This is a genomic window from Pantoea sp. 18059 (assembly GCF_902706165.1).
In the GTDB taxonomy this organism is placed as follows: domain Bacteria; phylum Pseudomonadota; class Gammaproteobacteria; order Enterobacterales; family Enterobacteriaceae; genus Pantoea; species Pantoea agglomerans.
The window spans coordinates 1-114309 of the sequence record NZ_CACSJS010000009.1 but is presented as its reverse complement, the minus strand read 5'-3'; the positions used below and the strand labels follow the sequence as shown (position 1 = coordinate 114309).

The window sequence follows — 114309 nt, the reverse complement described above, 5'->3', positions numbered from 1 at the left end:
CGTGTCCACCACTAAACCCGCCCAGCGCAGGGTTTCTGCAGCGGGTACCTGACTCTGCTGGCTACGGCGCAGTACTGCCTGAACGCGCGCCACCACTTCGCCCGGATGATAGGGTTTGACCACGTAGTCATCCGCGCCATAGCGCAGTGCGCCGATGCGGTCCGGCGCATCACCCATCGCGGTTACCATGATCACCGGGGTATCGTCACGACGTCGCAGCGCTGCCAGCACTTCAGTGCCGTTCATGCCGGGCAGCATGATATCCAGCAGGATCAGATCGGGCTGCCAGCGTCTGGCGGCATCCAGCCCGCCTGGCCCATCACCGGCAATCATGACCTCATAATTTTCACGTTTCAGGTAGGCCTCAAGTACGCCCGCCGCATCAGCATCATCTTCAATAATCAGTACACGTCTTGACTGCATTTTCGGATCACCTTGACTGTTTCTTCATAAATCCCTGGTCGTTAATTGACACTCGCCTCGCATACTCCGGCCATTGACGCGGCTCTGAACCCCTCAGCTCCGCACCTGATGTGATAATGAGGAAACGTGATGATAACCGGAAAAATAACGCTGCACATGGTCTGTTTTTCGCTGGGATTCAGTGCCGCGACTGCCATGGCTGATGAGACTACGCCGCCGCCAAGCGTCACGCTGGGCATTGCAGGTATCAATGCACCACGCTATAGCGGCGCCGATAAGCAGCACTGGCAGCTGATGCCGGTGATCCAGGCACGCGACGGGGCCTTCTTTTTAGACTCACAGAAAGGCATTGGCTATGACCTGCAGGCAGATAATGGACTGTATCTGGAACATACGCTGGGCTACGGGCTGGGCCGTTCTGACCAGAATTCATCCTGGCGAGATGGGGATGACCGGCTCAGAGGCATGGGGAACATCGACGCAACGATGAACACCGCGCTGGCGCTGGGATGGTCGGTAACGCCGTGGCTGGTGCTGGAGGGCAAAGCGACGCTGCCATTAAGTGATAGTCAGGGTGTGCAGTACCGGACTTCCGTAACCCTGATCCCCTGGCAGACCAGTGACGATACCGTGGCACTGCAGGTGGCGGGACTGTTTGGCGACGGGCGTTATATGAATACCTGGTATGGCGTTAACCGCAAGCAAAGTGCGCGCAGCGGATTTGAACGGTACGACGCCGCGGGTGGATTTTATGGCACCGATACCAGCCTGACCTGGAGCCATCAGTTCACGCCTGCCTGGGCTGCCAGTGTGATCGGTGACTACAGCTGGCTGGATAAGCATGCTTCAGATAGCCCCATCGTTGCACGGCACAACGGCGCATCGGCCACCCTGGCATTGAGCTACACCTTCTGAATGGCACCATGAAGAAAAGTGAGATGCGCAGCCACCGCCTTTTGCTTGCGGCACTGATTCTGTTGTATGTCGTGGTCTATACCCTGACAGGCGTGGCGCTTAGCCTGTTGGATGCGCCGGGACGGGGATAGGGAGCGAGCGGTATAAACAGCGTGATCGGGCTGGTTATGCCGTGACTTAAATAGAAAATTAACTTTTCGTAAAGCGGTTCAGACATTAATGGTCAGCGTTAGAAGTTTCGGGTACATCCGGATGTTTTAATTATCGCTATATAAATTGATTAAGGTGGTTAATTTAGATTGCGTCATAATGCATCTTGCTAATAAATTTTTTAAAAGAGCATTGGTGTAGTTAATCTATATGGATTGGGCAAGATTTAAATATTATAAATTAAAATGTGATCTATTAAGATAGCCTCTTCGCTGTGGTAGCAGCGCATGGAATTTACAGGGGCTGAACTGATGAAAAATAAAAATAGTGCTACACCTCATGATGCTACTTTTAGACAGTTTCTTACGCATCCGGATGTTGCCAGAGATTTTATGCAGATCCACCTTCCGGAGAAATTGCTTAAAATCTGCGATCTCACCACACTGAAGCTTGAGTCCGGATCATTTGTTGAAGACGATTTGCGTCAATACTTCAGTGACGTTTTGTACAGTCTCAGAACCTCAACCGGTGACGGATATATTCATGTTCTGATTGAACACCAATCCACCCCTGACAGGCATATGGCATTCCGCCTGATACGTTATGCGGTAGCCGCTATGCAGCGCCACCTTGAAGCTGGCCATAAAAAGCTGCCTTTAGTCATACCTGTACTGTTCTATACCGGTAAGCGCACTCCCTATCCGTGGTCGACCCGCTGGTTCGACGAATTTGATGATCCGGTAGTGGCGGAAAGCCTTTATAGAGGCGCCTTCCCGCTGGTGGACATTACGGTCATCCCGGATGATGAGATCATGACTCATCGCAGTATGGCCGCCCTGACGCTTTTGCAGAAACATATTCATCAACGCGACATTGCAAGCCTGACTGACCATCTGGTCATGCTACTCATGGCCGATTATCTTTCTTCACCCCAGGTGATGACGCTGATACACTATTTACTGCAGGCTGGTGAGTCAGCTGACTACGAAGCTTTCGTTCGCGAACTGGCACAGCGGGTGCCACAACACGGAGACGCACTGATGACCATCGCACAGCAGCTTGAACAAAAAGGGATCGAAAAAGGTCGCGCAGAAGGTATCGAGCTTGGTGAACGGCGTGGTATTGAGAAAGGTCGTACTGAAGGACAGCGTGAAGCTACCCTGAAAATTGCGCGCACTATGCTACAAAACGGCCTTGATCGTAAAACTGTCATAGAAATGACCGGCCTGACGTCAGACGATCTGGCGCAAATACGACACTAATATAAACAAGAGTAAACCCGGTCATGACCGGGTTATCGTTTTAAATACCGCACCAGATAAATCATCATAATTATCAGAAAGGTGTAACCTGCATACGTCCTGAACTACAAGCCATTATTTGTCTGGCTGACGCTGCAGGAAATTCCAGGTTGCGCCCAACATGCCGGAGTCGTTGCCGTAGGTCGCGGTATCAATGCGGATATCAAGATCATATTTTGCCAGTTGCTCTGCCAGTTCCTCGAGGAACGGTTCCCGCTCGGTAATTCCACCACCGATAAATATCATCTGCGGATCGAACACGCTGAAGAGGTTATATAAGCAGGCTGCAAGATCCTGGTAGAATTTATTCACCACCTGCTGCGCGGCTTCTTCTTTGCGATCGTATGCGTCAAAGACATCTTTACCCGTGACGTCGTCGGAAGATTTTTCGATGAGCTGGCTGTAATTCTCCCGAAGCGCCGTCATGGTACAACTCTGGCTCATGGTATGGCGTTCAATATTGCTGCTGGTGGGGCGCGAAGTCAGCAGACAGCCAAACTCGCCCGCGCGGTTACGACCGCCCCGGATCAGCGCGCCGTTGCAGAAGGCCGCTCCGCCTAATCCTGTGCCGATAGTTAACATCAGAAAATCACTGAGTTTTTTTGCTTTGCCCAGCCACTGTTCAGCCAGTAAGGCGCAGTGGGCGTCATTTTCGACCGTGGCAGGCAGTGAGGTTTTTTCCGTCAGCCACTGGCTCAGATGAAACTGGTCGAAGTCCCGAATGGTGCCACCCATGGCGATATATCCAGCTTCTGCATCAATATAACCGGGCGTGCTGACGGCGATGCCAGCACAGCCGGGATTTTTCTCCAGCCAGGCCAGGATCGCATCAAGTATTTTGTCGCGTGAATTATGGGAAATATCAGCACTCTCACTGGTCAGAATATTTCCCTGCTCATCAATCACGCCCATTTTTAAAGAGGTACCACCAATATCGAAAGCTGCAATCTTCATTAACGTTCTCTGAGGTTGTTTTCATCCGATTAATTGTAGTGCTGAAAGAAAAAGGGCAGGAGGTCTGGCGGAGGCAATTTTGTCAGGAAAGGTACAGATTTATAAAGCGAGTGTTGTACAGAGGGTGTTTTGATAAACCCCGGCACACAGGGAACAGCTGTGCATGATTTTTAAGGACGTCCGATGTATTACCCGCGCTGAGAGGGTGTCTGGCAGCGCGGGCTTAATCGTCACTCTGAAGTCATTGCCACTTACGCAACAGGAGACTGGCGTTGACGCCGCCAAAACCAAAACCGTTCGACATGGCATAAGTCAGCGCCGTGGGACGTGCATTGAGCGCCACCAGGTCAAGATTGCCTGCGGCTTCATCGGGATGATGGAGGTTCAGCGTCGGCGGAATAAGCTGCTGCCGCAGCGCCATCAGGGTGAATATCGCCTCAACGCCGCCTGCCGCACCCAGCAGATGGCCGGTGGCGGATTTCGTTGAGGCGATCGCGACCTGCGAATCATCGCCAAACACTGCGCGAATAGCCGCCAGCTCACCGTGATCGCCAACCTGAGTTGAGGTTGCGTGTGCGTTGATATGCTGCACGTCTTCCGGGCTAATGCCCGCCTGACGCAGGGCGGTTCTCATCGCCCGTGCAGCCCCGCTGCCATCCTCCGGACCCGCGGTTAAATGGTATGCATCGGCGCTGGTGCCATAGCCGACAATCTCCGCCAGCGGTGTCGCGCCGCGTGCTTCGGCATGGGCCAGTGACTCAATCACCAGCAGGCCTGCACCTTCGGCCATCACAAAGCCGTTTCTGTCACGATCAAACGGACGTGAGGCATGGTGCGGCTGATCTTCATAGCCCACACATAGCGCACGTGCAGCCGCGAAACAGCCCAGCGTGACGCGATCAAGCGCCGCTTCTGTGCCGCCACAAATAGCAATGTCCGCTTCACCGCTTCTGATCAACCTGGCTGCATCACCAATCGCCTGAACTCCCGCCGCACAGGCGGTAACGGGCGCACCCAGCGGGCCGGTGAAGCCGTGTTTGATCGAGACATGACCCGCGGCCATGTTGGCCAGAAACGAAGGTGCTGTAAAGGGTGAGAGCCTGCGCGGGCCGCGTGCATCGGTGGTGCGCACCGCGTCGGCAATGGCACCAAAGCCGCCGACGCCTGAAGCAATAATCGTCGCGGTACGTTCACGCGCCGCCTCATCTTCAGGATGCCAGGCCGCCTGATTCAGCGCTTCTTCTGCTGCCAGCAGCGCGAATTCTATAAAGCGCGACATCTTTTTACGCTCTTTCGGCGCAATGAACGCTTCGGGGTCGTAACCTGCCAGCGGATCTTCATCGATGCCCGGCACGCTGCCACCTACTGAAATACCGGTGCCAGCAGTAAGCGTATCGGGAAGGGTACGTATACCTGATTCTCCAGCCGTTAATCGCCGCCAGACGGTTTCAACGCCACAACCCAGTGGCGAAACGATGCCCGCGCCGGTAATGACAATGCGTTGTGATGAGGCTAAGTGACTCATTGGATTACTCCCGTAGAGAGTCCGGACAGTGATTGAAATGCTGCCGCAGACAATGGATACACGCCTTGAGCGCGGAAGGTGAGACCCTGCGTAGAATGGTGCGATGGACGAACGCAGGGATGGAATAGAGCAGAGAGAGATAAGCTTAGCAGCATCAGAATCCTGAGCGATAACCAGACAGAGTGCTATCGTTGATCTTGTGACTAAATAAGTCAATAGTCACATCATGCGCATTGTTCAGGGCGCAAGGCTACGTAACACCAGCGCTGCCAGTTGTGCAGAGGCTTCTTCAGCGTCATCAAGGCTGTACTGCAGCAGTACCGGACTGGCGTAGGGTTTGATCACCCGATAGATTGCCTCCGTCGCTTCGTCAGCCGGGGTTTTACGCTCAAACTCACCTGCTTCACGCCCCCGGCGCAGGATCTGCTGAATCAGGCTGAGCAGTCGTTCTTCATGCGCCATCGCCGACGGCCAGCGGTCACGCGACGCGACGGCAGCAATATCATAGAGTTTACGTTCGTGAAAAAAGAGTTCAGTGCCGGTGACGGAAAGCGTGCGGAACAGTCGCCGCAGTTGTTCCGATGCTCCAGGCGCATCGGCGATAGCGACTTCGACGTGCTGCATAATCATCGCAAGCCGGGTGGAGCAAATCACTTCGCCAATCGCCTGTTTTGATTCAAAAAATTTGTAGATATACGCTTTGGAAAAGCCGATAGCACGGGCGAGATCGGAGACGGTGGTTTTTTCGTAACCATAATGCGCGAAGTGCTGCATGGCTGCATCGACAATCTGGTCACGCACATTGTGCCCGGCCGGGCCGCGTGTGCCATTTTCCGTTACGGATTGAGTCATTGTCAGAACCTGGCAGATCAAAGGTGGGTGAAAAAATTCAGTGACCACTGTTAAGGGTGGTCACATTTTAGGCCCTGTTGCGATCAAAAGCCATATTTTGAACGGGCTGAATGTATGCTGGTGTTGCTGAGTGCCACCAGCCGGTTATTGGCGCAGCGTATCTATAGAGATATTCCAGTGATTGAGCTTGTTATAGAGCGCCGTGCGGGAAATGCCCAGCAGCTTAGCGGACTGCCGCAGATTACCCCCCTGCGCGCGAAGGGTCTGCAGGATGCAGGCTCGTTCATTATCCTGCAACAGGCTGCTGGCCGCTGGTCTGTTTTCGGTTGCGCGCGTCACCATCGCTGGCGGCAAATCGGCAAGGTCGATGATGCTGCTCTGGCAAAGATTAACGATCCGCTCGACCAGATTTTCCAGCTCGCGCACGTTGCCGGGCCAGTGCCATGCCTGCAGGGCGTTCATTGCTTCAATGCTCACCTGCGGAGGCGTTTTATTCAGCCGCTGACACAGGGCGTGAATGAAGGTATTCACCAGATCAGGAATGTCGCTCTGGCGTTCACGCAGGGCAGGGATGGTCAGGGAGATAACATTGAGGCGATAGAACAGGTCACGGCGGAAAGCACCCTGTTCCACTGCACTGAGCAGATCGCAATGGGTTGCCGCCACGATGCGGACATCCACTTTCAGCGGATGCGCCGCTCCGATGCGCAGCACCTCACTCTCCTGCAGCACGCGTAGCAGGCTGGTCTGTGCCTCCAGTGGCATTTCGCCAATCTCATCCAGAAACAGCGTGCCACCGTCGGCCAGCTCAAATTTACCTGCCGAACCGCCGCGCCGTGAGCCGGTGAACGCGCCATCGACGTAGCCGAATAGCTCACTCTGCACCAGGTCACGCGGCAGTGCGCCGCAGTTAACCGCGACAAAGGACTCATGCGCCCGGCTGCTGGCATTGTGGATCGCCTGAGCAAACAGCTCTTTACCGGTTCCGCTTTCACCGGTCAGCAAAACGGTACTGTCACTGCGACTGCTGGCGCGGGCATCCTGAAGAGCCTTCTGCAGCGTGGATGCCTGACCACGAATCATCTCAAAGGTATAGCTGGCGCTGACGCCGAGCACACGACGGGTAATGGCACGGATGCGCTGATTTTCCCGCAGCGACAGGATGCGACCGCCGTCCGGTGCCGGCATCAGCGAGACCAGGCATGAAACACTGGGTCTGCCATCGGGGCGGAACACCATCTCGCGGTCATTACAGCAGGGCAGTGTGAGCAATGAACCGGACTGGGGCTGCAGCACCTGATCGATCAGGGCGTTGTCGGTATCAATACCGGCAAAGATCTGACGAGCGTAGCGGTTCAGGGTTTTGATGCGCCCGTCGCGGTCGCAGACCACAACGCCCTCATTCAGGGTCTCCAGTATCGACTGCTGCTCGGCCAGCAGACGGCGTAAGGTGAGTTGCTGGCCAATTGCCTCTGCGGCAGCCTGCACGGTGCCCAGCGTATGGGCACTGAAATTGTCAGGCGTGGCGGTCAGCGTCAGTACGCCGGTCATACGACCGCTGGCATCACGGATAGGAGCTGCGGCGCACTGCCGGTTACGTTCACGCAGCGCGATTTTCCAGTTTTCTCCGCTGAGTACATAGACCAGCCGCTGCTCTCGCAGGCAGCGCGCGGTGCAGTTGGTGCCGAGCACCTCCTCACGCAGGATGCTGCCGACCGGAGTCAGGTCGCTGCCGCAAAAACTCAGTACAATGCCTTGCGCATCTGTAAGATTGATATGACCGTCGGGATTGTAAGCCAGCAGGTTCTCCATCACGCTATGCGCCACAGTAATCAGCTCACTGTTATGACGCAGAACGGCGGCCAGCTCCGTTGGATCGGAGGCACTGTACTCAAAAGATACCGGATCGATGCCATGTTCGCGCGAGCGGTTCCATGACTGCAAAATACTGCGGCGGATCCAGCGCGGCTGTTCACCCTGGCTAAATGCCTGCCAGCCCCGGGCAAACCGAGCTTCCCACTGTGCCGCATCACCGCCTTCCGGCAGGCTGAATATGGCATCGCTCTCTTCTTTATTAGGCAGCAAATCATGCAGAGATTGCATTTCACTCTCCCGTGGTCGATGGAATGTCCATTTTAATGACATGTTAAGTTGACATGTAAATTTTATTTTCAATCAGGACGCGTCATCTGCGAGCGCGTTCACATAAAAGCCCGCTTTAAAACTGGCATCCACTTTGCAACGCTGACATTAACTCTCACCTGTCAAAAACAATGGGAAAGTTAAGGTGTTATGCGTAAACATAATCTGAAGTTGTTGCTGTTCATCTGTTCCATCGCCTCATTGAGCGGGGTGATCCTCGGTTATGACGCCTCAGTGATTTCCGGCGTTATTGAGCCATTAACGGAACACCTTGCGCTAACGCCGTGGCAAAGTGGATGGGCTGTTTCAAATGTCATCCTCGGCTGTATCGTCGGCGCTGGCTGTGTCGGCGCGATCTCAGATCGGATCGGGCGTAAACCTACACTGGTGATCACCGCGCTGTTATTTGCCGTGTCTGCGGTGGGTTCTGCGCTGGCAGATTCCCTAACCGGTTTTGTGATTTACCGACTGGTGGGTGGCCTGGCGGTCGGGATGGCGTCGGCAATTACGCCGCTCTATATCGCAGAGGTCTCACCTAAGGACTGGCGAGGGCGCATGCTTGGGCTGCAGCAGATGCTGATGGTTGGCGGTCAGGTCACGGTCTATGTGGTGAACTACCTGATTGCACGCGGTATGCCCCATGCCTGGATAGTCAGTGAAGGCTGGCGCTGGATGCTGGCGTCGGGTGTGGTGCCTTGCCTGCTGTTTCTGGCACTGGTGCCCTTTATGCCGGAATCACCACGCTGGCTGGCGTTAAACGGCAAGCGTGAACGCGCGCTGGCAGTGCTGACCCGGCTTTCGACGCCTGAACATGCGCGGCGTTTGCTGGCAGAAATCAGTGCGCCGGACGCGGATTCTGTTACCCGTCAGCAGGGAACCCGTCTGCTCCGCGACGCCAGAATGCGTTACATCCTGCTGATCGGCTGCGCGATTGCGATTCTGCAGCAGGTTTCGGGCATCAACATCCTGCTGTATTACGCACCGTCGCTGCTGCAGAACATCTCACCGGATACACAGACCTCCCTCTATCACAGCATTTTCCTCGGACTGGCGCTGCTGGTCGGAGTAGCGTTTTGTCTGAACGCAGTGGATCGCTGGGGACGGACGCGTCTGCTGCGCTGGGGAGCGCTGGGTTGCGCTGTCAGCCTGGTGATTACCGCCTGGGCTTTTATAGCGCAGATCGGTGGCCTGCTGCCGGTCGTGGGCCTGGTGGCGTTCGTACTGATTTTTGGTATGTCATGGAGTCTGGGTGCCTGGCTACTGATCTCTGAAATATTTCCCAACCGGATTCGTGCCGTCGCGATGGGCTACGCCTTTTCTTCGATGTATCTCGCCAATTTCATCGTTACTCAGACTTTCCCGATGATGAACCGTAGCCGTTTGCTGATGGATCACTTCCATGGTGCTTTTCCACTGATGCTCTGCGCCGCTGGCTGCCTGGTGGCCTTCTGGTTTGTAAAACGTTTTCTGCCTGAAACCCGAGGCATCTCACTGGAGCACATCGAGCCGCTGATGCTTTCAAAATCCCGTCGTTTTGCCGCCAAAGCGCAGGCGACATCCGGACACCCTATTCAGCCTGACTGGGCTGACAACAAAAAACAGGAGCAGTTATGAACCTTAAAACAGTACGAATGGGATTGATCGGTGCTGGCCGCATGGGCAGTTTTCATGCAGAGAATCTGGCGCTGCGGGTGCCTGGGGCACGGCTGACAGCGGTCGCCGACCTGCAACCCGGCGCAGCGCAGAAACTGGCAGACCGGCTGGGGGTGGAGAAAGCCTATACCGATATCCAGGCGTTACTCAATGACAGCGAAATCGATGCCGTTGCTATTGCTACGCCGGCTCGCACTCACGCCGAACTGGTGATCGCTGCAGCCCGGGCTGGCAAGCACGTGTTCTGCGAAAAACCGATGGCGGTAACGCTGGATGAGGCAGATCGGGCTATTGCCGCCGCACAGGATGCGGGCGTTGTGTTGCAGGTCGGCTTCAATCGTCGATTCAGTGCAGGCTTCGCCGCAGCTATTGAAGCTGTCAGAGCAGGCACCAATGGCACCACCCAGCTAAGCCGTTCAGTGACACGCGACCCTGGCCTGCGCGATCCGGCCCCGATCCCGCAGTGGACCATCTTCCTTGAAACCTTAATCCATGACTTCGACACCCTGCTGCACTTCAATCCGGGTTCCCGGCCGGTTGAGGTCTATGCGCTGGCTGATGCGCTGGTGCGTCCCGATTTTAAAGATAAGGGATTACTTGATACCGCGGTGGTGACCATCCGCTTTGATAACGGTGCCATTGCCACTGCGGAAGCCAACTTCCAGGCAGTTTACGGTTATGACGTTCGCGGTGAGGTCTTTGGCAGTAAAGGTATGCTGCAGGCGGGCAACATCAATCAGGACAACTGTGTGCGCTATCATGCCGAGGGTATTGCCATCGCAACGTCTCGAATGGATACCGATCTGCTGCGTGAGGCCTATGTTGCTGAAATGGCAGAATTCGCCCGCGCGATTCTGCACGGTGACACGCCGCACGCTACTGGCACTGATGCGCGTAACGCGCTGGAAATTGCGCTGGCCTGTATTGAATCGGTGCAGCAACGCAAACCCATTCTGTTGGGAGAACGCTAATGGCCGGTTATCAGCTTTCAGTCTGTGCGGAGATGGTGTTTCTCGAACTGCCTTTTATCGCGCGTGTTGAGCGGATTCATGCGCTGGGATTTGGCGTGGAGATCTGGAACTGGGCCAACAAAGATATCGACGCGTTGGTGGCGACAGGTGCGCGTTTTACCTCCATGACCGGCTACCTCAACGGTAACCTGACTGATGATGATGAGATTGCAGAGTTGCTGCATAGCGCAGAAACCTCACTGGCGATTGCAGATCGTCTGAACTGCCCGAGCCTGAATCTGCATGGCACCGGGCTGGATGCTCACGGCCAGGCGGTTCGTCCGGTTGAGGTGGTCACTGGTGAGATGTGGCTTAAAGCGGCCGACACCCTGCGGCGTGTCGCTGCGCTCGGCGAGCAGGCCGGGCGAGTATTTACTCTCGAAAACCTGAATCTGGCGGTTGATCATCCGGGTACGCCGTTCGCACGGGCTGCCGATACGCTGGCGCTGGTCGAAGCGGTCAACAGCCCGGCACTGAAGATGAATCTGGACCTCTATCACGCCCAGATTGGAGAGGGCAACCTGATAGAGCTGATACGACGCTGCGGCCCCGCTATCGGTGAAATCCAGGTGGCTGATGTGCCGGAGCGCATGCAGCCTGGCACCGGGGAAATTAACTATCGCGCCATTGCCCGTGCGCTGGAGCAGGTCGGCTATTGCGGCGTCGTTGCGCTGGAGGGCTGGGCCGAAGGCGACAGCGAAATAGCCCTGGCACAGTTCCGCGATCACTTTACGTTGTGAGCTCTGCCGCCGGGTATTTGCCTGTTGCCCGGCGGTTCTATCAATAATAAACCCTACAGGATTACGCGATGAAAACCAAAATGTTAGCACTGCTGCTCAGCCTGATGATCAGCGTTACCGCCTGGGCTAAAACACCTAAAATTGGTGTCGCACTGGCTAATTTCGATCTTAACTTCGTATCGATTCTGCGGACGCAGATGGTGGATGAGATAAAAGCGCTGAAAATGGATGGGCAGTTCGTCGATGCCAAAGGGGATGTAGCTCTTCAGGTACAGCAGGTTGAAGACTTTATCAATCAGGGCGTGGATGCCATTATTCTCAACCCGGTCGATACACAGGGCGTACTGCCGATGGTGAAAGCGGCAGAAGCGGCGGGCATTCCGCTGGTGTTTGTTAACCGTAAACCGGAAGTGAAATTACCGTCCAGTATGGCCTATGTCGGTTCTGACTCTGCCCTGGGGGGTGAGATGCAGATGGAAGCGCTGGCAAAACAGATGAACTATCGGGGCAATGTCGCCATTTTAATGGGCGCATTATCAAATGAAGAAGCGCGGGAACGGACGCGTGCCGTTGAAGCGGTGATCGCTAAATATAAGCAGATGGCGGTAATCGAAAAACAGACTGCACGCTGGCAGCGTAATGAAGCGGTAGACGTAGTTTCGGGCTGGCTGCTTAATCAGCGACCGATCGATGCAATCGCCGCCAATAATGATGAAATGGCTATCGGGGCTATTATGGCGCTGAATCAGGCGAAAAACAGCCACATTCTGGTTGCCGGGATCGATGGCACGCCTGATGGTCAGCAGTTCGTCAAAAATGGAAAGATGACGCTGACTATTTTCCAGGATGCGAAAGGGCAGGCGACAGGCGCTGTGAAAGTCGTGAAAGCGTTACTGGATAAACAGAAAGTCGAATCACTGAACTGGATCCCCTATAAAACCATTACTCAAAGTAATTATGCGGAGTTTGCTGCCGCTAATCAGCCATAAAAATTGCCGCTAACTTTATGATTCTTCGTCGTTTCTTAAATTATTAGCCAGCTGCCGGGCAGTGACGCACTCTGCCCGGCCTGTTTTGCTGGCTAATCTGTAAAAATTTCCTTAATCGCCTGATTAACGCGTCTGTAGTGCTTCTTCATATAAGCTGAATTATACTGTCGATAAATGAGCGGAAATTCAGTGATTTCTTAATGATTTACATAATCGATGATCAGGTTTCTTACAATTCTGATGACTGCACGCTTAGCCACATTCCTACTCAGGAGTCGCTGAGCCTCAGTATTTCTTCAGGTCGGCTTTTTGAGCAGTTACTGAATTCCGGGGGAGAAATACTGGCGCGTGATACGTTGCTGACCGAGGTCTGGGATAAATATGGCCTGCGTGGATCGAATAGTAATCTGAATCAATATCTGAGTATTGTCCGCAGGGCACTCGCGGCTTATGGCTGTGAAAATCTGATTATCACCATCCCGAAAATTGGTATACGCCTGAATACCGATATTAAAATTGAACGTCAATCAGCCCCGGTCATGGGGGTGACGGAAGTTTTAACTGATGACATATCGGAAGGAAGTATAACTGAAGGGTCTGCTGAAAACGTTGTCCTGCCTGCCACTCCGCCCGGTAATCAGCTGCCAGCTACGTCCGTTAACGTCACCCGGCGATACTGGTTTGCTTCTGTTGCTCTGATAGTGCTGGGCATGGTGCTCTGGTATTTCACGGTATCGCGTCCTGACGAGCAAATTATTCCAATGAGTTCAATAAAACTTGAAGGTGGCTGCGAAGCAGTATTATTGCAGGGTCTGGATGAGGTTGAACGACAGGCATTGGGTAAGCAAATAGTGCAAATTCTAAGGGAAAATAATCAAACCTGCGATGCGGGTCACCGGATTATTTTTGATAAAAACACCTCTTTTACTACTAAGAATTTCGGAAGAACGATTCTTTCATCGTGTAAAATTAATAGCGATGGTCATATCATCTCATGCGACAATTTTTATTATCTTGACTGGAGAATGGGATGAAGCGGAGCATTGGTATTAATATTATCTTCATGCTGGCTGCGCTATTAATGGTGACTTTTGCAGGGGTTTATTACTTAACACATCAGGCCAAAGATTTTCCTTTTCGCTGCTCAGCGTTTAGCCGTTACGATCTCAGTCGTAATGATGATAAACGAAATGAGTTCGCTGTTGCCCAGGATTTACGTTTTGAAAAAAAGGATTCAGGCTATCTGTTGCTGAATGGGCAGGCAACGAGCAATGACGGTGTTACTATTCTTAACAGAAGGGTTGCATTAATCAATGGCGCTAAAATTTCCGATGATACTTACCGGTATCAGATCAGCAAAGTTGTCACTTCGAATACTGATACTACCCCTGATGTCATCTTTAATAAGTTGTTAGCAGAGATCACGCTGGATCCAACGCATCTGCAGTTGGATGTCGATAAGATTGATAAAAATACCTATATTATCGGTGGGCCGATCTCCTATCTCTTTACCTGCCAGCGTTACTGAGCTCTGTAAACGGCTAATTTAGCGGTGTTCATAATGCATGAAACCGGGAAGGGTTTATCCTGCCCGGTTTTTCTTTTAACGTTATGTCGTCAGGCTTTGCTGAGGAAAAGTATCAGGGCCAGCTCTGGAAACTCTTCAGGATATTATTAAACAGCTGAATTTCTTCATCGGTCAGGGGGGCAGCCTTTGACAAAGAGAAAATTAATACATCCTCCAGGTTTAAGGTGAAAATCGCCTGTTTTTGATAAAGCCGGATATTATCCGGGCGCAGAAAATCATAAGTAATCATGATGCCTGTGCTCAGATTATCGCCCAACACCACGGGTTGATTTGCCTGCTGCTGCCAGTCTTTCATTTGTCTCTGCAGAATAGCAAGCTGACTGCTGATATATTCTTCTGGATTGTTGTGATTGGCCAGTTTATCACGAGAAATAGTGACGGGTGGCATCGCTGAACGGGGATCCGCCAGCGTGTTCAGGGTTCGCTCGCAGTAGCCTTCCGGTAAAGTAATCATACCTTCGCTAAACCGACAAATATTTTTATCCATGTGTAATCTCCATTTCTTTAGTTTTTTCTGTCTGGCCAAATAACTGCTCTGCGGTAACTTCACTGAGCGTACCGTTATTTAACAGGACGATTTTATCTGCACTTCTTATGGTTTCCGGGCGATGTGCAATCATGATTCGGGTGATTTTCATTTGCTTTATTGCATTGTTGATCTGTGCTTCGTTATAGATATCCAGATGACTGGTTGCTTCGTCCAGTACCAGTATTTTTGGTTCGCGGTAGAGGGCGCGAGCTAGCAGAATACGCTGCAGCTGCCCGCCAGAGAGAAACGATCCCATATCACCGACAAGGCTTTGATAGTTCATCGGCATTTTCATGATATCGCCGTGAATTTGCGCCAGGCGTGCTACACGGGTAATTTTTGCGTGGTCAGGATTATTATCAAAGAAGCTAATATTTTCACTGATCGAGCCTGAGAACAGGATGTCATCCTGCATAACACAGCCGATACGGTTACGATGGTGTTCAAGTCCTGTCTGGGTAATGTCCATTCCGCCCACGGTGATTGTTCCACCTTCCGGGTGCAGCAGACCCAGAATGATTTTGGCCATGGTGGTCTTTCCCTGACCTGAAGGGCCGACAATCGCAACGCTTTCGCCAGCCTTAATTTCCAGACTGGCACCATTTACTACCCAGGGTTCGGTAGGTGCATAGCGGAAGCGGATATCCGTTAGTTTGATATCCTGCGGCGTTTCTGTCTCATCATGCGTATCTTTACTCACCAGTACCGGACTGGCTTCTGAGCTGACTTCAGTTTCTGACAACACGATATCGGCCAGTCGTTCACCATGCATACGCAGCATTCTGAAGTCGATTACGGCGTTGATCAGACCTGCACCGCGGCTCATAAACTGATCGGAGAAGCTAATAAAGGCGGTAAGCATACCTGCAGAGAAGTTGCCATCCAGTACTTGCAGCGCAGCCAGCCAGACCAGTACGACCCTGCCTACAGAAGTGAGCAATCCCTGGGCGGAACCAAACAAAATGTTAAGCTTCTGAATCACAATGCCTTTGTTGGTCGTATCCACCAGGAAATTCATGTAGGCGGAGAGACGAGGCACCTGCTTGTTATTGGTTTTTACCGCCTGGATACCGCGAAGCGTTTCCAGTAATGAAGATTGCGTGCGGGCTGAACTGATGATTTGCTCTTCGTTGGCGCGGCGAACAGGATCATAAGCCATGAAGCGTAACAGTGCATAGGCGACAAAAAGGCCAATTACCAGCCAGGCAAGCTTAGCGTTATAGATAAACAGCATCACTACTGTCACGATCGACATTACCCCATCCAGCACAGTACTAATGAAGCGGCTGGTCAGCGTACTTTGGATGGTGTTCAGCGAGCCATAGCGGGACAGAATGTCACCAACGTGACGGGATTCGAACCATTCAAGTGGCAGCTTTAACATATGGTGACAGACATTGACCGTCCACTGCACGCTGAGCTGGCTTGAGAACCAGCTCATCACCCATGAGCGCAGCGCTGTAATCATGGTCTGAAACAACGCAATCATGATAAAGCCGATCCCGAGCAAGGAGAGTAGCGAGTAATCTGCGGAGACCAGCACCATATCCATCACCCACTGCATAAAGAAGGGGGAGAGTACGCCGAAAAGTTCCAGAGCGATGGACAGGATAAGCACCTGAGCAAAGGCAGATTTCACCCCTGTCACACTGCCCACCAGCTTCATCATCGAGATGCTTTCTTTTTCTTTTTTGACCTCAAAAGTGGAGGAGGGAACCAGCTCCAGTGCAACGCCGGTGAACGCCGGTGATGCTTCTTTAAATGTCAGTTCCCGAATGCCGCGTGCAGGATCGTGAAGCGTGATCTTATTGCCACGCACTTTTTTTAGCACAACGAAATGGTTCAATTCCCAGTGCAGAATGCAGGGCATGCGTAATTTAGACAGCTCTTCCATATCAACGCGTAACGCACGGGAACTCATATTGAGTTGTTGTGCCATGGCAATGACATCACTAAGTGTTGCACCCTTAAGCGACGTTGCGAACCTGCGACGCAGGGTGATCATGTCGATTTCATGACCGTGATAATTGGCAATCATCCCCAGACAAGCAAGACCACATTCCGTCGCCTGTGACTGACGAATAATCGGCAGGCGGTTAAACCATTTAAAATTGAGTTTCTCTAATAACAACACAGAACAGACCTTTTAATCAGAGAGAGATTTTGTGTCCAAGCGCAAAAATTGGCTCCAGCACCCATTCATAAAGACGACGTTTGTCGACGATAAAATCAGCATCCAGCGCCATACCCGGCTTGAGTTTTTCATTCTGCGCATAAGCAGTAATTGATTGTTTGTCCAGGGAGACCAGCACGCGGTACTGCTGTTCCTGAATATTGTTTTTGCCGGTTAACGTAGTGACTTCCTGAGGAGACAGAGCGGTGCGTGAAACCTCGATAACTTTTCCATACTGTTGACCAAACTTTTGATAAGGAAACGCTTTATAGCGCAGCACCACCCGCTGTCCCGGTTGGATAAAACCAATGGACTGCGTGTTTACCATGATGCGGGCGACCAGTTCAGTATTGCTTGGCAAAACTGCTATGGCTGACTGACCGGCGGTGAGCATCTGTCCATTTTTGACCATAATCATGCCGACATACCCGCTTTTAGGCGCACGTAATTCAAACGAGCGGCGCGCTTCATTTTCAGCCATCGACTGACGGTTATCAGCCAGTTGGCGCTCGATATCGTTACGCTTTTTCTCGTCATCCAGCGGTTTTTCATGCAGCTGTTGCTCGGTCTGAACAATTTTTTGCGAGATGTCCAACAGCTGACGTTGATATTCCTGGTAGCGCGCCTGGCTATCGAGCAGATTAGACTCCTGCTCTTCCATCTGACGGCTTGAGGCATACCCTTCGTTGTGCATGGCTTCCAGCTTGTCCAACTGCATTTTCGCCAGGGAAACCTGTTTCCGACGGTGTGTCAATTGCAGCTTCAGCTGCTCCTGTTGCAGTTTCAGGCTGGCGATAGTGTCGGTCAGGCCCTTCATTTCAACCTGATGAAGCTTTTCAAGCGTCACCAGATCCTGTTGAAGCCTTTCACGCTGGCCTTTCAGATTCTCGGCAATAACCTGACGAGTCTGACCTAACTGTGTTGAAACCTCTGATGACAACACCATCAGCACATCGTCTTTTTCAACATGCTGGCCCTCTTTTACCGGAATATCGACCACCGTAGCGCTTACGGGGGGCGGAATGATCAGCATGCCATTTTTAGGCAGCAGTTCTCCGGTAGAGGATTCATATTTTGTATAACTGCCAAATATAAAAAACAGCGCTGTCGCGGCAGTGATCAGCACTACAACGGAAATAACTAACCAGCGATAAGGTGGGCAATAGAGTGCCACAATGCCCAGGTTTCCACGGTTGGCTGCATCAAGTGCCTCCTGACGGAATAGTGACTGTTCCATTTATATAATCCTCATGAGTAAGGGATTAACGGCACTGAAAAAAATTCAGCATGTCGATTGATAGTGATCCGGTACTTTGTGCCAGATTAATGAGGGCGTTCAGGTAATTGAAGCGAGCTTCAGCCTGATCTTTAAGCGCACTAAAATATTTTTGCTGGGCATCAAGCTCATCATTTACCGTACGGAAACCCATTTCCCGGCCATATTGAACAGACACCACTTTTTCGCGTGAAGACTCGACGGCATTTTTCTGCGCGTTGATTAACGCTTTTCCATTCGTAAGACTAAGCCATGCTGAACGTGTATCTGTAGCCGCTTTGCGTTGTGCTTCCATGGTGGAATATTTCGCTGCCTGACGGCGATAGGCTGCTTCATAAGATTGTGAAATCTGGCTGCCACCCGCGAATAATGGAATAGAAACGTTAACGCCATACTGCAGATTATTACTTTTAGATTTAGTGCCAAAAATAGCATCATAAAGTAAATTATCGTCGTTATCGTTACGGCTCCAGTTTTTGCCATATCTGGCGTAAAGTGACACGACAGGCATATGTGCGCCATCTGCAGCCAATACATCAGCATCGGCCTGATCATTCTGAAACAGGGCAATTTTGATTTCAGTGTTACGTTGCTGGCTGGCATTAATCGCATCAGTTAAAGAAGCGTAGGGCGAAGCGTTAAGGCACTGAAAGTTTACCGGCTCGACAGTGTCCGGGCTGACACCCGATAAGCGACGAAATGCTTCTCCAGCCAGCAATAACTGACTACTCGCCTCTATTTCTTTGGCCTGAGCAAGAGCGTAATTGGCCTTAGCTTCATCCAGCTCTGTACGAGTGTTTTGTCCATTCAGAATACCGGCCTGCAGTTTTTGCTGCTGTTGTTTGAAGTTGTGACTGGCAGCTTTCGCAGCCTGTAAAACTTCCTGCTGATAGAGCACCGAAAAGTAGGCATTACTGATCGCATTTAATAACTTTTCTTCAGCTTTTTTTGACTGGGCTTCAGCGGTATTGGCAATAGCAACGCCTTTACGCCAGCCAGCATATTTACTCATATCAAACAGGGGTTGTCTGACACTGAGATCGTAACTGTGATTTGTTACACCACTTTGATATTTTTTATCCGGCTGTTCCTGACGATCCCAGTTTCCTTCGAGCGTCAATGTGGGCAACATTCCGGCCATACCCTGCCAGTATTTTTGCTGATCGGCTTCACTGGTCATCTGGCTGGATTGCAATGCAGAGTCATAGGTTAATGCGGCTCGGGCAGCCTGCTGTAAGCTGGTCGCATAAGATCCAAATGGCACGCAGGACAGTACAATAAATGCAATTTTAAAATTATAAAATTTCATGATGCTCGCTGTTTCTTAAAAATTAAGCCCGAAATTAAATGAGTTGCTGGGCAAAGACATATTTAATCAAATCGGTATTAGACTGCAGCTGAAGTTTACGCATGGCGTTATATTTCTGCGTTGCAACCGTACTGATACTACGTTTACGTGCTTTAGCTATCTCCATTAAACTGTACCCGATAGCAAAAAGTCTGATTACTTCAACTTCTGCGGGTGATAAAAGAGTCTGTGCGGGCTCCTCTGAAGCAGAATGCGCCAGATCTTTCATCTTTTCTGAATAAAATATTTCAGAATTCGATGAGCAAACCCAGTGCAAAGCTTCTACCAGATCCCGTATATCATCACGTTTGCTCACTATTGCATTTACCGGAATTTGCAATATTCTTTTCAAAATGGCCGGGCTATTCTGTGCCGTAAAGATAATGATTTTAAGGTTAGCATTATGGTTGTAAATTTCTTCTAGCTTTCTAACGCCGTTCAAATCATTACGTTCAAAGTTAAAGCAAAAATCAGTAATTAATATATCAGGAGGATCGCTATTCAGTTTTACAAAAAGGTTTTCTGCTTCTACCGGGTATGCTGCAATGTCCAGGTTGTGAAATCCGGTTGAGAGTATTTTTTGTATTGAATAAAAAATAAAAGGACTCTCATCAGAGACACCAACTTTAAACCTCCTTCCTTTTAATGGCCTATCCACTGATAAAATCCTTTCTCAGTTTATAAAGTCTGGTAAAGGGCTCCGAAGAGCCCATATGGTTACTGATAACTAATGGTATAGGTAGCAACTGCGTTAGCACTACCAGGGGTTATTGTGGCAGCAGTCTGGTAATAACGTGCATATAAGGGCACTGTTATCAATGCTGACGACAGTGGATAAGCTGCAACTCTGTATGGTGCTGCCAGTGCAACAGGTTGCTGACTTTCATTCAGAATCTGAACACCCACTCCGCTGGCAGTTGAGGTCGAGTTCAGAGAAACTACGCCGACATCCGATAGCCCATCAGCCGCATCCCCATCCAACTGCATCATAACGTCAAAGGTACCTGAAAGAAGTGCCTCACAGTTAAGCTGAAGATTAAAAGCGGTAGATGGGCTGGTTTGTCCAATACCGGAACCCAAACCACTGCTGGTATTCGCTGTGTAACTCCCTAATGACACCTTCGGGTTAACATCGCCTGCTGCTGAGCAGGTTTGATCCCTCACAGTGATGCCGCTTTTAATATATCTGACATAAAGTTTCAGGTCATTTCCTGGTACCAATGAGCCTACATCAAATACGTTGACATAGTCCGGAAGCAAATTGGGGCCAGCCATCGAGTTTGACGTCCGCACAATCTGAAAAGGCACATTCAATGTGACATCAGTATAAGCACCGACTGTACCGCCACTGGTTAACGCGTAAGTAGCGATCTTGTTGCCGGTAGGAATATTGGCAGCGTCGGTGGACATTTCACCACCGTAACCGGTATAAATGGTTAAGCCATAACCGAGTGCATCTTCAGCAATTGTTTTACGCTTTAAGTACACTTCTCCCGTTAAACCATCAAAAAACTGTTGCAGATTATCCAGGGCACATTTGAACGTGACTGTTAAATTGCCACTATAAACGACCGTGCCCACCGGAACAGCTGCCGAAATATTTATCCCCAGTGAGCGGAAATCTAATACCGCATCAGAAAGAGATTTTTTGCACGTCAGTGTGACATCATCTGCCGCGTTCGCATTAATTGGTGCTAGCATGACGAAACCAGATACCATAATCATGATGCTGACTATTCTGGTCAGTGTCCTTCTAAAGTTAATAAACATCATAATGTCACCCGATTAACCCTGATTATCTTTGTTCATTTCGCCGTTAGACACGTAGCGAACAGGTTTTGATTGATCGCTGCTGCATGTTGTTGTGAGCCTTGCAAGGGTGTTGTTTTCACTGGAATTAACAATACCGGACTCCAGGTTAACCAGACACTTATCACTGGCTGCTTTACCCCAGGAAATATGCAGGCGGCTGACATCTTTATTTAACCTCACATAAATCTGACCACCCTGTGAAACAGTGGTGATAAGGTTACCGTCTTCATCATTAACCGTTGCACCAAATGGCAAGGCATTTCCGTTCGGCTGATTAGCCCGAATTAACAGTGGCTTTCCTTTGCTGGTTTTATAATCAAGTCTGACAACTGCACCCTCAACAGGAATAACGCGCTGCTGAGTTGATTCAAGCTCAACATCCAGTGGAATTCCTTTTGGGTCGATGGCCAGTTCGTTTATCCGGTACGGGTTAAGGTTTGGCACAATAGCTTTGCCGCTGCCGTTTAACACAATATTGGGATAGCCGAGTACACGCGCGCCCTCTGCATCTTCTGCGGTAACAACAGCATAAGTCGTAGACTGATAAGCGCTGAAATTAATGCTATCAGGTAAAGCGACTACCGCACCGCTGATACCACCCGAGGCAGAATAATAGTTTTCCCCTTTAGTATAAGACGCCGTCAGCATACTGTAGGGCGAACGGTACTGCCCACTAACTGAACCGGACTTCTCATTATCAGTATCGCGCGCTATTCCAACGTTATAGTTATATTGGTCATGTTCACCCAGAACACCATTAACTGCTGTTTGTGCATTCACACCTTGTTTATTATGTGTCGCACTTCCGGTTACATAACTTTGACTATCGCTGCCAATTGGCACCGAGAAGTCGAGTGACAGTTGAGTGTCATGCCCGCCGGTTGAATATAATAATCGGTTTGCTGATAAAGTATAGGAGACCCGACCAATTGTATTATTGTAACCCAGCTGAAATTGCGTATTTGTTCCGGCAGAATCCCAGTAATTCTGAACAAACCAGTAAGATAGATATTCCCATATGACTCCCCAAAATTTTGGCTTGCCGTCATAGAAAAACGTTGTTTGGGGCGCGAAAGATAATTTGACGAACTGTTTTTATGATTTTTTTTATAATAGTTATTGATTTGTAATGCATTATCAAAGCTGTAATAACCGGATGATGAGAAGCGGTAAGCCGCCAGAGTAAAATTCGTGTTAGTCTGAGAAACCTTCTTACTATAAGTTGCCCGATAACTTACACCTTGCTTTTTCTCATCACCATATTTTGTCTGAGCCCCAGTAATATCCAGTGAGATCGCACCAACAGGTAAACCAAATGCACCTCCCAACAGCACAGAGGTGTAGTTATCTGATCCCAGAATACCTGAGTAACCGGTCAGACTATTGCTAAAACCATGCTGAATAGTGCCCTGATAGACCGAAGGTGTATAAACCATATTGTCTTTTCGGGATACACCACCGGTCAGACTATAAAAAGTCATGCCCGGACGTTTCAGACGCGTCATCGCTGCGTAAGGAACTGAGAAACGGGTCTCACCGCCGTCAGCTTCTTTCACGGTCACGTCTAAATCACCACCGTAGCCTGTAGGATAAAGATCGGTGATATTAAAAGGGCCTGGTGAAACCGTCGTTTCATAAATTTTGTTGCCATTTTGCGATACAGTTACCTGAGCGTTGGTTCGGGCTACGCCGCGGATTTCTGGTGCATAGCCTCGCTGAGAGTCTGGCCACATCTGGTCAACTGTAGATATTTGCGCACCACGAAAAGAAAGCGTATCGAAAATTTCGCCACTGGTATTGCCTTCACCTAATAACAGCCGTGATTTTATTTGCGGAATATCACGCTGGACATAGGTATTAATTGCATCGTAATGATGATACTCGTTGTTTTTTTGACGTTGCCAGCTGAGAGAACCATCGTGACGGAACATCCATCCGCCAAGGTTAAAACCCGCCAGTGCACGGCCATAAAATGAGTCATATGGCTGACCGTGATTTACAGAGCGATAATAGTTGGTGTTATAGGTTAGCGTGAGTGCTGTTTCACCCTTATCCCAGAATTCTGGCGCAACGTAGCCGCGCGCAGATCGCAACAGATAAATTTGCGGAATTGAGATATCCATCTGCATATCGGCAGAATTGATAGCGGCATGACTCTCTTTAACCACCTCCTCCAGCGCCATACACTGTTTACCAGAGCGCAAATCTTCAGCTTGTCCCGGGCTAAAAATTGTGTCCTTAAGGGACAAGCTTTTGACCAGATCATAGGAAAGGCACGCTTTGGTTCCCGCCCCTTCACGAATGACCTGAACATTTTCCCGACCAATCTGACGACCATTCAGGAAAATATCCAGCGTATAAGTACCAGGATCAATAGGGTTACCGGTTGCATAGCGGGCCACATCAACTTTAACGCCCGGTAGATTCTTCACAAATGATTCGTCAAAATCATACGAATTTTCTGCAAATGCGGCGCCTGTTGATGCAGTTAAAAAAAGCGCCAGAAAAGATCGGTAAAATATTTTGCCCGTTTGTTTATTATTTTTAATCATCCTTGCCATCATTATTACCCCTGATGAGTTACCAAAGTTACTGACTAATTTTGGCGTCTACATTGCGTGCAGCGCCATAATCATCCAGATATTGATAATGAAAGTTTGTTTTGATTTGATTTGCGTTCAATCCTTTTAGGGAGAAGCTTTTTGTTTCGCCTGGTGCAAGCATATCTCCCTTTTCACTGACTACTTTTCGCCCCGCGTTATCCTCGGCATTGATCTGTGAAACGTTGACGTAAAACGAAGAGTTATTTGTTGCTGTCAGCTGATTCGCTTTCTCCCCTTGATGCCAGATAAGACCCGACGCTGCTTCTGTGGCTTGCATCGCATCGAACCGGGCTGGGCGAAAGAAAATTTTGATGCGACTACGAATAGCCATTTGCAACTGATTTTGATTCGCAAGGCTTTTATCGCGAGGAGGGATGTCGAGTACGTTAAGCCAGAATACCGACTCTTTATCTTTGGGCAGGTTTGAACCGGTATAAACGATACGTAATGTCTGTCCTTTGTTAGCCTCCATACGGAAAACAGGCGGTAGCAAGACAAACGGTACGTTTATTTTATCCAGTGCTTCATCAGGATTTCCATTGTCAATCCAGGCCTGTACCAGCGCAGGTTGATTGCCATGGTTATCTAAGCGGACTGTGACTTCTTTTTCTGTTGCGGGGTAGATTACCCGGGTGCCGATAATCGTCACGCTGGCAAAAGCCGATGAGGTCACCGTAAAAGCCAGCAGACAGGAGATCAAAAATTTAAAACTTTTTTTTTTCATGATTTTGACAGAAATGATGATAGAGGAAGAGAGGTGGGAACAGATGCTCCCACCATAATCAATTACAGGTAATTGATTGAATAGTTCACAGCTGATAAGACGGTACCAGCAGTAGCTGCACCAGTTGCATAGTACTGAGCAGAATAGGTCAGAGTACCTGCACCAGCAGTCAGAGCGACAGTTTTTGGAGAGGTGGTCTGCTCAGTGCTACCCGCGTTCAACACGCCATTTCCGCTATCCAGCAGCTGCAGGTCAACATTCGTTGCAGTACCAGTATTGGTCAAACGACCATCAGCATTGACGTTGGCACCTTGTTCAAAGTAAGCGTACACGTCACCAGTCGTAGCTGAGCAATTGCTCAGCGCCATAGTGAAGCGAGTGTTACCTGCAGTCTGACCAGATGTGCTTAAAATACTACTTGCTACTTTAGGCAGTGTAACGGTTGCAGTGCTGCCGCCGCCGTTTACGCTTACAGTACAAGTCTGAGACGCAATATTTCCTGTGAAGTTAATGGTGCCATCTGAAGCTTCAGCAGCATTAACGTGAGCAGCAGCCAGCATCAGACCAAGAGCAACCATAGATAACTTTTTCATATACTTTCCTTTGTATAAAATAATTAATAACATCAATTAATGAACGATTTAAAAATCGTTCACTTCCCTGGAGGATTCATTCCTCACAAGAGAATTAGAAAATCAGCAATCCAAATACGACTGCTGCTGCGACACCAACAATACCCATGCCAAAGGCAGACCCACTAACCGGGTTCGCTGCTGGAATTGAGTCTGGGCGCGTCCATTCAGTTTTCTCTTCTGAGCTTGCGCCTAGCTGCTTAAAGAAATCCAGGATCACCGAAGTTAATGAACCACCGCTAACGCCTTCGATTTCTTTATTGTTCAATTCACGCATGTTGTTTCCTTAAGCTGTAATTACAGATGCATTAGGATCAAACTGGTTTTCAACGACCGCGTTAAACCAGCCTGCCGTGCTATCCCAGCCATTCATAGCACCATATAAAGCACCATCAACAAGACCAAGGACTGCGCCGACAATCAGACCTACACCGGCAGAGACAATACCAACGCCTAACACGCCACCGGTGCTTCCGCCACTCATTCCCCATTTAAGACCAAAAGAACTAATACCTGTAACGGCACCGACAACTACAGCACCAATAAAGTCAAAAAAACCTGCTCCTGAAACGTTTTGCATTTCAAAAGATGTTAACTCTCTCATCGATATCTCCATGTATCATTTTTTCAATATTATTATTTATGCCGCTTCTAGCGAACGGCGCTATTAGAATGGGTGGTCATAAAAAATGAAATAGTAAAACATCCATAATTCTTCTTTTGTTATCGCAAGCAAGGATATGGCTATTATATTTTTACATAATATTAACTGCTGTTGGTATTCTGGAGTTTTTTGAGCGTACATTATTCTTATGCGTGATTTAACCATTAACAGCACTGCTTATGCCTGATGCTTAAAATTATCTGGCATCAGGGAAGCGCATGCCATGAACGCGGTTCAGTGAAACTGATTCATCTATGAATAAGCTTGTGCATAAAGCTATGAGTTAATGATTTCACTTGCCTGAATGTGAAGTCATTTGAGAAGTGGAATTAAAAAGGGAAAAATCCCATTTGCCAGTTTCTGGTGATTTAAGCTAAGTAAATTATATTTATCAGGATAAAAAACTAAATATTTAAAGATAATCAATTTAAGTATCTGTTTGATGGGTGCTGTGGTTTAATTCCTTCCATGCAATGCTGCCTGACAGCGTAACTTTAGTAAGGAGCATTAACATTGATGCCAATTTGATTTGTTTCTTTTCAGCCATGCTGGAAAATTGAGAGAGGTGTTTAAATACGTGATTTTAAAATAGCATGCTCATAACATCATCTTTCAAATGGTAATGGGAAATTCTTTTTTTAGGAAAAAAGTTATAACACTGCCCGTAAGGTGCTACAAAGTAGATTTATGTGCTAACTAAACAGCATTTGAATGGTGTAAGATCTGGTTATTGTTTCTTTTATTAGCCTGAATGTCTTTATTTATTTGTATTTGCGGTTTTGAATTTTGTTGGGTCGGTTTTATTATAGTGGAACCGATAAAGACTATTTTTAACTGCCCGAGTTATGGAGGCGAGCTCAGGTAAGCGAGTACACCAGGCGAAAGAAAAAGAGACTATAAAAAACTGATTTTACGAATTGTTGCTAATCACTGACCAATGCGTCAGTTAGATTGAGTTAATTAATATGTATAGAGTGACTGAAAATCATGAACGGATCATCGATGCATTAGCAGGATTTACGCAGATTGCTAATCCAGATGAAATTTCAAGAGGCAAGCGCCGTTATCATTTGACTAAAGATAATGTACGTCGCGTTATGTTCATTCTTGACGGCGATTTTTTACTTAAACTTAAAGGCGAGAATAAGGTTTTGAATATCTTATCCGCTCCGTTTGTTGTCGGCGTCACTCCAGCTTTAGATGAGCCGCCAGTCTATCTGGAACGAGTCGATTATGGAAAAGTCAGTTTCATTGACTATGACGTGTTCTGGCGATTAGTTTTTGAGAAAGATCTTTTTAATGACGCAATGTCTATTTTATCAGGACAGTATTCTGATCTGATGAATTACATTCAGTTACCAAAAAGTAACTCATATGATGAAGTTCTTTCTTTGATTGAAAGATGGAAAAAACTGCCGACTCATTTAAAGAAACGATTTTCAGCACTATACCTTATTGAAAATAGTTCTCATTTATCAAAAAGTTCCATTTGCAGAGTGCTCAAGGAACTAAAAGAGAAAGGCGAATTGGTACTGATTAACGGTAAGTTCACCTGAATATAATATTTGTCATCGTGAATTTTGTGATGCTGAAGGGAAAAAATGGATGTTAATGTGGTTTGTACGGATGACAATTACTTCTTCAGACTGGGCATATCAAAGGTAATTGAGGAGGCACTGCTATCTGATGCAGAAGTAAAATTTTTATCAGGTTTTGATAGTCATAACCTGCGGCAGGCTGACTTCATCCTGATCAATGTTTCGCAATGGCGTCTTTATATGTGTCAACCCGCTTATCGCGAGCGAAAGCCTGGCAGTATCATATTGGTATTTACCGATGCTTTCGGAGAGAAAATTAAAAACCCGTTACCATTTTGTTATCAATCTTTGCTTGAAGTGTCAAAAAGGGATTCGGTACGTTCAATAACTGAGAAAATAACAAAAGCCTGGTTAAACACTCAGGGAAGAGTTATGGGATATCTGCCTTCAGACTGTTTACGGTGCGAATTTGCACGTATCACCGTGGTGCAACTTCAGGTGCTTAGTTTTTTGAAGAAAGGATACAGTGTAATCCAGACAGCAAAAAGGTTAGATTTGTCAGTTAAAACAATCTATGCACATAAATATAATGTGATGAGAAAGTTCGCTCTGAAAGGAGATAAAGAATTTAATGCATTTATCAATGATGTCTCGTTGCTTGAACTTTACAAAGGAGTTATCAATGTAAATGAGATTTAACGTTATCCAGAGGCGTAGGCTCACCCTTCTGCGCTGTTTAAATTTCCCATTTTTTATTTTTTAAGGAGTTGTCAGTTCCTGTTCAACATCGGATATAAGGTGTTTTAAATATAAAGGTTAAGCACCTTAAGGAGAGTTATATGGAAAATAATTCACGTTTAACATGCAAAGCATCGAATAATCCCTTTAAATTTATGCAGGGAGCAATGCTGAGTATGGTTTTATTACTTACAGGCTACCTGTACTGCAATTATGTTGAGGCGGCGCCATCGCAGAACGTTCCTGCGCCATCGTTGTTTAAAGAGGTCAACAATGACAAGGCGCCGGAGCAGATACGCGACCCGCGTGCGCACTTTATTGTCTACCGTATTGATGAAAAAAATCCTGCCGCATCAAAACGCGTCGTTAACGTATTTGTTAATAATCAATACTATACGAGCGTAATGTCAGGTGATAGAGGGACTGAAATTAGTGTGTGTCCTGGCCAGAAAAAACTGGACGTTATGTTCAGCCAGCATGATTTTGTCCAGCCAGCAAAAATTGAAGTATCCACACCAGCGCTGAAATCAGGTGAGCGCTATTACTATCAGTTAGCGGTAAATGATCAGCAGAAAATCACGGCGCGTCTGGTGCCTGCAAAGGAAGCTGAATCTGTTTTAACCAGTCTCAAAGCACAATCACGTACGTTATCGCGTGTAGTAAATGAACGTTCTTGTTCTGAAGCGGGCGAGTCAAAACTATTGAATCACCCGGTGGCTTCTTCACTATTAAATTCTGACAGTAGTCATGCTCAGAGCAATGCTATGAAGATAGCTGATAAAAGCAGTAAAGCTCAGGGCGCTGCATACTCACTGCATTGATGCAATCTGGCACCATATTTTTTATTAATCAGTTCTGATAATGCCGTTCACTGACTCCAGAATCAAGAGTTGTGCTGGAAGCAATGTCAGGATTGCAGATTATCTCGTCATAAAATCACGGTTATTCGAAGTATATGAATATAGAGATTAAGGGTTTGTGAAAGCCTTATTTCTATTGAATTTAATCAATCCTCGTTAATTAAGAAGGTTGTTATGTTGAAAGTGAACTTGCGTGGTGTGAAGGGTATTATCTCTTCATACACTGTTGATACAAAATCTGAAAATCCTACAACGATCAAAGTTCCGCATCAGGGTGCATTAAATATAGAACTGATCGATAGCGCTACAGGACATGCTCCGCAAATGGTTGTAACCAGGCGCGTTGGCAATAATCTGCAGCTTTTCTTTAGCCAGGATGATTCTCAGCATCCTGATATTGTGCTGGAAGATTATTATGATAATGAAAACGTTCATCTGATTGGGCTGGGCGAAAACGGTCAATTTTATGAATATGTGCCGACTTCCGGCGATGTGGCTGAATACCCGCCAGCTTTAACTGAAGGTCAGAGCGGTGAACAGGTATTAGGTGGTGAAGGATATGCCAGTGCCGATCCGCTGACTGCCAGTGACAACAATTTTGGTTGGTTGCCCTTTATGCTGCTGGGCGGCGCGGCAGGCGGCGTTGCTATTGGTGCGTCCGGGCGTGGTAGCAGTGGCCATGACTCTTCCGCTAAGAGTGTATCGGTGACACTTGATCCTGTTGCGGACAGTGATAATGATGGTCGTCCAGAGTTTTCCGGAACATCGAATAGCCCTGACTCACAGGTTGTCATTCAACTGCCTGATGGCACCCAGATCACGACCCAGACGGACAGTGAAGGTAACTGGTATGTGGAAGCACCGACTTCACAACCAAATGGCACCGTCACTGTTACGGTAACTGATAGTGCGGGCAATAGCGGTAGCCTGACTGAAGAGTTTACTGACACCTCTTCGCCAGAAGCGGCGGTTATAAATAGCAATGATGATGAACAAATCTCAGGTAAAGCAGAACCTGGTTCAACTGTGGTTATTTCCGATGGCAGTACCGGTGAAACCACCACAGTTGTAGTTGATGAAAATGGTGACTGGAGTATCCAGCCTAACCCTGTCAATGAAGGGGATACCGACGTAACTATCGTGGTCGTCGATCCTGCGGGTAATGTCTCTCCGCCGTCCAATGGTTCCCGACCGGACATAACTCCTCCAGATAACATCAACTCCGGCATTGTCAGTGACTCAGTCACCCTGACCGACGACGTCGGTGCGATTACCGGCGAAATTGCCAGCGGCTCGGTCACCGACGACGCGCGGCCGACTCTTTCCGGCGACGCAACCGCCGACATCGATCACGTCAATATCTATGACAACGGCGAGTTCGTCGGCAGCGCAGCGGTGGACGCGGACGGCAAGTGGAGCTGGACGCCGGAGCAGGATATGGCGGACGGCACCTCTCACGACCTGACGGTTGCGGCGGTGGACGCGGCGGGCAACGAAGGCCCGCAGGCAGACGGTGACTGGAGCTTTACCGTTGACACCAGCACGGCGGCTCCGGAAATCACGAACAACACCGAGGACGAGCTGGCCGGCAACCAGCGAGTTACTCAATGTCAGATTATCGACATTGGATGTTCGCGATACATTCCAGGTGCTGTCGGTCAGATTAACGTTCAGATGGCCATTATTGACGTTATCGCTGCTGGCGCTGCCAGACCAGAGTGAACCTGATGTCAGATTGAGGTCGATGAGTCCGGCCCGGGATAAAACGCTACCAACGATCTGCGCTTTTCCGTCGGTGGTGATGACACCTGCTGCATAACCATCATCATATTGCGTAGCCATGGCTATCCCATTCGGAGAGCCCATATCAATGGTCAGATCACCCGTAAGATTCGCTTTACCACCAGCCATGGCGTAGACACCTGTAGCATTCTCCGGGCCGGTAATGGTCACTGCATCACCGTTAACTGTGCCACCGCTTGTGGACCAAATACCCAGGGTCATGGTATCCACATTTTTCATCATAATATCGGTGTTCTGCAGATTAATGGTTGCGCCGGTTGACTGTGCGGATACGCCATAAAAACCTGCTGAATAGACCGTATTGCGTTCTTCTTCACTGCCAATGAAGTTAACGATGGCATTGTCGCCCATAGTCACAATGCCGCCAGTCTGATCAGAGGAGATCACGCTACCAGCACCAATGTTTGACAGGCTGTTGTCACGGCCTGACAGACCTGCAGAGGTCTCACCCGCAGTACTGATTGTCAGATGATCGGCCTTCAGCTCACCCCAGCTCCAGATGCCAGCAGAAAGATCCCCAGTGGTAATAATGGTCGAGTTGCTGCCCAGATCAACCGAACCATTATCCTGGATATTAATACCCTGCGAATTATTGCCAAGGGTGTTGATCGTCAATGCATTTGCTTTCAACGTGGCCACGCCATTAATCGACTCACCGGTCAGGTTATCAACCTGAACGGCATTACTGTTAAGACCATTCGTCTGTAAATTACTGTCGTCGCCCAGACTGGCGTGACTTCCGTAACCGCTGACGCGCAGAGCCGTTCCGCCAGTGCCCTGGGTGCTTATTTGCAGGTTGTTTGCCTGCAGCGAGGAACTATTGCTGACAACGACGCCCTCTGCGAAAGAATCACCTGATGCTACCGTGGTGACCGAGGAACCTGATCCTAAACTGGCGGTTACATTTTTTCCGCCGAACTCAATGCCGACCGCTGTTTTACCGGAAACGTTGAGGGTTAACTTATCTGCAGTAAATTCACTGTTTGCCGCTTCAATAAAAATCCCTTTTGCATAACGTTCAGCATCTGACACGCGAACTGTGCTGCCGCTGCCGATGGTAACCGTTGCGGCGGTAGCGCCATTAACCAGGATGCCATAATAACCGTCGCCAGATGACTGGTCGGCAATCAGCGTGGTGCCATCAGTTAAGATGATCTCATTGCCTGTCTGGCTTCCGATGACTGCAGCATAGCTAACCAGAGGCACAACCCCCATCCCACTTGCCAGCATTAATGCTTTTGCGATTTTATTTCGCGGGAATTTATTATTCATCTCAGTCACTCTTCCTTAAGATTTTATTGATAGTCTGATCGTTAAATGGCACCTGAATCGTGAGTTGTTATTCAGGTGTTAAGCAGCAGCGATATTTAAGCGATACCAATAAGTTGTAGGTTATATTGATCCCATTAATGGCAGTGCGCATACAAATGTTGCGGGATTATGCAGCGGGAAAAGGATTTATGTAAAGGCATCGCAAGTGTGCCTGTTTTAAGTAAACGTTAAAGGCGATGCCCTATTCGCGAGGAATTTCCATTAAAAATTAAGATAATGCATCGATTGTAATAATGGGGTTTTTGTTAATTATATTCACATGCATTCTAATTTTGGCTTTATTCATTTTTTAATCACTGCATTAAAGGTCTATCTGCTTATGTGTCGCGTGAGGTTGTTAAGCGCGGGTTTAGTGGCAGCACGCTATAATTATGCATCGCTACCCATAGTGGTGAGTGCAGAGTGGACGGCAGAATGGAAACATGATGATTGTCACCCCTGAGGTTAACATGTGGCAGGAGAAAGGAGGATTCCTGATAAAGTCGTTGTTGTGCTATCAGACTTAATCACACCACTGGAGGGTAAATGCTTAATTCACAAAAATAAGGTTAAGAGAGGTTTTATGACCGTCACAAACAGGTTAGCAGGAGTTTCACTGATGTTACTGGCTTCACTACTTATCGCCTGCACACCGAACAGCAAGGAACCGCAGCGTTTAACAATGCGTAATCCAGCCAGTGAATATTGCGTTAATCGCGGTGGTCAGCAGGTCCAGGAAAAATCTTCGGCATATTGCCTGCTACCCTCTGGAGAAAGGATTGAGCAGTGGGCTCTGTATCATCGTGACCATCTGAAATGAATTCCCGTTTTGTTCGCCTGCATGCTCCCTGTTCAGGCGAACAACATTTAAATTTAATGGTATTGCATCATCTGAATCTGCTTAATACACCCTTGCTTAACGACTGAGCAGCCTTTTTTATCACCCTGACACGATTTGCCGTTCCGTGATCGGTGCTGGTGGAGCATGAGCTAAATTGGCAGCATATCGCCTGAACAGATAATCATTATCGTAGTCGTGTGAGTCCGTAATGCATTATTTGTACGAGCTTTTCTGAATACAACAGATGAAGCCAGTTTTGGCGTCATATTTAAAACGGTTTACAGTGGTCTGGCAGGTTTGTCTTACTATTTCTTACAGCGCTTTATGTCGTGCGTTTGTTGAGAATGACAGAGCATCACAGCACTAAAGGTGATGCTCTGATTTATCTGTTCACCGATTCTGCCCGACGGAGATCAAAATGCATCGCGCCAGGATTATCAGGAATTGATGATCTGCAGGGTGATCAGCCCTCAGTAGATAATGGGTTATGAGTGATCCTGCCCTCCTTTTTTCGCCTCAGCACACCAGTCTCCATACTTCTGAAGGAACTTCACTGTAGGTTTCATTCATTATTAGTTCGGCTTTACGATGATCGTAAGCGCCTTCAAATGAAGAGAGGTCGTCACCAGGAAGTTTTTTCCGCATATAGCTTGTTACGATATCCAGAATATCGGTTGACGGGCAGTTCCTTAACTTATTCAGATAGTAGACTTTGTCCATAATATTCTTGCTGATTTAACCTGTGAAATGAGCTTATACGCAGTCTGAACTTAAGTTATGCAGACGCGCCGTTATATCAATGCTGCCAGGCGAGAGTAAGCGGCTCCTGACACCAGATATACTTGTTTCCTTACGCATCGGATACATTCGGGCGCGATCACTCGCACGCGAAGTTCCATTAGCCGGCTAAGCGAAAGGTTAATTTCTGAAAGTAAATTTTAATGGCATGATACATTAATTTTATATCTTCATTGATTTTGCTGATCTTCCCCAATCCCATAACAAATTGAACAGAAAAGCATAAGTCAGAAAAAATAGCACCAGTCCGGATTCAAGTCTCAACGCTGAGAATAGCGTAATATCCAGCCACCATGCTGCAAAGGGGATTAACACTAATAACAGACCCGCCTCAAACAGAACGGCATGGAGGCATCTCATTCGCAAGTTCTTTTTAAATCCTGTTCTTAGCTGAACACTGTCAAACATCAGGTTGAACAGGTAGTTCCATCCCATAGCCAGAGTCGATGAGACCAATGTAAGCAACAACGACTGCGATGGTGCTGCGGAGGTAAAAATAATCAGGATAAAGAAAACCAGCACATTAGCGACAACTTCGAATGCCACCGCGTGCAGCACTCTCTCAGTTCTGGTACGCACCGGATATAAACACTTTTCCAAATCAGACGCTCATTAATTAGTCAGGCACCGTGCTGGCGCAGGAAAAATTCAGGGTGGCCGTAATATCAGTGAAACGGTTCTTCATACTGCCCTGTTTTAAACCGACGAGAACTTAGCATCAACCTGGCAGAAAGTGAAACCCAATAGAAATATGACGATAAAAACCCATTAAGTTTTGATATTGATCAACTCTGCAAAGTACGCTTTTAATGGCTAACCGTTCAGGACTGCGAGTGTTATTCCTGCTCTGTTTCCGCACCTCTGTCGCACATTAATTCACCCGTTTCACTTCGCTGTTTGTTCAGTCGGATACGATATTAACGTCATTACTCTGCATCTGAATATTAAAACCATAAAAAATGCATATATAGATTTATATTTTAATATTTAGATAATAGTTAGATTTTTTATCTGACATAAAGGGGCGGTTTCAGCTTGTCACTGCGATCAGATTATCTGTGGCAGGCTGTTTTTTATGCACTTTTGAGCCAGTGAGCCACTTTCCCGGGCACTGTCTCGCGCGGGAAATAGTGCTGAATGCAATGATCGACGGCAGGTAAAGCATATTTCTTTACCGGTGGATATGACACAACGGGCAATCTTTACAGACAGTTTTCTGCCGTATAAATGATGAAATCCACTTTTCCGTTAATGTAGATATCGGGTCTCTCTCCCTGCTCCAGATAATTCAGCATCAGCTGCAGCGCGAGCTGGGCATGCTGCCCGGTGTTTTGATCCAGTGTCAGCGCAACGCTCTGCTGCGCCATCAGCGTGCGGGTGGTGGCGTAAAGCTCATGAGTGATCCAGATGCACTGATTCAGCCGACGATGTCGTGCCAGCGCCTGCCCGATCTCGGTATTCCCCAGCCCGGTGTTATAAATGCCCTGCAGATGACCGCTCTGAACCAGCTGCTTCTCCAGCAACTTACTGAGGGTGTCGCGATTTTCCTGGGCGGCCAGAACTTCACGTAACTGAAGATGGGGAAACCGACTGGTTATCAGGTCACGGAACCCTTCAATACGCTGACGATGTGCGCTGTAATCCTGGTGCCCACTGACCATCAACACCTCACCGGGTTGATGCAGCATTTTGCCCATCAGCTGAGCGGCTGTACGTCCGGCCTGCAACTGATTGATCCCCACATGACAGAGCCGGGCGGCACCGGGTAAATCGGTGACCAGCGAGATCACCGGTACGCCACGCGCCTGGCAATGGTCCAGCGCCTCATAGATCGCCGGATGTTCATGGGCAAAAACGATCAGACCATCCCGCGTTTCACCGCCCTGCCTGATAAGCTTTGCCAGTCGTTCTGGCTGAGCCTCGGGGACAAAAGTGCGGCGCAGCGTTAACCGGCGATAGCCCAGATGCGAGGCAACCTCAGTAAAATCCTGTGCCAGCTGCTTAAAGAAAAACGAATCGTTGCTGCTCAGCAGCAGTTCTATCTGCCAAGGATGACGATGCTCCTCCGGCAGGATCCGCTTCAGCCCGACTTCACGTGCTGCCTGCAGCACCCTGTGAACCGTCTCCGGCGCGACGCCGCCACGTTCATTGAGCACCCGATCCACGGTTGCCAGTCCCACACCTGCCCGTCGGGCGACCTCTTTCAGCGACATGCCGATCTCCTGTGAGGTAAACACCTCAAAACACCGTGCCGCCAGTGTAAAACGCAGCGTTATCCTGCAGATGCATCTTTCTGCCGGACTATGATGGAGTTCAAAAAAATGAATAAAAAGCAACGTGTTGCCCTGCTGGGGTGTGGCTTTATTGGTGAAGTTCATGCCGCGAATCTTCAGGCGCACCCCGGAGTTGAGTTGGTATGGGTCGCAGATGCAGAACCCACTCGCGCCGCTGCCTTTGCGATCCGCTTTGGTGCCCGGGCCGCGTCTGTCACTGAGGCGATAAATGATGAGCAGATTGATATGGTGCTGATCGCCAGCGCGACGCCGACACATGCTGACTTACTGGAAGCCGCAGCCCGCGCCGGTAAAGCCATCTACTGTGAAAAACCGGTCGATCTCTCTCTTGAGCGGGCCCGCTCTGCCGTGGCTAATGTTCTTCCTTACAACGTGCCGGTCACAGTAGGGTTTAATCGCCGTTTTGATGTCAGCCATCAGCAGCTGAAGCAACAACTCCGCCAGGGGCGGATCGGCCCGGCGGAACTGATTCAGATGGTCTGCCGCTCCTCAGCCATGCCGCCGCTGGCCTATCTTCAGGCGTCCGGAGGACAGATGCGCGATCAGGCTATCCACTTTTTTGACCTGTTGCGCTGGCTGACTGAAGAGGAGGTGACAGAGGTGGCTGCGATGGGTGCAGCGCTGGCTCTGCCCTCGATCAGGGAATTTGACGACGTGGACACCAGCACGCTGCTATTGCGGCTGCAGGGCGGGGCGCTGGCACAGCTCGATAATGTCCGCCGCACCGGCTATGGCTACGATGAACGCATCAGTGTGATGGGACCGCACGGGATGCTGGAATCAGCCTCTCAGCCACAGCGCGGCGTCAGCTGCTATCAGGGTGCGCAGATTCAGCAGCCAGGCTTATTGCCCGACTGGTTCAGCCGGGTGCAGCCAACTTATTATGCTCATCTGGATGCGTTTATCCGATCGCTGAACGGTGAGCAGGTTGACGATCTTCCTGGCCTTGAGGATGGACTGAAAGCCCAGGCGATTGCGGAAGCTGCGGTGATCTCCCTGGCGGAACGGCGTTTCTGTGCGGTGGAAAAACTGCTGTTTTGATTCAGCGTGGCACTCTGGCAAAGAAATAATTTTATTTTTATCGAATAGAAACCGGCGCTGAGCTGTTTACCTTACAGCGCCGCGCTAGCGGACTGCATCCGGCGGGCTTTATCGCCTGTCTCACAGACCCGATAAGGATAAATTATGACAACGCATTCTGGTTTTTCTCTGCTTGCCGTTCCGGCACTGCTGCTGATGCTGCACTCTCCGCTGAGTATGGCGATGGGCGACAATGACAGTGATAAAAAGACGCCTGACTGCCCCAAAGGTCAGGTCTATGACAGTCACACTAAAAGTTGTGTGCCTGAGAAGACCAGCAAGCTGAGTGACGACGATAAAACCCGCTATGCCTGGCATCTGGCGAAAAAGGGCGAATATCAGGCGGCGCTGAACCTGCTGGATACGCTGAAAAATCAGGATACCCGCGAAGCCTGGAACTATCGTGGTTACGCTACCCGTAAACTGGGCCGCACGGACGAGGGCATTGGCTATTATCAGCGCGCCATTGCACTTGATCCCCGTTACGCTAAAGTGCGTGAATATCTGGGCGAAGCCTGGATGATCAAAGGGCGTCCGGATCTGGCGCGCGAACAGTTAAAAACCATTGCCGGGATTTGTGGCACAGACTGCGAGGAGTACCGCGATCTGCAGGCCGCAATCAATGGCCACCCCGAGGTCTGATGCAGCAGGGAGGAGCGAAAAATCACTCACAGTGACATCCGTCAGCACCTTGCGGAACATCTGACGCGGCTCTGGCGTTACGGCTATGTGCTGTCACACAACCGTGACATGGCAGAAGAGCTGGTGCAGTCAACCTGCGTACGCGCGCTGGAACGCAGCGCGCAGTTCACGCCGGGCACACGCATTGATCGATGGCTTTTTTCGATCCTTCACTCCATCTGGGCCAGTGATTTACGGGCGCGAAAGGTCCGGCAGGGACAGGGATTCGTGGATCCCGATGCGCTGCTGGCCGCAGATAACCACACCACCAGCGACGACAACCGCCATTTCCAGCGCATTATGCTACAGGTTAACGCCTTACCCGAGGCGCAGCGTAATGCACTGTTTCTGGTGTATGTCGAAGGTCTGACCTATCAGGAGGCGGCAGAGACGCTCTCGGTTCCCATTGGCACTATTATGAGCCGTCTGGCCGCCGCACGTGCCACGCTGGCCAGACAGCCGGCGACCTCGCCCGCACCGCAGGAGAAACGGAGATGAACAGGGAAACTTTTACGCCACCGTGGCGCGATGAGGCAATCGTTGCCTGGCTGGATGGTGAGATGACGCCACAGGAAGCCGTGCAGTTTGAGCAGGCGATGGCAGGGGATCCCGAACTGGCGGCACGGGTTGAGCATTTACAGCAAAGTAATCTCGATTTTGAACAGGCTTTTGCGCCGCTGCTGGAACAGGCACCGCAGGCCAGAATGGCACAGCAACTGGCAGCCATCACGGCACCAGAGTCAATGCCAGCCAAAGGCTACAGCCGTCGGGTTCTGATTGCTGCGTCTGTCAGCTTTTTGCTGGTGGGCAGCGGCATCGGTTTCCTGGCAAGACCGGAAGATGAAGAGAAAGATGAAAGCCAGAATATCCGCGATCTGGAGGCGCGTTATATGTCGCTCTACAGTGCTGAAACGCTGGCCGACACACCTGATGACGCCGCCATGCTGCAAAGGGGGCTGGACCGTACCCGACTCGATTTAGGATTGCAGCTGCATCAACAGCAACTCAGCCTGCCAGGGGCTGAACTGAAAATGGTGCGGATCCTGCGCTATGAAAGAACGTCAATAGCGCAGATCGCCTGGCTGCATGCTGATTATGGCCCGATGGCGCTCTGTATCTCGCCTGAGCCGGACAGCGCGAATCCGATCGCCCATGAAAAGCGCCATGGCATGCAGCTGGCCTGGTGGAAGCGTGACGGCTATCAATATGTGCTGATTGGCCGCAACCCACCGGCTCAACTGGCTGCCACAGCGGAAACATTGCAGACAGCACTCAGTTAATCGGACCCTTCAGCGGTTACCGCTACAGCGGCTTTCTGCCCTGCGCGGCAATGGCCAGCGCAATGTTGACGCGATCATCAACCACCCCGACCAGCCGATCCATCCCGAAGGCTGAGCGAGAGATGGCGGTGGAGGCATGCAGCGCCAGCGAACCTGAAGCCGGATCAATTGTCTTTCCGCTGTCCAGCGAGGCCAGCATCACGACTGGCCGGCTGACATTTTTAACCGTCAGCACACCAAAAATACGGTAATTGCCGCCACCCAGTGAGGCCACGCGACTACTGACAAAGTGAATGTTTGGGTAACGCTCTGCATCAAAAAACAGGTTACTTTTCAGTTGCCAGGTTAACAGGCTGTTCGAGGCCACCAGTGTCCCTACCGGAATAGTCACTTCAATACGATCGTCACGGTCTTCATCAGGATTGAGTGTCACCGTGCCGCTCACACCCTGCAGTCTGGCCTGCGAAAATTGGTGACCAAAGGCGCGCCATGAAAGGCCTATCGACGTTTTATCGGGGGTAATGGCATAGGTTACCGGCGCGGCGTAAAGCACCGGGCTGAGCAGGGCTAACAGAGTGCATAAACAGGCGGCACGCATCATCACTATTTTCTCTTTTTTAGGCAGACCCAACGTTAACGCCTGAAACCGCGATCCTATTCACTTTTTTTAGCACTGTTTTTACCTTACAGGCACAGATAATCTGACAGATATTAACTGACTGTCACCTGAGAATCACCAAAGTGTAATGATTATTGCAAGGGCAGAACATTAATAACGAAAAATATTAAGAATACATTAAGACGGCTTTATTAATCTGTGATTCATCCTGAGATGAGCGGAGCGCTATTTTTTTCGATGTGATACTGTGAGTAGCAGACTGAATTTAGCCCAGCAATTTCAGCGTGTTAATTTTTCTTTCCAGAAGTGACTTCATTCGGATGAGCTGAATCCTGCTCTGGTGACTGACAGAGCCTGCTGATTTTAAACAAAATATCAATAAATCAAAAAGAGTTGAGGTCAGGGCTATTATTAGCCATTTAATAGTGAACTTTTTCTGAAATCCTTAACTTGCTCTCCCTTGATTTTATTTCAATTCACACTCTTCATTTAATGTTCAGTTAACTTTCATACGGTAGTTTGTATTAGCAGTCCGGTAACCTTAATTCCAGAACGGGAAAGCGTGGTGTCGATAACACCCTGGCCGACTGTGAGTCATTCGCTATTTCAATTATTTTCCGGCGTTGTGCCTGATTAACAACGCGCGACAGCTTATGGGTTTGATCTGCAGGAGTTTTAGCATGGATTTTTTGCCATTTTCCCGGCCTTCATTCGGTGATGAAGAGCTGGCTGCTGTTAAAGCGGTATTTGACTCTGGCTGGATAACGACCGGCGCAAAATGCGCCGAACTGGAGCAGGCCTTTGTTCAGATGACCGGCAACCAGCACGCCATTGCAGTAAGCTCTGCCACTGCCGGAATGCATGTCACGCTGATGGCGATGGGGATCGGGCCTGGCGATGAGGTGATCACGCCGTCCATGACCTGGGTCTCTACCCTGAATCTGATCACGCTTCTGGGTGCCACGCCGGTGATGATTGATGTGGATCCCGACAACCTGATGGTCACGCCGGACCGGATAGCGCAGGCGATTACGCCCCGCACCCGCGCCATTATTCCGGTGCATTACGCTGGTGCACCTGCCGATCTCGCGCCAATCTATCAACTGGCTCAACAGAATGGCATCGCCATCATTGAAGATGCGGCTCACGCGGTGGGCACCACTTATTGCCAAAAACCGGTCGGGCATCGCGGCACGGCGATTTTCTCTTTCCATGCCATCAAGAATATCACCTGCGCGGAAGGGGGCCTGGTGGTGACCGATGACGCCACTCTCGCCGATCGTATACGCAGCCTGAAGTTTCATGGCCTGGCGGTGGATGCGTTTGATCGTCATACCCAGGGGCGTCTGCCGCAGGCGGAAGTCATGATGCCGGGCTTTAAATACAATCTGCCCGATATCAGCGCGGCGATTGCGCTGGTGCAGTTACAGAAACTGCCGGGCTTTATTGCCCGCCGCCGTGAGATTGCTGAACGCTATCTTGAAGCGCTGCGCACGCTGCCGTTCACGCCGCTGTCACTGCCCGCCTGGCCACATCAGCATGCGTGGCACCTGTTTATTATTCGCATTGATGAACAGCGCTGCGGTCTGTCGCGCGATGCCTTTATGCAGGCACTGAAGACGCGGGATATCGGCAGCGGATTGCATTTCCGTGCGGCGCATACCCATAAATATTATCGCGAGCACTATCCCGATTTACGTCTTCCCGCCAGTGAACTTAACAGCCAGCAGATGTGTTCGATTCCACTGTTTCCGTCAATGACGGATCAGGATGTCGAACGTGTGATTCAGGCTTTACATGACATTGCCGGAGCCTGAGATGCGCGATATCAAACCGATCAACATGCTCTCCGTGGTCATCCCGGTCTATAACGAGCAGGAGAGTCTGCCGGAGCTGCTTCAGCGCACCTGCGCCGCCTGTGACTCAATTAAGATTGAGTATGAAATTCTGCTGGTGGATGACGGCAGCAGCGATCGTTCTGCCGAACTGATTGAACAGGCCGCCACCGTTCCCGGCAGCCGGATAACCGGCGTGCTGCTCAACCGCAACTACGGTCAGCATTCCGCCATCATGGCCGGATTCAGCCAGGTTCGTGGCGATCTGATTATTACGCTGGATGCCGATCTGCAGAACCCGCCGGAAGAGATCCCGCGGCTGGTTGACGCCGCGCGTCAGGGTTATGACGTGGTGGGTACCGTCCGTCAGCAGCGCCAGGACAGCTGGTTCCGTCGTAAGGCCTCGCGCACGCTCAACCGGCTGATTCAGCGGGTCACCGGCAAGGCGATGGGCGATTACGGCTGCATGCTGCGCGCCTACCGTCGCCACATCGTCGAGGCGATGCTCAACTGTCACGAACGCAGCACTTTTATTCCGATCCTGGCCAACACCTTTGCCCGACACACCATTGAGCTGCCGGTGATCCATGCCGAGCGCGCTTTTGGCGATTCGAAATACAGCTTTATGCGCCTGATCAACCTGATGTACGACCTGGTGACCTGTCTGACCACCACACCGCTGCGATTGCTCAGCGTGGTCGGCAGCCTGATTGCGCTCTCAGGCTTCGCCTTCTCTTTGGTGTTGATCGTGTTGCGACTCTTTTTTGGTGCGGCCTGGGCGGGTGACGGCGTCTTCGTGTTGTTCGCCGTGCTGTTCATGTTTATCGGCGCCCAGTTTGTGGGTATGGGACTGCTCGGGGAGTACATCGGGCGCATTTACAACGACGTTCGGGCGCGTCCGCGCTATTTCGTTCAACGCATTGTTCACGCTCCAGAAGAGCCTTCAGTACAGGATATTCAATCATGAAGACCGTTGTTTTCGCCTATCACGACATGGGCTGTGTCGGCATCAATGCGCTGCTGAGTGCAGGCTATGAAATCACCGCCATTTTTACTCACAACGATGTGGCGACCGAAAACCACTTTTTCGGCTCAGTAGCCCGTCTGGCGGCAGAGCATGGCATTCCGGTCTATGCACCTGACGAGGCGAATCACCCGATCTGGCTTGACCGCATCCGCACCATGGCACCAGAGATGATCTTCTCCTTCTACTATCGCCATCTGCTGAGTGATGAGATCCTGCAATGCGCTCAAAAGGGTGCTTTTAACCTGCACGGCTCGCTGCTGCCAAAATATCGCGGCCGGGCACCGCTGAACTGGGCGCTGGTCAACGGCGGAACTGAAACGGGCGTTACGCTACATCGCATGGTGAAGCGCGCGGATGCCGGTAATATTCTGGCGCAGCAGAAGGTCGCTATTGAGGATCAGGACAACGCGCTGACACTGCATCGTAAACTGACCCAGGCTGCAGAGCAGTTGCTCGGCGACGTTTTACCTCGTCTGCGCGAGGGTAAGGTGAGTGAATGGCCACAGGATGAAAGTCAGGCGACACGGGTAGATCGTCGCACGGCCGAGGATGGCCGCATTGACTGGAATCAGCCTGCTCAGACGATTCACAATCTGGTCAGAGCGGTTACCGATCCGTGGCCTGGCGCATTCGCCTTTGCCGGTTCGGTTAAATTTATCGTCTGGAAGAGCCGGGTTCATCCGCAGCAGCATCAGGCAAAGCCAGGGACGGTACTCTCTAAGCAGCCATTCCTGATCGCCTGTGGCGAAGGCGCGCTGGAAATCCAGACCGGCCAGTCCGAGCATGGCGTTTACATGAATGGCAGCCAGCTGGCGCAGAGTCTGGGCATCGTCCCTGGCGCACTGCTCTATTCAAAACCGCAGTCAGCGCTGCAACGTCGTACCCGCGTGCTGATCCTTGGCGTTAACGGCTTTATCGGTAATCATCTCACTGAGCGTTTGTTACAGGATGAGCATTTCGAGGTCTATGGCCTGGATATCAGTTCAGACGCGATCAGCCGCTTCCTGGATCATCCGCGCTTCCATTTCGTCGAAGGGGATATCGCTATCCATTCCGAATGGATTGAGTATCACATCAAAAAATGCGACGTCATCCTGCCGCTGGTAGCCATCGCCACGCCAATTGAGTACACCCGCAATCCACTGCGCGTGTTTGAGCTCGATTTCGAAGAGAACCTGAAAATCATTCGCGACTGTGTGAAGTATCAGAAGCGCATCATTTTCCCATCCACTTCAGAAGTTTACGGCATGTGTACCGATGACAGCTTCGATGAGGATTGCTCTAATCTGGTCGTCGGGCCGATCAACAAACAGCGCTGGATCTACTCGGTATCCAAACAGCTGCTGGACCGCGTTATCTGGGCCTACGGCGAAAAAGAGGGGCTGCGTTTTACCCTGTTCCGTCCGTTCAACTGGATGGGACCGCGTCTGGATAACCTTAATGCAGCGCGCATCGGCAGTTCCCGCGCGATAACCCAGCTCATTCTTAACCTGGTAGAAGGCTCGCCCATTAAGCTGATTGACGGCGGCAAACAGAAGCGCTGCTTTACCGATATTCAGGATGGCGTTGAGGCGCTATTCCGCATTATCGAAAACAAACAGCTGAATTGTGATGGTCAGATCATCAATATCGGTAATCCGGACAACGAAGCCAGTATCAAAGAGCTGGCCGAGCAGCTGCTGGCCAGCTTTGAACGTCATCCGCTGCGCAGCCAGTTCCCGCCGTTTGCCGGTTTCCGCGAAGTAGAAAGCAGCAGCTACTACGGCAAAGGCTATCAGGATGTGGAGCACCGTAAACCGGCTATCCGCAATGCGCGTCGCCTGCTCGGCTGGACACCGACCGTGACGATGGATGTCACTATCGACAACACGCTCGACTTCTTCCTGCGCACCGTTGAGCCACAGGCTGATAAGTGATGAAGAAGATCGGTCTGCGGATTGACGTAGATACCTGGCGCGGCACGAAGCAGGGCGTGCCGGCGCTGCTTGAGCTGTTCCGGCGTCATGCGGTGCGGGGCAGCTTTTTCTTCAGCGTGGGACCAGACAACATGGGCCGCCATCTCTGGCGGCTGGTGAAACCGGCGTTTCTTATGAAGATGCTGCGCTCCCGCGCCGCGTCGCTCTATGGCTGGGACATCCTGCTCGCCGGAACGGCCTGGCCGGGAAAACAGATGGGACGGAGATTGCGGCACATCATGCAGGACGCCACTCGTCAGCACGAAGTCGGTCTGCACGCCTGGGACCATTTTGCCTGGCAGACCTGGGCCGGTGTCTGGCCGCAGGATAAGCTGGTTGAGCAGATAGCACGTGGCACCGAAACGCTGAGTGAGATACTCGGTCATCCTGTCAGCTGTTCGGCCGTCGCGGGCTGGCGAGCCGATGGCCGGGTGATCGCCGCCAAACAGGACTTTGGCTTTCACTACAACAGCGACTGTCGCGGCAGCGGCCCGTTCCGGCCCATGCTGCCGGATGGACAGATTGGTACTGTACAGATTCCGGTGACGTTGCCCACATGGGATGAAGTGGTTGGCCGCGAGGTCAGCGCAGAAGGCTATAACGACTACATTCTGGCGAAAATGCTCTCTTCTGACGATGGGGCGGTCTACACCGTGCATGCCGAAGTCGAAGGGATTATCGGCTACCCGGACTTTGACCAGCTGCTGGCTGTTGCGGACCGTCACGGCATTCAGTTCTGCCCGTTAAGCGAGCTGCTGCCCGACGATCTGACTACTTTGCCAGTGGGTAAAGTAGTCAGGGGCGAAATCCCCGGACGGGAAGGGTGGCTGGGCTGCCAGAAACTGACTGAAGAGGCGAACTAGTGCGGATACGTAACAACACGAAGTGGCTACTTTTTTTCAGCTTTTTTATTCTCTATTACCTGCTTCCGCCGATGTTCCGCGATCTCTGGCAGCCGGATGAGACCCGTTATGCGGAGATCAGCCGGGAGATGCTGGCAACCGGTAACTGGGTGACGCCACACTTCTTCGGTCTGCGCTATTTTGAAAAACCGATTGCGGGTTACTGGGTCAACTCGCTGGGTCAGTGGCTGTTTGGCCACAACAACTTTGGCGTGCGGGCGGGATCGATATTCTCTACGGCGATGACCGCCGTGCTGATCTACTGGCTCGGCAGGCGGTTGTTTGGTTCGGCACGCACGGCTGCCGTCGGCACGATTATTTTCCTCAGTTCGCTGCTGGTCTATGGCGTTGGCACCTATGCGGTGCTCGATCCGATGCTGATGCTCTGGCTGGCTGCCGCGATGTGCAGCTTCTGGCTGGCGACGGAGGCCAGCGGACGCGCCGGGCGGGCGGGCGGCTATCTGCTGCTGGGTCTCGCCTGCGGCATGGGGTTTATGACCAAAGGCTTTCTGGCGCTGGCAGTGCCTGTGCTGGCGATTCTGCCTTGGGCGATCTGGCGGCAGCGACTGCGCGAACTGCTCTGCTTCGGTCCGCTGGCTCTACTCTCAGCCGCGGCGATCAGCGCACCCTGGGCGCTGGCGATCTATCATCAGGCACCGGATTTCTGGCACTACTTCTTCTGGGTTGAGCATATTCAGCGCTTTGCTGAGGACAATGCCCAGCACAAAGCGCCTTTCTGGTATTACCTGCCGGTTCTGCTGCTGGGAACGCTGCCGTGGCTGGCGCTGTTACCGGGCGCATTGATGACCGGCTGGCGCGAGCGTCAGCAGCATCCCGGTGCGCTCTATCTGCTGAGCTGGACGGTGATGCCGCTGCTGTTTTTCAGCCTGGCAAAAGGCAAGCTGCCAACCTATATCCTGCCCTGTTTTGTGCCGCTGTCGCTGCTGATGGCGCACTATGGCCTGAACGCCGCACAGCGGGCAGGGCGCGTATTAACAGTCAATGGCGGGCTCAACCTGATTTTCGGCATCATTACCCTGGCAACGGTCGTGCTGGTGCTCGCTCCCTGGAGTGTGACGCATCATCCGCTGTTCGCCACGCACGAGATGCTGAAGCTTGCGCTGGGGGCACTGGCATTTCTCATCTGGGGGCTGGTGGGCGCATATAGCTGCCGCTCTGCACAGCGCCGCTGGCTGGCGGCCGCGCTTTGCCCGCTGGGCGTCGCCCTGTTTATTGGCACGGCAATCCCGGATAAAATCCGCGACGCCAAACAGCCGCAGCGCTTTGTCTCGACGATTAGCCAGCGTCTGGCCTCAAGTCACTTTATCCTGGCGGACAATCCCGGCGTGGCATCTGCCGCAGCCTGGCATCTGCAACGTAGCGATATCGGCTTCTATGACACCAAAGGCGAGCTGGAATATGGGCTGGGCTACCCTGATGCGCAATCCCGCTTTGTCTCTCAGGCGGACTTCGGCGGCTGGCTTGCCGATCATCGCCGTACGGGAAGCGTATCACTGCTGTTGCTGGTTGATTCAGTACACAGTGATATCGGCGAGGATGTTCCGGTGCCGGACGCCGTCTATCGCCAGGGCAGGCTGGTCTGCCTCTATTACAGTCAGATGAAGTGATGCTGCTGCTGATTGTACTGGTCAGTCTGCTCAGTTGCAGCGCGCAACTGTGCCAGAAACAGGCGACTCACGCGGCATCGCGCCGGGTCCGCTTAAGCTGGATTGGGGTGAGCGTGCTGTTGCTGGGTGTCGCGATGCTTCTCTGGCTGCTGGTGCTGCAGCGGGTGCCTGTCAGCCAGGCCTATCCGATGCTGAGCCTTAACTTCATTTTCGTTGCGCTGGCAGGACGCATCCTCTGGCGCGAGCGCCTGACGCTGCGCCAGATCTTCGGCACGCTACTGGTGGTGACGGGTGTGGCGCTGATGGCGAGCCAGCTATGAAAGGGTATGGATGGGTCGCATGCAGCGTGCTGCTGGTCTCAGCGGCACAGCTGATGATGCGCTGGGCGATGCCGCGTCTGCCCGATGTCAGCAGCATAACGTCGCTGCCTGCTGTTGCCCTGCTGCCCGCCTTGCTGCTGCTGGCCGGGCTGGGCGCTTATGGTGTTTCAATGCTCTGCTGGATTCGGGCGCTGCGCTATTTTCCGCTGAACCGCGTCTATCCGCTGCTCAGCCTCAGTTATGTGCTGGTGTGGCTGGTGGCTGTCTGTCTGCCGGTATTCCATGAGGCGTTCAGCTGGCACAGCCTGGCGGGCGTAGTGATTATTGTCATCGGCCTGCTGTGTATCGTGGTTAAGCCCTGATTTAAGAATATTGTTAGTGTTTTCGCATCAACTACGCCTTTTATTAGCGTTTTTGGGCAGCGAGTAACTCTCGCGGCATTAAAGTATTTGCGGTAAACGGCGGGTCAGCAAAGCGGTTTTATCTTTGCAGCCAGCTCGCCAATATCGCTGACGATCAGATCAGGCACAGGCGCCAGCGGATACAGTGCCTGCCCTTTGCGGGTAACAAATGCAGTTTTCATGCCTGCACGTTTTGCTCCACCCACATCCCAGCCATGCGCAGCCACCATCATGCACTCTGAGACGGGCTTGCCCATCTCCTTCATCGCTTACTGATGCGCTGGGGAGACTCTATCCGCTGAAACAGGCATGCAATGAGAACGGGGACTGTGAAACGTTCATGTTTGCAGAAATGTACTGCGGCGGGATAACGGACATTTATGCCTGTATCGGTGTGCGTTACTTCCGCCTGCTTAATTACACCCACATGACCGATGCTACCTTATGCAGATTGCCTGATTGAAGCCGGATTTAATCCATCAGTTCAGATGTCCGTCAGTTGATTTGATATTGATCCTGTCACGGTGGATATGGCGTTTATACAGCTTTCCCTGCTGGGCATTGCAGCCGAGGTTGTCACCGGTAATACGCTGACGCTGGAGTTTAACCGGGTGCGCTATACACCGGCTTACTATCTCAACGATTTTGAAGAACGTCTCAAAAGCCAGCGCCGGATCAAGGCGATGCTGGATTTTATCAGAGCAATGTAGGCCATGGACAAAACAGCAGGAAACTACATGGTAGGGAAGCAGTGGTTACGGGTTTGTATGGGGTGCATGAGTAATGCAGAAATTGCACAATATACGAAATTTCGTATAATGAGGTGATGATGCGTAAGAAAATCAGTTTTATTGACAGCAGTCTTGAGGATCTACGGGCTTTCCCGGAAGAGGCCCGCACCGCATCAGGGTATCAGCTTGACCTGATCCAGCAGGGACTGGAGCCGGACGACTGGAAGCATTTTGCTACGGTAGGTCAGGGAGCACGTGAAATCCGAATCCGGGGTAATGACGGCATTTTCCGGATCATGTATGTCGCCAAATTTGAAGAAGCCGTGTATGTGCTGCACTGTTTCCAGAAAAAGACACAAAAGACCAGCCAGAGTGACGTAGAACTTGCCCGAAATCGTTATCGCCGATTGGTTGAGGAGCGTAAAAAATGAATATTCAGACTTTTGATAATGTGTGGGACGCTCTTAGCGAAACGCCAGAGCAGGCGGAAAATATGAAACTCCGCGCCGAGTTAGTAGGCCGCCTGAATAGCTGGATTAAACGTAATGGCCTGAATCAGGCCACTGCTGCTGCTGCGCTGGGCGTTTCACAGCCCAGAGTGTCCGAGCTGGCAGGAGGTCGGATCAACTGCTTTTCAATTGATAAGCTGGTCAGCATGATGTCACATGCCGGACTGCACATAACCAGTATTGAGATAAGCGAACCAGAGGAAGCTTGAGCTGCCTTTTTGCATCGCGCGAACTGCCAGGACGGTAGCCCCTTCGGGGCAGGATAAACCCGGTGCTGATGCACCGGCTATACCCTTTCACCTGACCGTCTTCATCCCTTCCCATCTGACGCTGATAGCTTGCCGTTTCTGCTATCAAGTGACACTACCAAATTGGCCATCTGCAGAAGTGCGCATAATACTAATTATGTTAAATAAAGTGTCTGATTATCAATATCGCTTGAATTACGTCAATACTCATCGGACACAGCCCTCCCTCCCTACCGCATCCTCTCACTGGCAAGATGATAAACATCGCTGCGCTCGCGTTTACCCACAGCAACAACGGCAATCACCAGCTGATCGTCTATTACCTGATAAACCAGGCGAAACCCGGACGCTCTGAGTTTGATTTTATAGCAGTCTTTAATCCCACGTAGTCTGGCAGAAGGAATATGGGGATTGTCACAACATTTCTTCAGTTTTTTGGCAAACTGCTGCTGGAGAGATTTGTCCAGCTTCTGCCATTCTTTAAATGCCTCTTCCCTGAATTTGACGGTATAACTCACAAAAGCGCATCCAAATCGACATCAATTAACGGCTGTTTGCTACGTTCACTGACCAGCTTAACCAGTTCCTGATCGTCAAGGGCATCAAGCATTTGTTCATAAAGCTCAGCCGGGACGCAATAGAATGCAGGCTGGTTGCGGTTAAGAATGGCGACAGGATAACCGTCACCTGCATTAACCGTGGCCATTGGATTTTTCTTCAGTTCGCTTACGCTGGCACTGGTATCGCTTAAAATAATGTTTGGCATAGAGCCTCCAGGACTGCTTAACAGGTCTTTATAGTAGCAGCCTGAAGACCTGGTAACCAGTCTCTTTCGGTAGATACAAATGGCTATTTTTGATGAACTGCAAAGGCTGAATGAGCTATTTGAAATGCCGGAAGATGGGGTTATTTTTCATTTCTCTTTTTCGCGCCGACAGGAACAGGATCGTCAGTTGCAGCATCCTGAATAATCAGCGCATTGCTTTTCTTATCTAAGGTCTTGAGTAGCGGCTGCAATTCTCTGAGTACAAGGTCCAGACGCTGCATATCCCCCGTCAGTTTTTGATATACGGGCGAGCCAGGCTGAATACCTTTTATGCTGCGGCTGAGCTGTTGCAGGCTTTGCTGCATATCCTCAGACAGTGTTTTCATTGCAGGGCTGCTGATAAATCCATCAATATGCCTGAGCGATTTTTGTATTTCTGTCATGGTGCGCTGACTTTGTTTTAGCGTACCGGTCGCAACTGAAATCAGTGGCCGAAGCGGAAGACTGTTCATCTTATCCACTATAGCCACAATCTTTTGCTGTATCTGGTTTAAACCACCAGGCGTTGTGGGGATGACTTTGTAACCCGCGACGATATCCGGTCCTTTGTCGGGCTCAACATTTGCATAATAGTCTAAGTCGATAAACAGCGAACCGGAAAGCAGACTGCCTGTTTTCAGCGAGCCTCTTAACCCCTGTTTTTTACCCAGCTGTAACTTTTTCTCCAGGTCAAAGTCTTCCCTCATACCGCTCATGAATCTCTGGGGTTCAATGTGAATCAGTACGGGAACCTCATAATGGCTGCGAAAATTCTGGGTTATCTCTGGCGAGTTAAAAGGAACCTGAGCAACCGTCCCCAGGCGTATTCCACGAAACTCGACAGGCGCGCCTGCCTGAAGTCCGCGAACAGAATCGGAAAAGAACATCACGAAGTCGAGGTGTTCGGTATAACGAGAATTCGCGATGCTTCGCAGATCGTCATAAAGAGTATAAGTTGCTACGCCCTTAACCGGCTGGCCCAGGGCCACGCCTTCAGGCAGGTCAAAACTGACCCCGCCACTTAATAATGTGGTGATGGACCCCATCTCCACGCGCATCCCGGATGAGGATAAATCTACAGCAATCCCACTATTCTTCCAGAAACGAACGTTTGAGGTGACAAGCTGATCAAAGGGCGAAGCGATAAAAACCTGATAACGCATCATCCTTTTTTCCATATCAAACCGGCTGTTCTCGACTGACCCGACACGCAGGCCGCGAAACAGAACCGGGTAGCCCGGCATGAGTTGCCCCGCTTCACGACTATTAAGCGTGATTCTGATCCCGTTTGCATTCGGTGAGGCCTGGGGAGGCGCATCTGACAGCCGATAGCGTTCCGGCGCTGGCCCCGGAGAACCTGGCTGTAAGGCTATATAGGCGCCTGAGAACAAGGTACTTAAGCCCGTTATCCCCTCGAATCCAATTTCAGGCCTGACCACCCAAAAAGCGCTATTGCCGTGCAATAGTTTTTGCATACCAGTGTGCATGCGAACCTTGATCTCGACGTGCTTAAGATCGTCAGTAAGCTCGGTACTTTCAACGACACCCACATCAATGTTGCGGTTTTTTATTACGGTTTTACCTGCCTTAATCCCCTGTGCGTTTTCGGTCATCAGAATCACCAGAGGTCCCTGCTGGCTTTTATGGTAATACAATAAAAAGGCACCGATGAGCAGCGTGACAAAGGGAATGATCCAGACAGAAGACCATCTTTTGTTGGGGTTTACATGAGCACTATCCGGCTTATCCGACAAAGTATGGACTCGTGTAAGAACAGAGTAACCTGAACTTTTCAGGGCGTTCTGTTGAAGCAGGATTCGATCCCGGGGCTATGTATTCGCTCGTCTTTCCTGAGGCCATGATAGTTAATCTCATCATTAAGCGTTAAATTTCGATAAGTCAGGATCATAAAATCTGCTATCAAACGGAGATCCATTATTTTCCAGTAAATAATGGATCGGATAATTCGCAACAACGTCGGGACAGGATAGTTAATAAGTATAAAGATATTTTTTTAAATAAAGCTTTAGAAATACAAATCTGTGATCAACGTTTCATGTTATTTTAATAAAATCAAATCAATCAGTTACCAACATCATGGAGGTTAGCGACTCAAAATAAAGTGGAATAATCCTGCGTTTAAAGTGTAATAAATCCACTAAAATCATCACCAATGAACAGTATTGCCCAACTACGTCATTGCTGAAGTGCCTCAAATCCCTGAGCGCTGCATGACTTTATGGTATTGCGTCTGTCAACGAGGTGTGTCAGGTTAACTCTTTTACGAATTGAAATATTCTTGCAGCCGATCTATTTTTACTTCGCATTCCAATTTAGCAGAGGCACCTATGTTCCTTAACTATTTTGCTTTGGGTATGCTGATCTTCGTTTTCATAATTATTTTTTATGGAATTATCGTTCTTCATGATATTCCTTATTTAATCGCAAAGTCCCGTAATCATCCTCATGCCGATGCCATTCACGTTGCAGGTTGGGTGAGTTTGTTTACACTGCATGTCATATGGCCTTTCCTGTGGATCTGGGCCACGCTTTATCGTCCTGAGCGCGGCTGGGGGATGCAGAGTCAATACACTTCATTACTGGAACTGCAGCAGCGCGTAGCAGAACTGGAGCGTTTACAGGCTGATTCGAAACCGCTGCGACCGGAGCGATGATATGGATCTGCTCATTATTTTAAGCTACGTTGCGATAGCCTGGGCTGTTTTTAAAATATTTCGCATACCCGTCAATAAATGGACAGTGCCAACAGCGGCCCTCGGTGGCGTTTTTCTGGTCAGCGCGCTAATTCTGCTAATGAATTATAACCATCCCTATACGTCACTGGCACAAAAAGCGGTTGTCGCGATTCCTGTTACTCCACAAGTGACCGGCGTCGTAAATGAAGTTACTGATAAAAAAGAAGTGCTTATTAAAAAGGGAGAAATGCTCTTCACCCTGGATCAGACACGTTATAAGGTCCGCGTCGAAAGATTACAAGCCGACCTGAGCACCGCTATTAACAATATTGAAGCGATGAAAGGACAATTAAGCGAAGCCGTTGCCTACACAACCCATGTATCTGCTGAGCGGGATAGATTATTTCTGGACTATCAACGCTATCTCAAAGGCAGTAAGGCGAAAGTCAATCCATTCTCCGAACGTGACATTGATAATGCCAGGCAGGCATTTCTGGCGCAGGATGCCCTGGTAAAAGGTTCACTGGCGGAACAGGAGCAGCTCAGAAGCCAGTTGACCAGTGTATCAGGAGGAGAACAATCCCAGATAGCCAGTCTGCGCGCGCAATTAGCAGAAGCCCGGTATAACCTGGATCAGACGGTTGTTCGCGCACCCAGTGATGGTTATGTCACTCAGGTCTTAATCCGTCCCGGAAGCTACGCAGCCGCCCTGCCGCTGCGCCCGGTCATGATATTCATTCCTGTACAAAAACGTCAGATCATTGCTCAGTTCAGACAAAATTCCCTGCTTCGCCTGACGGCGGGAGATGAAGCAGAGGTCGTTTTTAATGCCCTTCCGGGACAGGTATTCTCAGGAAAACTGCTCAGAGTTTTGCCAGTGGTTCCAGGCGGAGCTTATCAGGCACAGGGAACGGTGCAATCACTGAGCCTTGCTTCAGGTTCTGATGGCGTATTAGCCATAATTGAATTAAACCCAAATCAGGACGTTGATGCATTGCCAGACGGCATATTTGCTCAGGTTGCGGTCTATTCTGACCACTTCACGCATGTTTCGGTCATGCGTAAAATTTTGCTGAGAATGACCAGCTGGGTGCATTACCTCTACCTGGATCACTGATGATGATAAATATATCCTTAACTTTCCATCGATTAACCGTTTGCCCCCTTTCAGAAGAAGTTAATCAGAACAGTTATGAGCGGCCTGACTTTGTAATAAGCCCTGATTTGAAATTACCCTGAAAACACGATGAGTGGTTAATTAAATTACTGATCGGTTATCACAAAACAGGATCGTAAATAAGCTTTTGAAATAGCTGTTTGCATTGAATATGCTATGTTTTAAATGTAGTTACGAATTCTAATCGTCTTTTATAACATTCCGAGGATACGCATATGAAAAAATTAATTTTTGGTGTGGTTATTTGCTCTTTATCGTTTGGCTCATTTGCTGCCGAAATGATGTCAAAGAATGATTTTATGAAAGTGAAGGATCAGTATGAAAAGATAGGCGATATCTCAACATCAGGTGAGACCAGCCCTTCAGATGCAAAAGCGGAGCTATCAGAAATGGCCGATAAAAAAGGCGGCGATGTGTTCGTGCTGACCTCAGCCAATACGAATAACAAAATTAAAGGTACCGCTGATGTATACAAGAAAAAATAGCGAAATAACGAAGCTATCTGTCTGAAATACAGACTGAAATAGATGATTTTTTTCGGAGCCTCAGGAAATATGTTCTTAATACAGGTTAATCGATGCCCTTTACTAACGTAAAGGGCATCTTTCTTACAGCACCATCAGGACTTTAAACCGTTTTCAGCGAGGATGAGCTGAACGTCGGTGACAGGACCTTATCTGCCCAGGCTGATGCGCGGATAACACGTCACGCTAATCCGCCTGCACTTGATTAACTCCAGGCGATGACGTTATCAGCCGTCAGGCGAAGGTTCCGCTAATCAGCCGCCGCCCGCCTCCCCCTATTTCTTATCCAGCGACCAGGTTGCACTGCGGATATCGACCTTCACTGGTAACAGACCAATCTGGGTAAACTTATCGGCCAGAGCCTGCTGCTGCGTGAAGACTTCAGGTGTCATCCGCTCAGCCCCGAACGGCATCCTTGCCAGCGCCCGTTGCCAGATCGGCTGCGGCAGACCGGTTGAGGTGGACATGATTTTTGCCGCCTCTTCCTGATGTTGATTGGCCCAGGTACTTAGCGACCCAAGCTCATCCACCACCTGGCTGGCGATTTGCGGCCAGGTTTCCGCAAACTTACGGCTGGCAAGATAGAAGGTGTAGTGTGGCACCAGGCCTTCGGCATTTTTAATCAGCAGCGCGTGGGCGTTGGTTTCAACTTCTGCGTAGTAAGGATCCCAGATTACCCAGGCATCCACTGCACCGCGCTGGAAAGCGGCACGCGCATCCGCGGGTGGCAGATAGACCGGTGTAATGTCTTTATAGCTCAGCCCCGCCTGTTCCAGCGCAGTGACCAGCAGATAGTTAACGTCAGAGCCTTTATTCAGCGCCACGCGTTTGCCTTTGAGATCCGCCACGCTTTTAATGGGGGAGTCGGCGGGCACCACAATCGCCTCAGTTTTGGGGTTGGCGGGAGAATGTGCCAGATAAACCAGATCGGCCTGTGCGGCCTGAGCAAAAGTCGGTGGCGCGTCGCCGGTTGCGGCCAGATCGATACTGCCGATGTTCAGGCCTTCCAGCATCTGCGGCCCGGCCGGGAACTCAATCCAGTGAACCGCAATCCCCTGTTTCTTAAATTCCTGATCCAGCGTGCCGCGATATTTCAGCAGGGCGAAGATATTGGCTTTCTGAAAACCAATGTTAACTGTTTCGGGCTTCTCTGCTGCAGCCTGGGTGTTGAACGCTAATCCCGCCTGGGCGGCAATAATTAATGCGCTAAGCAAAACTCTTTTCATCTCTCATTCCTGAGTCTGGTTGTTGTCAGCGCAACATAACAAACGCAGGTTGAAGCGCTTAGCGATCAAATGTTCGATGCTTAGCGAAAAAAACGCTATGGATGCCAGACCGACTCACGTACCCGAATGGCGCGACTCAATAGCCCCAGTGCATAGAAGCGGTCAGCGATGGTCTGCTGTTCCCGGATGATGGCTAAGTTCATGCGCTGGGTCTGGTGGCTGCGCCGCGCTAAGGCATGCATCAATGAAGGCGCTGATATCCCGAGTTCGGTGGAGAGCAACGCAGCGGCTTCAGCACGGTGTGCATCGATGTAGCGGCCAGTCTGCTCCAGCGCGGTGAGCAGAACCTGCAGCAGATCGCCCGACTGCGCGGCGAACCCGCGTTCGGCAAGGTAAAACTGATGATTATTGACCCGGCCGGTGCCATCAGCGATCACCCTGAACTGTCCGCTGTTCTCTGCATCGCTGAGCAGCGGATCCCACATCATCCAGGCATCCACTGCGTTGAGATCGCTGGGCGTCAGCGGATATTTGGGCGGTGCATAGACGATGCGCACATCATCCAGCCCTAAACCCGCTTCATCCAGAATCTGCAGCAGCAGATAGTGAACGTTGGAACCACGATTTACGGCGATGCGTTTTCCTCTGAGATCGCCAATCTGCTGAACCGGGCTGCTGTTCGGTACCAGCAGTGCCACGCTCTGCGGCGCAGCGGGTTCCCAGGCAACATAAACCATCGGGCTGTTGCTGGCCTGCGCAAACAAGGGGGGAACTTCACCGGTCGTCCCGAAATCGATCTCCTGTTGGTTCAGCGCATGCAGAAGCTGCGGACCCGCAGGAAACTCACTCCACAGCACGCTGACGCCTCTATCGGCCAGCTGCTGTTCCAGTGACTGGCGCGCTTTCAGGATGCCGAGGTTGCCAAATTTCTGATAACCGATGCGTAGTTCCCGCTCCCGTTCGGGCTGCTGATTCAGAGAAGTGTCGCGCTGACGCAGTGAAGTGCGGCGCGGTTTAATCACCCCCAGATGGCCCAGTTGGGTGCGCAGCGTATGACGACTGATGCCAAGCAGCGCGGCGGCCTGCAGTTGATTGCCCTGAGTGAGTTCCAGCGCATTCTTTATCAGCGCCTCAATCACCCGGGGATAGAGCGGTGTTTCGCTCTGCTGCATCTGCTGCCGTAAAAACTGATCCAGCGCCTCCTCTCCCGGTGGTAACTCGCTACCCGTGAGGTTATTCAGCCGGAGCTGCTGCGGCGTGACCAGCGAGGTTTTGCTGAGCAGGACGGCATTATGCAGGGTGTTCTCCAGCTCGCGAATGTTGCCCGGCCAGCTGTAGTCCATCAGCGTGGCGACAGCATCTTCACTGAGACGTAACTGAGGTCGGCCCAGACGGCGCGCATAGAGCTGCAGGAAGTGAGTGGCCAGCACCGGGATATCTTCGCATCGCTGGCGCAGCGGCGGCAGCGTGACGCTGGCCACATTCAGCCGGTAGTAGAGATCTTCCCGGAAGCGCCGTTCACGAATCGCCACCGCCAGGTCGCGGTTGGTGGCCGCAATGACCCGCACATTGACCTTTACAGCCCGGGAGGAACCCACACGGGTAATCTCGCGCTCCTGCAGCACGCGCAGCAGCTTCACCTGCAGCGACGCACTCAGTTCACCGACTTCATCCAGCAGCAGCGTCCCGCCCTCTGCCGCCTCAAACCAGCCGCGATGCCGATCCTGTGCGCCGGTAAATGCCCCTTTCTCATGACCAAAGAGCTCCGACTCCGCCAGACTCTCAGTGAGGGCACCGCAGTTGACCGCCAGAAATGGCTGTCTGCTGCGGGCGCTGTGATGATGCAGATAGCGCGCCATCACCTCTTTGCCGGTGCCGGTTTCACCAATGATCAGCACCGTCGCGTCGGTAGGCGCAAGCTGATCCAGCACGCTTTTAAAGGCGCGCGATGCGGGGTCAATCAACTCAGGGCTGGTAATTTGCATCTCATTTACCGGGTTAACTGGAAAGCCATGACCATACCGCGTGGCTAACGCGGAAACGAGAGGCTAACCGGACCGGATTGTTGCCAATGCAGCAGGCTGTAACTTTACCTGTCGCAAATGCAGCAATATGCATCAAGCGAAATTATGAATATATCGTTGAATTAATGAGATAAATATTAAGTAGCAGACTGGCACGCATCCTGCTAACAGCTATATAACTAAAGAATTTATGCCTATGTATTAAATTCAAATATCGTTATAAAGGAATCTGCTAATGAGTCATGCGACACAGGAAAACCTCAACCTCTTCTGGTTTCTGCCCACCCATGGCGATGGGCGCTATCTTGGCACCACCGAAGGCGGCAGAGCAGTCGATTTACCCTATTTACAGCAGGTTGCGCTGGCGGCAGATAATCTGGGCTACTACGGTGTATTAATCCCGACCGGTAAGAGCTGTGAGGATTCCTGGCTGGTCGCCTCTGCGCTGGCACCGATCACCAAAAAGCTGCGCTATTTAGTGGCCGTGCGTCCTGGTCTGCAACCGCCAAGCCTGGCGGCGCGTATGGCGGCTACGCTGGATCGGCTTTCTGGCGGACGGTTATTGATTAACGTGGTCACGGGTGGCGATCCGGTTGAGAACAAAGGTGACGGCATCTTTCTGAGTCATGAAGAGCGCTATCAGGTGACCAGAGAGTTTCTTGAGGTCTACTCCCGCCTGCTGAAAGGCGAGAAGGTCGATTTTTCGGGTGATCACATCCGCGTGGAAGGCGCTGAGATCCTCTTTCCGCCGGTGCAGGAAAATGGCCCACCGCTCTATTTTGGTGGCTCGTCTGATGCCGCTATCGACGTTGCGGCGAATCAGATCGACACTTATCTGACGTGGGGCGAGCCGGTTGAACAGGTGGCGGAAAAACTGGCGGTGGTTCGTCAGCGGGCGCAGGAGAGTGGCCGTAGCCTCTCCTACGGCATCCGGCTGCATGTCATTGTCCGTGAAACCGAAGAGGAAGCCTGGGCGGCGGCCGATCGGCTGATTTCTCATCTGGATGAAGAGACCATTGCCGCCGCGCAGAAGATCTTTGCCCGCATGGACTCAGCCGGACAGGCGCGGATGAGCGCGCTGCATCAGGGCTCGCGAGACAGCCTGCGCATTGGCCCCAATCTCTGGGCAGGCGTCGGCCTGGTGCGCGGCGGTGCGGGTACTGCGCTGGTGGGGAGTCCGCAGCAGGTAGCCGATCGCATCCGGGAGTATCAGGCGCTGGGGATCGAGAACTTTATTTTCTCCGGCTATCCGCACCTTGAAGAGGCGCACCGCTTCGCTGAACTGGTGATGCCGCTGTTACCGCTGGCTGCAAACGCCGAAAAGAGACAGCGCAGCGTGAACACCGGTCCTTTTGGTGAAACCATTGGCGGCGACCGTCGTCCTGATAAACAGGCCAGCGCCAGTTAACAGAAGAGAAGGTTCGCTTATGTCACAGCAGCAGATAGTCATTATCGGTGGTGGTTTTACCGGCACCGCGCTGGCGATCCATCTGGCCCGGGCTGGCCAGGCAGGGTTGCATGTGACGGTGATTGAACCACGAGCGCAGCTTGCTCAGGGTGTGGCATACGGCACCACCGATCCGGCCCACCGCATCAATGTGCCAGCCGCCAGAATGCAGCTTGCTGGGGATGAGGAGGGCATATTTGACCGCGACTATCGCGCATCGCCCGCCTTTCAGGCCGACCCGGAGGCGTTGTGGCGTGACGGCAATGTCTACCCGCAACGCGGGGAGTTTAGTCGCTGGGTCAATGCGCAGTTTGTGCATCAGCAGCAGCATTCGCCGGTAAAACTTAGTCATCTGCGTGATAGCGCGGTTGCGCTGCAGCATGGTGTAGTGACCACAGCCTCAGGGCAGAAGATCCGGGCCGATCAGGTGGTGCTGGCCATCAGCCATCCACCGCCGGACCTGCCTGCGCTGCTGAAGCCCTTACAGGGGCATCCGGGGTTGATTGCCAATCCCTGGCAGAATGGCGCGCTGGCACAGGTCGCACCTGACGATCGGGTAGCGATTATCGGTTCAGGGCTGACCATGTCCGATGTGGTGGCATCGCTGCATCGCCAGCAGCATCGCGGAGAGATTACCGCCTTCTCACGCCGTGGACAGCTGCCGCGAGCCAACCTGAGCGGCAGCGATGAGAGCTACACCCTGGATTACAGTCAGCCACAGCCCGCCAGCGCACGTGGCTGGTTACATCGGGTGCGTCAGGAGGTAAAACAGGCAGCCGCGTTAAATCTCCCCTGGCAGCTGGTGCTGGATGATATCCGCCGTAACGGCCAGCGTATCTGGCAGAGCCTTTCACTGCATGAGCAGCAGCGTTTTCTGCACCATCTACGCCCCTGGTGGGATGTTCACCGCTACCGGATTGCCCCGCAGGTAAGCCAGATACTCAACCAGCAGCAGGCGAGCGGTCAGTTGTCACTGCTGGCGGCGCGTCTGATGGGCGCGGAAGCGGTGGGAAACAATCTTCAGCTGACGCTGCGCCGGCGTGGAGCGCAATCAGAAATCCGGGTGGTGGAAAAAGTGATTGTCACCACCGGGCCAGCGCACAACGCACTGCTTAAAAGTAACGCGCTGCTGCGCCAGCTCCACGGCGACGGCGTGATTCAGCCCGACCCGCTGGCGCTGGGCATCCAGGTGAACGCGCTGTCACAGACGCTGAATGCGCAGGGTGATGCCAATCCTCATCTCTATGTAGCCGGGCCTGCCGCGCGTGGTCGCTTTGGCGAACTCATGGGATTACCGCAGGTTGCAGAACATGCTGAGTCCGTAGCACGGCAGCTACTCTCCACTACGCCGCTGCCCCTCAGCGAGCGATGTCCCGGCTCACTCATCTACTGAATCACCCTTCCGGAACAATCACTAAAAGGTGGGCGGCAAGCGATTGCCGCATCCGCCCAGGAGTCGCTATGTCATCGCAACGTGAAATTCGCCTGAATGCTTTCGATATGAACTGTGTCGGTCATCAATCGCCCGGCTTATGGGCGCATCCCCGGGATCGTTCCTGGCAGTACAAAGATCTGGAGTACTGGACCGACTTAGCACGCCTGCTGGAGCGCGGCAGGTTTGATGGACTGTTTATTGCTGATGTGCTTGGGGTCTACGACGTGCTCAATGGCAATAACCAGGCCGCGATTCGGCACGCCACGCAGGTGCCGGTAAACGATCCGCTGGCGTTAATCACGCCGATGGCGCTGGTGACGGAACATCTGGGCTTTGGCCTGACCGCCTCACTGTCGTTTGAACACCCCTACCCGTTTGCGCGGCGGATCTCGACGCTGGATCATCTGACCAAAGGCCGCATTGGCTGGAATATTGTAACCTCCTATCTGGAAAGCGGTGCGCGTAATATTGGACATCAGGCCCAGACCGATCACGATGCGCGCTACCACTATGCCGATGAATATCTGCAGGTTATCTATAAGCTGCTGGAGGGAAGCTGGGAAGATGGCGCGGTCCTGCGCGATCGTGAACGTCATATTTTCAGCGACCCGAATAAAATCCATCCGATAAATCATCAGGGTAAATTCTTCCAGGTGCCCGGCATCCATCTGTGTGAACCTTCGCCGCAGCTCACGCCGGTACTATATCAGGCGGGCGCCTCCAGCCGCGGTAAAGCGTTTGCGGCGGAGCATGCCGAATGCGTGTTCGTGGCGGCACCTTCGAAAGTTCTGCTGAAGAAAACCGTGACGGATATTCGCCGGAGAGCCGCTGAAGCGGGACGCGATCCCCGCTCCATACTGATCTTCAACCTGCAGACAGTCATTGTGGGTGAAACCGACCTGGCGGCGCAGGCCAAATGGCAGGAGTACAAACGCTATGTCAGTTACGAAGGCGCGCTGGCGCTGATCTCAGGCTGGACCGGCATTGATTTCGGGCAGTATCAGCCGGATCAGGTACTGAAACATCTGCACACCAATGCGATTCAGTCGGCGGTTGAGACATTCTCCACTGCCGATCCCAACCGCCAGTGGACGGTACAGGGCCTGGCAGACTGGGTGGGCATTGGCGGATTTGGTCCGCTGCTGGTGGGCAGCGCTGAAACGGTGGCCGATGAGCTGCAAAGCTGGGTCGAAGAGACAGACGTCGATGGTTTTAACCTCGCCTACGCCGTAACGCACGAAACCTTTACTGACGTGGTGGAACTGCTGGTGCCGGAACTGCAAAAGCGTGGCGTCTACAAGCAGGAGTATCAGCCCGGTACGCTGCGTGAAAAGTTATTTGGCCAGGGGCCACGGCTGGCGTTGCCGCATCCGGGTGCCGGTTATCGCCGGAGTGCTGATGTGGAACAGCGAGCAGCAAGGGTGGAAGTTTCATAACAGAGACGGCTGGCTGTCCGGCATGAATAACCGGCGCATAGCAAAGTGCAAAGAGATAAGAGTACGTCTTGTCGCCGGTTGATGACAGGCATTACCGGACCGGTCATTGCTGTTAACCGTTGCTAAACAGGTCTGCCATATACTGCTGAAACTTCACCCGTTTCAGCAGTATAAAAAACAACATTTCGCTGAACGCTACCGGATGAATTTTATATTTCATGCGGGGTCTGGTGTGGGTGAGATATAACCATATCTTATTGAATTAATTATAATAGTTATCTGATTTTGTTGGTTGTTAACTATGCCAGTAATTCATATAAAACCCTCGCTACCTGCTGAATATAATAACGAGGATACGATGAGTACATTAGAAATTGACAACACCTTAACTGCGCCACCGCCTCACTCTCAACCGGTTCGATCGGTGAGTGATGTGGCCCGGCTGATCAACAGTAACACCGAGAAAAACAGATATGCGCGCTGGATTGTTTTCCTGGCGCTGGGCGGCGTGTTTCTTGATGCCTACGATCTCACTACCCTCTCCTACGGCATCGATGATGTGGTGAAGGAGTTTGGTTTAACCCCGGTACTCACGGGCCTGGTGACGTCGTCAATCATGATCGGCACCATTGTGGGTAATCTGGTCGGCGGCTGGCTGACCGATAAATATGGCCGTTACTCAGTGTTTATGGCGGACATGCTGTTTTTTGTCGTCTCCGCCATTGCGGCAGGTCTGGCTCCCAACGTCTGGGTGTTGATTGGTGCCCGCTTTCTGATGGGCGTCGGCGTCGGGATCGATCTGCCGGTTGCCATGGCCTATCTGGCAGAATTCTCTAAGTTCTCCGGCAAGGGCAATAAAGCATCGCGCCTCGCAGCCTGGTGCCCGATGTGGTATGCCGCTTCGTCTGCCTGCTTCTTTATTATTTTTGCACTCTATTTCCTGCTGCCCGCCGAACATATCGACTGGCTGTGGCGCGCCTCGCTGCTGTTTGGCGCCGTACCGGCGCTACTGATTATTGCGGTGCGCAGTAAGTTTATGAATGAGTCACCGCTGTGGGCGGCGAATCAGGGCGACCTGAGCGGTGCGGTGCGTATTCTGCGTGACTCTTACGGCATTGTTGCGCATGAGGAGCCGCCCGCTAAAACCGATGCGGTGAAAGCGAAGCCGAAAGTGCGTTTCCGCGTACTGTTTCAGAAGCCTTATCTGGAGCGCACGGTCGTCAGTGCGGTGATGAACGTCTGTATTTCATTTGAATACACCGCCATCGCTTTCTTCCTGCCCTCTATCCTGGCGCAATTTCTCGGCGCGGGCGTATTTGAAACTATCTCTGCCTCGCTGGGACTGAATGCGTTGTTCGCCTTTACCGGCGGGCTGTTGGGGATGCGACTGGCGTGGAAATTTCCCTCACGGCATGTCGCAATCGCCGGATTTGCGCTGCAGTTTATCGCGCTGATTTCGCTGGCATTGATTGGTCATCCCCAGGCGACAGCTGGCGTGGTGTTTGCGGTGCTGATGCTGGGTTTGTGGCTCTTTGCAGAGGGATTCGGACCCGGCGCGCAGTTGATGATCTATCCGGCGCTCTCCTACCCGACCCACATACGCGCCACCGGTGTCGGCTTTAGTCGTTCGCTCTCCGGTGTGGGCAGCGCGCTGGCGCTGTTTATTCTGCCAATTTTGCAGGCGCGTTACGGCACCAATATGTTCTGGATTGTCTCACTGGCCGCCCTTATCCCGATTATTTTCCTGTTAATCATTCGTTTTGAACCGACACGACAGGACATCGATGAACAACCCGACTCAGGAGAGGATCATGTCTGAATTAAATCGCACCGAATTTGCCGAACTGGTTCAGCATTTCAGGCCGCTGTTCGCCCGCATCGCTGAGGGGGCAAGTGCCCGTGAAACCGAACGCACACTGTTGCATGAGCCGATCAGCTGGCTGAAAGCGGCGCGCTTCGGCACCCTGCGTATCCCTAAAGAAGAAGGCGGCTTTGGGGTTTCGCTGCCGCAGTTATTTGCTCTGCTGACCGAACTGGCTGAGGCAGATTCCAACCTGCCACAGGCGCTGCGTGCGCACTTCGCATTTATCGAGGATCGCCTGAACCAGCCAGCCAGTGAGGATCGGCGTCGCTGGTTCCGCCGCTTTGTGGACGGTGAGCTGGTGGGCAGCGGCTGGAGCGAGATCGGCGCGGTTAAGCTGGGTGAGGTCAACACTCAGGTTTCTCCCGATGAGGGGGGATGGCGGATCAGCGGTGAGAAGTTCTACAGCACCGGCACGCTCTATGCAGACTGGATTGATGTCTATGCTCAGCGCGCAGATAACGGTCGTGACGTGATTGCCCTGGTGAACACCCACCAGAATGAGGTGGAGCGCGATGATGACTGGGATGGCTTCGGGCAGCGACTGACCGGCAGTGGTACGACGCGCTTTCATCAGGCCCGGGTTGAACTGCCACATGTCTATGATTTCAGTGAGCGTTTCCGCTATCAGACGGCATTCTATCAGCATGTCTTACTGGCCACGCTGGCGGGCATCGGGCGGGCGGTGGTGCGCGATGCTGCTCAGGGCGTGGCGCAGCGTAAGCGTATTTACAGCCACGGTAATGCGCCGCAGGTGAAGCAGGATGTTCAGGTGTTGCAGGTGGTCGGTCAGATAAGCAGCTGGGCATGGGCAGCCGAAGCCGCCGTCGACCGGGCGACGCACTCGTTGCAGCGGGCATTTGAGCTGCAACTGAGTGGCGCAGATGAGGCACAGCTTCATGCGGCAAATGTGCTGGCCGAAGTAGAGTCCGCTCAGGCACAGGCGGTGGCCGTTGAGCTGGTGACGCGTGCGGCAACAGAATTCTTCAATGCGCTGGGTGCATCTGATACCCGAGTCAGCAAGGCACTCGACCGCCACTGGCGTAATGCACGAACGGTGTCGTCGCACAATCCGGTGATCTACAAGCTACGTAACGTGGGTGACTGGGAGGTGAACGGCACCGATCCGACCTTCATCTGGCAGATAGGCAATGGAAATGGCGTATAAAATCGCTATTTCATGGGCAGATATTTGCGTTTGGGAATTGATCAGCCTGCAATGGAAGCACCAAACCGACAGGTTTCATTTTATTCGGATGGGAAACTGACACTGGCCATTTAATAGTACTTATACTGTCCGTGATACAGGAAAGAGAAACGCTAAATGCGAAGATTATTAATTGCCATTTCTTAAGTATGAGCCAGGCGTTATTATCTTCAAGCCCGAACGTTTATTTTCGCGCAAAGGGAAAAGAGCCAGCATCACATCATGACGCTGGCTTTTTTTCATCAGTGCGTCTGTTTTAAGGCTTGCTTACAGGCTCTGGCATAGCTGAAGAGTGATGAGTTGAGATTTTCCAGCCCTTACCATCCCAGACATAAGTGAAAGTGTAACGTGCTGTGACGTGCGTGTTATCTTTAAAAGTAAATGTATAAACGCCGGTATCAATCGCTTTATTACAACCGATTCTGATAGTCCGGGAATCGATTTTACCGCTCGGCCCTTTTTTCAGGAAATCTTTAAAATAATCGATACGTTCCTGATCGGTCAGACGTACCTGATTTGAAATGGTCGGCAGCAAAACGGCATCGCTGACATATAATTCAGAGACTTTTGTTGCATCACCGGTTGCCAGAGAGTCATTCCAGGCGTCAAACAGGTTGGCTACATCCTGCTCTGAGGCTCTGACACAGGTCACGGACTGTTGTGCCTGCGTAACAACTGGGGCGCAGGAAAGACCTAAAAGACACAGCGATAATAACGTTTTTTTCATGAAAACATCCTCATATTTACCCTGGGTGAAGCCGACGTTCTGTGCGTTCTTCCAGACGCCGCCATAAAATGTGTATAACTCGTTAATACGTTTTAATCCTGCTGATCAGCCAGAATAAGACCGCTGCGATAAATACATTAGCCGCTTTATTCGATTAAAAAGCTGATGCATATACTTATCGACGCTTTTGATATGCAGGGGAACAAGATAGATGAAAGGAAGTGCTGTCTGGTATTTAAATCGGCGATAAGCTGGTATTTAGTTTTTTGTTCTGAGGGTTAATGCCTGGGTCTCTTTTGGTAGCGTAAATGACATGTCGCCTGTTCAGAGCTATGAACGTAATATCGGGAAGTTGTGTTTAATTTATGTGCTCTATAAAACTTTCAAAGGGTATTTCCTGTGAGCAGTGTTATATGGAACCTTTTTATGAGTCATTAATTTAACTGACTAACTAATTAATGTCGTCTGCCATTTTTCAACATCTCTATTTTGATGCTCCTGCTCATTATTGCGCTGGAAAAATAAAGCATCGTGATGCGCTGATTTATTTAAATAATGATTAAACCGTTCATACCCTGGTTTAAACGCGCCTTAGTTTGAGACATTTTTTTGCATCGTGGTTTCACTTGAACAACTCGCAGTGAGTTACGTTCAGCTATCGATAAAGCGTGTGACCTATACCTTCCCTGACTGACTGCGATGAGCGTCAATCCGTTAAAAGCCAGACGGGATCGGTTACGCCACACTAACTTCGTATAATTGTTCTTATACGAAGTCATGACATAGGGATGGTGCCGGGTTAAGATGGATAGCAGTAAAGTTCGCCCTGAAAATGACAACGCTACGTAAATTCTGACCGGTTATCCCCCTGCTTAGTTCTCAGAATTAACGTAGCGAGATCATCGGCGTCTTTGGTTGATAAGTGAGCAAATATGAGTGAGTTAGTGCCGTTAACCCCTCTGACGGTTGACCGGAATAGCGATATCACCGAGCGGCTCCGGCAGTTCGTTCAGGATAAAGAGGCTTTCTCACCTAACACCTGGCGACAGCTGCTTAGCGTAATGCGAATCTGCAATCGCTGGTCGGAAGATAACCAGCGCAGCTTCCTGCCGATGAGCGCAGACGATTTGCGTGACTATCTCTCTTTTCTGGCTGAAAGCGGCCGGGCCTCCTCAACCGTCACTTCACACGCGGCGTTAATTTCGATGTTACACCGTAACGCCGAATTGCCGGTGCCCAATGTCTCTCCGCTGGTTTTCCGGACGATGAAGAAGATAAACCGTGTGGCGGTGATCAACGGTGAGCGGGCAGGCCAGGCCGTGCCCTTCAGGCTGAGTGACCTGCTGGCGCTGGATAAAGAATGGTCAGGTTCTGATAACCTTCAGGCGCTTCGCGATCTGGCTTTTTTACATGTGGCTTATGCAACGCTATTGCGTATCAGTGAACTGTCGCGTTTGAGGGTGCGGGATGTGATGCGTGCCGGTGATGGTCGCATCATTCTGGATGTGGCATGGACAAAAACTATTGTGCAGACCGGCGGATTGATTAAGGCGCTCAGCGCCCGTTCAACTCAACGACTGGAAGAGTGGATTGAAGCGTCAGGGCTATCCAGCCAGCCTGATGCCTGGCTGTTTACTGCAGTACATCGGTCTGGCCGGCCACTGATTGCCGAAAAGCCGATGAGCACAAGGGCACTGGAACAGATTTTTAGCCGGGCATGGCGCACTGCCGGAAAAGAGGGCGCAGTAAAGGCCAACAAAAATCGCTACACCGGCTGGAGTGGCCACAGCGCCAGGGTAGGAGCTGCGCAGGATATGGCAGATAAAGGTTATCCGATTGCCAGGATCATGCAGGAAGGCACGTGGAAAAAACCAGAAACACTGATGCGCTATATTCGCCATGTGGATGCACACAAAGGTGCCATGGTGGAGTTTATGGAGCAATATGGTGACCCTGATTATCCTGGCTGATGGCTCCTGAAATGAGAATAAAGCCCTTATTCAGGCTGAAGTTATCCACAGAAAAAGTGGACAGCCTGTGTGTAAGCCGGTACGGATTATCGCTGCGGCGGGCATCCATAGCGTTCATCCGGCTGATTTAATTGATTTATTCTTACTGCCATACCGCATGCTGCGAATCTGTCTGCAAAACAGGAGCTGCTATCCATAATAAGGGCATGCTGCAGTGCATGGTCAGACCTGCTTTGGTAAGTAACCGCCTTAGCGAGAAGGATAATGCTTCTGGCGGGGTTAATTGTCATGCTGCCTTTGTCACTGCTCATACGCTAATCATCCCACTATTCTGGCTTCAAATTCGTAAGAACAATTAACAGGACAATCCTCACCTGTCCGCTGCGGCCAGGAATCGCCGGCAGCGGAAAGAGTGAATGTCATCAGTACTTATTTTTACCGGGCAAAGCCTTTCTGCTTATCACAGCCGCCGTGGCAGCCGCTGCAGCTCCCCTTTTCCTCCCTGAGCATGACCGGTATTGACTGCACCCGGCTTCCCGCTTTTCGCAATGCCAGCAGGATGATTCCGTTCAGCACCAGCACAATTATCAGGCAGGTCGCACTAAATGCAGGATGGTCGGCAAAAGTGACGGTCTGGTAAAACAGCGTGGCGGTGGCGTAGGCAATATTGAGTCCCCAGAAGAAGGAGAACATCATCCATTTTTTACCGGCTTCCCGCGCAATAGCCCCCATGACCGAGACGCAGGGAACATAAAGCAGGACAAAAATTAAGTAACTGTAAGCGGCAAAGCCACTGCCAAATTTGGCTGACATCACGCCCATCGAACCAGTCGCCATCTCACCATCGCCTTTACTGGCATCGATGGGATGGGCCAGCGCATCAATTCTGAAGGCAGCCGTTAACCCCGCCCAGGTCTCTGTCAGCGCCTCTTTAAGCTCACCAGGCAGGTCAAAAGCCTGCGGATCAAATTGACTGCTCTGGATTGCCTCTGTGGTGTAAAGGCTGTTGAGCGTGCCGACCACGACCTCTTTCGCCATGATGCCGCTCACCAGCCCCACTGTTGCCTGCCAGTTATCCTGAGTGACCCCAATCGGCAACAGCACGGGGGTGATCGCTTTGCTGGTCGCCGCCAGCGCAGAGTGGTTAATGTCATTAACCATCTGGCCATTAAAGGCAAAACTGCTCAGTACGCCAATCAGCATGCTCACCAGGATAATCACCTGTCCGGCTCGCACCACAAACATTTTCAGCCGTTGCCAGGTCTGCAACAGCAGGCTTTTGAGGTGAGGCCGGTGATAGACCGGCAACTCCATGATAAACGGCGAGGCTTCTCCGCCCAGCAGGGTATGCTTAAGCACCAGCCCGGTCGCGATGGCCACCACAATGCCAAGCAGGTAGAGGGAGAAAACCAGGCTGGAACTGTGGGTGTTAAAGAATGCCGCAGCGAAAACCGCAAAAATCGCCAGCCGTGCGCCACATGACATAAAAGGCGCAATCAACACCGTCAGCAGACGCTCACGCGGTGTATCCAGCGTCCGTGTCCCCATGACCGACGGGACATTACAGCCAAAGCCGACAATCAGCGGCACAAAGGATTTTCCCGGCAGGCCCAGTGACTGCATCAGACGATCCATCACAAAAGCGGCGCGCGCCATGTAGCCGGAGTCTTCAAGAAAAGCGAGGAACAGGAACATCAGGCCAATCTGCGGAATGATCGGCAGCACGGTATTGATACCGGCACCGATACCCTGCGCCAGGAAAACCGTCAGCCAGTCAGGGAAGTGGCAGACATAGCCCAGCCATTGCGCACCATGAATGAATATCGCCACCGAACTGCTGTCGAACAGTGGCTGTAGCGCGGCACCAATGTTAATTGAAAGAACAAACATCACATACATCACTGCCAGGAATATCGGAATGCCCAGCCAGCGGTTCAGCACAATTTTATCGATCCTGCGGGTCAGACCGGCGGGCATTGCGTGATGAATGTTACTCACTGCCGCGCAAAGCGCATTGATGGTGCGATAGCGGTAATCGGCAATCTGTACGCCGGTCTCTCCTCCGGCCTGCTGCATAATCTCGGGCAAATGCGGAACCAGCGCCGGACAAAGTTTCTGACTGTTGATATCCCCTTCCAGCAGTTGCAAGGCCAGCCAGTAGCGTTTTTGTGGGGCTATGGCGGCGGGCATCTGTTGGCAGAGCTGCTCAATGGCCGTTTCAATCGCGGCCGGATAACGTACCCGTTCAGGTGCGCGGTAAATATGGGGCTGGTCAATCAGCGCTTTGAGCAGGGCAATGCCATCACCTTTGGTTGAGGTCAGTGAAACGACCGGACATCCGAGATGAGCTGACAGTGCTGCGACATCAATAGTGATGTTCTGGCTGGCGGCAATATCCTGCATGTTCAAAACGACAATGCAGGGCACGCCCAGTTCCAGCAGCTGAAAGGTCAGGAACAGATTACTTTCCAGACTGGAGGCATCGACGACGTTAATCACCACATCGGCGTGATCCTGATAGAGATACTGGCAGGCGATGCTCTCATCTATCGAACTTTCAGCAGATAGCGTTGTCAGCGATCGGGTGCCTGGCAGATCAATAAGCCTGACATCTGACTGCGCGGTAAAAAATTGACCCTCTTTGCGCTCAACTGTGACGCCAGCCCAGTTCCCGACCCGCTGTCGGGCACCGGTGAGCTGGTTAAACAGCGTGGTTTTGCCGGTATTAGGATTACCAATCATCCCGATGGTTATCTTCTTCATCAGACGATTTCCTCCAGGATGATGTCGTCCAGGTCACGCTGCCGCACCGCCAGGCTGACACGGCGGGTAGAGATCTGCACCGGATCGCCCATTGGCGCCACGCGAATGACCTCAATAACTGCGCCGGGAAGCATGCCCATTGTCAGTAATTTCTGGCGCCAGGCGGAATTTACCGATGGCTGATAGCCAAGGATCCGGTAGGTGCTGCCCATATTCATTGCCATATCACGCCCTGCCTAAAAGTAAGAAGCACTCATTCTATAAATGATACTCGTTTCGGTTTTTGATCTGGCATCAGGCAGGCAGAAGAAAACTGCCGTCAGGGTCAACGGCAGGTCAACAGCGCATTAAATGGGGGTTCTTCGAGGCGCGCGTTCAACAGTTAAAGGCGGATGTGGAGAATGTTGAATCATTCCCGCACTCTACATTTAGTTACATCATTCAATGTACCGTAAATAACTATTACGGCCCTTCGGGCCGTGCGGGGCGGCTAGTTAATGAGCACTCGGATTCACAGAACGGCTCCGTTCAGGTTTAATAAAAAAAACCAATCTGGCAGGATAGCGCCGGTAACGTAATCTGCTCAAATAGGGTGTTGTAACTAAATTGCGGCCGCTGTAATGAAAGAAAGGCGTCCTGGAAGGATCATTTTCACAATGGCAGTGCCCTGATTTTCAGGCCACCACCAGGTGATGAGCGAATAAGGATTACTTAAGAACCCGAACCGTTTTTACATCAATCTCAACACTGTTCCAGTCTTTATCAACTTCACCTTCAAGACGGACTTTATCACTCGGTGATAACGATTGTCCCATCCAGCGCTTGTCATCAATATCGACATTAATCGTTCCGGTAGCATCTTTGAACTCATAAAGTTCATGCCCCACTTGTCTGATGATGTTACCTTCCAGAACGACCCATGCGTCATCACGCAGCGTCTTAACCTGAGCGACAGAAGAGACGCCGGGTGTCGGACCTTTAAATCCGCCCTGAGAATACCCCTGCCCTGCTGGATTAACAAAACCTTCCTGTGCAGCAACTCCAAAACTCATACCGGCAAACAATGCTGCTAAAAGAAACTTTTTCATATTTATCTCCGTTAAAATTGTCGGGCTAATTTACGATGCAGATCTTAACGGGATCTTAAGAAAATTGATTACCTCCATGTGTTTTAAAAATGTAATGAGCATGATGCGCACGATAAATCTGCATCAGAAAAACAATCAAAGTTAAATCCATGTTGTTAACAAAATAAATTGATAGATAAACAGTTACGTGAGAGCTGAACTTTTAACATTCACTGTATTATGGTCATTGTTACGCTTTCACTTTGCATCATTTCTTATAAATCCCATAGCTAACATGTCTGTTAACAGATATTATTTCCTGGCATAGATATATCCCAGCATTAAAACATTATGTATCGCAGTTTTGCTCATTAACTATTTTTTCTTTTTACAACCACTCAACTGAGTGGTTTTTTTCTATGCCTGGTTCCCGATGATAGTAACAAAACCCGGTAACGCTGAGTATGCAGTGTATCGACAACGGCTCCCATTCGGAATGCAGCCCTTTCTGACATTAAAAGGGGAGAATGTTGCCTGATACTGTCTGAACATGCATAAACAGAAGAGGAGAGTGGTGATAGCCTGATGCCTACCCAAACTGACAAGAGATAAAGGAACATGCGGAATTTACCGAAGTTCGGAGATTCGCCAGCGTGAGCCTACGAGTAAATGCGTTTAGTTCAGTCTTTGAACATCAGCCTGTGCTTCTTTCAGATTCATTTTTGCGGATTCGAGCTTAAGTTTCTTTTCCTCTACCTTGCTGGTTTTCTTCCTGATTCTCTCAGTACAAACTTCTGCCTTTGCTTCCGCAAGTACTGGTCGCAAAACAATCAATACCCGCCATGGTTGCTTACTCCTGAGCAACCCATGATATTGATCCAGATCATTATCATCCTGATAAAGAGGCAAACAGCCGGATTGTTAGCATGTCGTTTAACAATCACAGCGAATAATGCCGCATCTTCTTAAAAAGAAACGACAGGAAAGTAAAATGACATCTTTTAATTCTGGCAAGAAATTCGCTTTTGCTATTGCGATGATAACTTCTGTTATGTCCCTTTCCGCCTGCTCAAGCAATTATGTGATCTCCACCAACGATGGGCACATGATTACGACTCATGGCAAACCCGCAAAAGATAAAGAAACAGGCATGATCTCTTATAAAGACACGGATGGAAACATGCATCAGTTACAACAGCACGATGTTAAAGAGATTGTGCAAAAGTAATCCTGCTTTAATAGTACTCTTAATCATTATCCTGAAAATCTGATTCTGTGGAAAAACTGAGCAATGAAAATTTCTGTAATTGGCTTTGGCTTATTATTGTGTGCATCCTCCTCAGCCATGGCCATTGGCCTGAATGCCGAACAAAGTAAAAACACCTCGGTACTGGACGCAGAAATCGGCCGTTCATCCGGCGGGCTTTATGTTGATGGTCAGTGGATCAAAAATACGGCGGATGGTGTTCAGATTGGTCAGGCGGGTACCGGTTATAACCTTGAAATTGGACCTGTGATGCTGACGGCTGGCGTTAAAGCCGCTTACATCGGCGGCAAAAAAGGAGATAACGGCGTTGCGTTTCCTGTTGGCGGCGGTGTGAAAATCAATCTGCCCGCTAATTTTGCGTTGTATGGAGAAGGTTATTCCGCCCCGGAACAGCTGACCAACAGCGTTAAGAATTTCGTTGAGGCCAATGGCGGTGTCAGCTGGTCACCTGTGGATCCACTGGTGTTAAAAGTGGGCTATCGCTATGCGGGTGTTGATGGCAAAGATGGACGTCCGGGTCATACCCTGATCGATGGTCCCTATATCGGTGGCGGCCTGACATTTTAACGTCGGATGACTCTTCCCTTTTTTTGTGGTGAGGAAACCCTGCCGATCGGTTTCCTTACTCAATCACTCGTCTCAACTCAGGCGGGGAGCACTGAGAAACAGATTATGAAACCTCTTATGCTGATGTTATTTACTCTCTGTCTGACCGGATGTGTGCAGTATAAATGGGTCAAGCCAGATGCATCTGAACAGCAGGAAACAATAACGGAAACAGCCTGTCGGGCCCAGGCACTGCGGGATTTACCCCCTGACAATGTCGTTAGGGGTAAATACACCTCAAAAGACAGTAAATATAAAACCACTGACACCGATTACTCCACCAGCGACGCCAATGAAAGCCAGCGAGAGATACTGGTTAAAGATTGTATGTTTAAAAGAGGCTGGCAACAGATCGAGGTACAGCAATAGCCCCATTCCCCTGACTGAGGCCAGGTTAATCCCTGGCCAGCTTTGATCAGCGTCAGAGGTCAGGTTCAGGTTTTATTTCTGTATCATCCTCTTGCCGATCAGTACGCTGCCGCCGGCACCGTTCCGAGCAATACAACACCTCGTCCCAGCATCGTTCCCACTTTTTTCGCCATGACATCGGTTTATTACACGTTTTGCAGTAGCGAACCGGTAATGACTTTTTATTGCCTTTGAACACGCCAGTCTCTCCTGAGAACCCCTTATAACGCTGACAATAGCGTCTCTTATACAGTTTAGCTTGCTTGTGAGTAAGTATTGAGGGCAATTGAGATCGCACTGTTTACCGCTTCATCGGCGCATAAGGCAATATGGTACCCGGATGATGTGGCTCAGGTTGCCTTGATTAGCGGACATCCTCTCTGGCCCCATACGGCGGCTAAAAAGTCATTACGCCCGTAAATAATCAATCCAGGGTCATACAGGTCACGCGTGATTCTGACTGTTTTATCCCCCTTTACTGGGGTTTGTCTCTCCAGGCTTTTAAAACAAAGCCATAACCCGTCTGGTGATGATCGCCTTAACCAGAACGTTAATTAAGTGATAAATTAATCTGATTTCATGACCTTACATATAGTCTGAATAAATCAGCCGCCTGATGGTTATTTTTTAGTAATTTTGCTATGCGTCCTTTACAACCCTATTATGGTGGCCTCATGGACATATCCAGCTTTATCTGGAGAAGTATGCACGGTGACTGCCTCTCGGAACAAAGCAGCTCCGCGATTAGCGAAGCGATTCCGCTGGAAAAGCGGCGTGAAAGCCCGGTTTATCCATAACGTAACTAAATTATTGAACATCATCAGATGAGGCACCTTTTTGACATTTTGAGCGAAGAGTGTAAAAAAAAGAGTAACTTTACTTTTGTTTAAGGGTCTTACGTTAATTACAGTTTAAACTCTTTGAGAAAGCGATTAATATGTTGGCGTTGAACTATCGGTTCTGTATTTTGATTCTTCGAAGGCAAGCATCTTAAAAAAGCAGGTCTGACGAAAAGCATCAGCGTGAACCCGCTCTGTATTTTATTATCTGAACATGACTATGGTGACTTTGATGAGTGACACTCTCAACAGCTTGAATAATATCCGTACCCTTCGCGCAAACGCTCGCGAGCTTGACCTTGCTGCCCTGGAAGAAATGCTGGAAAAACTGTCGGTTGTGGTGAGTGAGCGACGTGAAGAAGCACAGGCTTCTGAAGCAGCTAATCGTGAAAAAGCTGAGAAACTGGCAAAATACCGTGAATTACTGTTGCAGGAAGGTATCGATCCTAACGAACTGTTAAATGGTATGCCGACTGCACCAGCAGTGAAGAAAAAACGCGCTCCTCGTCCGGCTAAATATCAGTACACCGACGAAAATGGTGAGGTTAAGCAGTGGACTGGCCAGGGCCGTACCCCATCTGCTATTAAATCTGCCATTGATGCAGGTAAATCGCTGGATGATTTCCTGATTTAATTCAGTATGCATAATGAAACACCGCCTGCATCAGGCAGGCGGTTTTTTCGCCATAAATCGTCAGGCTCAAGCATCTCAATTACCGGCCAGCCTGTACCCTTTCCTTTCTCATCTTGTTATTGTCTCTCCATCCATAATCCTGCTCAGGCGTTACCCTGAACTCAATAACTGAAAAGCTTTACGCAGTCACGCAACAAGTAATGGGATTCATTCTGTTCTCTCAACCGCTTTATTTATTCAGCGATTGCGTGTTGCGGGCTGTGATAATTTCCAGTCCGATCTGCTGACCATAAGAGAGCTCAAGCGTATTGCCATCAGGATCGGCAAAAAATGCCCAGTAGCCGACTGGCACACCAGATTGCTGCGCGTCGCGTCGCAACACACCTTCGAGCCGAGCGAGTGCCACTTTTTCATCTATCTCTTCACGGCTGCTACAGGCCACGCCTATATGACCAAATGGACCCAGCGGCGTATCTTCATTGTTGTCAGATTGCACCAGCACCAGCGCAAAAGGTCGGGTTAAATCCGACAGCCATGCCACTTTCTGTGCTTCAGGAATGCCAGGTTCACGCTGATGTATCACCTGCATCCCGGCATAACGCTGATAAAAATCTACGCTCTTCTCTAAATCCCGTACCTGTAAAGCAAGATGAGTGAAACCGGTATCGTTTGACATGGCCGCTCCCTGTTTAAGTTGAGCTGTCACCATGCCACAGGCAGGATTCAGGATTTGATCACGGATGCTCAGCCGCTACGTTCTTCACACATGGCCTGGTTACGCCCTGCCCGTTTCGCGTGATACAAAGCCTCATCCGCGCGCGCTATCAGCGATTCTTTTTCCTGTTGTGAGTCTGAAGCAAGATAGACGGCGCAGCCTGCACTCAGGGTGACGTGCTTTTGCGGCAGTTCCGTGGTGAGATGCGGAATATCGAGCCTGTTAACGGCGTCGATGATCAATTCAGCGAAGTTCAAGGCGGCTGACAACGGCTGTCCGGGCAGAATAATGGCAAACTCTTCGCCGCCATATCGGGCCGTAAGTTCGTTTTTGCGGCGGGCGGCGTTTTTCAGAACAGTAGCCACTTTTTTCAGGCAGTCGTCACCCGCCACATGGCCGTAGGTATCGTTGAAACGTTTAAAATAATCGATATCGAGCAGGATTAATGACACCGGCTGGCCACTGCGCTCCGCGTTCTGCAGGCATTCAGTCAGCATGTGATCAAAATGGCGCCGGTTGGCAACACCCGTCAGCCCGTCACTCTGTGCCAGATTTTCCAGTGCGCGATTAGCCGCGGTCAGATCATCGCGTAATCGGGTCAGCTCAAGCTGATAACGCAGCGTATGCCGTGCCTGACGCAGTACAAATGCACCCAGTAAAAGAATAACAATCAGCAGCGCCAGGCTCAGAATCAGATCATGTACCCAGCTCTTGAGCCAGTGGTTAAACAGCGCGCGCTTGTCATATCCCGCGGCCACCACCAGCGGGTATCGCTGTGAGCGGACAAAGCCAAAGATGCGTTTTTTACCATCAAGCGCAGCGGTCCACTGACCGCTGCCTTTATCCGCATGGGCCAGCATCCTGAGGAAAAGCGGACTCACTGAGAGGTTTTTGCCGATGTAGCTATCCGGCATCGGACGGGCGTAAAGCACGGTACTGTCTGCCAGCATCAGTACCAGTACATCGCCTTCGCTAAGTTCATAATAGCTGTAGAAACGGCGGAAATAGTCCACTTTGACGGTGGCGAGTAAGACGCCCCGAAAGCCGTTAAAGGCATCGTTCACACGCAGCGTAACCGGGATCACCAGCTCGTGAGTGGTGCGGCTGCGAAGCACCGGGCCGACGTGCAGGGTATCGCGCGGGCTGGTGCGGTGATAATCGAAATATTCACGATCGGAATTATTGATGTCAGGCGGTATCCGGCTCATAGAAGTGGCTATCCATTTCCCCTGCGCATCATAGTAGAATAAGCCATGTAGTTGTGGCAGGTGGCTCTGCAACAGGCGCATCGTCTGGCTCAGCGCCTCGCCATCTACACCGGTTGTGGCAATCTGCTTTTCGAGCTCGCGTTGCACCTCGCGCAAAGAGAGCTCGGTCTGCAAAAATGTATCGTCCGCCTGGCGCGCCTGTGACAGTGACAGATTAACCGCCGTATCTTCAGCTTTATCGACGGTTTCATTCCAGTCTTCCCGCAGCGTCCACACATTTAAGCCAATCACCGCCACGCTGAGCAATACGCCTGAAAGGATAATACTTCTTAGCAGCGGCGAGATTTTTGGCGCTGAACCCTCATTTTTTTGGCGAAACTTCATGCCTGTCCTTAATAAACCCTGTTGACTGATTTAAGCACAGTTAATCAAAAGCAAAAATGCAAATCCCACAATCCTGTTTCAACAATGATAATCCGCAATTAACCAGCAGATTTCGCTTAAAATTTCTTCTTTATTGGTTCAACCAGCACCATTAATAGAGGATTAATAGCGAATAAGACTACACTAGCGCTTCAAATATCACGTGGGTAAATGTTACCCTTGCCAGCTGAATAATTTGCACTTCATTGATTAAGTTGAGTATTTGAGGATTTGTTATGAGTAAGAACCTGAGTAGCCTGAACAATATCCGCACGCTTAGTGCAGAGGCGCGCAATATGGCTTTGGATATGCTGGAAGAGTTACGCCAGAAATTAGAGACCGTAGTAAATGAACGTCGTGAAGAGGAAAACGCGCGAGCAGCGGAAGCGCGTGAGAAAGCAGAAAAACTGGCGTTCTACCAGGAGCTGTTAATGGAAGAAGGGATCAACCCGGCGGAGCTGGTGAAGAGCGCATCCCCCTCGGTAACCGGCAAAAAGAAACGCGCAAAGCGTCCGGCGAAATACCGTTACAATGACGAAAATGGTCAGGTTCGTTACTGGACGGGTCAGGGCCGAACGCCCTCCGTAATTAAGGCGGCCATTGAAAACGGCCAGTCGCTGGATGATTTCCTGCTGTAGTCGCATTTATTTCTGCCGGAATAGTGACCGTCATTACGCGGGAATATTCCGGCAGGCAAAGTCACAGGCGCAGAAATTCATCCGGGCCTGGTCACTCATCGTGCTGTCGTAATATCTCATCACTCATCACCGGATGCGGCCCCCGAAATGTCCGGCGCCACTCGCTGGGAGAGACGCCAAACCGGGATTTAAAACGCTGACGAAATGACACGGGCGAATCAAAACCCGCCTTTTCTGCCACACATTCAATGCTGATGCCGGTGGTTTCGAGTAATAGCTGGCTGCGTTGCAGACGCTCTGCTGTCAGCCACTCTCCCAGGGACATGCCTGTCGCCTTGTGAAAATGACGCGTCAGCGTTCGCCTGCTCATGCCAAGCGTCCGCGAAAGTGAGTCAAGATCCTGCGGCTGATGCAGATTCTGTCGCAGCGACGCCAGCAACGCGTTGAACTTACTGTCACGCGTTGTTTCCGGAACCGGCCGCTCAATGAACTGCGCCTGACCGCCTTCACGGTAAGGCGGCACCACCATGCGTCTGGCTACCCGATTAGCCATGGCGCTGCCATAGTGGTGACGGATGATATCCAGACAGCAGTCGATGCCCGCCGCGGTGCCGGCAGAAGTGATCAGACGAGTGTCCCGGGTATAAAGAGCATTACTGTCGAGGTGAACCTGTGGAAAGCGCTCGCTGAAGTCACGCTCAAATTCCCAGTGAGTGGCAGCACGATGCTTATCGAGCAAACCTGCATAAGCCAGTACGTAAGTGCCCAGACATAGTCCAACGATCTCTGCGCCGCGCTGCCAGGCTGCCACCAGCTTATCAAGCAGCGCCTGCGCAGGTTTTTCAGCCGGATTATGCCAGTAGGGCACGATAATAATGTCCGCCTGATCAAGCGGGTCAAGACCCTGTTCCACCGTAATTGACAACCCCATCTCTGAGATGACCGGGCCTGGTTTCAGTGCGCAGATATCGACATGAAACAGATCCGGCTGCGGCAGGGCTGAGCCGAACAGAATACAGGGAACTGAAAAATGAAACGGACTAAAACCGGCTGTTGCCAGCACCGCGACTCTCAGAGCAGCCATCCTCTCCCCCTTATTGTGTGAAAGCGTAGTGTTGAGAACTCACGGCACAATTGTGCCGGTTTAGTGCCACGACGCTCAGAACGTCATTGTTTCACCATCTTCCGGGATCAGCACCTGGTCAGCAATACCCTGTTCGGTAGTCCAGGCTCGCAGCTCTGCGCGCGTCAGCAAACAGTGGTTGATCGCCTCCATGTGTGAGGCAACCAGCGTTGCGTCAGGCAGGATATTCAGCGTGCGCTGGGTATCCTCTTTTCCCATGATAATCGGCCCATAGAGATCGTTGGTTGCATTGCCGATATTCATTACCACCACCTGCGGCTGAAAACGTTGCAGCGCTCTGACATAGGGTTTGACCCATACGGTATCGCCAGCTATATAGAGGGTTTTTTCTGCCGGATGGGTAAAGACCAGGCCACAGGCGTCACCCAGAATATCGCCCATCACTTTGTCGGCATATAACGCATTGCTGCCGTGCTGACCGTCGGTTTTATAAATCGTCAGGCCATCAACAAACGGATTCTCATCCTGCAGCACGCGAACATTTTCAAACCCCTGCGAACGAATCAGCGCTGCATCCGTTTCATCCTGGCTGTAGATCATCATCGTCTTCGGCACTAGCTGCTGCGCAGCCTCATCCCAGTGATCCATATGCGTGTGGGTGATAATCACCGCATCGACTGCCAGCAGTGCAGCGACCGGGACAGGCAGCTCAACCATCGGATTTCTCAGATGGGGACGGGCATTTCCGGCAAATCCGGGCCAGGCCTCTTTTTCGGCCAGCATCGGGTCGATCAGGAATTTTTTGCCTGCATAGTCCAGTAGCAGGGTGGCATTACGAATCTGGATCAGCTTCATTTTGGCTCCGTAAACAGTTTCAGTGAAATCAGCCAGGCTTACTGGCTACCATAAGATCACTTTACGGCACTGTTTACCTGCGCGTGACAGGCTCAGAGGACAGTGTTCGATGGAAACGGGCCAAACTGCACTATTTTCTTGTGGCAGGGTATCTATCGGTGCTGGCGTCGCGACGAGACAGCCCTGAATGTTCAGGAATGGCAGGCGTTCCGGAAGTTGCTTTTAACTCTTTACCGACAACGATAACGCTTTCTTCCGGTGTCTGTTTAAAGCATTGCCGGTTAAGGTATTAGTAGCTCTGGCGGGTCCCGGACCTGTGTTCTGATTATCAACCTTTGACAGGAGAGTTTGTGAACGACTTATGGAAATTGCACTGGCTGGAGGCATCGGGTGATGTTGGGCCTTATAAATCGTCAATAGTCAGGGCCGCTGAGCTCGCCTGCGAGCACCTCTCCTCCGTGACACGTGTCCCTCGTCTGGATATTCTGGTTCAGTGCATGCCGGAGGCAGTAATACCTGAAACCGGTTTTGCAGGCCGGGCTTACGGGCCCACCCTGTTCGGCCTGGCCATTGACCCGGCAAATCCGAATCTGCCCGGGATGCTGGAAAATGGCACGCTGGTGCGGCATATCGTGCATGAAGTCCATCACTGTTTGCGAATGCGCGGGCCGGGATATGGCTGGACGCTGGGTGAAGCGCTGGTCAGCGAAGGTCTGGCGGGTCAGTTCGTCTGCTGGCTGCTTAAAACGGCAGCAGAGCCCTGGGAGCAAGCCATAGAGCTAAGCGAGTTGCAGGCTAATCCAGTGCCGCTGACCACGCTGCAAAGTCCTCATTATGATCATTCTGCCTGGTTCTTCGGCACGGGTGACTTTCGCCGATGGTATGGCTATACGTTGGGCTACCAGATGGTTGCCGCATGGCGACGTGATAACGCGGAATGCGCTACAGAGAAATGGTTCAGCGTGACAGCCGATGAGGTGATTGCCGCGGGGCTGGCTAAGGGATTGCTGACAAATTGAGGATAAAAAAATGCCGCAGCAGGCTGCGGCATGTCATTTCAGATTCGCATCAGAAATCGGCTTTCAGAACCACACGGTAATTGGCTTTACCGGCGCGAACGTGATCCAGCGCTTTATTGATGTCAGACATCGGGAAGAACTCAACCTGTGGCGCAATATCCGCACGCGAGGCGAGTCGCAGCAGCGAACGCAGCTGGCCTGGTGAGCCGGTTGATGAACCGGTCACCGCTTTGTCGCCCAGGATCAGATCAAAAGCACTCACTTCAATCGGCTTCATCACGGCACCCACGGTGTGGAATTTACCCTGAGGTGCCAGCGCAGCGAAATAAGGTTTCCAGTCCAGGTCGACCGCCACAGTACTCAGGATCAGGTCAAAACGGCCTGCCTGCTTTTTCAGAGCTTCTGGATCACGGCTGTTAACCACTTCATCCGCGCCCATATCCAGGATCGACTGCTTCTTATCTGGCGTTGAGCTGAATGCCACCACTTCGGCACCCATCGCGTGCAGGATCTTGATTGCGATATGGCCAAGTCCGCCGATACCAATCACACCCACACGGCTGGTTGCCGTGATGTTGCTCATCAGCAGCGGTTTAAACACGGTGATACCGCCACACAGCAGCGGACCGGCGCTCGCCACATCCAGTTTTTCTGGCAGCGGAATAACCCATTGCCAGTCAGCACGCAGCTTCTCGGCAAAACCACCTTTGTTCATGATGGTCGGGATGCTGCCCTGCTGACAGTTAACCTGCTCGCCGTTAATACAGGCATCGCAGTGCTGACAGCTTTTTGCTGTCCAGCCGATTCCTACACGCTGGCCGACTGAAAGACCTTTGTTCTTAGCCGCTTCGCCCAGGGCTGAAACCCGGCCAATCACTTCATGTCCTGCAATCACCGGGAACTGAGAGATGCCCCACTCGTTGTCGATCATCGACAGATCTGAGTGGCAGACGCCACAATATTCGACCTGGACTTCGACTTCTTCGGCTGCCAGTTCGGCGGCATCGTACTCATAGAGTTCAAGGGCCTGGCCAGCCTGCATGGCTGCATAACTTTTAATTTTCATTCATACCTCTGCGTGGTTAATCACCGACAAGTGTAACAACTGAAAGCCCGCCCTGCCTGGTCGTTACGCTTACACCGCACTTTTTTGTCTTTTATGCTGATAAATCAGCCCTTAACCTGCGCACCGGAAAGAGTTTGTAACACCTTGAGCTGCGCGACGGCTTCCTGCATCGCATCCATCCCCTGCGTCAGTTCACGCAGGCTGCCGAGATGCTTCGCAATGTCAGCGCGCTCATGTCGCGTCTGTTGATTCATGGCCGCCAGCGTATCGGCTGCACTGATACTGCGCTCTGCCATCTGGGCGGCGGTCTGCGCCGAATCACTGGCCACCAGCCGGATACGTGAGATGGTGCTGACTGCCTCACCGATGTTACTGGCCGTAGCTTCAGCCTGCTCTTTTGAGGAGTGCGCCAGACGACGAACTTCGCCCGCGACCACAGCAAATCCCCGCCCAGCCTCGCCTGCACGAGCCGCTTCTACTGCGGCATTCAGCGCCAGGATGTTGGTCTGGAAAGCAATATTGCTGATGCCATGCGTAATCTCATTGATGCCGTTGGAAATTTTCTCCAGATCGTCCAGACCATCATCCAGCCGGCCCTGCGCCTGCTGACTCTCGGTGGCGATGTTACTGATGTTACGGATACTGCTCTCTGCCAGGCTCAGGGTTTCTCCCTGGCTCTGAGTGGCTGTTTCCAGCACCGGCAGCGCCTCCATCAGCGGCGTCAGCGCCTGCTGATAAGTGATAACCCGATCCAGCACCCGCGTCTGGATGCTGTTCAGCGCTTCCCAGCGGCGCAACGCTCGCTGCGCGTAGTGTGCCGCGTAGCCGGCGTACTCTACCGGGAACTGGCTCATCGCTTTGACGTCATGATTAAAGAACACCAGCGCGGAGAGCGTCTGATTGATGGGCACACCCAGGATTTCGCCGAAGCTGGAAAAACCGGCGGCGGCAATGCCTTTGAAGAAATGGGCATTATGCAGCTTATCGGCATTACCGACACGGCGCAGGATACAGTCGTTCATCAGGATCGCCGCGGGTTTGCCATGCTGAGCGGTAAAAGCCTGCCACTCCTGCTGCGTCGTCTGTTTAAAGTCTTTCTCTTCCATCAGGAACAGTCGATCGCCAAACTCAAGATCGCAGAAAAAGTGTACGCCGCCCGATTCAATTTTGGCGATCGAGCGAATAAAGTACTCGCCGCCAACTTTAACGCCAAAAGTGAGTCCCTTTAGCCGTTCGCTCAGTTGCGCTTCGTTGCAGTTGAGATGTTCACACAGCGCCGCAACAAACGATTGCTGCTGCCCCTGGCGGTTAAATACTGACGTTACAGTACGCGCAACCGGATCGGCTTCAGCAATCAGCCAGCTCTGATCGCGTGGCGTAAAGTTCTGGCTTTTAAAAGGAGCAAATGATTTTCCTGGCGCCATCTGGCAGAACACAATCACCGCCTTGCCCTGCAACACCTTGCCACCTGTACCAATCCAGGTGCCATCAAAGGTGATTTTGCCTCCCGCCGAACCGCCAATCGCCAGGCAGGGAAAGCGCCCGCTGTTATACCAGGCCTGCATCAGAAAGCCTTCGGATGCCGATAATCCGTCGCAGTAAATCATGGCGAAAGTACGATCGGCCGAGAGCGGCATCCGCACCTGCAAGCGCGCCAGCTCCTGCTGGATGGCGGTGATGCGCTGGCTGGCAGTCTGCGTGTCGGCGACATGCAGATCAACAATATGCGTCTCATGGCGTGCGATCAGTGTGTCCGGCAGCCAGAGGTAGCTTCCCTCCGGGCCATTGCCATCACAGTAGGTGCTTTGCGATCTGCTGCTGCTCAGCGCGCCGTTGGAAGAGAGCGTCAATACCGTCAGGTCGGCGGAATTGAATCGCTGCCAGGCCTGACTGACCCGCTGAAAATCGGCTTCAGGCGGAACGAAGGTCATCAGGATGCCGCCCGCCCGCGAGCTTAAACCCACGGAGGCCAGTGAATCTGGCAACGCACGACAATCGTAGGTGCCATTGGCAGGCTGACTGCTACGCCTAAGACGGGCAACAGGCAGGTGTCTTTTGATCGTCTTAATGATCGACATATTATTATTTTCGCTTTTATTTGAGTAATTTGCGCTTAAATTAGCGCTTTCTGGTGTGTATAAAAGGAGGGCTAAAAGCAGGTCCGTTCGCGTTCAGAACTCGTCGCGGAGTGCCGGGTTCATCAATGATCGGCGCACTCAACGCCTGTTGGTTATCGCCAGTAGCGGGAAAACCTTTAACGATTGCTGCAGTTGGTTTAATGGATGAAGATGTTATATTTTCGTAGCATAAAATAAGCTTTAGCGTGATTTTACCGGGAAGATATAAGGCTGTGCGGGTGACTGATGTTTACTGTTTGCGATACAGACTCATCAGTGCGACAATTGTAATGTCAAGTGTAAATACAAAGGAACTCGCTATGGGCACAATTAACATTCGAATCGATGATGACCTGAAGACACGATCCTATGCTGCGCTCGAAAAAATGGGTGTGACTCCTTCTGATGCGCTGCGCCTGATGCTTGAATATATTGCAGATAATGAACGTCTTCCCTTTAAGCAAACGTTACTCAGTGACGAAGATGCGGCGTTAGTAGACATAGTTAAAGAACGCCTGCGAAACCCTGAGCCTGTCCGGGTCACACTGGATGACCTCTAATGACCTGGCAACTTGAGTTCGATCAGAGGGCACTGAAAGAGTGGCGCAAGCTGGGCCCGACAGTACGTGAACAGCTTAAAAAGAAGCTGGCTGAGTGTCTTGAGTCACCCAGAATTGAGGCGAACAAACTCAGCGGGATACCTGACTGCTATAAGATCAAGCTAAAGTCATCCGGTTATCGACTTGTATACCAGGTTATTGATGACCGGGTGGTGGTTTTTGTGGTGGCTGTCGGGAAAAGAGAGCGCTCAGAGGTTTATTCTGCCGCTTCCAGGCGTCTCTCTTAAACAGGCGACTTCACCGCTAACAAACAAAGCGGCGCTATTCCTGTTTACCTGTCACTCTGCTGGTTCCAGTGCTGTTCGCAGCGCTCCCGAGCTTCGGCAGGCAGGTCACGTAAGTCTGGCAGCGAGTCGCCGGAACCGTAGCCCATTGATCCCCTCGCTTCCTGCTGTTCATCCTGCGCAGCGAACGTGATTTTCTCATCCAGCTGCTGCCAGCTATCGCCCTGCTGCCGGTAGATCACAGCAAAAGTGGGCGTCTGTGCATCATCGCCGTAAATTTCATATTTCTGCTTCTGCTCGTCAGAGCCCAGCTCAAGCGTGTCGATTAAGGTCGCATTACTCATAGCACTCTCCTTTTTCGTCAGGTCTGTAAGCGTAGTTCATCACCTACGGCCCTGCCGACACTATCCCCCTGCGAAAAATTAAAATCAGTCTTATCAATAATTTAAGTCTGTGCATTTGCATAAACGAAGCGGACGACTATGCTTGCAGGTGTGACTAGCTAGTCCTTTTTATCTAATGGAACATTGATATGAGGTCTTCCTATGACACAACAGAAATACAGAGGTGGTGCCGGCAATTTTGCCAACGATCCAGAACGGGCGAGTGAAGCTGGCAGTGCAGGAGGCAAGGCCAGTGGGGGCAATTTCAAAAACGATCCTGAAAAAGCCAGGGAAGCCGGTCGGAAAGGAGGCAAAATTAGTCGCCGTCCTTCTAAGTAATTCTGAATAAAGCGCTTTAGGACGTATTACGCCATGGAATGGCATCTATTCCAATAAGTTTCATCATGCCCCCTCTTTTAGCCTTAATGCCTCTCTGACCAGGGTAAATGCGGGTGAATGTTGCTTGCGGCTGGGATAGTAGAGGTAATAGCCGGGAAACGGCTCGCACCAGCGCTCCAGCACGCGGATTAAGGTGCCCTGCTCCAGCCCTTCTGCGACTTCCTGCTCAGGCAGGAAAGCGATCCCCAGCCCGGCGAGAGCCGCTTCTGCAATGTGTGCCGAAGTGTTGAACGTCAGTTGTCCATCTACCCGCACATTTAACGGCCCCTCTTCACCGTCAAACTCCCAGACGTACAACCCACCCGCTGTGGCCTGCCGCATATTAATGCAGTTGTGATGCAGCAGATCCTGCGGAACCTGCGGCGCAGCATGACGACGAAAGTAGTCGGGCGTGGCCACCGCAGCCATCCGTAATGGCGGGCTTATCGGCATCGCCACCATGTCTTTATCAATGGTGTCTCCCATCCTGACCCCTGCATCAAATCGATCGGCCACGATATTGCGTAAGCCATGATTAGCATCGAACTCAAGCCGGATATCAGGATAAGCCGCCAGCAATGGCGTCAGCTTTGGCATCAGGAGTGAGCTCAGAATATGCGGCCCGCAGGTGATCCGTACCGTGCCGGCTGGCTTGTCCCGCATCGCGGTCAGCATATCCAGTTCCGCCTCAATTTCATCGAACCGATTGCCAATCGCCTGGATTAACCGTTCACCCGCCGCGGTCGGTGAGACGTTACGGGTCGTGCGGGTAAGCAGCCGAATCTCCATCCGGTTTTCCAGCGCGGTAATGGTCTGACTCAATGCAGGCTGCGTCACGCCCAGCAGCGCTGCCGCGCGGGTAAAGCTGCCCTCACGCGCCACGGTAATAAAAGCCTGCAGGTCATTCATGTTGCGCTTCATACTGCACTCCCGCCGATAGATTTATAAGTTCTGGTTATAACCCCATTAAGGATTCATTAGCTAGTCAATATAAAGCGAAACAGTAAAATTTCCTGAGTTCATCAGCACCGCAAACAATGAAACAGGACACAACATGACTTCCACGGAAACAACTGACTGTTCCCCCCGGCATAAAGAAGCGCACTGGGGTGGTGTATGGGCAATGACGCTGTGTGTATTCGCGCTCATCGCCTCTGAATTCATGCCGGTCAGCCTGTTATCGCCGTTATCACAAGATCTGGCGGTCAGCGAAGGTCTGGTCGGACAGGGCATCGCTATCTCCGGCGCACTGGCAGTGATCACCAGCCTCTCAATAACCCGCATCGCAGGGAACCTCGACCGCAAAATTCTGTTGCTGGCGCTCACGCTGGTAATGGCACTATCCGGATTGATGGTGGCGATGGCACCCAACTATCTGACTTACATGACTGGCCGGGCATTGATTGGCGTGGTGATTGGCGGTTTCTGGTCGATGTCAGCGGCGGTCGCTATCCGGCTGGTCCCCACCGGGCAGGTGCCGCGCGCGCTGGCCATTTTCAACGGCGGCAATGCGCTGGCGACGGTTATCGCTGCACCGCTGGGCAGCTATCTCGGTTCTGTCATCGGCTGGCGCGGGGCTTTTTTCAGCCTGGTGCCGGTAGCCTTGATCGCCCTGTTCTGGCAGGCGTTCACGCTGCCATCGATGCCGGTCAACTCGGCCCGGCAGCACAGCGGAAAAATTCTGCAGCTGCTGCGTTCGCCGCTGGTTACGGTGGGTATGACCGCCTGCGGCCTGCTCTTTATGGGCCAGTTCACCCTGTTTACCTATCTCCGTCCGTTTCTGGAAACCGTGACGCAGGTTGACGTTTCTGCGCTGTCGCTGGTGCTGCTGACCATTGGTGTCGCCGGCTTTATCGGCACGCTGATTATCAGTGCTGTTTTGCAGCGCGGATTCTATCTGACCCTGATGATCATCCCGTTGATTATGGCGCTGGTTGCGGTGCTGCTCATGGTGTTCGGTCATCACCTGTGGCTGGTGGCGCCACTGCTTGGCATCTGGGGACTGGTGGCAACAGCGGCACCAACCGGATGGTGGGCCTGGATCGCCAGAACCTTTCCGGAAAATGCCGAGACCGGCGGCGGATTAATGGTGGCCATCGTACAGCTGTCGATTGCTTTGGGGTCGACGCTGGGTGGCCTGGCCTTTGACCATGCAGGCTGGCAGACCACCTTTGGCATCAGCGCCACGTTACTGGTCACTGCCGCCGGACTGGCGATGATCACCGCCCGTAAGGAAAGCGCTGCCTGATAGCAGATGTGTTGTTTAACCGGGCAACCCGTTGCCCTCACGTCGTCAACCCCGATAAGGATCTTCTTATGAGAGCATTAACCCTGATGTTTGGACTGTTGATCAGTTCATTTGCGGCCAGCGCTGCCGATATGTCACGCGGCGCCGATAACTTTTATCAAAGCGATAAAGTCACCCGCGAGAAAGTCACCTTTAAAAACCAGTATCAGATGGGTGTGACTGGCACGCTGTACAGACCAAAAGAGGCCGGTAAAACGGCGCGCCTTCCGGCGATTGTGGTAGGTCATCCGATGGGCGCAGTCAAAGAGCAGAGCGCCAGCCTCTATGCGCAGAAAATGGCTGAGCAGGGTTTTGTTACCCTGGCAATTGATCTTTCATTCTGGGGCGAAAGTGAAGGTCAGCCACGCAACGCGGTCTCTCCGGATATCTATGCCGAAGACTTCAGCGCAGCCGTGGATTACCTGGGTACCCGCGAATTTGTCGATCGCGACAGGATTGGTGTGCTGGGTATCTGTGGCAGTGGCAGTTTTGTCATCAGCGCAGCGAAGATTGATCCCCGCATGAAAGCCATTGCTACCGTCAGCATGTATGACATGGGGTCAGCCAACCGTAATGCGCTGAATAAAAGCCAGACACTGGCGCAGCGCAAGCAAATCATTGAAGCGGCGGCACAGCAACGCTATGTAGAGTTCACTGGGGGTAAAACTGAGTACACCAGTGGTACACCACATAAAATCGATGCTGATTCGCCTCCGATAGCCAAAGAGTTCTATGATTTTTACCGGACGCCTCGCGGTGAGTTCACCCCGAAAAACAGTTCAGCTGCGCTGACTACGCACCCGACGCTCACCAGCAACGTGAAATTCATGAACTTCTATCCGTTTAATGACATTGAGACCATCTCACCGCGCCCGATGCTCTTCATCACGGGTGATAAAGCGCATTCACGCGAGTTCAGCGAAGATGCGTTCCAGCGTGCGGCACAGCCCAAAGAGCTCTATATCGTGCCTGATGCAGGCCATGTGGACCTTTATGACCGCACTGACCTGATCCCGTTTGCGAAGCTGACCGCCTTCTTTAAACAGCATTTGTAATCTTACGCTAATCATTGATCCCAGCCCGTCTGCAGCCGCCTGCAGACGGGCTTTCTGCGTTATTGGCCTTTGCGATGGCGGGTCAGGTAGTGCTTCACCAGCACAAAGAAGAGCGGAACAAAGAACAGCGCCAGTACCGTGCCTGCCAGCGTACCGCCGATGATACCGGTGCCGATGGCGATGCGGCTGTTAGCACCGGCGCCCGTCGCCACCGCCAGCGGGATCACCCCGGCGATAAAGGCCAGCGACGTCATCATAATCGGCCGCAGACGGGTTCGCGCTGCCTGCAACGCAGCCGCACTCAGCGAACTTCCCCGACGAACCGCATCCTCCGCAAATTCGATGATCAGTATCGCGTTTTTGGAGGTGAGTCCAACTGTGGTCAGCAACGCCACCTGGAAGTAGATATCATTGCTTAATCCGCGCAGTGCCACCGCCAGCACGGTACCCAGCACGCCGAGCGGCACCGCTAACAGCACGGAGAAAGGCACCGACCAGCTCTCATACAGCGCAGCAAGACAGAGGAAAACCACCAGAATCGAGATCGCATACAGCGTGGTTGACTGCCCGCCCGCCTGCTTCTCCTGCAGCGAAAGACCGCTCCATGCCCCTGTGGTCCCTGCCGGGAGTTCATTGGCCAGTCGCTCAATGGTGTTCATAGCATCGCCGGAGCTGAACCCTTCGGCGTTCTGCCCCTGTATTTCGTAGGAGGCAGAGCCGTTGTAGCGGTTAAGGCTTTCGGGTCCCATGGTCCATCGGGTCGAGGCAAACGCCGAGAATGGCGTCATGGTGCCCTCACTGTTACGGATGTACCATTTATCCAGATCAGAAGGTGATGAACGATACTGACCGTCGCCCTGCACATAGACCCGCTTTACCCGACCCCGGTCGATGAAGTCATTGATATAGGCACCGCCCCAGGCGCTGGTCAGCGTATCGGTCACGTCATCCAGCTGCAGTCCTAGTGCCACCGCTTTGCTGGTATCAATATCGACCTGCAACTGCGGCGTTTGCGGCAGGATATTGGCCCGCACGCCGAGCAGTTCCGGACTTTGCGCTGCGCTTTGTAGCAGCTGATCGCGCAGGTTGCCCAGTTGCTCACGCGTGGTGCCACCACTGGCCAGCAGCTCATAGGTAAAGCCGTTGTTCTGTCCCAGACCCGGCACCGACGGCGGCGTCAGCGCAAAGATCTGCGCATCCCGAATCGACGCCAGCGCGTAGGTGGCGCGCCCGGCAATCGCTTCGGCAGAGTTTTCACTACCCGGTCGCTGATCCCAGTTCTTAAGCTTGATAAACGCCATACCGGCATTCTGCGCAGCACCGCTGAAGTTAAAACCATTGATGGTGAAGACCACATCAATATTCTGTTTCTCTTCAGTCAGGAACCAGTCAACAATCTGCTGATTGACTGCCTCAGTGCGGCTGGCCGTGGCACCCGCTGGCAATGTCGCCTGAAGCATAATGCTGCCCTGATCTTCAGTCGGCAGGAAGCTACCCGGCAAGCGGGTAAACATCACAAACAGCACCACGCCCATAGCCGCATAAAGCGATACCATGATCAGCGGACGGCGCAGAGTGCTCACCACTTTGTGACGATACTGGCGCTCGGTGGCGGCATAAAAGCGGTTAAAACCGCCAAAGAAGCCTTTACGATGGGGTGAGGTCGGCCGCAGCAACATGCCACACAGTGCAGGCGTCAGGGTCAGTGCCACCACCACGGAGAAGGTCATGGCGGCGATGATGGTGATGGAGAACTGCCGGTAAATCACACCGGTCGACCCGGCGAAAAAGGCCATGGGCAGAAATACCGCGGAGAGCACCAGCGCGATAGCCACCAGCGCGCCGGAGATCTCTTTCATCGACTTTTCCGTTGCCTCACGCGCCGGCAGACCTTCGTCATGCATAATGCGTTCGACGTTTTCGACGACCACGATGGCATCATCCACCAGCAGCCCGATGGCCAGCACCATAGCAAACAGCGTCAGGGTATTGATGGTGTAGCCGCAAAGCGCCAGTACGCCAAAGGTGCCGAGCAGTACCACCGGCACCGCCAGCGCCGGGATCAGCGTCGCACGGATATTCTGCAGGAACAGGTACATCACCACTACCACCAGCGCAATCGCTTCGATCAGGGTGATCACCACATCCTCAACGGAGATTTTGATGAAGTCAGTGCTGTCGAGCGCATAAGCCACCTCATAACCTTCCGGCATTGAGTGGCGATACTCTTCAACTTTGTTTTTCACCAGCGTCGCGGTGGCCAGCGCATTCGCGCCCGGCGCCAGCATCACACCGACACCCGCCGCAGGATGCCCGTTGAGTCGGGTGGTCATGTCATAGGATTCGCCGCCCAGCTCCACCCGCGCCACATCACCCACGCGTACGATGGCACCGCTTTTGTCACTTTTAACGATGATGTTTCGGAACTGATTCGGCGTCTGCAGTCGCGACTGCGCTCTGACCGTGGCGGTGAGCTGCTGATTATCAGGCGATGGCAGGCCGCCGATTTTACCGGCTGAAACCTGAATGTTCTGCGAGCGTATCGCCGCCGACACATCGGAGGGCTGCAACGCAAAGGAGTTTAGTTTGAAAGGATCGAGCCAGATGCGCATCGCGTACTGACCGCCGAACACCTGGATGTCACCTACCCCTTCGGTCCTGGCCAGCGGCTCCTGCATATTACTGACCAGCCAGTCACCGATATCCGTGCTGTTGCTTTTGCCCGTGGTGTCATACAACCCCATCACCAGCAGGAAGTTTGACTGCGATTTGGTCACGGTAACACCAAGCTGCTGCACTTCGCTGGGCAGACGGGAGAGCGCCTGCTGCACCTTGTTCTGCACCTGCACCTGAGCCGTGTCCGGATCGGTGCCCTGACTGAAGGTGACGGTAACCGACACATTCCCCTGTGAACTGCTGCTGGAGGTAAAATAGAGCAGATTATCCAGCCCGGTAAGCTGCTGCTCGATCACCTGCGTGACGCTATTCTCCAGCGTCTCTGCAGAAGCACCGGTGTACGTTGCGCTGATATTCACCGAAGGTGGCGCAACATCGGGATATTGTTCAACCGGCAACAGGGTAATGGAGAGCGCGCCAAGCAGCATGATTAAAATGGCAACAACCCATGCAAAAACGGGACGATAAATAAAAAAACGAGAAAACATCAGCGGGATCTCTTCCTTTTGGGCGGGTGCAAAACCTGCATTCCTGCAGGCTAACAAACAGCGTTGATTATAGGGTGTAACCTCAGGCTGAACATCCTGACGTGATCTTTTCTTAAGGCTGGCTGATCGTACCGTGACGCTGCATTTTCGATTTATCGCGGATTTAACTGTGCTGACATACGATGTGGGCATCAAAGAGAAAGCCGATCCATAACGAATCTGCTGATGCATTAAGCAAAATGGTGAGCCCTGACTATTCTCAAATAAAGGATATTGATCAGGAGAAAACCATGAAATTTTTCTACTTCGTTTCGCTCATCGCCTCTGTCCTCTATTTACTGGCCTTCCTGCCTAAACTCCGCACCCGTCGTGAACCCATAGCCTACTGGGGATGCTGGACTTATCTGGGTGCTAACGCTATTTTCTGGGCCGTTTATGGTGTCATGCATTACATTTGATGTCATTTTTTAAGCAAAGCGGTAAACAGGGATGTTTTGGGCGCTATCCTGCTGATTAATTGGGTTAGCGTGAGCGGGAGCTTAGAGATATATCATTTTTGAGTTTTCATCACAGCGACATGATTTTGTGCCTTCTCACAGGCCCGGCAGTTATTCAGGATTGCGAGACGTGCTGGAAAAATCATATAAGGCGGCTACGCGGATTTTCAGCTAACCCTCTGGATTTTAAAGCCTCCCGTCCCGCGGAACACGATGATTTCTTCTTCTGTTCCGTTATGGGATATATTGGCATCACTATCGTGAAATTTTCTCTGCATAACAGGTTATCCCGGCAATGGCTTTGATCCCTAAAAACTACACGCGGCTGGAAAGCGGCTACCGTGAGAAAGCACTTAAAATCTATCCGTGGGTGTGTGGACGCTGCTCACGCGAGTTTGTTTATTCAAACCTGCGCGAACTGACGGTTCACCATATCGATCACGACCATACCAACAACCCGGAAGATGGCAGTAACTGGGAGTTGTTGTGTCTCTATTGTCATGACCACGAACACTCAAAGTATACCGAGGCTGACCAGTATGGCACCCGTGTAGTGGCTGGCGAGGACGCACAAAAAGATGTCGGTGAAGCTACCTACAATCCCTTTGCTGACCTGAAGTCGATGCTGAATAAGAAGAAGTAATGGCTGAACTGTCAGGCTGGCCGACCTGCCTGACAGTGTCGCTTCCCGAAGAGAATCACGATGTCTGGCCGCGGCCAGAACATAACGTAGTCCGTCATGCCAGAGGTCACCCTGGCCAGACTCAGCGCGATATGAATCTTTTACCAGCCGGTTATTTCAGATTTTGATATCAGTTATGGCCGGGAGAACCGTACGTCAATCCCCCCCTCACCGACACGCTTTTTGAGGCTATCTGTCGACAGCACCTTTCCTATTGGCGTGTAGCTATAGGAGGTCTGGAATGTCTCGTAAAAAAGAACCAGCGTCTTATTGCCATACAGCATCACATCGCCCTGCTGGATCGTGCCGGGTTTATGCGTATCGCTATTAAGAGCAGCAGGCAGGTCTGCAAACTTCTCATTGCCGTTCAGCTCCTCCATCGTCATAGTCAGCGGGAGTTGCTGTACAAATGCTTTCGCGGTGGCGTTATCAGCCAGCGCAATCTCATACGACTGATGGTTGATCGTCATAATAATCTTCATGGGACGCAGCTCTCCTGCCCGAACCGGGCCACTGGCTTTAACGGGCATCAGACTATAGGTGGAAAGTAAAACCAGCAAAAGTAAGGCTCTTTTCATAAGGTCGCGTTCCGGATTATGGTGCATCTGTTCAGACATGGAGTGCGTTGCTGCGATCGCAGTCCAGCCCTGAATAAACTGGCTCACTTACCCGCCGTTATCTGATGGTAAAGATTTATCCTTCACCCTTTCCCTGCATCATCACCCTGTCGGCGGAACTCGCGCGCCGCTTATTCTGCAACAGCCTGGATGCGCTGCGCTTCATCTGATGTGCTGAACTGATTTGCGGCTTACGTTTCGGACTGTCGAAACATTTTGAGAAATATTTTCCCTGAATAACAGCCGGTTTCCACGTTGTTGCAACTATTTCTGTACCAGGCTTAACAAATAACAACAGAGACAATGTGGAGCATTATGAAAGAGCAAAATCGCACAAATGGCATCGCTCCTTATGGGGGTGCTGCCGGAGGCTGGGGCGCATTGAAGGCGGTTGCCGATGCTATCCGCGGCCAGATGTCTGTGAAACAGGATGTGATCGCCCTGTTTAAAGTCAACCAGCCGCAGGGCTTTGACTGTCCGGGCTGCGCCTGGCCCGACCCGCAACATGCCTCATCCTTTGAGTTCTGCGAAAACGGCGCAAAAGCCGTCTCCTGGGAAGCCACCAGCAAACGCACTACACCGGAATTTTTTGCCGCTCATACCGTGACTGAACTGTGGGAGCGCAGCGCACTGCATCTGGAGGGCGAAGGCCGCCTGACCCATCCGATGAAGTACGATGCCGCTACAGATACCTATCAGCCCATCGAATGGGAGACGGCATTCCGGGAGATTGGAGAACATCTGCGCAGCTACGACGATCCGGACAGCGTAGAGTTTTATACTTCGGGACGCGCCTCCAATGAAGCGGCGTTTCTGTGGCAACTTTTCGCCCGCGAATATGGCACCAATAACTTCCCCGACTGCTCAAACATGTGCCATGAACCGACCAGTGTCGGGCTGCCGGAGTCAATTGGCGTCGGCAAAGGGACGGTAGAGCTGGAAGATTTTGATCACTGCGACCTGGTGCTCTGTATCGGCCACAATCCAGGTACCAACCATCCGCGCATGCTGGGCACGCTACGGGAAGTGTCGAAACGCGGTGCCACTATTGTGGCGATCAATCCGCTGCGTGAACGTGGGCTGGAGCGATTTACTTCGCCGCAGAGCCCGATTGAAATGCTGTCAATGAGCTCCACTGAGCTGGCGTCGACCTACTACAAAGTCAGGGTGGGCGGTGACGCAGCGATGTTGAAAGGGGTGATGAAGATCCTGCTCATGATGCACGAGGAGGCGCTGAGCAAAGGCGAATCCGGCGTGATTGATGAAGCGTTTATTACTGAGCACACTGAAGGCTTTGACGCCCTGAAAGCCGACCTGGAAAGCACAGACTGGGAGCATATCCTGAAAGTCTCGGGCATGGCGCGTGAGGAGATCCAGCATATCGCCCGGCTCTACGCCAGCGCTGAACGTACCATCATCTGTTATGGCATGGGAATTACTCAGCACCAGTACGGCACTCAGAACGTGCAGCAAATCGCTAACCTGCTGCTGATGCGCGGCAATATCGGCAAGCCGGGTGCAGGTATCTGTCCGTTACGCGGTCACTCCAATGTGCAGGGCGATCGCACAGTGGGCATCACAGAGATCCCGCCGCAGTCGCTGCTGGATGGCATAGAGAGGGTGTTTGGTTTCCGCCCGCCGCAGAAGCATGGTCACGGCGCCATTGAGGCAATAAAGGCGATGCGCGACGGCAAAGCCAAAGCGTTGCTGTGTCTGGGCGGCAACCTGGCGGAAGCGATTTCCGATCCACAGGTCACGTTCCCGGCGATGCGCAATCTTGATCTGGTGGTGCATATGGCGACCAAACTGAACCGCTCGCACCTGTTACTGGGTAAACATAATTATCTGCTGCCGGTGCTGGGCCGAACAGAGACCGATGTTCAGGCAACCGGCGCGCAGAGCGTCACCGTGGAAGATTCGATGTCGATGGTGCATGCCTCACGCGGTTCGCTGGATCCCGCCTCACCCCATCTGAAGTCTGAACCGGCGCTGGTCGCCTCACTGGCGAAGGCAACGCTGCCGGACAGCGTGGTTGACTGGTCGGCCATGGCAGCCGATTACAGCCGCATCCGCGATGCCATTGAAGCGGTGTTCCCGGCGTTTGAAAACTTCAATGAGAGGATTAAGCATCCGGGTGGATTCCGGCTCTATAACGCCGCCTCAGAGCGCGTCTGGCTGACGCCATCTGGCCGTGCGCAGTTTAAAGTGATGCAGGGCATCAATGAAGATCCCCGGTCACTGAAGTGCCATGATCTGGTGCTCACTACCCTGCGCAGTCACGATCAGTACAACACCACGCTTTACGGGCTGAATGACCGCTATCGTGGCGTGACAGGCCGCCGCGATGTGCTGTTTATCAATGCAGAAGAGGCGGAGAAGCGACAGTTACGGGTCGGCGACCGTGTCGATCTGATGGCGCTGGACCCGGATGGCAATCCCACCTCGCGCCAGATGAAAAACCTGACCATCGTGATTATTGATATGGCCCCAGGTTCGGTCGGCGCTTACTATCCCGAAGCCAATGTGATGGTTCCGCTCGACAGCCACGATACCAAAAGCGGCATTCCCGCCTATAAAAGCATTCCGATATCCATGACTCGTGTAACTGACGAGACCCGGACGACCTCAGGCGTTTTACGCTAGTCAGGCGGCTCAATACGTGAATGTTGCCAGCGTGGCCGGTGCTCCGGTCACGCTGTTTTCATTATTGCGCCCTGAAGTTTTATCGATCCTCTCTGCCTGCTTTACCGCCTGTAAAGCACCCGACGTGAAGCAAGCCTGACGGTAACATCATATACACTACAGTCCTGAAAACGGCTCTATAAACGATCGACTCTTTTTTGCCTGCGCAGATGTTCAGCGCCCTACCGGAAAAATGCCATGTTTCACCTGATTTTCAGCTTACCCAGCTGGTATGTAATTGCGCGCGTCATTATTCCTTTGTCCCTGCCACTTGTTGTAAAGATCCTGCTCTCCGCTCTGGTGCTGCTGGCGTCACAATATCTTCTGGTGAGCCGTTTTACCTCGGGCGGGATCTTCTCCGCTGAAATGCCCCGCATCATCATCATTCTGTTTAACTGGGCGTACAGCACCGTGCTGCTGCTGGCGCTGCTTCAGATGCTGATGGATGCGGTTATGCTGATTGCCCTGCTGTTGCGTCATCCGCTGGAGCTGGTTCCCGGTGTTCGCTATCTGGCCGTTGTGCTGGCGATGGGACTGGCTGCCTTTGGCGTTCAGCAGGCGATACGCGTGCCGCCGGTCAAAGAGGTGACTCTTGCGCTGCCCAACCTGCCCGCTGAATTCGATGGCTATCAGCTGCTGCAGCTGACCGACCTGCATATCACCCGGTTGTTTAATGCGGCCTGGACCGCCGCAATGGTTGAACGGGCAATGTCTCTCAAAGCCGATCTGATTGTGGTCACGGGCGATGTGATCGATGGCAACCTGGCGCATCGGCGGCAGGACGTTGCGCCGCTGCGCGGGCTCGCAGCGCCTGACGGCGTATGGGCTATCACCGGCAACCATGAATATTTCTTCCATCAGGCAATCTGGACGGCGCATCTGGCCTCACTGGGTCTGCAACCTCTGCTCAACAGCCATACCGTGATCCAGCGCGGAACCGCAAAGCTGGTGATTGCCGGCCTGCCGGACGCCTCCGCACCCGGCAGAAACGCGGTCGGCCCGGATCTGGCCCGCGCGCTGGAACAGGCACCTGAAAACGCGCCGGTAATCCTGCTGGATCACCAGCCACGCAATGCACGCCAGAACGCAGCGCAGGGCGTGGATGTGCAGCTCTCAGGACATACGCATGGCGGCCTGATTATCGGGCTGGACAGGCTGTTTGCTAAACCCAACGCCGGGTTTGTTTCCGGGCTTTATCAGGTCGGCGGAATGCAGCTCTATGTGAATAACGGCACGGCACTCTGGCCAGGCATGGCGGTGAGGCTGGGTCGTCCCTCAGAACTCACCCGGATTACCCTTCGCCGCCAGCCGTAATCGCGTAACAAAATGGCGTCAGGAAAGTGCGGTTTTCGCAGGTGTGCATAAGATTGAGGGAGACAAAGGAGATCACCATGACGATGTTATGTACCGCCTGCGGAACGGCTTATCCCGCTCATTCCACTCATCAGCACTGTAAAATCTGTGATGATGAACGCCAGTACGTTCCGGCCGCCGGTCAGCGCTGGATCGCGTTTGATGAACTGCGCGCCAGCCACGCCAATAAGTGGACGGCTCACAGCGATGCGCTGTTAAGTCTTAAAACCGTGCCTGAGTTTGCCATCAACCAGCGCGCTTTTCTGCTGCGCACGCCGCACGGCAACGTGCTGTGGGACTGCATTGCCAACCTTGATGATGCCACCTATACGCTGATCGCGGCGCTGGGCGGCATTGATGCTATCGCCATTTCACATCCGCACTACTACACCACCATGCAGGAGTGGGCTGAAGCGTTTAATGCGCCCATTCATCTGCACGCCCGCGATCGCCAATGGATTGTGCGGAAGAGTCCACATATCCAGTTATGGCAGGGCGAGTCGCTGACGCTGATGCCCTCTGTGACGCTGTTACGGCTGGGCGGCCATTTTCCCGGCGGCAGCGTGCTGTACTGGGACGAAGGTGATGGGATGATTCTGGCGGGTGATATTATCCAGGTCACGCCGGGTGCGCATGGCGTGTCGTTTATGTGGAGCTACCCGAATATGCTGCCGCTGTCAGCCGCTACGGTAGGCGACATACTGCATCGGCTCTCCGGCGTGACATTCGGGCAACTGTATGGCGCGTTTGAAGGGCAGGATATCCATCAGCAGGCAAAAGAGAAGGTGATGCGGTCGGGAGAGAAGTATCTGGCCTGTCTGCAGGATCATCAGGCATAGCGCGGAATAAATGCTGAGAAGAGAACAGCCGCCCACAGGCGGCTGTTTATCACCATTATGCGGTCTGGAACACCGCAACCATCGTACGTAACTGCCCTGCGCGCGCGGCGAGTTCATCAGCTGAGGAGGCCGACTCTTCAACCAGCACGGCGTTCTGCTGCGTCACCTGATCCATCTGGTTCACCGCAATATTGACCTGCGAGATGCCACTGCTCTGCTCTTCGGATGAAGAAGTGATGTCGCGCATCAGCTGAGAGGTCTGTTCAATGGCGCTGACGCTCTGTTTCACCTTATCGCCTGCGTTCTGCGCCATGGCGATCCCTTCCTGGGCGTGGCCGACCGACTGCTCAATCAGACCCTTGATCTCTTTAGCTGCACTGGCTGAACGTTGTGCCAGTGCCCGCACTTCCGACGCGACGACCGCAAAACCTTTACCCTGCTCACCAGCGCGTGCCGCTTCAACGGCCGCATTCAGTGCCAGAATGTTGGTCTGGAAGGCGATACTGTCGATCACCGAGGTAATCTCTTCAATTTTACCTGAGCTGCCACGAATTTTGTGCATGGTCTCCATCACCGAATCCATTGCTGCACCACTGGAGAGTGCAGCCTGCGTGGCAGATTCTGCACGGGCAGAGGCAAAGCGCGTGTTATCCGCGTTCTGCTGAATGATTGCCGCCAGCTGCTCCATGCTGGCAGCCGTTTCAGCCAGTGAAGCCGCCTGTTGCTCGGTGCGCGACGACAGATCGCCATTGCCACGGGCAATCTCTTCTGAGGAGTTGGCGATGGTAGCAGCGTTACCTTTGATATCCGACACCAGTTGAGCAAGACGCTGCTGCATCCGCATCAGTGCATTCAGCAGCTCAGCCATCTCATTGCTGCCGGAAACGTTCAGCTGTGCCGTCAGATCGCCCGCCGCGACGCGGCTGGCAACTTCGACCGCTTCTTTAACCGGCCGGGTAACAGAACGGGTGATCATCACGGCCAGCAGAATGGCCAGCAGCGCGACGGCAAACAGACCTGCCAGTAACAGATATTGCGCATAGCGGCGTTCCTGGATCTGCGTCTGCATCATTCCTTCCAGACGATGGCTGGTTTGTTCACCCAGCTCGCCGTAACGGTTAATCGCCTGGGTAAAGATCCGTACATAGTCAACCGGCGTCACGCTGGCGTGACCGCTGACAAAGACACTATCAGCCAGATTCAGCGCACTCAGCGCCTGCTGGTTCGCATCCTGTGCCAGATTGCCAAAGGTGGTTTTAAGATCTGGCTCAATGGAAAATACTTTATCCATGTTGCCGCTAAACTGTCTCAGCGCCGTTTTGCCATAATCAAGCTGAAATGCCATGCGGCTGCGATCGGCATCCGACACATTCCCACCCGCAATCAGCGACGTGCCGCTAGCACGAATCTGTCCCAGCGTTTCAGTCAGTTGCGGCAGGCGACTAAAGATACTGACAATCAGCTGGTAGGTATTCAGATCGGCATCCAGCGATAGCTGATAAAAATCAAGTACATCCTGGTTCGTATCGAGTAGCACCTGAATCAGCTGAGCATGTCGCGTCAGGCTGGTTGCCAGGGTCAGTTTGCCCGCGTTAATATCGTTCTGCAGCTGGCTCCACTCCTGATTAACCCGCTCCAGCCGCTTCAGCGGCTGCGCCTGCTCATTATTCTGACGTAATTCGTCAGCAATCGTCTGAGATAAGCGATTAACCTCACTGACCAACGCCATACGTGGCGCGTTATCTGGCTTGTTCAGCGAGATAGCGATCGCGCTTTCCGCACGGTGCCGCTGCAGCAAGTTCAGCAACTTGAGCACCTTTCTTTCGACCGGTATACCGGTCAGTTCCACATTCTTTGTATCAATAAGCTGGTTGCCCGTCTGAATAAACAGAAAGGTGGGTAAAATAAACAGCACCAGCGCAAAGGATCCGAGTAACAGGAATTTCGCTGGCAAATTAATCCGGTCGAGTATTTTTTTCATTCTTTTCCGCTCTGATGTGTGAGACGTGCAGGTGTGTAGCGCACGAAATAGCTTTCGTAATATTATTTTTACCGTTTCTTTGACATAGCCAGAGATGCCTCATGCAGCACAATGTCGCTATGAAGAAAGGAGTTTCGTAAAAAAAATCAGAAGTACATATAACACGGAAGGGAGTATAGATTGCGCTGCGTTATTTTACAGTGAATAAAATGACAATATTTACTTCAATATCCGCCTAAGCCAAACTTAAAAAAATACCTTACAAATCATAAAATTGAAATAAAAACACCTGGCAAAAAGCATTAAGCAACGAGCCTGACTTCAGCGTTATTGTTTTGAAGATAAATAAATTCAAGTTACATCATGAATAGCCGATAACTGACATCCTGCCTGTATCTGACTCATTATCACCAGACTATCAAAACAAATATCTACGCCCGGCAAATTCCAATTTAAACCTTATAACCCTAAAGAGTTATTTGCGATTTTAAAATGAAATCGATTTCATATTATATTTATTTCAGGAAAAGCCGCTTTATTTATTTTGATTTAAGATAAAAAAAGCCCCCACATTGTGGAGGCCCTTAAGTTACTGCTCAACTATTAAAAACTTTCCCAGTTCGCCTTAGTCAGGTCGATGGTCTGGTGCTCAGGCTGCTTTGTGTGTAATACCGGACGCCGTACTGCAGCGGTCTGCTGCGACTGTACTGCACGGTTATCGCTTTCCAGCTTAAAGGTCGCCACCAGCCCCGACAGCGTTTCTGCCTGCTCCTGCAGCGACTTAGAGGCGGATGAGGCCTCTTCCACCAGCGAGGCGTTCTGTTGCGTCACTTCATCCATCTGGCCAATGGCCTGATGAACCTGTTCAATGCCTTTACTCTGCTCAGAGGTAGCCGCCGCAATCTCATTGACCAGATCGGCCACCTGCTGAATCGCCTGACGGACATTTTCACTGTTAGATCCAACGCCGCTGGCCTGCTCTAAACCGTGCTCGACCTGTGAAACCGATGTTGAGATAAGATCCTTAATTTCACGGGCGGCAGAAGAGGAGCGCTGCGCCAGATTGCGCACTTCAGAGGCAACAACGGCGAAGCCGCGACCATGCTCGCCTGCACGCGCTGCCTCGACTGCCGCATTCAGCGCCAGAATATTGGTCTGAAACGCGATGCCTTCAATCAGTCCGGTAATTTCAGAGATTTTGGCAGAGCTGGCGCGGATTTCATCCATGGTGCTGAGCATCTGCTTCACCGCCGTCCCATTCTGGATTGACATGTGATTCGCGTTATTTGCCAGGCTGCTGGCCTGTTGCGCACCTTCTGAGTTCTGTCGCACCGTTTCGCTCAGTGTCGCCATGCTGGCTGAGGTTTGCTCCAGTGAAGCCGCCTGTTCTTCCGTGCGTGCAGAGAGATCTTCGTTGCCCGCCGCTATCTGCGTTGATCCGGTACTCACCGATTGCGCGGCGTGACTGACGGAGAGCAGCGTGCCGGAGACGCGCGCCAGCAGCTGATTAAATGCCATCGCCGTTTTGCCGATCTCATCCTTACTGCGGACCTCCGCGATATGAGTCAGGTCGAGGGTATGACTCACCTGCGTCATGGTATTGACCATGCCTGAGAGGCTCTTTTTGATGCCGAGAATCACCTTAGCGGAGAAACCGGCCAGTATCAGAATAAGCAGCAGCGATCCGCCAGACATCGCCCACAGGGTCTGGCTATAAACGCGCTTGTTCTCCGCCCTGAGCTGTTCGCCAATATCGATATTCAGCTGAATCTGACGGGTGAAATCCGCTTCCATCTTACGGGATGCGGCACCAATACCGCCCTCACTCTGCAATAATGGCAGCGTGACCGCATCATTATGGGCGCGTGACGCGGCAAGAAATGCCGGCAATGCGCTGCGGACCGCATCCAGATTTTTATAGGCCTGTTCCGTCATCGCCTTATCTTCATCGCTGGAGATGTCGTTAGCCATGTAGTAATCATTGAGCGACTTAATCTGCGTAAGCAGATTCTCAATGCGCTCTTCCGCAGCAGGGAATTTTGCCGCATCGCTGGTGCTGTGGTGGCGATAAAGCGCAATACCCAACTGATTGGTCACGCTGATCGATTTATTGAGATCGCGAATGCTGGGTATTGCGTTCATCTGTACATATTCAAAGCGGGATTGAAAGCCCGAAATCACTGATAAAGAGATAATCACCAGCGCAATCAGTGACATTGCAAGCAGTGAGAAAATCAATACCAGACGTTGTGTAATAGTCATACTTGCCCCCGGCAAAAAAAGAATAATCTGGACATAATTTAAAGTTGGATCGTTCTTATCGGCTCTTGTCTGCAGGGCTTTAATTAAGCATGGCGAATATATTTTTTTATTTTTCCTTGCGAATGGTACAGAGTGAACTAGCCAGAACACTACTCTGCCATTTATTCATTTTTATTTTGACACACCTTTTTACATCTCATCATCTGAGATAAATTTGCCACATCTCCTGTCAGAAGATTTCCACTGCCGGATGGTCACAATGAAGCGGAAGCAGCCATTCATTTGGATCTGATAATTAGCCCGCTAATTCAACAGCGATGATGATGATAATTGTTAAGGAGAAGGCGATTTAAATTCGTGGGATACCGTCGCAGACGCAGCAAAGGCAGGGCTTGTAAAGCTGAAGAGCTGAAGAGCTGAAGGGGTGAAAAACCAGCATGACAGTCTGTCATCAGATTTTCTGATAAGAGGATGACTGGCTACCTGTCAGATAACAGGCGACGGTGGGAGATTTTAGCCTTTTGTGTCAGGGCCAGATTAAATCAGTGAAATCGCTGGCGGAATGCTGAATCTGGTCTATGCTCACTGGCCCGACCAGGCTTTAGTCTGTTGGGTAGCAATAACGCTTAAAATAAAAAAAGGTAGTCGTCATGGATTTAGCCACATTTGAAACCAGAACCGGTCTTTGGCCACACATGCAGTTTACGGATGTTGAATATGAAGTGTGCAGCGCAGGTGTAGAGATCTATGCCATTGATGTCAGTCGTCAGACCAAGAGCAAGCTATTTATCTGTCGTGTCACCAACGAGCAGCAGGCAGCGTCGCTAACGGCACAGTTCAAAGAGTGGTTGCCGAAGTTAAAGCTTAAAAAACGCAAAGTCGCATTGAATCTGGCGCGCATGGCGTGCGAGAAGAGCTTCCCCGCGAATCCTAAATTCCAGGATCGGTCTGACATGCGTCGGAACACATCCAGGCTCTGATGCCTGCTTCAGCCTGTATCTGTTACAGCAGTCAGGCTGAAACCCTTTCTTATCCTGTCTGCGCTGCGGCACGTTTTAATCACGCGCCGCAGGCACACGGAACAGTCGACATTCTCCGGGCTCAATTGAGATATCACTGAAAGTCGTGATATGCATCTCGATCCAGGTATTCGCGGCCCGAAGCGTGTGAGGTGATTTGCGTTGTTCCAGTTCAGCCACAAAATCCCGGGTACTCACTGTGCACTGACCGGTATCATCCCGCCTCATCGCTTCTCTGAATGCTGACCAGACCTCATCATCCTGTGACATCTCTACCCCACACCGGCTCTCAATCGATAATAAACTGTATATATAAACAGTACAATTATTCTCTTATACGGTCAAGTCTGCTCTGTGTACCTGTCTCAGATCGCTAAGCAATGGCTTAATTGTGGCCATTTATAGCAGAAGCAGCAGGCGAAACAGGACTTTAATCCTAATCTTAGAAATCGTTTTCATATCTGATTAAACTATTGATTTAAATAGCCATTAAATATTGTTAGTTTTTTAATTGTTTGATATCTAATTAAAAAAAGAGTTAACCGTAGCGGCATAAACATCGTTTTTGCCCTATCTTTGAATGGCTCTGTAATGAAATCCACTTCTTTTGCAGAGTGATCTGACTCCTACCCTTGCCCCCTTTTACAGGGGGCACTTTTTTAAGATAACGCAGATATCAACATCTGATTGTCTCTGCAGACCGGCAACGTTCATGCGTTCCGGGCTGATCTGCTGATGACGTTAAGGGAGTGTCTGAAAAGTGGTTGATTTGTAACCTGATAATTCATTGACCGAGCTGTCATCAGCAGAAGCCTGAAACATTGGGTTGAATCTGAAACAATTTTCCGAAATAGCAAATAAACGGATTTTTTACCCGCTTAAAAGCCTCGCCAGAATGACGTGGTAAGGAGAATAAAAAGTGCGTAATAATCTGGCAATATCAGATTGACCAGCGCCTCACCAGGGATGCTGTAACGTTATAATAATGCGCTATATCTGCTGTTCGCCCCCGATTTTATGGGGGTTTTTCTTTTCCCTTCATTTCTATGCCCGGTTATTGCCGCACTGCGATCTGATGTCCTGATTGTCGAATCCTTTAGTACTACCTGAATCTACGATTAAATTAATGCTGCAAATATAACGGCATAATGGTCGTAGTTGTGCCCTTAACCAGCAATATTTCTGTGATATGTTTAATCAGTAACTTTCTGCCACGTGAGTCTGATTATGCTCTCCACCCTTATTTACCGTAGCCAGCTTGCGGGTTCTGTCTCGCCAGAGAGATTGAAAGCGCTGGTGGAGCGCGCCAGTATCAAAAATGCTGAGGCTGAAGTCACCGGGATACTGCTCTATGACGGACAGCACTTTTTTCAGGTGCTGGAGGGTAGCGTCGACAACGTTCACACGGTTTTCCAGCGTATCAGTCAGGATGAGCGGCATTTTAACCTGATTGAGTTGATGCGGGATTACGCCCCTGCGCGTCGCTTTGGTCATGCCGGTATGGCCTTATTTGATTTACGTGATTATCAGAAACACACCGTAGTGGATGCCCTGCTTAAGCGGGTCACCCTGAGTGATGAACGGATCAGAGATGACCGGGTGGTGAAGTTCCTGCGTTCTTTCGTCGAGGGGCGGGATAAAGAGACGTTTATCAAAATTGATCCTGCCAGTCAGTGGACGCTGACAACACCCGTCACCTCCGAATCTCAGCCAGCCTGGCAACCGGCACCGGGTCAGCGTTGTGAATTTGCGCTACAGCCTATTGTGGATACAGCGAATCGCCGGATTGTCTCCTGTGAAGCCTTGATACGTGGCCAGCACGGCGCATCGCCCGCTGATTACTTTTCGCAGTTGCCAGAAAGCGAGCGCTATCAGGGCGATCTGCACTCTAAAACCTACGCTTTCCAGCTGGCCAGACATCTGGGGTTGCGCGAGCAGACGCTCTCCGTCAACCTGCTGCCCATGTCGCTGGTGGTAATCGATAATGCTGTTGAACATCTTATCCAGCAGATCAGGCAGCAGGGATTGCGACCAGAGCAGGTGGTGGTTGAGGTGACCGAAGATGAGATCATCTCGCGCTTCGACGCATTCCAGTTTGCTGTCCAGCAGCTGAAAGCGGCCGGGATCAGCCTGGCGCTCGACGATTTTGGCGCCGGTTTCGCTGGCCTGTCGCTGTTAGCCGATTTCCAGCCCGACAAAGTTAAAATCGATCGCAAGCTGATCACCGATATCCACCGCAGTGGCCCGCGTCAGGCGATAGTGATGGCCATCATTAAATGCTGTCAGGCACTGGAAATTACGGTCATTGCGGAAGGGGTTGAAAAAATTGAAGAGTGGCTCTGGCTGGAAGGTGCCGGGGTACGCTATTACCAGGGCTTTCTGTTTGCCCGTCCAGCCCTCAATGCCCTGCCTGCAGTAAGCTGGCCAGCACGACGCCCGGAATAGACCCCGCCGTGATAATCCCCTTTCCTTCCCTTTTGCCCATAATTTGATGCGGCTCACACCGCTTCGCTGCAAAAGGCAAAAGCTGTGCCATGCTTGATTCATCTGACAGCCTTCAGGCAACACAGATATTCATCAGGTCACTGGACAACAACCGGAAATGGGAGAGTCACCATGAACGAAGATCGCATTGGCGGTAACTGGAAGCAGTTCAAAGGTAAAGTTAAGGAAAAATGGGGTGATCTTACGGATGATGATATGACCGTTGTAGAAGGGAAGCGCGATCAGCTGGTCGGTAAAATTCAGGAACGCTACGGCTACGAGAAAGATCGTGCCGAAAAAGAAGTGAAAGAGTGGGAAGATTCCAACAAGTACCACTGGTAACGTGTGCTTAATCGCCGGGCGTCTCTGCGTCCGGCATCTGCTCTGTACCCCTGTTTAATCCCCCTCACCCACTGCCCTCTCTGCACCCGATACACCAGCAGATTTTGGAAATGATTGTTTCTTTATTTATTCCTGACGCGCATACTGCGTCATCTTCCCTGTTCATGGGATCCCAATGCCTTCCGGATATCAATTATGCCTCAGCACTCTACCGACACCGTATGTGGTCTCGTCGGTGTTCTTCCTGAAACTCTGCGCCGCTGGCGCCGTGCCGGGCTGATAACGCCGCCTGGCCCTGCTGGTTACTCAGATAATCAGCTTACGCGTGCGCTCTGTGTGCGTGAGATGACCTCAGGGGGTCATACGCTCTTTGATATCCATACTGCATTTAACTGGCCCAGCGTTACGCTGCCTGGCGGCTGGGCCTGTCGGGAAGAGGATATGTTGCATCTGCTGGCGCATAACACGGACGCAGATGTTGATCGCGAACTACAGATGATGAATACCGACTATTGTGGTGATGATTATGTTAATCGCTACCTGCGGCCGCTCAACCTCTGGCTGCGCACTGACCTCAGCGAAGGTGCGGCACGGCGCCAGCAGCGCTTTCATTCAGCGGTAGTCAGTCAGTGGGAGCGCCTGGCGCTAGCCTCACAACGACGCAGCACCGTACCGCTGTTTCTTGAAGCGGTCAGCGTCACAGATGAAACCGAGATCTGGATGGAAGCGATACGGCTTAACGGACAGGGCTTTCGGGTTGAAGTTGCAGCAGATGCGTCAGGTATCCCCGCCGTGGCGCAACGCCGCTTTGAGCATCATCTGATGTGGTGTGGTGATGGTATCAGTGCATCGATGAAGGCTGCATTTCACTCCAGTCTTGAGGCGGGTGAACCGATCATGCTGACCGGAACGAATACCGGCTTACCGTCGCAAATCAGCCTTATGGCAGCCAGCGCCTGAACTCTTTTGACTTTCTTACCTGCCAGTGAATAAAAAGGCGGAAACAGCCTGTGCCGTTTCCGCCCTGTTCATGTTACTGATGTTCAAGAGTTCGCTGACCGCCGATCGCAATCGGGATACGGCGCGGTTTCTCGCTCTCCGGTATTTCCTGGATCAGATCAATGCTAAGCAGACCCTCCGCCAGGCTGGCTCCGGTGACCTTCATGTGCTCTGGAATGGAAAAGCTCAGCTGGAAATCGTGTCGGGAAATGCCGCGGTGGATCCAGCTGGTGTTCTCTTCCCGGGCCTCGCCAGACGCCTCCTGGGACGGTTTCTCTCTGTGACCGGCCACTGAAAGCCGTCCGCCTCGTAACTCGATCTCCAGTTCATGCTCTTTCCAGCCAGGTACGCTGACGGTCAACGCATAGCGATTATCCTCTACCCGTTGCAGATCGTAAGCGGGAACCGACGTTACCGGGCTGTCGCCAGTAAGTTGACTGAACAATTTATCGATGCGGTTAAAGCGGTCTGAAAAGACAGAATCAGCCAGCGAAGGGAACACTGAAAATTGTTGTACTGACATGGTGATAATCTCCTGAACAGGTTCATCCAAAAGTTCATCTGATCGGGCTCATATTTCCGATCATCTCCATAAATAGGGATCAGTAATCAGTTTTCAAGTCGTTAAATATAATTTTTTTACCGTTATCAGACAGCCGGTTACCACAGAAGTAAATTTCAGGGTATTAACGCAGCCGTTACTTTTTGCTCTGAGGTGCAAGAGCAAAATGGGGATGACAGCCAGCCAGTAATAACAGCAACTCATATTCTCCCTGACTTAATAGTGTCGGGTTACCTGCGGCTTCTTTGGTTTGCCAGACGCGCAGGCTAAGGTCAAAACGCTCAGCAGCGCTCTGCTGTGAGAGCCCGGCGGCAAGACGAAGTTCACGCACATTACTCTGGACGACCACAGGCGGCCTGGGGGGACGATTCACCAAACAAAGACTCCTTCAACATGATTAAACCGCAAAGGCACAGCGCTTCACCATCAATAAAAGCGAAGCAACCTGAGAGCGGCCATAACGAAAAGACCACAGAATAATTGACTATTTTAAATAAATGTCAAATTTCAGGTTTAAAAATTATGCATGATTTTTTATAAGCGAAGCGGCATATTTCGCCCTGACGGAGACTTTTCTATTTCCATAGAGTGCTTTATTCCTCCTGCCAGGAATTATCCTGTTATTTGCCTTAAGGGCCATTCAGGGATTATTCCGCTACCTCAAGCGCCCTTTCTTCATCAGGATAGAGGTATAGCCTGAGGGTCATGTTCAGGCAGAATCATTGAAAAAGAGGAGGATAATGAATGAAAAATCCTATCCAGCGTCGCTCGCCCGACGATCTGTCGCAGGTGGAAATTCGTGAACAGTGGCAAATCACCTACTGGACCCAGGAACTGAGGACAACACAGGAAAGGCTGACACGCGCGATCCGCGAGCGAGGGCCGCGGACCGAACAGGTTCGTGACTGGCTGGAGCAAAACCCGCCGCCACGTCGTCCGACACAATTCATACACGGCATGAAAGGTTAAATTGATTACTGTCTGAAGCGACGCGTTACTGGCGGTCTTGCGGTGGATTGACCTATAGCAGTCAGGAGTACACTGACAGGTCATATCTGCCGGTCTTCATTTTTTCAGGCTTTTACCTGTATTTTTAATAGGTTATCTTCCTGAGCAACCAGCGGATAGCGATCCGTCTCTGGCTGCAGACCTGTTTAATTGTAAAACTGACTTAGAAATAACATTAACCACCCTGAATGCTTATTCATCTCCTGACGGAAAATAAACATTAACAACCGTAAAAACCCTCTCCTGGCTATATAAAATGTACAAATGTAAATAATCAGGCGCATCTTCGATTAAATTTTCGAATCGTAACAACCCCTTTAATGCGTTAAAGAAAATATTAAGAGACACCCGCTGCATAGTCCCTTATTATCAAGTTGAAAATAAAAAATCACGCCATAATTCCTGCCGCCCGAATCACATTTCGCTCCGGACAGTTTTCTTTTTTCGCTCCGTAATCAGCCGGTGCGGGGGTTCTACACACATGTTAAACAATTTAAACGGCGACAATGAGCGCCGCAGCCGCGCCTTACAGGCGTTGCGCGACCCTGATGAAAGCCGCGATGAAGTTCTCCGGAAGTTTGTCCGGTTAGCCAGTCAGGCCCTGGGTATCCCGGGCAGCTTCATATCGGTGCTGGATGATGAGTTCCAGACCGTTCGGGCATCACACAATTTTGAACTGCAACGCTCAACGCGTGCGGATTCACTTTGTCGTCACGTGGTTGATAGCGACAGTGCGGTGATCGTCCCTGATACTTATTACGATGCGCGTTTTGTCACGCATCCCCTGATCACTGGCTCACCCTTTATCCGCTTTTATGTCGGTGTGCCACTGAAAACACGCGATGGTATTATTCTGGGCACACTATGTGTGACCGACACCGAACCGCATGCGTTTCCCAGTGACCAGGTGACGACCTTAACGCTGCTCTCTACGCTGGTAATGTCTTTTCTTGAAGCCTGGCACTCGGCGGGTTTTACCGATCCGGTGACCGGGCTACCTAACCGTCATCGCCTGATACGTGATTTGCAATATCTTGCCGTTGCCGGCGATACCACGCCACGCCGTCTGGTTCTGATTGATTGCATCGATATGTCGCGTGCTTATGAACTGGCCCGCACCATGGGAATGAGCCCGGTTGAGAGCCTGCTGAAAGATATGGCCACTCTGCTGCCGCTGCGCCTGCGTCCGGCGGTTGGGGAGATGATCTATACGGTGGCCACCGGCCGCTTTGCTATCCTGACCCGAGCGGATAGCCGACTCAGTGCCGCGTGGGTAGCTGGTCGTCTGGAAGGTATCAGTGCGGACATGGATGAAGGTCTGTCGGTCGCGCTGACTCCCCATACCGGTGAGGCTGACTTTGTCGCTGGCAGCATGCCAGCATCTGAAATATTAGGCCGTGCGGTCAGTGCGTTGCATGAAGCGGTCGGCCGCGGACTGCCCTCTCAGCGCTTTGACGCTGAGGCTGAAACGCAGCGTTCAGAAGATTTCCTGCTGATGACCGATCTTAAAACGGCATTACGCGAGAACACCGGGCTGTATATGGTCTATCAGCCGAAAATTTGCCTGCAAAGTGGTAAACCCGTGGGTCTGGAAGCGCTTATCCGCTGGCAACATCCCAGCCGGGGCGAGCTTTCACCTGCCGCCTTTATCCCGCTGGCTGAGCAGACCGATCTGCTCTCTGTGCTGACAGCCTGGATTATCGATCGGGCGGTTGAGCGCCTCAGCCGGCTGAGGAACAACTGCATCCAGCTGCCGCTAACGATAAACGTCAGCGTACGTGACTTTGCGCGCGAGGGGTTCGCTTCAGCGCTGGAAAGTAAGATGGTCAAATCTAAGCTCCCGACCTCTCTGCTGGGAATCGAATGTCTGGAAACCGAACGTATCCTTGAAAGCCCGACCGCCCTGCGCGGGCTGGAGATGCTCAGAGCACGAGGATTCACTATTTCACTCGATGATTTCGGTTCCGGCTACAGCAATATCAGTTATCTGCGTCGCATGCCGCTTGATGTGATTAAGCTGGATCGTTCCCTGATCAGTGAGCTTTCCTCTGACACGGCTTCACGCATCATTGCACGCAGCATCATCGCCATGCTTAAAGAGCTGGACTATACCGTGGTGGCAGAAGGGGTTGAGTGTCCGGATGCAGTAACATCCCTGACCGAGTATGGCTGCGATCAGGCTCAGGGCTATTTCTATTCGAAGCCGTTGAACGAAGAAGCATTGGATCACTGGCTGCACTGGAAGCTGCGTGGCGAGTGTCATTAATCTGGAGCTGGCGCAATCTGATATCAGATTGCGTTTTCAGCGATCTGAACGATCTCTGATATCCCCCATGGTAATAATTCAAAATATTTGATCAATATCAGCAAAAGTTAGCTATATCAGTCTGGCGAGATCGCGCCTATCATTCATTCCATCGAGGAAAAACGCCTCTCCCTGACTGAAATACGCTAAGGAATTGACCATGAAATCCATCAAAACTTTCGTTGCTGTTACTGCACTCTCTCTGATTTCATTCGGTAGTTTTGCCCAGACTATTACCGCTACCGCGTCTACCTTGGATGCTGCTGAAGCTAAAGTCGCGGCACAGGCCAAAGATGCAGGTGCATCCTATAAAATTACCGGCGCACGCGTTGATAATCGAGCTTATGTCTCTGCTGAACTGATCAAATAACATTTACCCCTTCAATACGATGAGGCTGCCATTACAGCGGCCTTTTTTAGTATGCAGGAAGCATGAGTTCGTCTGCTCAGGTTCAGCGTCTCTGATCCCATTACGATTGTTGGAACCGTGCCCCACAATTTGCCGTTTCGCTTATTGTCACCTGCCGTGGTGCAGTCTGTGCGACAGTGAATAAGGAGAGATGAAACATTTTTTGAACAATGCTAGCGTGTGCGCAACAATCTTATAAAACGGAGCTGCACATGCTGACTACCATAATATACCGCAGCCATATTTCAGATGACTTTCCCATCAGAACCCTGCCCGCGATGGTCGACAACGCCAGCAAAATAAATGCGGCTCACGACGTGACCGGCATATTATTATTTAACGGTACCCATTTTTTTCAATTGCTTGAGGGTCCGGAAGCGGGCATTCAGGCAGTCTATCAGAGAATTTGTGCAGATCGACGGCACCACAATGTGGTGGAGCTGATGCGCGACTATGCGCCTTACCGCCGCTTTGGTAATGCGGGCATGGCACTCTTTGACCTGCGTGAACACGATCGCTCATCGCTCCTGCAGGCCGTGCTGGATAAAGGGACGTCAAAATATCGTCTGACCTATGATGATCGGGCACTGCAATTCCTGCGCACGTTTGTAGAGTCTCGTGAGAAAGAGAACTACTACGAGGTCCTCCCGCCGGGTTACTGGGAGTTTATTTCTGAGCACAATGATGTGCCGGACTCCCGTCCGGAGACAGAAGGCGTCAGCTTTCGCCCGGTGGTGGATCCCCTCGCTCGTCAGGTCACAGCGATTGAAGCGACCACTCTGCGACCTGCTCCCGCCGACGACATCTCAGGCGATCAGCTTTATGTTAACGATCTGGAAACCGTGAAAAAGACGTTTGCCCATGCTGGCCTGGTCTGCCCGGACGGTATGACACTGTACGTCAGCCTGCTGCCTATGACGCTTGTAGTGATACCCAATGCCGTCGATCATATTGTGGCCGCTATTCAGCAGGCGGGACTGGTTCCTGAGCAGGTTGTAGTTGGCGTAAGTGAAACCGCAGTGATCTCGCAGCTGGAAGCGTTCTCTGAAGCCGTACGCGCGCTAAAAGCGGTCGGAATCAGTCTGTCGATCGACAATTTTGGTGACGGCTCTGCGGGATTGTCCTTGCTGACTCACATTCAGCCCGACCGCATTCGTATTGATGCCGGTATCACCCGCGATGTTCATCGCAGTGGGCCAAAGCAGGCGGTGGTTCAGGCGATTATTAAATGCTGTTCCGCGCTGGAAATTACCGTCATCGCAGCAGGGATCGTACAGGCAGAAGAGTGGATGTGGCTGGAGGCTGCAGGTGTGATCAACTTCCAGGGCACGCTGTTCGCAGCCGCAGGGCGCTATGAAGCACAATCCGTTGCCTGGCCGGAATACCGGGAGGCGATGTAACACTCTCTGTCCCAATGGTGATAAAGCGGTACGTCAGCGCGAGGCCGCTTTCTTCACCGATGTCCTGCAGAGCAGTATCAAAGCCGCAGCGGCCCCGCTAAACACCTCCCC

Annotated in this window: 107 protein-coding genes and 2 pseudogenes (1 of these 109 only partly in view); 61 read left to right on the top strand and 48 right to left on the bottom strand. The window is 51.6% G+C overall.

Annotated elements, in window-relative coordinates:
- Positions 1 to 423: the 5' portion of a response regulator gene (locus tag GVJ63_RS19925; protein WP_159227279.1), read on the bottom strand. 276 nt of this gene lie to the left of the window's left edge; only the first 423 of its 699 coding nucleotides appear in the window; the start codon lies at positions 421 to 423; its stop codon lies beyond the left edge, outside the window.
- Positions 424 to 552: 129 nt separating this feature from the next.
- On the opposite strand from GVJ63_RS19925, the gene GVJ63_RS19920 reads away from it, so the two are divergent.
- From GVJ63_RS19920 to GVJ63_RS19915, 3 genes are all read left to right on the top strand, one after another.
- The gene (locus GVJ63_RS19920) at positions 553 to 1338 is read left to right on the top strand and encodes a MipA/OmpV family protein (protein WP_111534836.1); all 786 of its coding nucleotides are present in this window, start codon (positions 553 to 555) and stop codon (positions 1336 to 1338) included.
- Between the two features lie 8 nt (positions 1339 to 1346).
- Positions 1347 to 1469: a hypothetical protein gene (locus GVJ63_RS22505; protein ID WP_254920079.1), complete on the top strand. Its 123-nt coding sequence runs from the start codon at positions 1347 to 1349 to the stop codon at positions 1467 to 1469.
- Positions 1470 to 1799: 330 nt separating this feature from the next.
- A complete protein-coding gene (locus tag GVJ63_RS19915; protein WP_159227278.1) occupies positions 1800 to 2750 on the top strand; it encodes an Rpn family recombination-promoting nuclease/putative transposase in 951 nt (316 codons plus the stop codon).
- 114 nt (positions 2751 to 2864) lie between these two features.
- Here the strand turns inward: GVJ63_RS19915 and GVJ63_RS19910 are convergent, their stop codons facing one another.
- The 4 genes from GVJ63_RS19910 to GVJ63_RS19895 form a co-directional block, all read right to left on the bottom strand.
- Positions 2865 to 3743, bottom strand: coding sequence for an ROK family protein (locus GVJ63_RS19910; RefSeq protein WP_062759542.1), 879 nt, complete (start codon positions 3741 to 3743; stop codon positions 2865 to 2867).
- 241 nt (positions 3744 to 3984) lie between these two features.
- Positions 3985 to 5268 carry a beta-ketoacyl-ACP synthase II gene (gene fabF, locus GVJ63_RS19905; RefSeq protein WP_029519682.1) on the bottom strand — a complete coding sequence of 428 codons (1284 nt, stop codon included), beginning with the start codon at positions 5266 to 5268 and terminating at the stop codon, positions 3985 to 3987.
- Positions 5269 to 5505: 237 nt separating this feature from the next.
- A complete protein-coding gene (locus GVJ63_RS19900) occupies positions 5506 to 6120 on the bottom strand; it encodes a TetR/AcrR family transcriptional regulator (RefSeq protein ID WP_159227277.1) in 615 nt (204 codons plus the stop codon).
- Between the two features lie 144 nt (positions 6121 to 6264).
- Positions 6265 to 8223: a sigma-54-dependent Fis family transcriptional regulator gene (locus GVJ63_RS19895; RefSeq protein ID WP_159227276.1), complete on the bottom strand. Its 1959-nt coding sequence runs from the start codon at positions 8221 to 8223 to the stop codon at positions 6265 to 6267.
- A gap of 189 nt (positions 8224 to 8412) precedes the next feature.
- Between GVJ63_RS19895 and GVJ63_RS19890 the strand changes: the two genes are divergently transcribed.
- From GVJ63_RS19890 to GVJ63_RS19865, 6 genes are all read left to right on the top strand, one after another.
- On the top strand, positions 8413 to 9876 hold the full coding sequence (locus GVJ63_RS19890; protein ID WP_010256816.1) for a sugar porter family MFS transporter: 1464 nt from the start codon (positions 8413 to 8415) through the stop codon (positions 9874 to 9876).
- Positions 9873 to 10886, top strand: coding sequence for a Gfo/Idh/MocA family oxidoreductase (locus GVJ63_RS19885; protein ID WP_159227275.1), 1014 nt, complete (start codon positions 9873 to 9875; stop codon positions 10884 to 10886). The genes GVJ63_RS19890 and GVJ63_RS19885 overlap by 4 nt, the downstream gene beginning before the upstream one ends.
- The gene (locus GVJ63_RS19880; protein ID WP_159227274.1) at positions 10886 to 11665 is read left to right on the top strand and encodes a TIM barrel protein; all 780 of its coding nucleotides are present in this window, start codon (positions 10886 to 10888) and stop codon (positions 11663 to 11665) included. Before GVJ63_RS19885 ends, GVJ63_RS19880 begins: the two co-directional genes overlap by 1 nt.
- Before the next feature lie 68 nt (positions 11666 to 11733).
- On the top strand, positions 11734 to 12654 hold the full coding sequence (locus GVJ63_RS19875) for a substrate-binding domain-containing protein (RefSeq protein ID WP_010256805.1): 921 nt from the start codon (positions 11734 to 11736) through the stop codon (positions 12652 to 12654).
- Between the two features lie 200 nt (positions 12655 to 12854).
- Positions 12855 to 13688, top strand: a complete 834-nt coding sequence (locus GVJ63_RS19870; RefSeq protein WP_010256802.1) for a winged helix-turn-helix domain-containing protein — start codon at positions 12855 to 12857, stop codon at positions 13686 to 13688.
- Positions 13685 to 14182 (top strand): FidL-like protein, encoded by a 498-nt coding sequence (locus GVJ63_RS19865; protein WP_159227273.1) that lies wholly within the window; start codon positions 13685 to 13687, stop codon positions 14180 to 14182. Before GVJ63_RS19870 ends, GVJ63_RS19865 begins: the two co-directional genes overlap by 4 nt.
- Positions 14183 to 14294: 112 nt before the next feature.
- Here the strand turns inward: GVJ63_RS19865 and GVJ63_RS19860 are convergent, their stop codons facing one another.
- The 12 genes and pseudogenes from GVJ63_RS19860 to GVJ63_RS19810 form a co-directional block, all read right to left on the bottom strand.
- Positions 14295 to 14729 (bottom strand): DcrB-related protein, encoded by a 435-nt coding sequence (locus tag GVJ63_RS19860; protein ID WP_010256796.1) that lies wholly within the window; start codon positions 14727 to 14729, stop codon positions 14295 to 14297.
- The gene (locus GVJ63_RS19855) at positions 14722 to 16905 is read right to left on the bottom strand and encodes a peptidase domain-containing ABC transporter (protein ID WP_159227272.1); all 2184 of its coding nucleotides are present in this window, start codon (positions 16903 to 16905) and stop codon (positions 14722 to 14724) included. The genes GVJ63_RS19860 and GVJ63_RS19855 overlap by 8 nt, the downstream gene beginning before the upstream one ends.
- 16 nt (positions 16906 to 16921) lie before the next feature.
- Positions 16922 to 18181 (bottom strand): HlyD family secretion protein, encoded by a 1260-nt coding sequence (locus GVJ63_RS19850; protein ID WP_022624194.1) that lies wholly within the window; start codon positions 18179 to 18181, stop codon positions 16922 to 16924.
- 25 nt (positions 18182 to 18206) lie between these two features.
- Entirely contained in the window at positions 18207 to 19529 is a 1323-nt protein-coding gene (locus tag GVJ63_RS19845; protein ID WP_159227271.1) for a TolC family outer membrane protein, read from the bottom strand.
- Positions 19530 to 19563: 34 nt separating this feature from the next.
- A complete protein-coding gene (locus GVJ63_RS19840) occupies positions 19564 to 20226 on the bottom strand; it encodes a response regulator transcription factor (RefSeq protein ID WP_010256781.1) in 663 nt (220 codons plus the stop codon).
- Positions 20227 to 20285: 59 nt separating this feature from the next.
- Complete coding sequence (locus GVJ63_RS19835) at positions 20286 to 21341, bottom strand: fimbrial protein (protein WP_062759546.1); 1056 nt, start codon at positions 21339 to 21341, stop codon at positions 20286 to 20288.
- 12 nt (positions 21342 to 21353) lie between these two features.
- A complete protein-coding gene (locus GVJ63_RS22415) occupies positions 21354 to 21635 on the bottom strand; it encodes a FimD/PapC C-terminal domain-containing protein (protein WP_235038368.1) in 282 nt (93 codons plus the stop codon).
- Positions 21636 to 21758: 123 nt separating this feature from the next.
- Positions 21759 to 23932 (bottom strand): annotated as a pseudogene (locus GVJ63_RS19830) (fimbria/pilus outer membrane usher protein); the annotation flags it as partial.
- A 37-nt stretch (positions 23933 to 23969) separates the two neighbouring features.
- The gene (locus GVJ63_RS19825) at positions 23970 to 24707 is read right to left on the bottom strand and encodes a molecular chaperone (protein ID WP_033759838.1); all 738 of its coding nucleotides are present in this window, start codon (positions 24705 to 24707) and stop codon (positions 23970 to 23972) included.
- 62 nt (positions 24708 to 24769) lie between these two features.
- Positions 24770 to 25300, bottom strand: coding sequence for a fimbrial protein (locus tag GVJ63_RS19820; protein ID WP_010256772.1), 531 nt, complete (start codon positions 25298 to 25300; stop codon positions 24770 to 24772).
- 94 nt (positions 25301 to 25394) lie between these two features.
- Positions 25395 to 25616 (bottom strand): hypothetical protein, encoded by a 222-nt coding sequence (locus GVJ63_RS19815; RefSeq protein ID WP_010256766.1) that lies wholly within the window; start codon positions 25614 to 25616, stop codon positions 25395 to 25397.
- A 9-nt stretch (positions 25617 to 25625) separates the two neighbouring features.
- On the bottom strand, positions 25626 to 25943 hold the full coding sequence (locus GVJ63_RS19810) for a hypothetical protein (RefSeq protein WP_010256762.1): 318 nt from the start codon (positions 25941 to 25943) through the stop codon (positions 25626 to 25628).
- Positions 25944 to 26968: 1025 nt separating this feature from the next.
- On the opposite strand from GVJ63_RS19810, the gene GVJ63_RS19805 reads away from it, so the two are divergent.
- The 3 genes from GVJ63_RS19805 (at position 26969) to GVJ63_RS19795 (ending at position 29100) form a co-directional block, all read left to right on the top strand.
- Positions 26969 to 27559: a helix-turn-helix domain-containing protein gene (locus GVJ63_RS19805; protein WP_010256759.1), complete on the top strand. Its 591-nt coding sequence runs from the start codon at positions 26969 to 26971 to the stop codon at positions 27557 to 27559.
- 45 nt (positions 27560 to 27604) lie between these two features.
- A complete protein-coding gene (locus GVJ63_RS19800) occupies positions 27605 to 28240 on the top strand; it encodes a LuxR family transcriptional regulator (RefSeq protein WP_159227270.1) in 636 nt (211 codons plus the stop codon).
- A gap of 140 nt (positions 28241 to 28380) precedes the next feature.
- The gene (locus GVJ63_RS19795; protein ID WP_159227269.1) at positions 28381 to 29100 is read left to right on the top strand and encodes a hypothetical protein; all 720 of its coding nucleotides are present in this window, start codon (positions 28381 to 28383) and stop codon (positions 29098 to 29100) included.
- Positions 29101 to 29682: 582 nt separating this feature from the next.
- Here the strand turns inward: GVJ63_RS19795 and GVJ63_RS22410 are convergent.
- A complete protein-coding gene (locus tag GVJ63_RS22410; RefSeq protein WP_235038366.1) occupies positions 29683 to 29820 on the bottom strand; it encodes a hypothetical protein in 138 nt (45 codons plus the stop codon).
- On the opposite strand from GVJ63_RS22410, the gene GVJ63_RS22585 reads away from it, so the two are divergent.
- Both GVJ63_RS22585 and GVJ63_RS22580 read left to right on the top strand, forming a co-directional pair.
- Positions 29755 to 30861 (top strand): Ig-like domain-containing protein, encoded by a 1107-nt coding sequence (locus GVJ63_RS22585; protein WP_370516271.1) that lies wholly within the window; start codon positions 29755 to 29757, stop codon positions 30859 to 30861. The genes GVJ63_RS22410 and GVJ63_RS22585 overlap by 66 nt on opposite strands.
- A gap of 1975 nt (positions 30862 to 32836) precedes the next feature.
- Positions 32837 to 33073, top strand: coding sequence for a DUF333 domain-containing protein (locus tag GVJ63_RS22580; protein WP_072008792.1), 237 nt, complete (start codon positions 32837 to 32839; stop codon positions 33071 to 33073).
- 537 nt (positions 33074 to 33610) lie between these two features.
- Here GVJ63_RS22580 and GVJ63_RS22500 read toward each other — a convergent pair.
- From GVJ63_RS22500 to GVJ63_RS19765, 3 genes are all read right to left on the bottom strand, one after another.
- Positions 33611 to 33814 (bottom strand): Hha/YmoA family nucleoid-associated regulatory protein, encoded by a 204-nt coding sequence (locus GVJ63_RS22500; protein ID WP_010257166.1) that lies wholly within the window; start codon positions 33812 to 33814, stop codon positions 33611 to 33613.
- 240 nt (positions 33815 to 34054) lie between these two features.
- Positions 34055 to 34492: a PACE efflux transporter gene (locus tag GVJ63_RS19770; protein ID WP_111534880.1), complete on the bottom strand. Its 438-nt coding sequence runs from the start codon at positions 34490 to 34492 to the stop codon at positions 34055 to 34057.
- A gap of 602 nt (positions 34493 to 35094) precedes the next feature.
- The gene (locus GVJ63_RS19765; protein WP_159227296.1) at positions 35095 to 36105 is read right to left on the bottom strand and encodes a LacI family DNA-binding transcriptional regulator; all 1011 of its coding nucleotides are present in this window, start codon (positions 36103 to 36105) and stop codon (positions 35095 to 35097) included.
- Positions 36106 to 36213: 108 nt separating this feature from the next.
- Between GVJ63_RS19765 and GVJ63_RS19760 the strand changes: the two genes are divergently transcribed.
- The 4 genes from GVJ63_RS19760 (at position 36214) to GVJ63_RS19745 (ending at position 39227) form a co-directional block, all read left to right on the top strand.
- A complete protein-coding gene (locus GVJ63_RS19760; RefSeq protein ID WP_200843129.1) occupies positions 36214 to 37227 on the top strand; it encodes a Gfo/Idh/MocA family oxidoreductase in 1014 nt (337 codons plus the stop codon).
- Between the two features lie 144 nt (positions 37228 to 37371).
- Positions 37372 to 37908 (top strand): tetratricopeptide repeat protein, encoded by a 537-nt coding sequence (locus GVJ63_RS19755; RefSeq protein WP_022624294.1) that lies wholly within the window; start codon positions 37372 to 37374, stop codon positions 37906 to 37908.
- An 87-nt stretch (positions 37909 to 37995) separates the two neighbouring features.
- A complete protein-coding gene (locus GVJ63_RS19750) occupies positions 37996 to 38445 on the top strand; it encodes a sigma-70 family RNA polymerase sigma factor (protein WP_022624293.1) in 450 nt (149 codons plus the stop codon).
- Entirely contained in the window at positions 38442 to 39227 is a 786-nt protein-coding gene (locus GVJ63_RS19745) for an anti-sigma factor (protein ID WP_159227267.1), read from the top strand. Before GVJ63_RS19750 ends, GVJ63_RS19745 begins: the two co-directional genes overlap by 4 nt.
- A 22-nt stretch (positions 39228 to 39249) precedes the next feature.
- On the opposite strand, the gene GVJ63_RS19740 is transcribed toward GVJ63_RS19745, so the two are convergent.
- Positions 39250 to 39828, bottom strand: coding sequence for a YceI family protein (locus GVJ63_RS19740; RefSeq protein ID WP_033786444.1), 579 nt, complete (start codon positions 39826 to 39828; stop codon positions 39250 to 39252).
- A 698-nt stretch (positions 39829 to 40526) separates the two neighbouring features.
- Between GVJ63_RS19740 and arnB the strand changes: the two genes are divergently transcribed.
- The 7 genes from arnB to arnF are packed head-to-tail and all read left to right on the top strand — an operon-like array spanning position 40527 to position 47875.
- Positions 40527 to 41663 carry a UDP-4-amino-4-deoxy-L-arabinose aminotransferase gene (arnB, locus tag GVJ63_RS19735; protein ID WP_129063427.1) on the top strand — a complete coding sequence of 379 codons (1137 nt, stop codon included), beginning with the start codon at positions 40527 to 40529 and terminating at the stop codon, positions 41661 to 41663.
- 1 nt (position 41664) lies between these two features.
- Positions 41665 to 42648: an undecaprenyl-phosphate 4-deoxy-4-formamido-L-arabinose transferase gene (arnC, locus tag GVJ63_RS19730; protein ID WP_010257142.1), complete on the top strand. Its 984-nt coding sequence runs from the start codon at positions 41665 to 41667 to the stop codon at positions 42646 to 42648.
- Entirely contained in the window at positions 42645 to 44624 is a 1980-nt protein-coding gene (gene arnA / locus GVJ63_RS19725; protein ID WP_159227266.1) for a bifunctional UDP-4-amino-4-deoxy-L-arabinose formyltransferase/UDP-glucuronic acid oxidase ArnA, read from the top strand. Before arnC ends, arnA begins: the two co-directional genes overlap by 4 nt.
- Positions 44624 to 45526, top strand: coding sequence for a 4-deoxy-4-formamido-L-arabinose-phosphoundecaprenol deformylase (arnD, locus tag GVJ63_RS19720; protein ID WP_159227265.1), 903 nt, complete (start codon positions 44624 to 44626; stop codon positions 45524 to 45526). Before arnA ends, arnD begins: the two co-directional genes overlap by 1 nt.
- A complete protein-coding gene (arnT, locus tag GVJ63_RS19715; RefSeq protein WP_159227264.1) occupies positions 45526 to 47193 on the top strand; it encodes a lipid IV(A) 4-amino-4-deoxy-L-arabinosyltransferase in 1668 nt (555 codons plus the stop codon). The genes arnD and arnT overlap by 1 nt, the downstream gene beginning before the upstream one ends.
- On the top strand, positions 47193 to 47513 hold the full coding sequence (gene arnE / locus GVJ63_RS19710) for a 4-amino-4-deoxy-L-arabinose-phosphoundecaprenol flippase subunit ArnE (RefSeq protein WP_010257131.1): 321 nt from the start codon (positions 47193 to 47195) through the stop codon (positions 47511 to 47513). Before arnT ends, arnE begins: the two co-directional genes overlap by 1 nt.
- Positions 47510 to 47875, top strand: a complete 366-nt coding sequence (arnF, locus tag GVJ63_RS19705) for a 4-amino-4-deoxy-L-arabinose-phosphoundecaprenol flippase subunit ArnF (RefSeq protein WP_010257128.1) — start codon at positions 47510 to 47512, stop codon at positions 47873 to 47875. The genes arnE and arnF overlap by 4 nt, the downstream gene beginning before the upstream one ends.
- Positions 47876 to 47979: 104 nt before the next feature.
- Here arnF and GVJ63_RS19700 read toward each other — a convergent pair whose 3' ends face one another.
- The gene (locus GVJ63_RS19700) at positions 47980 to 48171 is read right to left on the bottom strand and encodes a hypothetical protein (protein WP_233267992.1); all 192 of its coding nucleotides are present in this window, start codon (positions 48169 to 48171) and stop codon (positions 47980 to 47982) included.
- Positions 48172 to 48348: 177 nt separating this feature from the next.
- On the opposite strand from GVJ63_RS19700, the pseudogene GVJ63_RS19695 reads away from it, so the two are divergent.
- The 3 genes and pseudogenes from GVJ63_RS19695 to GVJ63_RS19685 form a co-directional block, all read left to right on the top strand.
- Positions 48349 to 48624 (top strand): annotated as a pseudogene (locus GVJ63_RS19695) (SAM-dependent DNA methyltransferase); the annotation flags it as partial.
- A gap of 119 nt (positions 48625 to 48743) precedes the next feature.
- Positions 48744 to 49076, top strand: coding sequence for a type II toxin-antitoxin system RelE/ParE family toxin (locus tag GVJ63_RS19690; RefSeq protein ID WP_031292300.1), 333 nt, complete (start codon positions 48744 to 48746; stop codon positions 49074 to 49076).
- Complete coding sequence (locus GVJ63_RS19685; protein WP_022624282.1) at positions 49073 to 49363, top strand: helix-turn-helix domain-containing protein; 291 nt, start codon at positions 49073 to 49075, stop codon at positions 49361 to 49363. Before GVJ63_RS19690 ends, GVJ63_RS19685 begins: the two co-directional genes overlap by 4 nt.
- Positions 49364 to 49632: 269 nt before the next feature.
- On the opposite strand, the gene GVJ63_RS19680 is transcribed toward GVJ63_RS19685, so the two are convergent.
- The 3 genes from GVJ63_RS19680 to pqiB form a co-directional block, all read right to left on the bottom strand.
- A complete protein-coding gene (locus GVJ63_RS19680; RefSeq protein WP_010257115.1) occupies positions 49633 to 49920 on the bottom strand; it encodes a type II toxin-antitoxin system RelE/ParE family toxin in 288 nt (95 codons plus the stop codon).
- Positions 49917 to 50168, bottom strand: coding sequence for a type II toxin-antitoxin system Phd/YefM family antitoxin (locus tag GVJ63_RS19675; RefSeq protein ID WP_033759975.1), 252 nt, complete (start codon positions 50166 to 50168; stop codon positions 49917 to 49919). The genes GVJ63_RS19680 and GVJ63_RS19675 overlap by 4 nt, the downstream gene beginning before the upstream one ends.
- Positions 50169 to 50308: 140 nt before the next feature.
- Positions 50309 to 51961: an intermembrane transport protein PqiB gene (gene pqiB, locus GVJ63_RS19670; RefSeq protein ID WP_159227263.1), complete on the bottom strand. Its 1653-nt coding sequence runs from the start codon at positions 51959 to 51961 to the stop codon at positions 50309 to 50311.
- Between the two features lie 594 nt (positions 51962 to 52555).
- On the opposite strand from pqiB, the gene GVJ63_RS19665 reads away from it, so the two are divergent.
- The 3 genes from GVJ63_RS19665 (at position 52556) to yahO (ending at position 54565) form a co-directional block, all read left to right on the top strand.
- A complete protein-coding gene (locus GVJ63_RS19665; protein ID WP_010257107.1) occupies positions 52556 to 52882 on the top strand; it encodes a DUF3302 domain-containing protein in 327 nt (108 codons plus the stop codon).
- 1 nt (position 52883) lies between these two features.
- Positions 52884 to 54020, top strand: coding sequence for an HlyD family secretion protein (locus GVJ63_RS19660; protein ID WP_033786324.1), 1137 nt, complete (start codon positions 52884 to 52886; stop codon positions 54018 to 54020).
- Between the two features lie 275 nt (positions 54021 to 54295).
- Positions 54296 to 54565, top strand: coding sequence for a DUF1471 family periplasmic protein YahO (yahO, locus tag GVJ63_RS19655; RefSeq protein ID WP_010257103.1), 270 nt, complete (start codon positions 54296 to 54298; stop codon positions 54563 to 54565).
- Between the two features lie 314 nt (positions 54566 to 54879).
- On the opposite strand, the gene GVJ63_RS19650 is transcribed toward yahO, so the two are convergent.
- Both GVJ63_RS19650 and GVJ63_RS19645 read right to left on the bottom strand, forming a co-directional pair.
- Positions 54880 to 55830 (bottom strand): sulfonate ABC transporter substrate-binding protein, encoded by a 951-nt coding sequence (locus GVJ63_RS19650; protein ID WP_159227262.1) that lies wholly within the window; start codon positions 55828 to 55830, stop codon positions 54880 to 54882.
- Positions 55831 to 55925: 95 nt separating this feature from the next.
- Positions 55926 to 57815 (bottom strand): sigma-54-dependent Fis family transcriptional regulator, encoded by a 1890-nt coding sequence (locus tag GVJ63_RS19645; protein WP_060678742.1) that lies wholly within the window; start codon positions 57813 to 57815, stop codon positions 55926 to 55928.
- Positions 57816 to 58089: 274 nt separating this feature from the next.
- Here GVJ63_RS19645 and ssuD point away from each other — a divergent pair, with 274 nt between their 5' ends.
- The 5 genes from ssuD (at position 58090) to GVJ63_RS19620 (ending at position 65201) form a co-directional block, all read left to right on the top strand.
- On the top strand, positions 58090 to 59262 hold the full coding sequence (ssuD, locus tag GVJ63_RS19640) for an FMNH2-dependent alkanesulfonate monooxygenase (protein ID WP_010257094.1): 1173 nt from the start codon (positions 58090 to 58092) through the stop codon (positions 59260 to 59262).
- Positions 59263 to 59281: 19 nt separating this feature from the next.
- Positions 59282 to 60694, top strand: a complete 1413-nt coding sequence (locus GVJ63_RS19635; protein WP_159227261.1) for an FAD/NAD(P)-binding protein — start codon at positions 59282 to 59284, stop codon at positions 60692 to 60694.
- A gap of 68 nt (positions 60695 to 60762) precedes the next feature.
- Entirely contained in the window at positions 60763 to 62172 is a 1410-nt protein-coding gene (locus tag GVJ63_RS19630) for an LLM class flavin-dependent oxidoreductase (protein ID WP_159227260.1), read from the top strand.
- A gap of 358 nt (positions 62173 to 62530) precedes the next feature.
- Complete coding sequence (locus tag GVJ63_RS19625) at positions 62531 to 63991, top strand: MFS transporter (RefSeq protein WP_159227259.1); 1461 nt, start codon at positions 62531 to 62533, stop codon at positions 63989 to 63991.
- Positions 63984 to 65201 carry a monooxygenase gene (locus GVJ63_RS19620; protein ID WP_159227258.1) on the top strand — a complete coding sequence of 406 codons (1218 nt, stop codon included), beginning with the start codon at positions 63984 to 63986 and terminating at the stop codon, positions 65199 to 65201. The genes GVJ63_RS19625 and GVJ63_RS19620 overlap by 8 nt, the downstream gene beginning before the upstream one ends.
- Positions 65202 to 65496: 295 nt before the next feature.
- Here GVJ63_RS19620 and GVJ63_RS19615 read toward each other — a convergent pair whose 3' ends face one another.
- On the bottom strand, positions 65497 to 65967 hold the full coding sequence (locus tag GVJ63_RS19615) for an SgcJ/EcaC family oxidoreductase (RefSeq protein WP_033770116.1): 471 nt from the start codon (positions 65965 to 65967) through the stop codon (positions 65497 to 65499).
- 932 nt (positions 65968 to 66899) lie between these two features.
- Between GVJ63_RS19615 and GVJ63_RS19610 the strand changes: the two genes are divergently transcribed.
- The gene (locus GVJ63_RS19610) at positions 66900 to 67937 is read left to right on the top strand and encodes a tyrosine-type recombinase/integrase (protein ID WP_022624268.1); all 1038 of its coding nucleotides are present in this window, start codon (positions 66900 to 66902) and stop codon (positions 67935 to 67937) included.
- Positions 67938 to 68372: 435 nt separating this feature from the next.
- On the opposite strand, the gene feoB is transcribed toward GVJ63_RS19610, so the two are convergent.
- The 3 genes from feoB to GVJ63_RS19595 form a co-directional block, all read right to left on the bottom strand.
- Positions 68373 to 70700: a Fe(2+) transporter permease subunit FeoB gene (gene feoB, locus GVJ63_RS19605; RefSeq protein WP_159227257.1), complete on the bottom strand. Its 2328-nt coding sequence runs from the start codon at positions 70698 to 70700 to the stop codon at positions 68373 to 68375.
- Entirely contained in the window at positions 70700 to 70924 is a 225-nt protein-coding gene (locus GVJ63_RS19600) for a FeoA domain-containing protein (RefSeq protein WP_022624265.1), read from the bottom strand. The genes feoB and GVJ63_RS19600 overlap by 1 nt, the downstream gene beginning before the upstream one ends.
- A 483-nt stretch (positions 70925 to 71407) precedes the next feature.
- Positions 71408 to 71788 (bottom strand): YgiW/YdeI family stress tolerance OB fold protein, encoded by a 381-nt coding sequence (locus GVJ63_RS19595; protein ID WP_010257071.1) that lies wholly within the window; start codon positions 71786 to 71788, stop codon positions 71408 to 71410.
- A gap of 970 nt (positions 71789 to 72758) precedes the next feature.
- On the opposite strand from GVJ63_RS19595, the gene GVJ63_RS19590 reads away from it, so the two are divergent.
- The 3 genes from GVJ63_RS19590 (at position 72759) to GVJ63_RS19580 (ending at position 74009) form a co-directional block, all read left to right on the top strand.
- Entirely contained in the window at positions 72759 to 72995 is a 237-nt protein-coding gene (locus tag GVJ63_RS19590; RefSeq protein ID WP_010257065.1) for a YgdI/YgdR family lipoprotein, read from the top strand.
- Between the two features lie 63 nt (positions 72996 to 73058).
- On the top strand, positions 73059 to 73601 hold the full coding sequence (locus GVJ63_RS19585; RefSeq protein ID WP_033770122.1) for a YfaZ family outer membrane protein: 543 nt from the start codon (positions 73059 to 73061) through the stop codon (positions 73599 to 73601).
- A 105-nt stretch (positions 73602 to 73706) separates the two neighbouring features.
- Positions 73707 to 74009 (top strand): hypothetical protein, encoded by a 303-nt coding sequence (locus tag GVJ63_RS19580; RefSeq protein ID WP_159227256.1) that lies wholly within the window; start codon positions 73707 to 73709, stop codon positions 74007 to 74009.
- A 52-nt stretch (positions 74010 to 74061) separates the two neighbouring features.
- Here GVJ63_RS19580 and GVJ63_RS19575 read toward each other — a convergent pair whose 3' ends face one another.
- Positions 74062 to 74247, bottom strand: a complete 186-nt coding sequence (locus GVJ63_RS19575; protein ID WP_010671932.1) for a DUF2256 domain-containing protein — start codon at positions 74245 to 74247, stop codon at positions 74062 to 74064.
- An 872-nt stretch (positions 74248 to 75119) separates the two neighbouring features.
- Between GVJ63_RS19575 and GVJ63_RS19570 the strand changes: the two genes are divergently transcribed.
- On the top strand, positions 75120 to 75521 hold the full coding sequence (locus tag GVJ63_RS19570; RefSeq protein ID WP_010257055.1) for an H-NS family nucleoid-associated regulatory protein: 402 nt from the start codon (positions 75120 to 75122) through the stop codon (positions 75519 to 75521).
- Positions 75522 to 75750: 229 nt separating this feature from the next.
- On the opposite strand, the gene GVJ63_RS19565 is transcribed toward GVJ63_RS19570, so the two are convergent.
- Both GVJ63_RS19565 and GVJ63_RS19560 read right to left on the bottom strand, forming a co-directional pair.
- The gene (locus tag GVJ63_RS19565) at positions 75751 to 76197 is read right to left on the bottom strand and encodes a VOC family protein (RefSeq protein WP_159227255.1); all 447 of its coding nucleotides are present in this window, start codon (positions 76195 to 76197) and stop codon (positions 75751 to 75753) included.
- A 68-nt stretch (positions 76198 to 76265) separates the two neighbouring features.
- A complete protein-coding gene (locus tag GVJ63_RS19560; protein ID WP_158132458.1) occupies positions 76266 to 77828 on the bottom strand; it encodes a sensor domain-containing diguanylate cyclase in 1563 nt (520 codons plus the stop codon).
- Positions 77829 to 78103: 275 nt separating this feature from the next.
- On the opposite strand from GVJ63_RS19560, the gene GVJ63_RS19555 reads away from it, so the two are divergent.
- On the top strand, positions 78104 to 78505 hold the full coding sequence (locus tag GVJ63_RS19555) for an H-NS family nucleoid-associated regulatory protein (protein ID WP_159227254.1): 402 nt from the start codon (positions 78104 to 78106) through the stop codon (positions 78503 to 78505).
- A 91-nt stretch (positions 78506 to 78596) separates the two neighbouring features.
- On the opposite strand, the gene GVJ63_RS19550 is transcribed toward GVJ63_RS19555, so the two are convergent.
- Both GVJ63_RS19550 and GVJ63_RS19545 read right to left on the bottom strand, forming a co-directional pair.
- Positions 78597 to 79589 carry a GlxA family transcriptional regulator gene (locus GVJ63_RS19550; protein ID WP_159227253.1) on the bottom strand — a complete coding sequence of 331 codons (993 nt, stop codon included), beginning with the start codon at positions 79587 to 79589 and terminating at the stop codon, positions 78597 to 78599.
- A 75-nt stretch (positions 79590 to 79664) separates the two neighbouring features.
- Positions 79665 to 80444: an MBL fold metallo-hydrolase gene (locus GVJ63_RS19545; protein ID WP_064689881.1), complete on the bottom strand. Its 780-nt coding sequence runs from the start codon at positions 80442 to 80444 to the stop codon at positions 79665 to 79667.
- A gap of 350 nt (positions 80445 to 80794) precedes the next feature.
- Between GVJ63_RS19545 and GVJ63_RS19540 the strand changes: the two genes are divergently transcribed.
- Positions 80795 to 81463 (top strand): DUF2268 domain-containing putative Zn-dependent protease, encoded by a 669-nt coding sequence (locus tag GVJ63_RS19540; RefSeq protein WP_031292291.1) that lies wholly within the window; start codon positions 80795 to 80797, stop codon positions 81461 to 81463.
- Positions 81464 to 81512: 49 nt separating this feature from the next.
- On the opposite strand, the gene GVJ63_RS19535 is transcribed toward GVJ63_RS19540, so the two are convergent.
- Together GVJ63_RS19535 and GVJ63_RS19530 are read right to left on the bottom strand one after the other, a co-directional pair.
- On the bottom strand, positions 81513 to 82529 hold the full coding sequence (locus tag GVJ63_RS19535) for an NAD(P)-dependent alcohol dehydrogenase (RefSeq protein WP_010257039.1): 1017 nt from the start codon (positions 82527 to 82529) through the stop codon (positions 81513 to 81515).
- Between the two features lie 104 nt (positions 82530 to 82633).
- Positions 82634 to 84607, bottom strand: coding sequence for a methyl-accepting chemotaxis protein (locus tag GVJ63_RS19530; protein WP_062759513.1), 1974 nt, complete (start codon positions 84605 to 84607; stop codon positions 82634 to 82636).
- Positions 84608 to 84966: 359 nt separating this feature from the next.
- Here GVJ63_RS19530 and GVJ63_RS19525 point away from each other — a divergent pair, with 359 nt between their 5' ends.
- Both GVJ63_RS19525 and GVJ63_RS19520 read left to right on the top strand, forming a co-directional pair.
- Positions 84967 to 85206 carry a type II toxin-antitoxin system RelB/DinJ family antitoxin gene (locus GVJ63_RS19525; RefSeq protein ID WP_010257033.1) on the top strand — a complete coding sequence of 80 codons (240 nt, stop codon included), beginning with the start codon at positions 84967 to 84969 and terminating at the stop codon, positions 85204 to 85206.
- The gene (locus tag GVJ63_RS19520; RefSeq protein WP_010257030.1) at positions 85206 to 85493 is read left to right on the top strand and encodes a type II toxin-antitoxin system RelE/ParE family toxin; all 288 of its coding nucleotides are present in this window, start codon (positions 85206 to 85208) and stop codon (positions 85491 to 85493) included. Before GVJ63_RS19525 ends, GVJ63_RS19520 begins: the two co-directional genes overlap by 1 nt.
- A gap of 44 nt (positions 85494 to 85537) precedes the next feature.
- Here GVJ63_RS19520 and GVJ63_RS19515 read toward each other — a convergent pair whose 3' ends face one another.
- Positions 85538 to 85834, bottom strand: coding sequence for a hypothetical protein (locus GVJ63_RS19515; protein ID WP_010671940.1), 297 nt, complete (start codon positions 85832 to 85834; stop codon positions 85538 to 85540).
- Between the two features lie 201 nt (positions 85835 to 86035).
- Between GVJ63_RS19515 and GVJ63_RS19510 the strand changes: the two genes are divergently transcribed.
- Positions 86036 to 86212, top strand: a complete 177-nt coding sequence (locus GVJ63_RS19510; RefSeq protein WP_010257023.1) for a general stress protein — start codon at positions 86036 to 86038, stop codon at positions 86210 to 86212.
- Between the two features lie 63 nt (positions 86213 to 86275).
- Here the strand turns inward: GVJ63_RS19510 and GVJ63_RS19505 are convergent, their stop codons facing one another.
- Positions 86276 to 87172 (bottom strand): LysR family transcriptional regulator, encoded by an 897-nt coding sequence (locus GVJ63_RS19505; protein ID WP_010257019.1) that lies wholly within the window; start codon positions 87170 to 87172, stop codon positions 86276 to 86278.
- Positions 87173 to 87374: 202 nt separating this feature from the next.
- Between GVJ63_RS19505 and GVJ63_RS19500 the strand changes: the two genes are divergently transcribed.
- Together GVJ63_RS19500 and GVJ63_RS19495 are read left to right on the top strand one after the other, a co-directional pair.
- Positions 87375 to 88499 (top strand): MFS transporter, encoded by a 1125-nt coding sequence (locus GVJ63_RS19500; RefSeq protein ID WP_159227294.1) that lies wholly within the window; start codon positions 87375 to 87377, stop codon positions 88497 to 88499.
- 68 nt (positions 88500 to 88567) lie between these two features.
- Positions 88568 to 89593, top strand: coding sequence for an alpha/beta hydrolase (locus tag GVJ63_RS19495; protein ID WP_033759924.1), 1026 nt, complete (start codon positions 88568 to 88570; stop codon positions 89591 to 89593).
- Positions 89594 to 89652: 59 nt separating this feature from the next.
- On the opposite strand, the gene GVJ63_RS19490 is transcribed toward GVJ63_RS19495, so the two are convergent.
- Positions 89653 to 92757 (bottom strand): efflux RND transporter permease subunit, encoded by a 3105-nt coding sequence (locus tag GVJ63_RS19490; protein WP_129063443.1) that lies wholly within the window; start codon positions 92755 to 92757, stop codon positions 89653 to 89655.
- Between the two features lie 290 nt (positions 92758 to 93047).
- Here GVJ63_RS19490 and GVJ63_RS22270 point away from each other — a divergent pair, with 290 nt between their 5' ends.
- The gene (locus tag GVJ63_RS22270; RefSeq protein WP_200843127.1) at positions 93048 to 93215 is read left to right on the top strand and encodes a hypothetical protein; all 168 of its coding nucleotides are present in this window, start codon (positions 93048 to 93050) and stop codon (positions 93213 to 93215) included.
- A gap of 334 nt (positions 93216 to 93549) precedes the next feature.
- Complete coding sequence (gene yajD / locus GVJ63_RS19485; RefSeq protein WP_003850685.1) at positions 93550 to 93897, top strand: HNH nuclease YajD; 348 nt, start codon at positions 93550 to 93552, stop codon at positions 93895 to 93897.
- 173 nt (positions 93898 to 94070) lie between these two features.
- Here yajD and GVJ63_RS19480 read toward each other — a convergent pair whose 3' ends face one another.
- Positions 94071 to 94601: a cyclophilin-like fold protein gene (locus GVJ63_RS19480; RefSeq protein ID WP_235038364.1), complete on the bottom strand. Its 531-nt coding sequence runs from the start codon at positions 94599 to 94601 to the stop codon at positions 94071 to 94073.
- Between the two features lie 267 nt (positions 94602 to 94868).
- On the opposite strand from GVJ63_RS19480, the gene GVJ63_RS19475 reads away from it, so the two are divergent.
- From GVJ63_RS19475 to GVJ63_RS19465, 3 genes are all read left to right on the top strand, one after another.
- Positions 94869 to 97196, top strand: coding sequence for an FdhF/YdeP family oxidoreductase (locus GVJ63_RS19475; protein WP_159227252.1), 2328 nt, complete (start codon positions 94869 to 94871; stop codon positions 97194 to 97196).
- Positions 97197 to 97433: 237 nt separating this feature from the next.
- Complete coding sequence (locus GVJ63_RS19470) at positions 97434 to 98549, top strand: metallophosphoesterase (RefSeq protein WP_033759918.1); 1116 nt, start codon at positions 97434 to 97436, stop codon at positions 98547 to 98549.
- A gap of 77 nt (positions 98550 to 98626) precedes the next feature.
- Entirely contained in the window at positions 98627 to 99427 is an 801-nt protein-coding gene (locus tag GVJ63_RS19465; protein WP_022624244.1) for an MBL fold metallo-hydrolase, read from the top strand.
- Positions 99428 to 99482: 55 nt separating this feature from the next.
- Here the strand turns inward: GVJ63_RS19465 and GVJ63_RS19460 are convergent, their stop codons facing one another.
- Together GVJ63_RS19460 and GVJ63_RS19455 are read right to left on the bottom strand one after the other, a co-directional pair.
- A complete protein-coding gene (locus GVJ63_RS19460; RefSeq protein WP_010256986.1) occupies positions 99483 to 101408 on the bottom strand; it encodes a methyl-accepting chemotaxis protein in 1926 nt (641 codons plus the stop codon).
- 603 nt (positions 101409 to 102011) lie between these two features.
- Positions 102012 to 103670, bottom strand: a complete 1659-nt coding sequence (locus tag GVJ63_RS19455) for a methyl-accepting chemotaxis protein (protein ID WP_159227251.1) — start codon at positions 103668 to 103670, stop codon at positions 102012 to 102014.
- Positions 103671 to 104320: 650 nt separating this feature from the next.
- Here GVJ63_RS19455 and GVJ63_RS19450 point away from each other — a divergent pair.
- Positions 104321 to 104650 (top strand): hypothetical protein, encoded by a 330-nt coding sequence (locus GVJ63_RS19450; RefSeq protein ID WP_010256979.1) that lies wholly within the window; start codon positions 104321 to 104323, stop codon positions 104648 to 104650.
- 75 nt (positions 104651 to 104725) lie between these two features.
- Here GVJ63_RS19450 and GVJ63_RS22390 read toward each other — a convergent pair whose 3' ends face one another.
- Positions 104726 to 104959, bottom strand: a complete 234-nt coding sequence (locus GVJ63_RS22390) for a hypothetical protein (RefSeq protein WP_022624240.1) — start codon at positions 104957 to 104959, stop codon at positions 104726 to 104728.
- A gap of 957 nt (positions 104960 to 105916) precedes the next feature.
- Here GVJ63_RS22390 and GVJ63_RS19445 point away from each other — a divergent pair.
- The 3 genes from GVJ63_RS19445 to GVJ63_RS19435 all read left to right on the top strand — a co-directional run bounded on the left by GVJ63_RS19445 (position 105917) and on the right by GVJ63_RS19435 (position 108475).
- Positions 105917 to 107134, top strand: a complete 1218-nt coding sequence (locus tag GVJ63_RS19445) for a diguanylate phosphodiesterase (RefSeq protein WP_033781056.1) — start codon at positions 105917 to 105919, stop codon at positions 107132 to 107134.
- Between the two features lie 171 nt (positions 107135 to 107305).
- A complete protein-coding gene (locus GVJ63_RS19440) occupies positions 107306 to 107515 on the top strand; it encodes a CsbD family protein (RefSeq protein ID WP_010256969.1) in 210 nt (69 codons plus the stop codon).
- A 195-nt stretch (positions 107516 to 107710) separates the two neighbouring features.
- On the top strand, positions 107711 to 108475 hold the full coding sequence (locus GVJ63_RS19435) for a MerR family transcriptional regulator (protein ID WP_010671952.1): 765 nt from the start codon (positions 107711 to 107713) through the stop codon (positions 108473 to 108475).
- A gap of 73 nt (positions 108476 to 108548) precedes the next feature.
- On the opposite strand, the gene GVJ63_RS19430 is transcribed toward GVJ63_RS19435, so the two are convergent.
- On the bottom strand, positions 108549 to 109037 hold the full coding sequence (locus GVJ63_RS19430) for an Hsp20 family protein (protein WP_010671953.1): 489 nt from the start codon (positions 109035 to 109037) through the stop codon (positions 108549 to 108551).
- Between the two features lie 175 nt (positions 109038 to 109212).
- Positions 109213 to 109452, bottom strand: a complete 240-nt coding sequence (locus GVJ63_RS19425) for a hypothetical protein (RefSeq protein WP_022624236.1) — start codon at positions 109450 to 109452, stop codon at positions 109213 to 109215.
- A 368-nt stretch (positions 109453 to 109820) separates the two neighbouring features.
- Here GVJ63_RS19425 and GVJ63_RS19420 point away from each other — a divergent pair, with 368 nt between their 5' ends.
- From GVJ63_RS19420 to GVJ63_RS19405, 4 genes are all read left to right on the top strand, one after another.
- Positions 109821 to 110045 carry a DUF3606 domain-containing protein gene (locus GVJ63_RS19420; protein WP_033770153.1) on the top strand — a complete coding sequence of 75 codons (225 nt, stop codon included), beginning with the start codon at positions 109821 to 109823 and terminating at the stop codon, positions 110043 to 110045.
- Between the two features lie 520 nt (positions 110046 to 110565).
- The gene (locus GVJ63_RS19415) at positions 110566 to 112350 is read left to right on the top strand and encodes a GGDEF and EAL domain-containing protein (RefSeq protein ID WP_159227250.1); all 1785 of its coding nucleotides are present in this window, start codon (positions 110566 to 110568) and stop codon (positions 112348 to 112350) included.
- 199 nt (positions 112351 to 112549) lie between these two features.
- Positions 112550 to 112759, top strand: a complete 210-nt coding sequence (locus GVJ63_RS19410; protein WP_010256949.1) for a YdgH/BhsA/McbA-like domain containing protein — start codon at positions 112550 to 112552, stop codon at positions 112757 to 112759.
- 251 nt (positions 112760 to 113010) lie between these two features.
- Positions 113011 to 114198 carry a diguanylate phosphodiesterase gene (locus GVJ63_RS19405; protein ID WP_022624234.1) on the top strand — a complete coding sequence of 396 codons (1188 nt, stop codon included), beginning with the start codon at positions 113011 to 113013 and terminating at the stop codon, positions 114196 to 114198.
- Positions 114199 to 114309 lie beyond the last annotated feature (111 nt).

What these genes read in the sequence shown, in the direction of transcription:
- GVJ63_RS19920 (WP_111534836.1), top strand. Translation starts at nt 553, where the DNA reads ATGATAACCGGAAAAATAACGCTGCACATGGTCTGTTTTTCGCTGGGA.
- GVJ63_RS22505 (WP_254920079.1), top strand. Translation starts at nt 1,347, where the DNA reads ATGAAGAAAAGTGAGATGCGCAGCCACCGCCTTTTGCTTGCGGCACTG.
- GVJ63_RS19915 (WP_159227278.1), top strand. Translation starts at nt 1,800, where the DNA reads ATGAAAAATAAAAATAGTGCTACACCTCATGATGCTACTTTTAGACAG.
- GVJ63_RS19910 (WP_062759542.1), bottom strand. Translation starts at nt 3,743, where the DNA reads ATGAAGATTGCAGCTTTCGATATTGGTGGTACCTCTTTAAAAATGGGC.
- fabF (WP_029519682.1), bottom strand. Translation starts at nt 5,268, where the DNA reads ATGAGTCACTTAGCCTCATCACAACGCATTGTCATTACCGGCGCGGGC.
- GVJ63_RS19900 (WP_159227277.1), bottom strand. Translation starts at nt 6,120, where the DNA reads ATGACTCAATCCGTAACGGAAAATGGCACACGCGGCCCGGCCGGGCAC.
- GVJ63_RS19895 (WP_159227276.1), bottom strand. Translation starts at nt 8,223, where the DNA reads ATGCAATCTCTGCATGATTTGCTGCCTAATAAAGAAGAGAGCGATGCC.
- GVJ63_RS19890 (WP_010256816.1), top strand. Translation starts at nt 8,413, where the DNA reads ATGCGTAAACATAATCTGAAGTTGTTGCTGTTCATCTGTTCCATCGCC.
- GVJ63_RS19885 (WP_159227275.1), top strand. Translation starts at nt 9,873, where the DNA reads ATGAACCTTAAAACAGTACGAATGGGATTGATCGGTGCTGGCCGCATG.
- GVJ63_RS19880 (WP_159227274.1), top strand. Translation starts at nt 10,886, where the DNA reads ATGGCCGGTTATCAGCTTTCAGTCTGTGCGGAGATGGTGTTTCTCGAA.
- GVJ63_RS19875 (WP_010256805.1), top strand. Translation starts at nt 11,734, where the DNA reads ATGAAAACCAAAATGTTAGCACTGCTGCTCAGCCTGATGATCAGCGTT.
- GVJ63_RS19870 (WP_010256802.1), top strand. Translation starts at nt 12,855, where the DNA reads ATGATTTACATAATCGATGATCAGGTTTCTTACAATTCTGATGACTGC.
- GVJ63_RS19865 (WP_159227273.1), top strand. Translation starts at nt 13,685, where the DNA reads ATGAAGCGGAGCATTGGTATTAATATTATCTTCATGCTGGCTGCGCTA.
- GVJ63_RS19860 (WP_010256796.1), bottom strand. Translation starts at nt 14,729, where the DNA reads ATGGATAAAAATATTTGTCGGTTTAGCGAAGGTATGATTACTTTACCG.
- GVJ63_RS19850 (WP_022624194.1), bottom strand. Translation starts at nt 18,181, where the DNA reads ATGGAACAGTCACTATTCCGTCAGGAGGCACTTGATGCAGCCAACCGT.
- GVJ63_RS19845 (WP_159227271.1), bottom strand. Translation starts at nt 19,529, where the DNA reads ATGAAATTTTATAATTTTAAAATTGCATTTATTGTACTGTCCTGCGTG.
- GVJ63_RS19835 (WP_062759546.1), bottom strand. Translation starts at nt 21,341, where the DNA reads ATGATGTTTATTAACTTTAGAAGGACACTGACCAGAATAGTCAGCATC.
- GVJ63_RS19825 (WP_033759838.1), bottom strand. Translation starts at nt 24,707, where the DNA reads ATGAAAAAAAAAAGTTTTAAATTTTTGATCTCCTGTCTGCTGGCTTTT.
- GVJ63_RS19820 (WP_010256772.1), bottom strand. Translation starts at nt 25,300, where the DNA reads ATGAAAAAGTTATCTATGGTTGCTCTTGGTCTGATGCTGGCTGCTGCT.
- GVJ63_RS19815 (WP_010256766.1), bottom strand. Translation starts at nt 25,616, where the DNA reads ATGCGTGAATTGAACAATAAAGAAATCGAAGGCGTTAGCGGTGGTTCA.
- GVJ63_RS19810 (WP_010256762.1), bottom strand. Translation starts at nt 25,943, where the DNA reads ATGAGAGAGTTAACATCTTTTGAAATGCAAAACGTTTCAGGAGCAGGT.
- GVJ63_RS19805 (WP_010256759.1), top strand. Translation starts at nt 26,969, where the DNA reads ATGTATAGAGTGACTGAAAATCATGAACGGATCATCGATGCATTAGCA.
- GVJ63_RS19800 (WP_159227270.1), top strand. Translation starts at nt 27,605, where the DNA reads ATGGATGTTAATGTGGTTTGTACGGATGACAATTACTTCTTCAGACTG.
- GVJ63_RS19795 (WP_159227269.1), top strand. Translation starts at nt 28,381, where the DNA reads ATGGAAAATAATTCACGTTTAACATGCAAAGCATCGAATAATCCCTTT.
- GVJ63_RS22585 (WP_370516271.1), top strand. Translation starts at nt 29,755, where the DNA reads ATGCTGCTGGGCGGCGCGGCAGGCGGCGTTGCTATTGGTGCGTCCGGG.
- GVJ63_RS22410 (WP_235038366.1), bottom strand. Translation starts at nt 29,820, where the DNA reads ATGGCCACTGCTACCACGCCCGGACGCACCAATAGCAACGCCGCCTGC.
- GVJ63_RS22580 (WP_072008792.1), top strand. Translation starts at nt 32,837, where the DNA reads ATGACCGTCACAAACAGGTTAGCAGGAGTTTCACTGATGTTACTGGCT.
- GVJ63_RS22500 (WP_010257166.1), bottom strand. Translation starts at nt 33,814, where the DNA reads ATGGACAAAGTCTACTATCTGAATAAGTTAAGGAACTGCCCGTCAACC.
- GVJ63_RS19765 (WP_159227296.1), bottom strand. Translation starts at nt 36,105, where the DNA reads ATGTCGCTGAAAGAGGTCGCCCGACGGGCAGGTGTGGGACTGGCAACC.
- GVJ63_RS19760 (WP_200843129.1), top strand. Translation starts at nt 36,214, where the DNA reads ATGAATAAAAAGCAACGTGTTGCCCTGCTGGGGTGTGGCTTTATTGGT.
- GVJ63_RS19755 (WP_022624294.1), top strand. Translation starts at nt 37,372, where the DNA reads ATGACAACGCATTCTGGTTTTTCTCTGCTTGCCGTTCCGGCACTGCTG.
- GVJ63_RS19745 (WP_159227267.1), top strand. Translation starts at nt 38,442, where the DNA reads ATGAACAGGGAAACTTTTACGCCACCGTGGCGCGATGAGGCAATCGTT.
- GVJ63_RS19740 (WP_033786444.1), bottom strand. Translation starts at nt 39,828, where the DNA reads ATGATGCGTGCCGCCTGTTTATGCACTCTGTTAGCCCTGCTCAGCCCG.
- arnB (WP_129063427.1), top strand. Translation starts at nt 40,527, where the DNA reads ATGGATTTTTTGCCATTTTCCCGGCCTTCATTCGGTGATGAAGAGCTG.
- arnC (WP_010257142.1), top strand. Translation starts at nt 41,665, where the DNA reads ATGCGCGATATCAAACCGATCAACATGCTCTCCGTGGTCATCCCGGTC.
- arnA (WP_159227266.1), top strand. Translation starts at nt 42,645, where the DNA reads ATGAAGACCGTTGTTTTCGCCTATCACGACATGGGCTGTGTCGGCATC.
- arnD (WP_159227265.1), top strand. Translation starts at nt 44,624, where the DNA reads ATGAAGAAGATCGGTCTGCGGATTGACGTAGATACCTGGCGCGGCACG.
- arnE (WP_010257131.1), top strand. Translation starts at nt 47,193, where the DNA reads ATGCTGCTGCTGATTGTACTGGTCAGTCTGCTCAGTTGCAGCGCGCAA.
- arnF (WP_010257128.1), top strand. Translation starts at nt 47,510, where the DNA reads ATGAAAGGGTATGGATGGGTCGCATGCAGCGTGCTGCTGGTCTCAGCG.
- GVJ63_RS19700 (WP_233267992.1), bottom strand. Translation starts at nt 48,171, where the DNA reads ATGGGCAAGCCCGTCTCAGAGTGCATGATGGTGGCTGCGCATGGCTGG.
- GVJ63_RS19690 (WP_031292300.1), top strand. Translation starts at nt 48,744, where the DNA reads ATGCGTAAGAAAATCAGTTTTATTGACAGCAGTCTTGAGGATCTACGG.
- GVJ63_RS19685 (WP_022624282.1), top strand. Translation starts at nt 49,073, where the DNA reads ATGAATATTCAGACTTTTGATAATGTGTGGGACGCTCTTAGCGAAACG.
- GVJ63_RS19675 (WP_033759975.1), bottom strand. Translation starts at nt 50,168, where the DNA reads ATGCCAAACATTATTTTAAGCGATACCAGTGCCAGCGTAAGCGAACTG.
- GVJ63_RS19665 (WP_010257107.1), top strand. Translation starts at nt 52,556, where the DNA reads ATGTTCCTTAACTATTTTGCTTTGGGTATGCTGATCTTCGTTTTCATA.
- GVJ63_RS19660 (WP_033786324.1), top strand. Translation starts at nt 52,884, where the DNA reads ATGGATCTGCTCATTATTTTAAGCTACGTTGCGATAGCCTGGGCTGTT.
- yahO (WP_010257103.1), top strand. Translation starts at nt 54,296, where the DNA reads ATGAAAAAATTAATTTTTGGTGTGGTTATTTGCTCTTTATCGTTTGGC.
- GVJ63_RS19650 (WP_159227262.1), bottom strand. Translation starts at nt 55,830, where the DNA reads ATGAAAAGAGTTTTGCTTAGCGCATTAATTATTGCCGCCCAGGCGGGA.
- GVJ63_RS19645 (WP_060678742.1), bottom strand. Translation starts at nt 57,815, where the DNA reads ATGCAAATTACCAGCCCTGAGTTGATTGACCCCGCATCGCGCGCCTTT.
- ssuD (WP_010257094.1), top strand. Translation starts at nt 58,090, where the DNA reads ATGAGTCATGCGACACAGGAAAACCTCAACCTCTTCTGGTTTCTGCCC.
- GVJ63_RS19635 (WP_159227261.1), top strand. Translation starts at nt 59,282, where the DNA reads ATGTCACAGCAGCAGATAGTCATTATCGGTGGTGGTTTTACCGGCACC.
- GVJ63_RS19630 (WP_159227260.1), top strand. Translation starts at nt 60,763, where the DNA reads ATGTCATCGCAACGTGAAATTCGCCTGAATGCTTTCGATATGAACTGT.
- GVJ63_RS19625 (WP_159227259.1), top strand. Translation starts at nt 62,531, where the DNA reads ATGAGTACATTAGAAATTGACAACACCTTAACTGCGCCACCGCCTCAC.
- GVJ63_RS19620 (WP_159227258.1), top strand. Translation starts at nt 63,984, where the DNA reads ATGTCTGAATTAAATCGCACCGAATTTGCCGAACTGGTTCAGCATTTC.
- GVJ63_RS19615 (WP_033770116.1), bottom strand. Translation starts at nt 65,967, where the DNA reads ATGAAAAAAACGTTATTATCGCTGTGTCTTTTAGGTCTTTCCTGCGCC.
- GVJ63_RS19610 (WP_022624268.1), top strand. Translation starts at nt 66,900, where the DNA reads ATGAGTGAGTTAGTGCCGTTAACCCCTCTGACGGTTGACCGGAATAGC.
- feoB (WP_159227257.1), bottom strand. Translation starts at nt 70,700, where the DNA reads ATGAAGAAGATAACCATCGGGATGATTGGTAATCCTAATACCGGCAAA.
- GVJ63_RS19600 (WP_022624265.1), bottom strand. Translation starts at nt 70,924, where the DNA reads ATGGCAATGAATATGGGCAGCACCTACCGGATCCTTGGCTATCAGCCA.
- GVJ63_RS19595 (WP_010257071.1), bottom strand. Translation starts at nt 71,788, where the DNA reads ATGAAAAAGTTTCTTTTAGCAGCATTGTTTGCCGGTATGAGTTTTGGA.
- GVJ63_RS19590 (WP_010257065.1), top strand. Translation starts at nt 72,759, where the DNA reads ATGACATCTTTTAATTCTGGCAAGAAATTCGCTTTTGCTATTGCGATG.
- GVJ63_RS19585 (WP_033770122.1), top strand. Translation starts at nt 73,059, where the DNA reads ATGAAAATTTCTGTAATTGGCTTTGGCTTATTATTGTGTGCATCCTCC.
- GVJ63_RS19580 (WP_159227256.1), top strand. Translation starts at nt 73,707, where the DNA reads ATGAAACCTCTTATGCTGATGTTATTTACTCTCTGTCTGACCGGATGT.
- GVJ63_RS19570 (WP_010257055.1), top strand. Translation starts at nt 75,120, where the DNA reads ATGAGTGACACTCTCAACAGCTTGAATAATATCCGTACCCTTCGCGCA.
- GVJ63_RS19565 (WP_159227255.1), bottom strand. Translation starts at nt 76,197, where the DNA reads ATGTCAAACGATACCGGTTTCACTCATCTTGCTTTACAGGTACGGGAT.
- GVJ63_RS19560 (WP_158132458.1), bottom strand. Translation starts at nt 77,828, where the DNA reads ATGAAGTTTCGCCAAAAAAATGAGGGTTCAGCGCCAAAAATCTCGCCG.
- GVJ63_RS19555 (WP_159227254.1), top strand. Translation starts at nt 78,104, where the DNA reads ATGAGTAAGAACCTGAGTAGCCTGAACAATATCCGCACGCTTAGTGCA.
- GVJ63_RS19550 (WP_159227253.1), bottom strand. Translation starts at nt 79,589, where the DNA reads ATGGCTGCTCTGAGAGTCGCGGTGCTGGCAACAGCCGGTTTTAGTCCG.
- GVJ63_RS19545 (WP_064689881.1), bottom strand. Translation starts at nt 80,444, where the DNA reads ATGAAGCTGATCCAGATTCGTAATGCCACCCTGCTACTGGACTATGCA.
- GVJ63_RS19535 (WP_010257039.1), bottom strand. Translation starts at nt 82,529, where the DNA reads ATGAAAATTAAAAGTTATGCAGCCATGCAGGCTGGCCAGGCCCTTGAA.
- GVJ63_RS19530 (WP_062759513.1), bottom strand. Translation starts at nt 84,607, where the DNA reads ATGTCGATCATTAAGACGATCAAAAGACACCTGCCTGTTGCCCGTCTT.
- GVJ63_RS19525 (WP_010257033.1), top strand. Translation starts at nt 84,967, where the DNA reads ATGGGCACAATTAACATTCGAATCGATGATGACCTGAAGACACGATCC.
- GVJ63_RS19520 (WP_010257030.1), top strand. Translation starts at nt 85,206, where the DNA reads ATGACCTGGCAACTTGAGTTCGATCAGAGGGCACTGAAAGAGTGGCGC.
- GVJ63_RS19515 (WP_010671940.1), bottom strand. Translation starts at nt 85,834, where the DNA reads ATGAGTAATGCGACCTTAATCGACACGCTTGAGCTGGGCTCTGACGAG.
- GVJ63_RS19510 (WP_010257023.1), top strand. Translation starts at nt 86,036, where the DNA reads ATGACACAACAGAAATACAGAGGTGGTGCCGGCAATTTTGCCAACGAT.
- GVJ63_RS19505 (WP_010257019.1), bottom strand. Translation starts at nt 87,172, where the DNA reads ATGAAGCGCAACATGAATGACCTGCAGGCTTTTATTACCGTGGCGCGT.
- GVJ63_RS19500 (WP_159227294.1), top strand. Translation starts at nt 87,375, where the DNA reads ATGACGCTGTGTGTATTCGCGCTCATCGCCTCTGAATTCATGCCGGTC.
- GVJ63_RS19495 (WP_033759924.1), top strand. Translation starts at nt 88,568, where the DNA reads ATGAGAGCATTAACCCTGATGTTTGGACTGTTGATCAGTTCATTTGCG.
- GVJ63_RS19490 (WP_129063443.1), bottom strand. Translation starts at nt 92,757, where the DNA reads ATGTTTTCTCGTTTTTTTATTTATCGTCCCGTTTTTGCATGGGTTGTT.
- GVJ63_RS22270 (WP_200843127.1), top strand. Translation starts at nt 93,048, where the DNA reads ATGAAATTTTTCTACTTCGTTTCGCTCATCGCCTCTGTCCTCTATTTA.
- yajD (WP_003850685.1), top strand. Translation starts at nt 93,550, where the DNA reads ATGGCTTTGATCCCTAAAAACTACACGCGGCTGGAAAGCGGCTACCGT.
- GVJ63_RS19475 (WP_159227252.1), top strand. Translation starts at nt 94,869, where the DNA reads ATGAAAGAGCAAAATCGCACAAATGGCATCGCTCCTTATGGGGGTGCT.
- GVJ63_RS19470 (WP_033759918.1), top strand. Translation starts at nt 97,434, where the DNA reads ATGTTTCACCTGATTTTCAGCTTACCCAGCTGGTATGTAATTGCGCGC.
- GVJ63_RS19465 (WP_022624244.1), top strand. Translation starts at nt 98,627, where the DNA reads ATGACGATGTTATGTACCGCCTGCGGAACGGCTTATCCCGCTCATTCC.
- GVJ63_RS19460 (WP_010256986.1), bottom strand. Translation starts at nt 101,408, where the DNA reads ATGAAAAAAATACTCGACCGGATTAATTTGCCAGCGAAATTCCTGTTA.
- GVJ63_RS19455 (WP_159227251.1), bottom strand. Translation starts at nt 103,670, where the DNA reads ATGACTATTACACAACGTCTGGTATTGATTTTCTCACTGCTTGCAATG.
- GVJ63_RS19450 (WP_010256979.1), top strand. Translation starts at nt 104,321, where the DNA reads ATGGATTTAGCCACATTTGAAACCAGAACCGGTCTTTGGCCACACATG.
- GVJ63_RS22390 (WP_022624240.1), bottom strand. Translation starts at nt 104,959, where the DNA reads ATGTCACAGGATGATGAGGTCTGGTCAGCATTCAGAGAAGCGATGAGG.
- GVJ63_RS19445 (WP_033781056.1), top strand. Translation starts at nt 105,917, where the DNA reads ATGCTCTCCACCCTTATTTACCGTAGCCAGCTTGCGGGTTCTGTCTCG.
- GVJ63_RS19440 (WP_010256969.1), top strand. Translation starts at nt 107,306, where the DNA reads ATGAACGAAGATCGCATTGGCGGTAACTGGAAGCAGTTCAAAGGTAAA.
- GVJ63_RS19435 (WP_010671952.1), top strand. Translation starts at nt 107,711, where the DNA reads ATGCCTCAGCACTCTACCGACACCGTATGTGGTCTCGTCGGTGTTCTT.
- GVJ63_RS19430 (WP_010671953.1), bottom strand. Translation starts at nt 109,037, where the DNA reads ATGTCAGTACAACAATTTTCAGTGTTCCCTTCGCTGGCTGATTCTGTC.
- GVJ63_RS19420 (WP_033770153.1), top strand. Translation starts at nt 109,821, where the DNA reads ATGAAAAATCCTATCCAGCGTCGCTCGCCCGACGATCTGTCGCAGGTG.
- GVJ63_RS19415 (WP_159227250.1), top strand. Translation starts at nt 110,566, where the DNA reads ATGTTAAACAATTTAAACGGCGACAATGAGCGCCGCAGCCGCGCCTTA.
- GVJ63_RS19410 (WP_010256949.1), top strand. Translation starts at nt 112,550, where the DNA reads ATGAAATCCATCAAAACTTTCGTTGCTGTTACTGCACTCTCTCTGATT.
- GVJ63_RS19405 (WP_022624234.1), top strand. Translation starts at nt 113,011, where the DNA reads ATGCTGACTACCATAATATACCGCAGCCATATTTCAGATGACTTTCCC.